This is a genomic window from Mesonia phycicola (assembly GCF_900141885.1).
Lineage (GTDB): Bacteria > Bacteroidota > Bacteroidia > Flavobacteriales > Flavobacteriaceae > Mesonia > Mesonia phycicola.
The window spans coordinates 116,619-231,961 of the sequence record NZ_FQYY01000004.1; the positions used below are offsets into that span (position 1 = coordinate 116,619).

At 31.1% G+C, this 115,343-nt stretch carries 104 protein-coding genes and 1 tRNA gene (2 of these 105 cut by a window edge); 48 read left to right on the forward strand and 57 right to left on the reverse strand.

Going from position 1 to position 115,343, the window contains the following annotated elements; genetic code table 11:
- The 9 genes from BUC03_RS06775 to BUC03_RS06815 all read right to left on the reverse strand — a co-directional run.
- Window positions 1-461, reverse strand: partial view of an insulinase family protein gene (locus tag BUC03_RS06775; protein WP_073149594.1) — the 5' portion only. The gene continues 2,521 nt to the left of window position 1, outside the view; the window shows 461 of its 2,982 coding nt (coding positions 1-461); its start codon is at window positions 459-461; the stop codon falls past the left edge of the window.
- Between the two features lie 112 nt (window positions 462-573).
- Complete coding sequence (gene sucD / locus BUC03_RS06780; RefSeq protein ID WP_073149596.1) at window positions 574-1,446, reverse strand: succinate--CoA ligase subunit alpha; 873 nt, start codon at window positions 1,444-1,446, stop codon at window positions 574-576.
- 64 nt (window positions 1,447-1,510) lie between these two features.
- The gene (locus BUC03_RS06785; RefSeq protein ID WP_073149598.1) at window positions 1,511-1,921 is read right to left on the reverse strand and encodes a nuclear transport factor 2 family protein; all 411 of its coding nucleotides are present in this window, start codon (window positions 1,919-1,921) and stop codon (window positions 1,511-1,513) included.
- A 1-nt stretch (window position 1,922) separates the two neighbouring features.
- Window positions 1,923-2,858 (reverse strand): UDP-3-O-(3-hydroxymyristoyl)glucosamine N-acyltransferase, encoded by a 936-nt coding sequence (locus tag BUC03_RS06790; protein ID WP_073149600.1) that lies wholly within the window; start codon window positions 2,856-2,858, stop codon window positions 1,923-1,925.
- 14 nt (window positions 2,859-2,872) lie between these two features.
- Window positions 2,873-3,439, reverse strand: coding sequence for an elongation factor P (efp, locus tag BUC03_RS06795; RefSeq protein ID WP_073149602.1), 567 nt, complete (start codon window positions 3,437-3,439; stop codon window positions 2,873-2,875).
- A gap of 11 nt (window positions 3,440-3,450) precedes the next feature.
- On the reverse strand, window positions 3,451-4,233 hold the full coding sequence (lpxA, locus tag BUC03_RS06800) for an acyl-ACP--UDP-N-acetylglucosamine O-acyltransferase (protein WP_073149604.1): 783 nt from the start codon (window positions 4,231-4,233) through the stop codon (window positions 3,451-3,453).
- Between the two features lie 3 nt (window positions 4,234-4,236).
- A complete protein-coding gene (locus BUC03_RS06805) occupies window positions 4,237-5,640 on the reverse strand; it encodes a bifunctional UDP-3-O-[3-hydroxymyristoyl] N-acetylglucosamine deacetylase/3-hydroxyacyl-ACP dehydratase (protein WP_073149607.1) in 1,404 nt (467 codons plus the stop codon).
- Window positions 5,633-6,661, reverse strand: coding sequence for a UDP-3-O-(3-hydroxymyristoyl)glucosamine N-acyltransferase (gene lpxD / locus BUC03_RS06810; RefSeq protein WP_073149610.1), 1,029 nt, complete (start codon window positions 6,659-6,661; stop codon window positions 5,633-5,635). Before lpxD ends, BUC03_RS06805 begins: the two co-directional genes overlap by 8 nt.
- Window positions 6,662-6,684: 23 nt before the next feature.
- Window positions 6,685-7,914, reverse strand: coding sequence for an HD domain-containing protein (locus BUC03_RS06815; protein ID WP_073149612.1), 1,230 nt, complete (start codon window positions 7,912-7,914; stop codon window positions 6,685-6,687).
- A gap of 34 nt (window positions 7,915-7,948) precedes the next feature.
- On the opposite strand from BUC03_RS06815, the gene porX reads away from it, so the two are divergent.
- From porX to BUC03_RS06845, 6 genes are all read left to right on the forward strand, one after another.
- Complete coding sequence (gene porX / locus BUC03_RS06820) at window positions 7,949-9,502, forward strand: T9SS response regulator signal transducer PorX (RefSeq protein ID WP_073149622.1); 1,554 nt, start codon at window positions 7,949-7,951, stop codon at window positions 9,500-9,502.
- 10 nt (window positions 9,503-9,512) lie between these two features.
- Entirely contained in the window at window positions 9,513-9,920 is a 408-nt protein-coding gene (tsaE, locus tag BUC03_RS06825; protein ID WP_073149624.1) for a tRNA (adenosine(37)-N6)-threonylcarbamoyltransferase complex ATPase subunit type 1 TsaE, read from the forward strand.
- Window positions 9,921-10,188: 268 nt separating this feature from the next.
- Window positions 10,189-10,731, forward strand: a complete 543-nt coding sequence (locus BUC03_RS06830; RefSeq protein WP_234971607.1) for a hypothetical protein — start codon at window positions 10,189-10,191, stop codon at window positions 10,729-10,731.
- Window positions 10,732-10,794: 63 nt separating this feature from the next.
- Entirely contained in the window at window positions 10,795-11,991 is a 1,197-nt protein-coding gene (locus BUC03_RS06835; protein ID WP_073149626.1) for an alanine dehydrogenase, read from the forward strand.
- A 4-nt stretch (window positions 11,992-11,995) separates the two neighbouring features.
- Complete coding sequence (locus BUC03_RS06840; RefSeq protein WP_073149628.1) at window positions 11,996-12,373, forward strand: hypothetical protein; 378 nt, start codon at window positions 11,996-11,998, stop codon at window positions 12,371-12,373.
- Between the two features lie 85 nt (window positions 12,374-12,458).
- The gene (locus BUC03_RS06845; protein ID WP_073149630.1) at window positions 12,459-12,767 is read left to right on the forward strand and encodes a hypothetical protein; all 309 of its coding nucleotides are present in this window, start codon (window positions 12,459-12,461) and stop codon (window positions 12,765-12,767) included.
- A gap of 83 nt (window positions 12,768-12,850) precedes the next feature.
- Here the strand turns inward: BUC03_RS06845 and BUC03_RS06850 are convergent, their stop codons facing one another.
- Both BUC03_RS06850 and msrA read right to left on the reverse strand, forming a co-directional pair.
- Window positions 12,851-13,153, reverse strand: coding sequence for a hypothetical protein (locus tag BUC03_RS06850; RefSeq protein WP_073149632.1), 303 nt, complete (start codon window positions 13,151-13,153; stop codon window positions 12,851-12,853).
- A 57-nt stretch (window positions 13,154-13,210) separates the two neighbouring features.
- Complete coding sequence (gene msrA, locus BUC03_RS06855; protein ID WP_234971608.1) at window positions 13,211-13,741, reverse strand: peptide-methionine (S)-S-oxide reductase MsrA; 531 nt, start codon at window positions 13,739-13,741, stop codon at window positions 13,211-13,213.
- A 132-nt stretch (window positions 13,742-13,873) separates the two neighbouring features.
- Here msrA and BUC03_RS06860 point away from each other — a divergent pair, with 132 nt between their 5' ends.
- From BUC03_RS06860 to BUC03_RS06895, 8 genes are all read left to right on the forward strand, one after another.
- Window positions 13,874-14,533, forward strand: coding sequence for an ABC transporter ATP-binding protein (locus tag BUC03_RS06860; protein WP_073149636.1), 660 nt, complete (start codon window positions 13,874-13,876; stop codon window positions 14,531-14,533).
- Between the two features lie 10 nt (window positions 14,534-14,543).
- Entirely contained in the window at window positions 14,544-16,250 is a 1,707-nt protein-coding gene (locus BUC03_RS06865; RefSeq protein WP_073149638.1) for a DUF8201 family protein, read from the forward strand.
- Entirely contained in the window at window positions 16,243-17,010 is a 768-nt protein-coding gene (locus BUC03_RS06870; protein WP_073149640.1) for a TIGR02757 family protein, read from the forward strand. Before BUC03_RS06865 ends, BUC03_RS06870 begins: the two co-directional genes overlap by 8 nt.
- Before the next feature lie 41 nt (window positions 17,011-17,051).
- The gene (locus BUC03_RS06875; RefSeq protein WP_073149642.1) at window positions 17,052-18,281 is read left to right on the forward strand and encodes a sensor histidine kinase; all 1,230 of its coding nucleotides are present in this window, start codon (window positions 17,052-17,054) and stop codon (window positions 18,279-18,281) included.
- Window positions 18,282-18,348: 67 nt separating this feature from the next.
- Window positions 18,349-20,274: a BatA domain-containing protein gene (locus tag BUC03_RS06880; RefSeq protein ID WP_073149644.1), complete on the forward strand. Its 1,926-nt coding sequence runs from the start codon at window positions 18,349-18,351 to the stop codon at window positions 20,272-20,274.
- A gap of 10 nt (window positions 20,275-20,284) precedes the next feature.
- Window positions 20,285-21,535 (forward strand): dihydroorotase, encoded by a 1,251-nt coding sequence (locus tag BUC03_RS06885; protein WP_073149646.1) that lies wholly within the window; start codon window positions 20,285-20,287, stop codon window positions 21,533-21,535.
- Between the two features lie 3 nt (window positions 21,536-21,538).
- Window positions 21,539-21,871, forward strand: a complete 333-nt coding sequence (locus BUC03_RS06890) for a DUF4870 domain-containing protein (protein ID WP_073149648.1) — start codon at window positions 21,539-21,541, stop codon at window positions 21,869-21,871.
- A 1-nt stretch (window position 21,872) separates the two neighbouring features.
- Window positions 21,873-22,526, forward strand: coding sequence for an alpha/beta hydrolase (locus tag BUC03_RS06895; RefSeq protein ID WP_073149650.1), 654 nt, complete (start codon window positions 21,873-21,875; stop codon window positions 22,524-22,526).
- Here the strand turns inward: BUC03_RS06895 and BUC03_RS06900 are convergent.
- Both BUC03_RS06900 and BUC03_RS06905 read right to left on the reverse strand, forming a co-directional pair.
- Entirely contained in the window at window positions 22,523-23,023 is a 501-nt protein-coding gene (locus BUC03_RS06900) for a hypothetical protein (protein ID WP_073149652.1), read from the reverse strand. The two genes, BUC03_RS06895 and BUC03_RS06900, sit on opposite strands and share 4 nt — an antisense overlap.
- Entirely contained in the window at window positions 23,023-23,784 is a 762-nt protein-coding gene (locus BUC03_RS06905; protein ID WP_073149654.1) for an MBL fold metallo-hydrolase, read from the reverse strand. Before BUC03_RS06905 ends, BUC03_RS06900 begins: the two co-directional genes overlap by 1 nt.
- A 103-nt stretch (window positions 23,785-23,887) precedes the next feature.
- Here BUC03_RS06905 and BUC03_RS06910 point away from each other — a divergent pair, with 103 nt between their 5' ends.
- Entirely contained in the window at window positions 23,888-25,348 is a 1,461-nt protein-coding gene (locus tag BUC03_RS06910; RefSeq protein WP_073149656.1) for a nicotinate-nucleotide adenylyltransferase, read from the forward strand.
- A 76-nt stretch (window positions 25,349-25,424) separates the two neighbouring features.
- Here the strand turns inward: BUC03_RS06910 and murA are convergent, their stop codons facing one another.
- The 3 genes from murA to BUC03_RS06925 form a co-directional block, all read right to left on the reverse strand.
- On the reverse strand, window positions 25,425-26,735 hold the full coding sequence (gene murA, locus BUC03_RS06915; protein ID WP_073149659.1) for a UDP-N-acetylglucosamine 1-carboxyvinyltransferase: 1,311 nt from the start codon (window positions 26,733-26,735) through the stop codon (window positions 25,425-25,427).
- 14 nt (window positions 26,736-26,749) lie between these two features.
- On the reverse strand, window positions 26,750-27,409 hold the full coding sequence (locus BUC03_RS06920; protein ID WP_073149661.1) for a DUF4290 domain-containing protein: 660 nt from the start codon (window positions 27,407-27,409) through the stop codon (window positions 26,750-26,752).
- Between the two features lie 112 nt (window positions 27,410-27,521).
- Entirely contained in the window at window positions 27,522-27,815 is a 294-nt protein-coding gene (locus BUC03_RS06925) for a DUF493 family protein (protein WP_073149663.1), read from the reverse strand.
- 79 nt (window positions 27,816-27,894) lie between these two features.
- On the opposite strand from BUC03_RS06925, the gene BUC03_RS06930 reads away from it, so the two are divergent.
- The 5 genes from BUC03_RS06930 to BUC03_RS06950 all read left to right on the forward strand — a co-directional run bounded on the left by BUC03_RS06930 (window position 27,895) and on the right by BUC03_RS06950 (window position 32,429).
- Window positions 27,895-28,434, forward strand: a complete 540-nt coding sequence (locus BUC03_RS06930; protein WP_073149665.1) for an AAA family ATPase — start codon at window positions 27,895-27,897, stop codon at window positions 28,432-28,434.
- A 14-nt stretch (window positions 28,435-28,448) separates the two neighbouring features.
- Complete coding sequence (locus BUC03_RS06935) at window positions 28,449-30,332, forward strand: RecQ family ATP-dependent DNA helicase (protein WP_262493969.1); 1,884 nt, start codon at window positions 28,449-28,451, stop codon at window positions 30,330-30,332.
- The gene (fmt, locus tag BUC03_RS06940; protein ID WP_073149667.1) at window positions 30,329-31,276 is read left to right on the forward strand and encodes a methionyl-tRNA formyltransferase; all 948 of its coding nucleotides are present in this window, start codon (window positions 30,329-30,331) and stop codon (window positions 31,274-31,276) included. Before BUC03_RS06935 ends, fmt begins: the two co-directional genes overlap by 4 nt.
- A 185-nt stretch (window positions 31,277-31,461) precedes the next feature.
- A complete protein-coding gene (locus BUC03_RS06945) occupies window positions 31,462-31,734 on the forward strand; it encodes an HU family DNA-binding protein (RefSeq protein WP_073149669.1) in 273 nt (90 codons plus the stop codon).
- A 134-nt stretch (window positions 31,735-31,868) separates the two neighbouring features.
- Window positions 31,869-32,429: a YqgE/AlgH family protein gene (locus tag BUC03_RS06950; RefSeq protein ID WP_073149671.1), complete on the forward strand. Its 561-nt coding sequence runs from the start codon at window positions 31,869-31,871 to the stop codon at window positions 32,427-32,429.
- Here BUC03_RS06950 and BUC03_RS06955 read toward each other — a convergent pair.
- Together BUC03_RS06955 and BUC03_RS06960 are read right to left on the reverse strand one after the other, a co-directional pair.
- Window positions 32,426-33,271, reverse strand: coding sequence for an aminotransferase class IV (locus tag BUC03_RS06955; RefSeq protein WP_073149673.1), 846 nt, complete (start codon window positions 33,269-33,271; stop codon window positions 32,426-32,428). The two genes, BUC03_RS06950 and BUC03_RS06955, sit on opposite strands and share 4 nt — an antisense overlap.
- 57 nt (window positions 33,272-33,328) lie before the next feature.
- Window positions 33,329-33,724 carry an START-like domain-containing protein gene (locus BUC03_RS06960; protein ID WP_073149675.1) on the reverse strand — a complete coding sequence of 132 codons (396 nt, stop codon included), beginning with the start codon at window positions 33,722-33,724 and terminating at the stop codon, window positions 33,329-33,331.
- Between the two features lie 126 nt (window positions 33,725-33,850).
- Between BUC03_RS06960 and BUC03_RS06965 the strand changes: the two genes are divergently transcribed.
- Window positions 33,851-33,924: transfer RNA gene (locus tag BUC03_RS06965), tRNA-Met, on the forward strand.
- A 484-nt stretch (window positions 33,925-34,408) separates the two neighbouring features.
- On the opposite strand, the gene hisS is transcribed toward BUC03_RS06965, so the two are convergent.
- Window positions 34,409-36,016, reverse strand: a complete 1,608-nt coding sequence (gene hisS, locus BUC03_RS06970; protein WP_073149677.1) for a histidine--tRNA ligase — start codon at window positions 36,014-36,016, stop codon at window positions 34,409-34,411.
- A 98-nt stretch (window positions 36,017-36,114) separates the two neighbouring features.
- On the opposite strand from hisS, the gene BUC03_RS06975 reads away from it, so the two are divergent.
- On the forward strand, window positions 36,115-37,356 hold the full coding sequence (locus BUC03_RS06975) for an ABC transporter permease (protein WP_073149679.1): 1,242 nt from the start codon (window positions 36,115-36,117) through the stop codon (window positions 37,354-37,356).
- A gap of 10 nt (window positions 37,357-37,366) precedes the next feature.
- Here the strand turns inward: BUC03_RS06975 and BUC03_RS06980 are convergent, their stop codons facing one another.
- The 4 genes from BUC03_RS06980 to rpsF all read right to left on the reverse strand — a co-directional run bounded on the left by BUC03_RS06980 (window position 37,367) and on the right by rpsF (window position 39,018).
- Window positions 37,367-37,846 carry a DUF6495 family protein gene (locus BUC03_RS06980; protein ID WP_073149681.1) on the reverse strand — a complete coding sequence of 160 codons (480 nt, stop codon included), beginning with the start codon at window positions 37,844-37,846 and terminating at the stop codon, window positions 37,367-37,369.
- A 70-nt stretch (window positions 37,847-37,916) separates the two neighbouring features.
- The gene (rplI, locus tag BUC03_RS06985; protein WP_073149683.1) at window positions 37,917-38,366 is read right to left on the reverse strand and encodes a 50S ribosomal protein L9; all 450 of its coding nucleotides are present in this window, start codon (window positions 38,364-38,366) and stop codon (window positions 37,917-37,919) included.
- 13 nt (window positions 38,367-38,379) lie between these two features.
- Window positions 38,380-38,676 (reverse strand): 30S ribosomal protein S18, encoded by a 297-nt coding sequence (gene rpsR, locus BUC03_RS06990; RefSeq protein WP_073149685.1) that lies wholly within the window; start codon window positions 38,674-38,676, stop codon window positions 38,380-38,382.
- A gap of 3 nt (window positions 38,677-38,679) precedes the next feature.
- Window positions 38,680-39,018 (reverse strand): 30S ribosomal protein S6, encoded by a 339-nt coding sequence (gene rpsF, locus BUC03_RS06995; protein WP_073149687.1) that lies wholly within the window; start codon window positions 39,016-39,018, stop codon window positions 38,680-38,682.
- Between the two features lie 155 nt (window positions 39,019-39,173).
- Between rpsF and BUC03_RS07000 the strand changes: the two genes are divergently transcribed.
- Window positions 39,174-39,887, forward strand: coding sequence for a LytR/AlgR family response regulator transcription factor (locus BUC03_RS07000; protein WP_073149689.1), 714 nt, complete (start codon window positions 39,174-39,176; stop codon window positions 39,885-39,887).
- On the opposite strand, the gene priA is transcribed toward BUC03_RS07000, so the two are convergent.
- The 5 genes from priA to nadC all read right to left on the reverse strand — a co-directional run bounded on the left by priA (window position 39,888) and on the right by nadC (window position 45,234).
- A complete protein-coding gene (priA, locus tag BUC03_RS07005) occupies window positions 39,888-42,338 on the reverse strand; it encodes a replication restart helicase PriA (protein ID WP_073149691.1) in 2,451 nt (816 codons plus the stop codon). It abuts the gene before it with no gap.
- Window positions 42,339-42,432: 94 nt separating this feature from the next.
- Window positions 42,433-42,858 carry a DUF2147 domain-containing protein gene (locus BUC03_RS07010; RefSeq protein WP_073149693.1) on the reverse strand — a complete coding sequence of 142 codons (426 nt, stop codon included), beginning with the start codon at window positions 42,856-42,858 and terminating at the stop codon, window positions 42,433-42,435.
- Between the two features lie 9 nt (window positions 42,859-42,867).
- On the reverse strand, window positions 42,868-43,428 hold the full coding sequence (locus BUC03_RS07015; RefSeq protein ID WP_073149695.1) for a chalcone isomerase family protein: 561 nt from the start codon (window positions 43,426-43,428) through the stop codon (window positions 42,868-42,870).
- Between the two features lie 27 nt (window positions 43,429-43,455).
- Window positions 43,456-44,376 (reverse strand): YihY/virulence factor BrkB family protein, encoded by a 921-nt coding sequence (locus BUC03_RS07020; protein ID WP_073149697.1) that lies wholly within the window; start codon window positions 44,374-44,376, stop codon window positions 43,456-43,458.
- Complete coding sequence (gene nadC / locus BUC03_RS07025) at window positions 44,377-45,234, reverse strand: carboxylating nicotinate-nucleotide diphosphorylase (RefSeq protein WP_073149699.1); 858 nt, start codon at window positions 45,232-45,234, stop codon at window positions 44,377-44,379.
- Window positions 45,235-45,283: 49 nt separating this feature from the next.
- Between nadC and rlmH the strand changes: the two genes are divergently transcribed.
- The 5 genes from rlmH (at window position 45,284) to BUC03_RS07050 (ending at window position 49,971) form a co-directional block, all read left to right on the forward strand.
- Window positions 45,284-45,757 carry a 23S rRNA (pseudouridine(1915)-N(3))-methyltransferase RlmH gene (gene rlmH / locus BUC03_RS07030; protein WP_073149701.1) on the forward strand — a complete coding sequence of 158 codons (474 nt, stop codon included), beginning with the start codon at window positions 45,284-45,286 and terminating at the stop codon, window positions 45,755-45,757.
- Window positions 45,758-45,768: 11 nt separating this feature from the next.
- Complete coding sequence (locus tag BUC03_RS07035) at window positions 45,769-46,341, forward strand: non-canonical purine NTP diphosphatase (RefSeq protein ID WP_073149703.1); 573 nt, start codon at window positions 45,769-45,771, stop codon at window positions 46,339-46,341.
- 78 nt (window positions 46,342-46,419) lie between these two features.
- Complete coding sequence (locus BUC03_RS07040; RefSeq protein WP_073149705.1) at window positions 46,420-48,216, forward strand: DEAD/DEAH box helicase; 1,797 nt, start codon at window positions 46,420-46,422, stop codon at window positions 48,214-48,216.
- A 75-nt stretch (window positions 48,217-48,291) separates the two neighbouring features.
- Window positions 48,292-49,065: a carboxypeptidase-like regulatory domain-containing protein gene (locus BUC03_RS07045; protein WP_073149707.1), complete on the forward strand. Its 774-nt coding sequence runs from the start codon at window positions 48,292-48,294 to the stop codon at window positions 49,063-49,065.
- Between the two features lie 42 nt (window positions 49,066-49,107).
- The gene (locus BUC03_RS07050) at window positions 49,108-49,971 is read left to right on the forward strand and encodes a hypothetical protein (protein WP_084112846.1); all 864 of its coding nucleotides are present in this window, start codon (window positions 49,108-49,110) and stop codon (window positions 49,969-49,971) included.
- On the opposite strand, the gene BUC03_RS07055 is transcribed toward BUC03_RS07050, so the two are convergent.
- Window positions 49,950-50,609, reverse strand: coding sequence for a TrmH family RNA methyltransferase (locus BUC03_RS07055; protein ID WP_073149711.1), 660 nt, complete (start codon window positions 50,607-50,609; stop codon window positions 49,950-49,952). The genes BUC03_RS07050 and BUC03_RS07055 overlap by 22 nt on opposite strands.
- Before the next feature lie 72 nt (window positions 50,610-50,681).
- Here BUC03_RS07055 and BUC03_RS07060 point away from each other — a divergent pair, with 72 nt between their 5' ends.
- Window positions 50,682-51,362 carry an SIR2 family NAD-dependent protein deacylase gene (locus tag BUC03_RS07060; RefSeq protein ID WP_073149713.1) on the forward strand — a complete coding sequence of 227 codons (681 nt, stop codon included), beginning with the start codon at window positions 50,682-50,684 and terminating at the stop codon, window positions 51,360-51,362.
- A 2-nt stretch (window positions 51,363-51,364) separates the two neighbouring features.
- Window positions 51,365-51,928: a hypothetical protein gene (locus tag BUC03_RS07065; protein ID WP_073149715.1), complete on the forward strand. Its 564-nt coding sequence runs from the start codon at window positions 51,365-51,367 to the stop codon at window positions 51,926-51,928.
- On the opposite strand, the gene BUC03_RS07070 is transcribed toward BUC03_RS07065, so the two are convergent.
- Complete coding sequence (locus BUC03_RS07070) at window positions 51,918-52,103, reverse strand: hypothetical protein (protein ID WP_073149717.1); 186 nt, start codon at window positions 52,101-52,103, stop codon at window positions 51,918-51,920. The genes BUC03_RS07065 and BUC03_RS07070 overlap by 11 nt on opposite strands.
- A gap of 157 nt (window positions 52,104-52,260) precedes the next feature.
- Here BUC03_RS07070 and purB point away from each other — a divergent pair, with 157 nt between their 5' ends.
- Entirely contained in the window at window positions 52,261-53,595 is a 1,335-nt protein-coding gene (gene purB / locus BUC03_RS07075; RefSeq protein WP_073149719.1) for an adenylosuccinate lyase, read from the forward strand.
- Window positions 53,596-53,659: 64 nt separating this feature from the next.
- Window positions 53,660-54,223 (forward strand): pentapeptide repeat-containing protein, encoded by a 564-nt coding sequence (locus BUC03_RS07080; protein WP_073149721.1) that lies wholly within the window; start codon window positions 53,660-53,662, stop codon window positions 54,221-54,223.
- Window position 54,224: 1 nt separating this feature from the next.
- Here the strand turns inward: BUC03_RS07080 and BUC03_RS07085 are convergent, their stop codons facing one another.
- From BUC03_RS07085 to BUC03_RS07095, 3 genes are all read right to left on the reverse strand, one after another.
- Window positions 54,225-57,635 carry a T9SS type A sorting domain-containing protein gene (locus tag BUC03_RS07085; RefSeq protein ID WP_159432706.1) on the reverse strand — a complete coding sequence of 1,137 codons (3,411 nt, stop codon included), beginning with the start codon at window positions 57,633-57,635 and terminating at the stop codon, window positions 54,225-54,227.
- Window positions 57,636-57,822: 187 nt separating this feature from the next.
- Window positions 57,823-58,995 carry a GlmU family protein gene (locus BUC03_RS07090; protein ID WP_073149725.1) on the reverse strand — a complete coding sequence of 391 codons (1,173 nt, stop codon included), beginning with the start codon at window positions 58,993-58,995 and terminating at the stop codon, window positions 57,823-57,825.
- A 43-nt stretch (window positions 58,996-59,038) separates the two neighbouring features.
- Window positions 59,039-59,464 (reverse strand): hypothetical protein, encoded by a 426-nt coding sequence (locus BUC03_RS07095; protein ID WP_084112848.1) that lies wholly within the window; start codon window positions 59,462-59,464, stop codon window positions 59,039-59,041.
- A gap of 93 nt (window positions 59,465-59,557) precedes the next feature.
- On the opposite strand from BUC03_RS07095, the gene panB reads away from it, so the two are divergent.
- From panB to BUC03_RS07110, 3 genes are all read left to right on the forward strand, one after another.
- Complete coding sequence (gene panB, locus BUC03_RS07100; RefSeq protein WP_073149729.1) at window positions 59,558-60,376, forward strand: 3-methyl-2-oxobutanoate hydroxymethyltransferase; 819 nt, start codon at window positions 59,558-59,560, stop codon at window positions 60,374-60,376.
- A gap of 95 nt (window positions 60,377-60,471) precedes the next feature.
- On the forward strand, window positions 60,472-61,578 hold the full coding sequence (locus BUC03_RS07105; protein WP_073149731.1) for a MauE/DoxX family redox-associated membrane protein: 1,107 nt from the start codon (window positions 60,472-60,474) through the stop codon (window positions 61,576-61,578).
- Between the two features lie 23 nt (window positions 61,579-61,601).
- Complete coding sequence (locus tag BUC03_RS07110) at window positions 61,602-62,303, forward strand: RluA family pseudouridine synthase (RefSeq protein WP_073149733.1); 702 nt, start codon at window positions 61,602-61,604, stop codon at window positions 62,301-62,303.
- Here the strand turns inward: BUC03_RS07110 and BUC03_RS07115 are convergent.
- The 6 genes from BUC03_RS07115 to BUC03_RS07140 are packed head-to-tail and all read right to left on the reverse strand — an operon-like array spanning window position 62,298 to window position 67,950.
- Window positions 62,298-62,918 (reverse strand): GDSL-type esterase/lipase family protein, encoded by a 621-nt coding sequence (locus BUC03_RS07115; protein WP_234971609.1) that lies wholly within the window; start codon window positions 62,916-62,918, stop codon window positions 62,298-62,300. The two genes, BUC03_RS07110 and BUC03_RS07115, sit on opposite strands and share 6 nt — an antisense overlap.
- 11 nt (window positions 62,919-62,929) lie before the next feature.
- Window positions 62,930-63,784, reverse strand: a complete 855-nt coding sequence (locus BUC03_RS07120; protein WP_073149737.1) for a 5-oxoprolinase subunit C family protein — start codon at window positions 63,782-63,784, stop codon at window positions 62,930-62,932.
- Complete coding sequence (locus tag BUC03_RS07125; protein ID WP_073149739.1) at window positions 63,774-64,508, reverse strand: 5-oxoprolinase subunit B family protein; 735 nt, start codon at window positions 64,506-64,508, stop codon at window positions 63,774-63,776. The genes BUC03_RS07120 and BUC03_RS07125 overlap by 11 nt, the downstream gene beginning before the upstream one ends.
- Window positions 64,505-65,242, reverse strand: coding sequence for a 5-oxoprolinase subunit PxpA (gene pxpA / locus BUC03_RS07130; RefSeq protein ID WP_084112850.1), 738 nt, complete (start codon window positions 65,240-65,242; stop codon window positions 64,505-64,507). The genes BUC03_RS07125 and pxpA overlap by 4 nt, the downstream gene beginning before the upstream one ends.
- Before the next feature lie 10 nt (window positions 65,243-65,252).
- A complete protein-coding gene (locus tag BUC03_RS07135; protein WP_073149741.1) occupies window positions 65,253-66,401 on the reverse strand; it encodes a DUF2891 domain-containing protein in 1,149 nt (382 codons plus the stop codon).
- A gap of 10 nt (window positions 66,402-66,411) precedes the next feature.
- Window positions 66,412-67,950, reverse strand: a complete 1,539-nt coding sequence (locus BUC03_RS07140) for a YifB family Mg chelatase-like AAA ATPase (protein ID WP_073149743.1) — start codon at window positions 67,948-67,950, stop codon at window positions 66,412-66,414.
- A 227-nt stretch (window positions 67,951-68,177) separates the two neighbouring features.
- On the opposite strand from BUC03_RS07140, the gene BUC03_RS07145 reads away from it, so the two are divergent.
- Both BUC03_RS07145 and BUC03_RS07150 read left to right on the forward strand, forming a co-directional pair.
- Window positions 68,178-71,312: a PAS domain S-box protein gene (locus tag BUC03_RS07145; RefSeq protein WP_073149745.1), complete on the forward strand. Its 3,135-nt coding sequence runs from the start codon at window positions 68,178-68,180 to the stop codon at window positions 71,310-71,312.
- Window positions 71,309-71,713 (forward strand): response regulator, encoded by a 405-nt coding sequence (locus BUC03_RS07150; protein WP_073149746.1) that lies wholly within the window; start codon window positions 71,309-71,311, stop codon window positions 71,711-71,713. Before BUC03_RS07145 ends, BUC03_RS07150 begins: the two co-directional genes overlap by 4 nt.
- Before the next feature lie 133 nt (window positions 71,714-71,846).
- Here BUC03_RS07150 and BUC03_RS07155 read toward each other — a convergent pair whose 3' ends face one another.
- From BUC03_RS07155 to BUC03_RS07210, 12 genes are all read right to left on the reverse strand, one after another.
- The gene (locus tag BUC03_RS07155; RefSeq protein ID WP_073149748.1) at window positions 71,847-72,182 is read right to left on the reverse strand and encodes a hypothetical protein; all 336 of its coding nucleotides are present in this window, start codon (window positions 72,180-72,182) and stop codon (window positions 71,847-71,849) included.
- An 89-nt stretch (window positions 72,183-72,271) separates the two neighbouring features.
- Window positions 72,272-73,876, reverse strand: coding sequence for a glucose-6-phosphate isomerase (gene pgi, locus BUC03_RS07160; protein WP_073150081.1), 1,605 nt, complete (start codon window positions 73,874-73,876; stop codon window positions 72,272-72,274).
- A gap of 1 nt (window position 73,877) precedes the next feature.
- Complete coding sequence (locus tag BUC03_RS07165) at window positions 73,878-74,729, reverse strand: N-acetylglucosamine kinase (RefSeq protein ID WP_073149750.1); 852 nt, start codon at window positions 74,727-74,729, stop codon at window positions 73,878-73,880.
- Window positions 74,730-74,735: 6 nt separating this feature from the next.
- Window positions 74,736-75,743 carry a type I glyceraldehyde-3-phosphate dehydrogenase gene (gene gap / locus BUC03_RS07170; RefSeq protein WP_073149752.1) on the reverse strand — a complete coding sequence of 336 codons (1,008 nt, stop codon included), beginning with the start codon at window positions 75,741-75,743 and terminating at the stop codon, window positions 74,736-74,738.
- A 12-nt stretch (window positions 75,744-75,755) separates the two neighbouring features.
- A complete protein-coding gene (gene pfkA / locus BUC03_RS07175; RefSeq protein ID WP_073149754.1) occupies window positions 75,756-76,742 on the reverse strand; it encodes a 6-phosphofructokinase in 987 nt (328 codons plus the stop codon).
- Window positions 76,743-76,870: 128 nt separating this feature from the next.
- Window positions 76,871-78,325 (reverse strand): alpha-amylase family glycosyl hydrolase, encoded by a 1,455-nt coding sequence (locus tag BUC03_RS07180; protein ID WP_073149756.1) that lies wholly within the window; start codon window positions 78,323-78,325, stop codon window positions 76,871-76,873.
- A 122-nt stretch (window positions 78,326-78,447) separates the two neighbouring features.
- On the reverse strand, window positions 78,448-80,313 hold the full coding sequence (locus BUC03_RS07185; RefSeq protein WP_073149758.1) for a glycoside hydrolase family 13 protein: 1,866 nt from the start codon (window positions 80,311-80,313) through the stop codon (window positions 78,448-78,450).
- Window positions 80,314-80,376: 63 nt separating this feature from the next.
- Window positions 80,377-82,488: a glycoside hydrolase family 97 protein gene (locus tag BUC03_RS07190; RefSeq protein ID WP_073149760.1), complete on the reverse strand. Its 2,112-nt coding sequence runs from the start codon at window positions 82,486-82,488 to the stop codon at window positions 80,377-80,379.
- 184 nt (window positions 82,489-82,672) lie between these two features.
- Complete coding sequence (locus BUC03_RS07195; RefSeq protein ID WP_073149762.1) at window positions 82,673-84,973, reverse strand: glycoside hydrolase family 65 protein; 2,301 nt, start codon at window positions 84,971-84,973, stop codon at window positions 82,673-82,675.
- Between the two features lie 4 nt (window positions 84,974-84,977).
- Window positions 84,978-85,640 carry a beta-phosphoglucomutase gene (gene pgmB, locus BUC03_RS07200; RefSeq protein ID WP_073149764.1) on the reverse strand — a complete coding sequence of 221 codons (663 nt, stop codon included), beginning with the start codon at window positions 85,638-85,640 and terminating at the stop codon, window positions 84,978-84,980.
- Window positions 85,624-87,147 carry an MFS transporter gene (locus tag BUC03_RS07205; protein ID WP_073149766.1) on the reverse strand — a complete coding sequence of 508 codons (1,524 nt, stop codon included), beginning with the start codon at window positions 87,145-87,147 and terminating at the stop codon, window positions 85,624-85,626. Before BUC03_RS07205 ends, pgmB begins: the two co-directional genes overlap by 17 nt.
- Window positions 87,148-87,323: 176 nt before the next feature.
- Window positions 87,324-88,343 carry a LacI family DNA-binding transcriptional regulator gene (locus BUC03_RS07210; protein ID WP_073149768.1) on the reverse strand — a complete coding sequence of 340 codons (1,020 nt, stop codon included), beginning with the start codon at window positions 88,341-88,343 and terminating at the stop codon, window positions 87,324-87,326.
- A gap of 229 nt (window positions 88,344-88,572) precedes the next feature.
- On the opposite strand from BUC03_RS07210, the gene BUC03_RS07215 reads away from it, so the two are divergent.
- The 5 genes from BUC03_RS07215 (at window position 88,573) to BUC03_RS07235 (ending at window position 98,613) form a co-directional block, all read left to right on the forward strand.
- Window positions 88,573-91,500, forward strand: a complete 2,928-nt coding sequence (locus BUC03_RS07215; protein WP_073149770.1) for a SusC/RagA family TonB-linked outer membrane protein — start codon at window positions 88,573-88,575, stop codon at window positions 91,498-91,500.
- 10 nt (window positions 91,501-91,510) lie between these two features.
- Complete coding sequence (locus BUC03_RS07220; RefSeq protein WP_073149772.1) at window positions 91,511-93,130, forward strand: RagB/SusD family nutrient uptake outer membrane protein; 1,620 nt, start codon at window positions 91,511-91,513, stop codon at window positions 93,128-93,130.
- 12 nt (window positions 93,131-93,142) lie between these two features.
- Entirely contained in the window at window positions 93,143-94,300 is a 1,158-nt protein-coding gene (locus tag BUC03_RS07225) for a SusE domain-containing protein (RefSeq protein ID WP_073149774.1), read from the forward strand.
- A gap of 57 nt (window positions 94,301-94,357) precedes the next feature.
- Window positions 94,358-97,165, forward strand: a complete 2,808-nt coding sequence (locus tag BUC03_RS07230; RefSeq protein WP_073149776.1) for an alpha-amylase family glycosyl hydrolase — start codon at window positions 94,358-94,360, stop codon at window positions 97,163-97,165.
- 74 nt (window positions 97,166-97,239) lie between these two features.
- Window positions 97,240-98,613, forward strand: a complete 1,374-nt coding sequence (locus BUC03_RS07235) for an alpha-amylase (protein ID WP_073149778.1) — start codon at window positions 97,240-97,242, stop codon at window positions 98,611-98,613.
- Between the two features lie 59 nt (window positions 98,614-98,672).
- Here the strand turns inward: BUC03_RS07235 and BUC03_RS07240 are convergent, their stop codons facing one another.
- Together BUC03_RS07240 and BUC03_RS07245 are read right to left on the reverse strand one after the other, a co-directional pair.
- Window positions 98,673-100,508: a DUF885 domain-containing protein gene (locus BUC03_RS07240; RefSeq protein WP_073149780.1), complete on the reverse strand. Its 1,836-nt coding sequence runs from the start codon at window positions 100,506-100,508 to the stop codon at window positions 98,673-98,675.
- A 6-nt stretch (window positions 100,509-100,514) separates the two neighbouring features.
- Window positions 100,515-102,371 carry a CocE/NonD family hydrolase gene (locus tag BUC03_RS07245; protein ID WP_073149782.1) on the reverse strand — a complete coding sequence of 619 codons (1,857 nt, stop codon included), beginning with the start codon at window positions 102,369-102,371 and terminating at the stop codon, window positions 100,515-100,517.
- A gap of 182 nt (window positions 102,372-102,553) precedes the next feature.
- Between BUC03_RS07245 and BUC03_RS07250 the strand changes: the two genes are divergently transcribed.
- Genes BUC03_RS07250 through BUC03_RS07260 form a run of 3 tightly spaced genes read left to right on the forward strand, consistent with a single transcriptional unit; the run spans window position 102,554 to window position 105,041 of the window.
- The gene (locus BUC03_RS07250) at window positions 102,554-103,141 is read left to right on the forward strand and encodes a penicillin-binding protein activator LpoB (protein ID WP_073149784.1); all 588 of its coding nucleotides are present in this window, start codon (window positions 102,554-102,556) and stop codon (window positions 103,139-103,141) included.
- Window positions 103,142-103,152: 11 nt separating this feature from the next.
- Window positions 103,153-104,646, forward strand: a complete 1,494-nt coding sequence (locus tag BUC03_RS07255) for a COG3014 family protein (RefSeq protein WP_073149786.1) — start codon at window positions 103,153-103,155, stop codon at window positions 104,644-104,646.
- A 2-nt stretch (window positions 104,647-104,648) separates the two neighbouring features.
- Window positions 104,649-105,041: a hypothetical protein gene (locus BUC03_RS07260; RefSeq protein ID WP_073149788.1), complete on the forward strand. Its 393-nt coding sequence runs from the start codon at window positions 104,649-104,651 to the stop codon at window positions 105,039-105,041.
- A gap of 283 nt (window positions 105,042-105,324) precedes the next feature.
- Here BUC03_RS07260 and BUC03_RS07265 read toward each other — a convergent pair whose 3' ends face one another.
- From BUC03_RS07265 to BUC03_RS07275, 3 genes are all read right to left on the reverse strand, one after another.
- Window positions 105,325-107,370 (reverse strand): protein-disulfide reductase DsbD family protein, encoded by a 2,046-nt coding sequence (locus BUC03_RS07265; RefSeq protein WP_073149790.1) that lies wholly within the window; start codon window positions 107,368-107,370, stop codon window positions 105,325-105,327.
- Window positions 107,360-108,676, reverse strand: coding sequence for a tRNA lysidine(34) synthetase TilS (tilS, locus tag BUC03_RS07270; RefSeq protein WP_073149792.1), 1,317 nt, complete (start codon window positions 108,674-108,676; stop codon window positions 107,360-107,362). The genes BUC03_RS07265 and tilS overlap by 11 nt, the downstream gene beginning before the upstream one ends.
- A gap of 146 nt (window positions 108,677-108,822) precedes the next feature.
- Window positions 108,823-110,118 carry an anthranilate synthase component I family protein gene (locus tag BUC03_RS07275; RefSeq protein ID WP_073149794.1) on the reverse strand — a complete coding sequence of 432 codons (1,296 nt, stop codon included), beginning with the start codon at window positions 110,116-110,118 and terminating at the stop codon, window positions 108,823-108,825.
- A gap of 209 nt (window positions 110,119-110,327) precedes the next feature.
- On the opposite strand from BUC03_RS07275, the gene BUC03_RS07280 reads away from it, so the two are divergent.
- Both BUC03_RS07280 and BUC03_RS07285 read left to right on the forward strand, forming a co-directional pair.
- Window positions 110,328-111,215 carry a LysR substrate-binding domain-containing protein gene (locus BUC03_RS07280; protein ID WP_073149796.1) on the forward strand — a complete coding sequence of 296 codons (888 nt, stop codon included), beginning with the start codon at window positions 110,328-110,330 and terminating at the stop codon, window positions 111,213-111,215.
- Between the two features lie 74 nt (window positions 111,216-111,289).
- The gene (locus BUC03_RS07285) at window positions 111,290-112,222 is read left to right on the forward strand and encodes a YeiH family protein (protein WP_073149798.1); all 933 of its coding nucleotides are present in this window, start codon (window positions 111,290-111,292) and stop codon (window positions 112,220-112,222) included.
- Between the two features lie 50 nt (window positions 112,223-112,272).
- Here BUC03_RS07285 and lpdA read toward each other — a convergent pair whose 3' ends face one another.
- Window positions 112,273-113,679: a dihydrolipoyl dehydrogenase gene (gene lpdA / locus BUC03_RS07290; protein ID WP_073149800.1), complete on the reverse strand. Its 1,407-nt coding sequence runs from the start codon at window positions 113,677-113,679 to the stop codon at window positions 112,273-112,275.
- A gap of 280 nt (window positions 113,680-113,959) precedes the next feature.
- Here lpdA and nhaC point away from each other — a divergent pair, with 280 nt between their 5' ends.
- On the forward strand, window positions 113,960-115,343 hold the 5' portion of the coding sequence (gene nhaC / locus BUC03_RS07295; RefSeq protein WP_073149802.1) for a Na+/H+ antiporter NhaC. It continues 95 nt past the right edge of the window; only the first 1,384 of its 1,479 coding nucleotides appear in the window; it begins with the start codon at window positions 113,960-113,962; its stop codon lies off the right edge, out of view.

A 115,343-nucleotide genomic window follows, 5' to 3' on the forward strand; every position in this document is an offset into this window, starting at 1 on the left:
GAAACAGAGTCTATTTGCACGTAAAGAGCCTTTTTCTTTTCTGGATCTTGCTCTGCTTTATGCATTTCGTATAAATTAGAAATACTATCTAACAATACTTTTTCTTTCTCCCAATCTTGAGTACCTATTTTATGGGTTCCTTTAAAAACCATGTGCTCTAAATAATGGGCTAAACCTGTATTATCTGCAGGGTCGTAAGTAGAACCAGCTCTAACCGCTATAAGGGTTTGTATTTTTGGTTCTTCTTCATTTTTACCTAAGTAAACTTTAAGCCCGTTATCTAAGGTATAAAGACGTAATCCTGCTGGATCGTCTTTAAAAGTTTCATAAGTAAAGCCAGCTTCATCTGTATGCTGGTACTTATCTTCTTCTGTTGTTTCGGTGTTTTCATTCTTTTCACCACAACTGATAATGGTTAAAGTAGATAAGAATAAAAAAAATGGTAAATAGAATTTTTTCATTAATATAATTAATTAGTTAAGAGATGGTTAAAAATAAAAAAAGTTCGTTAGTAAATACATACTAACGAACTTTTATATGAAGTAATTCTGTTAAAATTTAACAGATTATATATTACCCTAATACTTCAGCAACTTTTTTACCAATTTCTGCTGGAGAATCTACTACGTGAATACCACATTCACTCATAATTTTCTTTTTAGCTTGAGCAGTATCTTCACTACCACCAACAATAGCTCCTGCGTGACCCATTGTTCTTCCTGCTGGAGCAGTTTCACCAGCAATAAAACCTACGATAGGTTTTTTAGATCCGCTTTCTTGGTACCATTTAGCTGCATCTGCTTCTAATTGACCACCTATTTCACCAATCATTACTACACAGTCTGTATCTTCGTCGTTAATTAATAACTCTACAGCCTCTTTGGTAGTTGTTCCAATAATTGGATCTCCACCAATACCAATTGCAGTAGTAATACCTAAACCTTGTTTTACAACTTGGTCTGCGGCTTCATAAGTTAATGTACCAGATTTAGATACAATACCTACTTTACCTTGCTTAAATACAAAACCTGGCATAATACCAACTTTAGCTTCACCTGGAGTAATAATACCTGGACAGTTAGGACCTACTAAACGACAGTCTTTATTTTTAATATAGTTTGACGCTTTAATCATATCTGCCACTGGAATACCTTCTGTAATTGTAATAATTACTTTAATCCCTGCATCTGCAGCTTCCATAATTGCATCTGCAGCAAATGCTGGCGGTACAAAAATAATTGTAGTGTCTGCACCAGCTTCTTTTACAGCTTCTGCTACTGTATTAAATACAGGTTTATCTAAATGAGTTTGACCTCCTTTACCTGGGGTTACACCACCAACTACGTTAGTACCGTAATCAATCATTTGACCTGCGTGAAAAGTACCTTCACTACCAGTAAAACCTTGTACAATTATCTTTGAATCTTTATTAACTAGAACGCTCATAATTTTTTTCTTGTTTTATTGCCTTGCAAATTTAATTTTTTAAAAACAACTCTAAAAGTTTTTATTATTTTTTTGGTATAAAAGATGAGATATTTTCAAAAGAATCGTCTCCTGGTTGACTAATTATGTAACCTTCGTACAATTTTTCGTCTTTTATCTCCCATATACATATAAAATGTGCTAATGCTCTATCATCTTCTGGATGCTCAATAGTATTAGCATGATAAGTAAATCTAATGGTAATTTTATTATTATCTTGTAATAGGTGTGTAATTTCACAAGTTAATGCTTCGTAAGATTTTTTCATTTCTGAAGCCAACTTTATAAAATCACTTTGGTTTAATTTTAAGAAACCAAAACTACTATTCCAATACATAGTTACATCTGGGTGCAAGTATTTTGAAATTACAGTTTCATCTTTATAAAAAGCTGACTCAAAAAAATCTTGCACTAATTGTTTTTCTTGACTTTGCATATTACAATTTATCAATTTTTTCAATTAAACTAGGTATTAATCGTATAGAAGCTATTTCTTTATATTTTTTTCTGAAAGAGTCTGCAGGAGTACCAAAGTAAGATGTATTGCCTGTTAATGACTTACTTACTCCACTTTGTGCAGAGATAATTGCTTTTTTACCAATTGTAATTCCGCTAGTAATCCCTACTTGCCCCCATATAGTTACTTCATCTTCTATTACCACGCAACCTGCAATACCTACTTGTGATGCTATTAGGCATTTTTCACCTATTACAGTATCGTGACCAATATGTACTTGGTTATCTATTTTTGTACCTTCTTTAATTGTGGTATCTCCGCTTACACCTCTATCTATAGTACAGGCAGCACCTATATCTACGTTATCTTCTATCACTACTCTACCTCCAGATTTTAATTGATCAAAACCTTCTGGTCTATTTTTATAATAAAATGCAGAGGCTCCCAAAACAGTACCAGAATGTATAGTGACATTATTACCAATAACCGCATAATCATAAATACTTACATTGGAATGAATTATGCAATTTTCACCAATTTTTACATGGTTTCCTACAAATGTATTAGGTTGAATTGTGGTATTTTTCCCTATTTCTGCTGTTGAAGAAATAGTGTTTTCTGATTTTTGAAAGGGTTTAAAGTATTCTGTTAATTTATTAAAATCACGGAAAGGATCATCTGAAATTAATAAAGCTTTACCCTCAGGGCACTCTACTTCTTTATTAATAAGAATAATAGTTGCTGCCGATTGTAAAGCTTTATCGTAATATTTTGGATGATCTACAAAAACAATATCACCTGGAGTTACTACATGAATCTCATTCATCCCTAATACAGAAAAATTAGGGTTACCTATAAATTCAGAATTGATAATTGTTGCAATTTGCTGAAGTGTATGTGCTTGAGGAAATTTCATATAGTTTTTAAAAATTACTCTTTAATACGTTCTTTGTAAGTCCCTTTTTCTGTTTCTATTTTTATTTTATCGCCTTCATTAATAAATAAAGGGACGTTAACTTCTGCACCAGTTTCTACCGTTGCTGGTTTTGTTGCATTGGTTGCTGTGTTACCTTTAACACCAGGCTCTGTATGAGTAACTTCTAAAATTACACTTGGTGGCATCTCTACAGAAAGAGGTGCGTTATCTTCAGAATTAATAATTACTGTAACTACTTCTCCTTCTTTCATTAAACCTGGAGCATCTAATGCAGTTTCTAATAATCTAATTTGTGTATAATCATCTGTGTTCATGAAATGATAAAACTCTCCATCATTATATAAAAACTGAAATTTATGAGTCTCTACACGAACATCTTCAATTTTATGTCCTGCTGAAAAAGTATTTTCTATTACTTTTCCTGTGGTTACACTTTTTAATTTGGTTCTTACAAATGCTGGTCCTTTACCAGGTTTTACGTGTAAAAATTCAATAATTTTAAAAATATCGTGATTATACTTTATACATAATCCATTTCTAATATCACTAGTACTTGCCATAATTTGTTTAATTAATTTGAAAAATAACCCTTCATAATTCCACGCTTAGAATTTTTAATAAATTCTAAAATATCATCTCTTTCTGGAGTTGCTTCCATTTCTGCTTCAATGATAGTTACTGCTTGTGAGTTATTATAATTTTTTTGATATAAAATTCTATAAATATCTTGAACTTCTCTTATTTTTTCTGTAGAAAAACCTCTTCTACGTAAACCTATAGAGTTAATCCCCACGTATGATAAAGGTTCTCTTGCTGCTTTTACAAAAGGTGGTACATCTTTTCTTACTAAAGATCCTCCTGTAATAAATGCGTGGCTACCAATCATACAAAATTGTTGTATGGCCGTCATCCCTGCTAAAACTACAAAATCACCAACTGTAACGTGCCCCGCTAAGGTACTATTATTAGAAAATATGCAGTTATCGCCTACTAAACAATCGTGAGCTACGTGGCAATAAGCCATGATCCAACAATTGTTACCGATAACCGTTTTCATTCTATCTGAAGTACCTCTATTTACTGTAACACACTCTCTTATGGTTGTATTATCACCAATTATAGTAACGGTTTCTTCATCGTTAAATTTTTTATCTTGAGGAACTGCAGAAATTACACTACCAGGAAAAATACTTACATTTTTACCTATACGTGCTCCTTCCATGATAGTTACGTTAGAGCCTATCCAGCTACCCTCACCAATAACTACATTGTTATGAATGGTTGTAAAAGGCTCAATAACCACATTTTTTGCAATTTTTGCACCTGGGTGTACATATGCCAATGGTTGATTCATAAACTATTTGTCTTTAGATTTTACAATTTGTGCCATTAACTCTGCTTCTGCACAAAGTTTTCCGTTAGCAAATGCGTACCCTTGCATATGGCAAATACCTCTTCTTATTGGGGTTATTAAGTTACATTTAAATACTAAAGTATCTCCAGGAACAACTTTTTGTTTAAACTTAACTTTGTCTATTTTCATAAAATAAGTTAAGTAGTTTTCTGGATCTGGCACTGTACTTAAAATTAAAATACCTCCTGTTTGAGCCATAGCTTCTACAATTAAAACTCCAGGCATTACTGGTGCTCCAGGAAAATGACCTTTAAAGAAATCTTCATTCATAGTTACATTTTTGCAACCAATTACTGAAGAATCTGTTAACTCAAATATTTTATCTATTAATAAAAAAGGCGGACGGTGAGGTAACATATTCATGATTTGATTTACGTCCATTAATGGAGCTTGATTCAAATCTACCTCAGGCATCATATTTCTTTTTTCTGCCTTTATTTTTTTTGCTAGTTTTTTTGCAAATTCTGTATTTACAAAGTGTCCTGGTTTAGTAGCAATTACTTTACCTCTAATTCTTGTACCTATTAAAGCTAAATCACCAATTACATCTAGTAATTTATGTCTTGCTGCTTCGTTAGGGTAATGTAGAGTTAGGTTATCTAGAATACCATTTGGCTTAACTGATATTTCATCTTTACCAAAAGCTGTTCTAAGTTTTTCCATAGTTTCTGCAGAAAGTTCTTTATCTACATAAACAATAGCATTATTCAAATCACCGCCTCTAATTAAACCGTGTTCTAATAAAGTTTCTAGCTCGTGAAGAAAACTAAAAGTTCTTGAGTCTGCTATTTCATCTTTAAACTGAGATAAGTTTTTAATTGATGCATTTTGCGTTCCTAAAACTTTGGTTTCAAAATCTACCATAGTGGTAATTTCGTAAGTAGAAGATGGCATAATTACCAGCTCACTACCTGTTTTTTCATCCACGTATGAAATTACTTCTTTTACAACATATTCTTCTCTTTCTGCATCTAGTTCTACCTTACCTACTTGTTCTAAAGCTTCTACAAAGAATTTAGAAGAACCATCCATAATAGGTGGTTCACTTTGGTTCATTTCAATTAATACATTATCTATTTCTAAACCTACACAAGCAGCCAATACATGCTCTGAAGTTTGAATAGACACTCCTCCTTTTTCTAGAGAAGTTCCTCTTTGTGTATCTACTACATAAGTAACATCTGCAGGAACTTCTGGAGCTCCATCTAAATCTACCCTTTTAAAAACATAGCCTGTATTAGCTTCTGCCGGTTTAAAAGTTAAGGTTACTTTTTGCCCTGTATGAAGACCTACTCCCTCAAGAGTAACTTCTTCTTTAATAGTAGTTTGGTTAATTTTTTCAGCCATTATTGTTTAGCTTTTTTTCTAGATTATGAAGTGTTTTTATTGATTTTGGTAAATTTTTAAAATGTACATAGGCTTTATTATAATCGTTATAACCTAATGCAGGAGACCCTTGTAAAGCTTCTCCATCTTTTACATTTCTTCCTATCCCAGATTGTGCTTGTATTCTTACACGATCTCCGATAGTAATGTGACCAACAATACCAACTTGACCACCAATAATGCAGTTTTTACCTATTTTTGTTGAACCTGCTACACCTGTTTGCGCAGCAATTACAGTATTTTCTCCTATTTCAACATTGTGAGCTATTTGTATTTGGTTATCTAGCTTCACTCCTTTTTTAATCACTGTAGAACCTAGTGTTGCTCGATCTATACTTGTACCAGCCCCTACATCTACATTATCTTCTATTATTACATTACCAATTTGAGGTACTTTATCGTATTCTCCTTTTTCATTAGGTGCAAAACCAAAACCATCTGCTCCAACAATAGCACCACCGTGTATTACACAATTATTACCGATAACAGTTTCTGAATAAATTTTAGCTCCTGCAAAAACCATTACATTATCTCCTATTTTGGTATTATCACCTATATATGCATTTGGATAGATTTTTACATTATCACCTATCACTACATTTTCTCCAATATATGCAAAAGCTCCTATATAGATATTTTCTCCATACTTAGCAGAAGATGCTATATAAGATGGATTTTCTATACCTGTTTTACTGTGTTTTACTTGATTGTAATATTGCAACAACTTAGTAAATGCTTGATAAGCATCTTTTACCTTTATTAAAGTTGATGTAATTTCTTTCTCTGGCTCAAAGTCTTCATTTACAATGCATATTGCTGCATTTGTTGTGTAAATGTACTGAGTATATTTTGGGTTTGATAAGAAAGTTAATGAAGAAGAATGTCCCTCTTCTATTTTAGAAAGTTCTGAGACTTCTGCTTCAGGATTCCCTACAACTTTACCTTCTAAAACCTCTGCAATTTGTTCTGCTGTAAATTTCATTCTGACAAAAATAGAAAAATTTGTTAATCTTTTGGTTTAGGATAGCAGATATAATATTTAACTACTGGTTTTGTTAGCGCTCCCAGGTTAAGTTGATCTGATGCTTTTATGACATCACTCACTTTTCCGTTTTTATAAAGAATATTAATATTCTCTACATCATCTCTATAAGCTAAGTTAGATACGCTACCTTTAAATACAAAGTAGTTTGCTTCTTCTCTACTAATATTATGTTTTTGTTGAAGCTCTTGTAGATGTTTTTCTACTTTATCTACTTCAATAGGTGTTTTTTTTAATTTTACTTTTAATAAATCTCTATTTATAATAGAAGTACAAAGATTTTTTAAGACAAAATCATCACAAGAAACCCATTCTTTCATAGCAGAGACTATATCAAAATCATCTAATTTACTAAAAGTGTGTAGTGTATCGTTGGTAAAGTTTTCAAAATTAATTTCATTTTTCAAGAAAAAAGACAAGGCCTTACTTGCTGGTAAATCTACTCCTTTACTCACTAATTCTTTTGCACGTTTTAAAACTCTGATAAGAAGCTGCTCTGCACCCAAGCTTGTTTTATGTAAATAAACCTGCCAATACATTAAACGGCGTGCTACTAGAAATTTTTCTACAGAATAAATTCCTTTTTGCTCTACTACTAATTCATCATTACTTACGTTTAACATGGTTATTAAACGCTCACTATTTATATTACCTTCTGCTACACCTGTATAAAAACTATCTCTTTTTAAATAATCTAAACGATCTACGTCAAGTTGACTTGCTATTAACTGTTTAAAAAACTTTCTGTGATATTCGCCTTTAAAAATCTGAATTGCCAAAGTTAAACTTTGGTTAAAGTCTGCATTCATTTTTTCCATAAACTGGAGTGAAATCCACTCATGACTTACTCCGCTTACTATACTATGTTCCATTGCGTGAGAGAATGGTCCGTGGCCAATATCATGTAATAAAATAGCTATAAGAAGAGCTTCTTCTTCTTTTTTAGAAATCTCAACTCCCTTAAAACGAAGTACATCTAAAGCTTTTCTCATTAAATGCATGCACCCCAATGCATGATGAAACCTTGTATGGTGAGCTCCAGGATAAACCAAATAAGACATTCCCATTTGAGAAATTCGGCGTAATCTTTGAAAGTATTTATGCTCAATGATATCAAAAATACGTTCGTTTGGAATGGTAATAAATCCGTAAATTGGATCGTTTAATATTTTGAGTTTGTTTCTTTGATTCAAAATGATAGTTTAATAAAAAAACAAATATACATATATGAATAAGATTAAAGTACTTTGGGTAGATGATGAAATAGATTTATTAAAACCACATATTATATTTTTAGAAAAAAAGAACTACGAAGTAACTACTTGCCAAAGTGGTACAGAAGCTATTGAAGTAGTTGATAATCAAAATTTTGATATCGTTTTTTTAGATGAAAATATGCCAGGACTTACTGGCTTAGAAACCTTATCTGAAATTAAAGAAAAAAGAAATAATCTTCCGGTGGTAATGATTACCAAGAGTGAAGAAGAATATATTATGGAAGAAGCTATTGGTTCTAAAATAGCAGATTACTTAATTAAACCTGTAAACCCCAATCAAATTCTTTTAAGTCTTAAAAAGAATTTAGACCATTCGCGTTTAGTTTCAGAAAAAACAACCTCTAATTACCAACAAGAGTTTAGAAAAATAGCGATGGACATGTCTATGATTAACTCTTGGGAAGGCTGGTCTGAGCTATACCAAAAGCTTATTTATTGGGAATTAGAGTTAGAAAATATTGAAGACAACGGTATGTTTGAGATATTAGAATCTCAAAAATCTGAAGCAAACACACAGTTCTGTAAATTTGTAGAGAAAAATTACGTCTCTTGGTTTGCTGGAAATAATGAAGAAGCCCCTATTCTATCTCACCAATTATTTAAAAACAAAATTGTACCAGAACTAAGTGACAAACAACCTACATTACTTTTAGTTATAGATAATTTGAGATATGACCAATGGAAAGCTTTTGAACCTATTATAAATAATTACTATAAAAAAGATAAAGAAAGTGCCTTCTCTAGTATTTTGCCTACAGCAACACAGTACGCTAGAAATGCTATTTTTTCTGGTTTAATGCCATCTGATATGGAAAAACAATACCCTAATTGGTGGTTAAATGACACCGATGAAGGAGGAAAAAATATGCACGAAGAAGATTTTTTAATGGCGCAAATGAAGCGTTTAGGTCTTACTTACAAAACAGAATATTATAAAATAACAAGTTTAAAAAGCGGTAAAAGTTTAGTGCAAAATTTTAAACAACTTAAAGAAAATGATCTTACAGCAGTTGTTTACAACTTTGTAGATATGCTTTCTCACTCTAAAACTGAAATGGAAGTAATTAAAGAGTTAGCCTCTACAGATAAATCTTATAGATCTTTAACAGAGAGCTGGTTTAAAAACTCGCCTTTATTAGAAATGATACAAAAAGCGCAACAATTAGGGTTTAAATTAATTATCACTACAGATCACGGGACAATTAATGTACAAAACCCTTCTAAAGTTATTGGAGACAAAAACACTAGTCTAAACTTACGTTATAAGACAGGCAAAAGCTTAACTTATGAAGATAAAGACGTTGTTGCATCTAAAAACCCTAAAGAATTTCATTTACCTAGTATAAATATGAGTAGCTCTTTTATCTTTGCTAAAGGAGACTTATTTTTTGCTTATCCTAATAATTATAACCATTACGTAAGTTATTACAGAAACACATATCAACACGGTGGAGTATCTTTAGAAGAAATGGTAATTCCTTTTGCTGTGCTTTCACCACGATAAAATTACTATTATGGAAATCACTTATAGTTTAAATGAAATACCAAGCATAGCAGCACAAATTATAAAAGTGTCTTCTTCACATAAGACACTTTTATTTTATGGTGAAATGGGTGCAGGAAAAACAACCTTAATAAAACAAATAACTAAACAACTAGGCTCTACAGATAGAGTTACAAGCCCCACCTTCTCTTTAGTGAATGAATATTTAGCAGATAAAGCTAAAGTTTACCATTTTGATTTTCATAGAATTGAAGACGAAGAAGAAGCCTATGACATAGGTTTTGAAGATTATTTAAATAGCAAACAATGGGTACTTATAGAATGGCCAAGTAAAATTGAAAATTTACTCCCAGCAGAAAGCATAACTATAAGCATAGAAAAAATATCTAATGAAACAAGAAAAATAACAATTAGCTAGCAAAAATCACATGTTAAATAGTGATTTTCAATAAACAAAATACTACACAATTAATTGATTTACAGTTTTTTAAGTTTACTTTAAAATGCAAAGGTACGGCAAACAAAATTCAAAATTTTAACAAATTTGATTCTACATTTGTACCAGAACAAAACGAAAAAACAACTATAACAAACTCTAAAATCAATTATTATGAAATTAAAAAACGCTATCTTCGCAATTGCAACATTAGGATTTTTAGTAACATCTTGTACCCCACAATCAATCGATGAGCACACAACGCAAGACAACATCCAAAACGATGATTTCATCATCGACAAAGGTAAAATCAAAATCCCTACTAACGGGTAGTATTATAGCGTTGCTGATAATTATATCACCATATTTATTTTATTCATATAGAAGTTTCCCAGATACAAAAATCTGGGAAACTGCTATATTTACCTATAAAAGTGGTTTTTATGATGGTGTAAATGTAAGTATGTGGACACTGTTAACTAAATTTGTGCCTCTCTACTTACTTACCGTTTGGTTTTTAACTTGCAAACATTGGTGGTATCATGTTATTTTAATACCAATTGGAATGTATTTATTCCAATTAATCAGTGCACTGAATGATGATATTATATTTTTTGATGAAGTAGAAATCTGGTATCTTATTCCTGTTATGTCTGTTATTGTACCTTTAGTATATTTAATAAGAGCCAAAATTTTTGCTAGTATGCACAACCCTTCTTTAGAAGAAATAGAATACGAGCTTCAAAATAAAAAAAATATATTCTCTCATTTCCGAGACCTTTTCCGCAATTAATAAAGACTCTCTTTTGCTATTCAGAGTTTTTTTTCATTTCTTTAGTTCATTATCTAAAAACTAATGAGCAAGCCAACAACCCCTTTTACCCAAAAAGAACTTCTTCCTCAGGAAGAAATGTTAGAAATACAGAAAAGAAAAGGTGAACTTTTTATAGGCTTACCTAAAGAAACTTCTTATCAAGAAAAAAGAGTTTGCTTAACACCAGATGCCGTAGCTGCTGTTACTGCTAATGGTCACCGAGTTTTAATTGAAAGTAACGCTGGCCTAGATGCCAATTTTTCTGATAAAGATTATAGTGAAGCTGGTGCAGAAGTTACCAAAGACACCTCTAAGGTTTTTGCTTGTCCTATTATTCTAAAAGTAGAACCTCCTTCTTTAGACGAGTTAGAATTAATGAATCCGCAGACTACCTTAATCTCTGCTTTACAACTTAAAACACAAGAGAAAAGTTATTTTCAAAAATTAGCAGAAAAAAGAATTACTGCTTTAGCTTTTGAGTTTATAAAAGATGAAGATGGTACTTATCCAGCAGTAAGAGCTTTAAGCGAAATTGCAGGTACAGCCTCTGTATTAATCGCATCAGAAATATTAGCCAGCCCTAAAGGTAGCGGCTTGATGTTTGGTAATATTAGTGGAGTACCGCCTTTAGAAGTAGTTATTATTGGAGCGGGAACAGTAGGTGAATTTGCAGGAAGGTCTGCTTTAGGCTTGGGTGCTAATATTAAAATTTTTGATAATTCTCTTACCAAATTACGTTGCATACAAACCAACCTAGGTAGACCACTATATACCTCTACGCTACAACCTAAAAATTTATTAAAATCTTTACTAAGAGCAGATGTTGTAATTGGAGCTGTAAGAGGTCAAGATAGATCTCCTATTGTTATTTCAGAAACAATGGTAGAAAATATGAAACCTGGCTCTGTAATTATTGATGTAAGCATAGATATGGGCGGCTGTGTAGAAACTTCTGAAATTACCTCGCACGATAATCCTACTTTAAAAAAACACGGAGTAATACATTACGGGGTACCAAACATCCCGTCTAGATACCCTAGAACTTCCTCAATTTCAATAAGTAATATTTTTACACCTTATCTCTTACATATTGGTGAAGAAGGTGGTTTAGAAAATACTCTCAGATTTGATCGTGGTTTAAGAAACGGTTTGTACTTTTACCACGGAATTTTAACTAATAAATCTGTTGCAGATTGGTTTAATCTAAATCATAGAGATATCAATTTGCTTATTTTCTAATTTTATGAAATTTATACATCGTTTGGGCTACTATTTAGGTGGCTTTAGTATTGGAATAGTTATATTAATATTTTTTTTAAGTGGAAAAAAAACTTCTTGTGACTACGGGCCTAATGCTCGTGTTTTAAAAAATATTAGAAGTAAACACAAAACATATACTAATACTGCAAAAAATCAATTAGAAGAATTTCAATTAGATTCTATTTTTATAGATAATACCCTACAACAGGGAGATGTGCTTTTTGATGAAAGTAAAACCTCATTAGATTCTTGTAATATTTACGTAGTAGAATCAGAAAAAAACAACGCGAAGTATAAAACAAGCTTCCAAAATTGCGACAGCTTAGTTACCATACTAAATATCAGTTATTTAAAAAAATAACATATTTTTTTTAAAATATTCGCTTGTTTTTAAATCAAACTTTTTATTATTGTTTTTATTAAGCGAATAAATTAAGCTATTGATTATGAAACGAGTTATTGTTGATTATAAAAAATTAACTCCAGAAATTTTAGGGATGTTGGTTGAAAAATATCCTGATGGATATGATGATGATCACATAATTGCATTTAAAAATGCAAAAAATGAAACAGTTGAAGCAGTGGAAGTGAAAACTGAAGATTGTATTTATCTAGTTAAAGTAAGTACTAAACTAGAAAATACTATGGCTAATTATGATGAAGATGATTATGAAGATGAAGATTTTAATGAACCTATTGTAGATATACCAGAAGCAGAATCGGGTATCACTCCAGAAGATAAAGAGGAAGAATAAACAAATTACTTAAAGCCCATAAAAAAGCCTTACTCAATTATTAGAGTAAGGCTTTTTTTATTTATTAATTACTAGTATAAAATTTAAGATACAATTTCTGCATAAGCAACATCTTCAATTTCATTTTTCTTCCATACAAAATAGTACAACCACATTAACGTAAAAGTGGGTACTATATCTGTAAAAGGTAGTATTTCTTCAATAAAAACAAGTACAGAAGCTATTTTACCTTTTTTTGAAGGGTACATTTCTTGCATTTTCTTTGCTGCAAATGGCGCCCAAGCAATATCTAAAAAAGGCCCCACTACTGGTATAAAACTACTTAACATACCTATACCATCATAAATTACTGCTTTTAATAACAGTTTATTTTTTAGCTTTTTCATAGTTTAAGTTTATACTAATAGAATTAGCAAAAAACATACCGAAAATAATATTTTGAACTAATCAAACTTCAACTTATCAGAAAAATACTCTTTTAATTTCTTAATTTTCGGATCTATAATATACTGACAATAAGGCTGATTAGGATGATTATTATAAAAGTTTTGATGCTCAAACTCTGCAGTATAAAAAGTAGAAGCTTCCGTTACTTCGGTAACTATATTTCCTTCAAAAATCTCTTCATTTAACTTATTTATTATATGTTGAGCCATTTGTTTTTGATCTTCAAAATGATAAAAAATTGCACTTCTATACTGTGTACCAACATCATTACCTTGTCTATTTAAAGTAGTAGGATCGTGTGTTGTAAAAAATACCATCAACAACTCTTCATAAGAAATTTTAGAAGAATCATAAGTTAATTGTATAGCTTCTGCGTGCCCCGTTCTTCCCTGTACTACTTCTCTATAAGGTGGATTTTTGATTTGACCTCCCGTAAAACCAGATACAATATTACTAACTCCCTCTAATCTTTGAAAAACAGCTTCTGTACACCAAAAGCAGCCATTAGCAAATGTTGCTGTCTGCATATTATCTTTATTTATTTTTCAATAAAAATAAATGAAACATTCTAAAGCACACTATCTAAAATTATAAAGCTTTGTTATAATAGTTATGTTCTTTTAAAATAGTTTATTTTAGCCTATAAATTTTAGAACCGAATGATTACTGCTAAAAATATTCATAAATATTATGATGATTTACACGTTTTAAATAATGTAAATCTAGCGATAGAAAAAAGTGAAATTATATCTATTGTTGGCGCTTCTGGTGCGGGAAAAACTACTTTACTGCAAATTTTAGGTACTTTAGATTTTGCTGCAAAAAACAAAAACTCTTCGTTAAAGATTAATGATATTGAAGTGTACCATTTAAACAAAAATGAGCTTGCAGCTTTTAGAAATAAGCACATTGGTTTTATTTTTCAATTTCATCAATTACTACCAGAGTTTACAGCCTTAGAAAATATATGTATACCAGCATATATAAATAAAACTGAAAAAAGTGTTGCTGAAAAAAGAGCGGTAGAATTATTAAGTTTTTTAGGCTTAGAGCATAGAAAAAACCACAAACCATCTGAACTTAGTGGTGGTGAGCAACAACGTGTTGCAGTTGCAAGAGCACTAATTAATAATCCAGAAATTATTTTAGCAGATGAACCTTCTGGTAATTTAGATTCTGAATCTGCAGAAAATCTTCATCAATTATTTTTTAAGTTAAGAGAAGAATTTGGGCAAACGTTTGTTATTGTTACTCATAACAAAGACCTTGCTAATATGGCCGATAGAAAACTTACTATGGTAGACGGCTCTATAGTGTAAATCTGTAGTTATGCTTTTAATTTTTATTAGTTGGATTTATATTTTTTATGCAGCTACTGTTTGGGGAATTACATTTAATAATCTATTTAAATTAAAAGAAAACAACCACCTTATTACTCAAATATTAGGCTTATTTTCTATTACCATAATCACAGCTATTTCTTGTTTTTTTACTTCTATAAACATTGGTTTTTATATTGTTTTTTTTCTTGCTAGCTTACTGCTTGCATACTTTAAAAGAAAACAATTAAAAATATATATTACCAATTTAAAAATTAGGTTTTTTAATTTAAGTAAACCTCTACAAATTGCTTTTTTTATTTTTAGTTGGTTGTGTTTAGCACAAGCCTCTACTCTGCCTTATATAATTGATAATGAATCTTATTACCTGCAAACTATAAAATGGTTAAATGAGTATGGTTTTGTAAAAGGATTAAGTAATTTACATTTATTTTTTGCACAAACCAGTGGTTGGCATATTTTACAAAGTGCTTTTAATTTTTCATTTTTAACAAACAAATTAAATGATTTAAGCGCATATATTTATTTTTTAGTTGCTTTTTATTCTTTTGAAAAAATCAACTTAATTTTTAAAGAAAAATCTATACAAATAGCTCATTATTTTATAGCTATAGTTCCGTTAGTGAGTGTTTTATTTTTTCAATTTATAAGTTCACCTTCACCAGATATTCCTGTTTTTCTATTCAGTTTTCTAATATTTTATAAACTGCTCAAAAACTGGAACAATTTGTCTATTACAGATTTTAAAAACATCACTTTTATTTGTTTTTTTATTTTATTAATTAAAATTAGTAGTGTTTACATTGTTTGTATACCAATTATACTTTTAGCAGCTAATTATCAGAAATTTAAAAAATCTCTAGTTACATTGTTTAGTGTAGGTTTATTTGTGTTAGCTATATTTATAGGTAAAAATCAATGGTTAACGGGTTACCCTTTATTTCCTTTACAAACTTTTAAATGGCTAACTTCAGATTATAGTATACCAGAGGCTTATCAGTCTTTTTTCTTTAAAACAAATAAGGTTTATGCTTATAAAATAAGTTATTTAGAATATCAAGAACTTAGTATTTTACAGCGTCTTAAAGTATGGCTTAGCTTACCAAAACTTCATGGTGTTTTTAATAAATTAATTTTAGCTCTAATTATTATTTTTCCTTTTTTTATAATTCTGAAGAAAAAAATATACCAACCTCTCTTGGCTATTTACAGTTTGGCTTGTATACAATTGGCTGTATTATTTATAACCTCTCCTCAATATCGTTTTTTTCTAGTCTTTATTTTAACACTTGTAGCCTTATTAATTTTTATAATATTTCAAAAAAAAATATTAATTAAAATAGCATTACCTCTATCATTAATCATTACTTCATTCATTTTACTTTTTCCTTTTAAATTAGATAGCTTTACTACCAATAAATTCACTCAAAACAACAGTAGTTTTAAGCTTAGCTATATTATATTTCCGCATAAAAATTCAAAATACAATTACACTTATCATAAAGAAAAAATAGGCAACTTAAAATACAATAATCCCACTAACCAAGAGTTTTTTTGGATTACAGGAGATGGTGATTTACCTGTAATAAAAAAAGAACAGTTAGAATATTTTAAAAATAAGTACCATTACTATCCGCAATTAAGAACAGGAAATTTAAAAGATGGTTTTTACTCAAAATCTATAGATAATGACTAAAAAAGAACTTAAAGAGTTTTTAAATTATAAAGTAGAACAATATAATCAGCCAGAATTTATTGATTCAGATCCTATTCAAATTGCACATCTATTTAGTAGAAAAGAAGATATTGAAATTGCAGGATTTTTAACTGCAACCATTGCTTGGGGTAACCGTAAAAGTATTTTAAAAAATGCAAAACACTTAATGGAACTAATGGATTTAGCTCCTTATGATTTTGTAAAAAATGCTAATGAAAACGATTTATCTAGGTTAGATGGTTTTGTTCATCGTACATTTAACGATACAGATTTAAAATATTTTGTTCTATCGCTTCAAAATATTTACAATAACCACCAAGGCTTAGAAACAATTTTTACAAAATACTCAACATCTACATCTACACAACAAGCAATTCACGAGTTTAAAAAAGTATTTTTTGAATTACCACACCTTAAAAGAACTCAAAAACATGTGAGCGATCCCTTAAAAAAATCAGCAGCAAAAAGAATAAATATGTATTTAAGGTGGATGGTGAGAGAAGATAATTGTGGCGTAGATTTTGGCTTATGGAAAAATATTTCTTCTGCAGCACTATCCTGTCCGTTAGATTTACATAGTGGTAACATAGCCAGAAAATTAAAACTTTTAAAAAGAAAACAAAACGATGCCAAAGCACTTACAGAATTAGATACTAGTTTAAGAAAGCTAGATAAAAATGACCCTGTAAAATATGATTTTGCATTGTTTGGAATAGGTGTTTTTGAGAAAGACTTCTAATTGCTTTTTTTTTCTTAATTTTACGTTAAAATCTATTTTATATGATTATACCAAAGACACCTTTAAATGAGGTGAAAAGGCTTAAAGCTCTCAAAAATTTAGGCATTTTAAATACAAATCCAGAACAAGAATTTGATGATTTGGTTGCTTTAGCTGCTTTGGTATGTAATACACCAGTGTCTCTTATTACCTTTATTGAAGAAAAAAGACAATGGTTTAAAGCTAAAATTGGTACAGATTTGTGTGAAACTGATAGAGAAGTTTCATTTTGTGGTCACGCTATCAATAACTCTAATGAGTTAATGATAGTAGAAGATGCTACTAAAGATGAGCGTTTTATAGATAATCCGCTTACCAAATTAATAGATACTCCTGTTATATTTTATGCAGGTATGCCACTAACAGATAAAGAAGGAAACTCTTTAGGTACGCTTTGTGTTATAGATCACAAACCAAAAAGCATTACTAAACATCAACAAAAAGCATTAAAAACTATTGCTAATCAAGTAGTTAAAATGCTAGAACTTAGGGTTAGAAATAATAACTTAAAAATTACCGAAGAAGAATTAAGACAAAAAAATAACTTGTTAAAAGATTTTGCTGGAGTGGTTTCTCATGATTTAAAAATGCCACTCACCAATATGATTATCACTGCAGATATTTTAAAAGAAAAGTATAGTGAGCAATTAGATAACAAAGGAAAGCAATACTTAGATTACTTAAAACAATCTTCTTTTGCCTTAAGTGATTATATAACAAAAATTTTAGCACACTATGAAACTGATGATTTAAGTAAAAAAGATCTTAGAGAAACATTTGACATTCATCATCTACTAGAAGAAATTATAGATTTATTTAATATTAAAGAAGATTGTGAAATTAATTTTCCAGAAAATAATATTGATATCTACTGTAATCGAGTAGCGCTTGAACAAATTTTACTTAACTTATTAGGTAACAGCCTAAAATACAACGATAAAGATAAAATAATTGTAGATATAGAGTGTATTGAAAATAGTAAATACTACCAATTTACAATTAAAGATAATGGTATAGGCATACCTAAAGAAAAACAAAATAATATTTTTGAGCTTTTTTCTACCGCTAATCAATTAGACAGAAACGGAAAAAAAGGAAATGGTATTGGGCTATCTACTGTTAAAAAAATAATTAATAATATGGGTGGTGAGATTTCTGTTAACTCTAAATTAGGTAAAGAAACCACCTTTACATTTACCATTAAAAAAAATGTTGTTAAGAAAACTGCATAATAGTTTCTATTTTCAAATTTACTTTAACTTTCATTTTCTATATTTGAATACCTATAGAAAATAAAGAATGCTATTTAAAAATCCAGAATTACTTTACGCTTTATTTTTACTGGCAATACCTATCATTGTTCATTTATTTCAGTTAAGAAGATTTAAAAAAGAACAATTTACCAATGTAAAGTTTTTAAAAAAAGTACAATTACAAACTCGCAAAAGTTCTAAAATAAAAAAATGGCTTACCCTTTTAGCTAGAATTTTAGCATTAACCTGTATAATTGTTGCATTTGCTCAACCTTATTTTCCTGCTAGCAACCAAACATTACAAGAAAAAGAAATGGTTATTTATTTAGATAACTCATTTAGTATGCAGCAAAAAGGGAAAAATGGAGAACTACTTAAAAAATCTGTTCAAGATTTACTTACACAAATTCCTTCAGAAAATAAATTCACACTTTTTACCAATAACAACGTTTATAAAGACATCACTATTACAGACATAAAAAGTGATTTACAAAAAATAAACTACACCTCTACTCCAACCAATTTTAAAACCACTTATTTAAAAGCTCAAAATCTATTTAGTAAAAGAAAAGAAGTTTTAAAAAAGTTTGTTGCTATATCAGATTTTCAGCAACAAGATGTTAAAGAGGTTGTATTTAGTGACCAGATAGAAAATACAGCTATACAACTTGTGCCAGAAAATAGTTTTAATATAAGTATAGATTCTGTTTTTGTTAAAGAGCAACACTTAGACCATATAGAGTTACAGGTGAATGTATCTAGCAATTCTCTATCAAACCAGCTTTTTCCGGTTAGTTTATATAATAACAATACTTTATTAGCAAAAAGTAGTGTTAGTTTTGAAGAAAAAAATACCGCAAATGCTTTATTTAGTATTGAAAATAAAGAAGCCATAAACGGAAAATTTACAGTAAATGATAATAGTTTACAGTATGATAATTCTCTTTACTTTTCTCTTCAAATAAATGAAAAAATAAAAGTTACCGCCATTAATGGTAATAAAAGTGAGTTTTTAAAAAAGATTTACACCAATACAGAATTTGATTTAATTTCTGTTGAAGAAAATCAAATTAATTACAATCAGCTAGAAAATCAACACCTTATTATTCTAAACGAACTAAAATCTATACCCAATGGACTAAATTCTATTTTATCCAAGCACATAGATAATGGTGGTTATTTAACAATTATACCAATTGAAAATATAGATCAAAATTCTTATCGTAGTCTTTTAAATACGTTAGGGGTTAATAGTTTTGGTAACAAATTAGAAGAAGAATTAAAAATAACTACAATTAACTTTTCACATCCGCTTTATAAAGAGGTATTTAATCAAAAAATTAAAAATTTTGATTACCCAAAAGTGAATAATTATTATGCGTTATATTCTACTTCTAGTCAAATTTTAAGTTTTAATAATGGATTGCCATTTTTAAAAGAGCAAAATCACGTTTATTTATTTTCTTCAGCAATAAATAAAGAAAATAGCAATTTTAAAAATTCGCCATTAATTGTACCTACATTTTATAACATAGCAAAACAAAGCATACAACTACCTAAGCTTTACTATGTTAGCAATAAAACAAACACTGTAGAAATTTCTGCAGTTTTACAAGAAGACGAAGTGATAAAAGTAAAAGATAGCAGTTTCACTTTTATACCACTACAAAAAAGGTATAGCAATAAAGTAGAATTAACTTTTGTAGAAGAACCCAAAAAAGCAGGTAATTATAGTTTAAACACTAATAATGAGCTTTTAAAAAATATTAGTTTTAACGAAGACAGAAAAGAAAGTGAACTTACCTATGCAGATCTTTCTTCTTATAAAAATTTAAAAACCAATAACTCTATTACTAATTTCTTTACACAAGAGATTAATGCTAATGAAATGAACCTTCTTTGGAAATGGTTTGTTATTTTTGCATTACTATTTTTAGTGATTGAATTTTTACTCTTAAAGTATCTAAAATAAAAATTGATTAATGAAAATCCTTATCAAATCTGCCACAATTGTCAATTCAGAAAGTAAATACCACCAACAAAAAGTAGATATACTACTAAACAATGGTAAAATTGAAAATATAGGTGAGGAAATTTCTACACAAGCAGATAAAACTATAGAATATAACAACTTACACGTATCTTTAGGTTGGTTTGATAGTAGCGTGAGTTTTGGTGAACCTGGTTATGAAGAAAGAGAAACACTAGATAACGGAATTAAAACTGCAGCAAAAAGCGGTTTTACTTCTATTGCTGTTAACCCAATAACTAATCCTGTTTCAGATAATAGTACTGCTATAAAATACCTAAAAAGCTATCAAGGTAAGTATGGAGTAAACCTACACCCGGTTGGAGCGCTAACTATAAAAAGCGAAAGCGTAGATTTAGCAGAATTGTATGATATGAAAAATGCAGGAGCTGTATCTTTTTCAGACGTTAAAACACCAATAAAAAACCCTAATCTTTTAAAAATTGCCCTGCAATACGCGCAAAACTTTGACGGCTTAGTACAATCTTTCCCTCAAGAAAATGCAATTGCAAGAAACGGAAGTGCACACGAAGATTATCACAGTACATTATTAGGTTTAAAAGGAATACCTTCTCTAGCTGAAGAATTACAAATTACTAGAGATTTATTTATACTAGAATACACAGGGGGTAAATTACACATCCCAACTATATCTACGGCTAAATCTGTAAAACTAATTAAAGAAGCTAAGAAAAAAGGCTTAGATATCACTTGTAGTGTAGCTATACATCAGCTAATATTTACAGATGAAAAGCTGCAAAATTTTGATGCTAATTACAAAGTAATGCCACCTTTAAGAACTAATAGTGATATTAAAGCATTAATTACTGGCTTAAAAGACGGTACTATAGATATGGTGACTACAGACCATACCCCTATTGACATTGAACATAAAAAAGTAGAATTTGAAAATGCTTCTTACGGTACTATTGGTTTAGAAACTGCATTTGGCGCTTTAAACACAATTTTTACTACAGAAAAAACTATTGAGTTACTTACAAAAGGACAGGCTAGATTCGGTATCAAAAAACCAAGTTTAGAAATAGGAGAAAATGCAGATTTCACCTTATTTAACCCTGATGGTAAACATACTTTTGAAAAAGAAAATATAATTTCTAGCTCTAAAAACTCTATGTTTATTGGGCATTCACTTAAAGGAAAAGTTTACGGAGTTTTTGCAAATAACCAACTAACACTCTCTTAATTAATGACCACATCAGAAGAAATAAAACACGGAAAATCTAATGCTATTGTTGCTTATTTTACAATTATTGGGTGCATTATAGCCATATTTATGAATATGGAAAGTAAAAACAAATTTGCTAGCTTTCATATTAAACAAGCATTAGGTATTCATATTCTTTATTTTTTACTATTAGCTTTAGTTAGTGGTTTTAATAGTTGGTTAATTACTTTCTCTTTTTGGCTATTTGTATTTATACTTTGGGTATATGGCTTTATTGGTGCTTTACAAGGTAGAAAAACAATTATTCCACTAGTTGGAGAGTATTTTCAAAAATGGTTTAATAAACTAGCGTAAAATGACAACAAAAAATCTTTCTTTAGAACATATTGTAAAAGCTTCTTCTCTATCAGAAAAAGCTCCGGTTATTATTATGCTTCACGGTTATGGTAGTGATGAAAATGATTTATTTTCTTTTGCTACAGAGTTACCTGAGAAGTACTTAATTGTTTCAGCTAAAGCTCCATTACCTATGCAACCATACGGTAATGCTTGGTATGAAATTAATTTTGATGCTGCTCAAAATAAATTTACAAATGATGAGCAAGCTGTATTTTCTAGAGATTTGATTGCAAAATTTATTGACGAAGTAGTAACTAACTACCACGCAGACCCTAATAATGTTACACTGCTAGGCTTTAGCCAAGGGGCTATTTTAAGTTATGGTGTAGCCCTTTCTTATCCAGAAAAAGTGAGCAAAGTTATAGCGCTTAGTGGCTACATACACCCTCCTATTTTTAAAGAAGGTTACGAGAATAATAATTTTTCTGAATTAAAAATTTACGGCTCTCACGGTACTGTAGACCAAGTTATACCTATAGATTGGGCTAGAAAAAACAAACCATTTATAGATAATCTTGGTATTAACTACACATATTCTGAGTTTCCTGTTGGGCACGGTGTAAATCCACAAAACTTTATGGAATTTAAAAAGTGGTTAGAAGAACATTAATTACCGTATAAAAAACCATCATTTAACTCAAAAGTAATAGAGCCATCTTCTTCTACAAAATAGTTGATTAAGGCTTCTCCCCAATAGGTACCATCTGTAAATTCAATCATCACCCATTTGTGATTAATTATTTGCATACCGTTAATACGCATAAAACCTTTCATACCACTATAAGGTACTAACCTGTTATCTGCAGATGCTTTGTTTTCAGAAAAAATCTTAGTTTGTAATAAAGTTTTAAACTCTTCAATATTATAGCCTAAATCTTCAATATACATTCTTGCCTTTTCATCATTATCTATAGTAAAATTATTTGAAGAGCTACTAGACTTTAAAGCTATTAAAGAGTCTTGAATAACACTAGCTTGTTCAATTTTTTTATCTAAATTCTGAATTATTTTTTGTTGAGCTTCAAATGTCTTTTTTACGTTAGCATACTGAAAAACAATATACAACAACGCAAAAATAAACAGGTACATAAAAATTTTATTCTTCATTAGATTGTAATTTTTAAATTATCATATGCCAAAAAAACATTAGTTGGCAACTCTTTTTCTACATCTTTATGAAAGCCTAATAAATGACTAACGTGAGTTAAATAAGCTTTTTCTGGATTAACTTTTTTTATAAATGCTAAAGCTTCTTCTAAATTAAAATGAGATAAATGAGGTTCTTTTCTTAAAGCATTTACAGTAAGTACTTTTACACCTTTTAACTTTGCTATTTCTTCTTCTGCAATGGTTTTTGCATCTGTTATATAAGCAAAGTCTCCAAATCTAAATCCGTAAACTTGTAATTTATGATGTAAAACATTTACAGGTATAACCTCTAAATTTCCAATTTTAAAAGGATTATCATTAATTTCTTTTACATCTAAAGATGGTGCACCCGGATATTTATTCACTGTTTCAAACACATAGTCAAAACGTTTTTTAAGTGCCTTAATCACTCTTTGGTGGGCATAAACAGATATATCTCCTTGTTTAAAGTAAAAAGGTCTTACATCATCTAAACCTATAATATGGTCGTTATGCTCGTGAGTAAATAAAATACCATCTATTTTAGAAACATTATTTGCAAGCATTTGCTGTCTAAAATCTGGACCACAATCTACTACATAAGTAAAATTGTCCCACTCTACTAAAATAGAAACGCGTAAACGTTTATCTCTAGGGTCATTACTTAAACATACGGGGTGATCACTTCCTATAATTGGAATTCCTTGAGAAGTACCTGTACCTAAAAATGTAATATCCACAGTATATTTTTCTTACAAAAGTAATTATATTTTTTTGTTTAAACGTCAATTCACTACCTTTGATACAGTTTAATAATCACACAACATAAATCTCTAAATTGATATGCCAATTACTATCATGGGCGACAGGGAATTTGAAAATGTTCCTTCTATAAAGAGTAAAGCTCTGCGCATTAATTTAAATGAAAATATTTACGGCACATTTGCAGAAATTGGCGCAGGTCAAGAAACTGTAAGAAACTTTTTTAGGGCTGGTGCCGCCTCTGGTACCATTGCTAAAACAATGAGTGCATATGATAAAGATTTTAGTGATGCTATTTATGGGATTGAAGATGATAAAAGATATGTTACTGAAGCTCGTTTAAAGAAAATGCTTTCTCATGAAATGAGATTGATGGAAGAGCGTATGGATAGAAAAAAACATCCTAAAAAACTCTTTTTTAGCTTTGCTAACACCGTAGCTACCATAGATTTTGCTAAAAAATACAAAGGTCACGGCTGGGTTGGTATACGCTATCAAGTAAAACCAGATGAAGATTATAATGAAATTAGCCTTCATATTCGTTTTAAAGAAAATGATGCTAGACTTCAACAAAACACCTTAGGTATTTTAGGGGTTAATTTAATTTATGGTGCTTACTATAAATACGATAATCCTAAAAAACTATTACGTTACCTATACGATCATATAGACAAAGATCAAATAGAAATTGATACTATTAACTTTTCTGGGCCTCGTTTTGAAGAAGTTGATAACCGTTTAATGAGTTTACAGCTTGTAAAAAACGGAATGACAGAAGCTGTTATGTTTGCTCCAGATGGAAATAATGTTTTACCTGCTAGAGTACTTTACAAGAAAAATGTATTGGCTCTAAGAGGTAGTTTTAGACCAGTTACCAAAGTAAACATGGATATTTACAAAAACGCTATGGACCTTTTTAAAAGGGAAAATAGAGTGGAAGAAGATAATACCATTTGTGTTTTTGAAATCACACTTTCTAACTTAAGATCTGAAGGTGAAATTGACGAGCAAGACTTTATGGCTCGAGCAAAATTACTTTGTGCATTAGGGCAAACAGTAATGATTTCTAACTTTCAAGAATATTATCGAGTAGTTGAATATTTTTCTCGTTATACAAAACAACGTATGGGCTTAGCTATGGGCGTTAATAACCTTGTTGATGTATTTGATGAGAAATATTACCGCCATTTAAGTGGAGGTATACTAGAAGCTTTTGGTAAATTATTTTTTAAAGATTTAAAAGTATACTTATACCCTCTTAAAGATAAGAAAACTGGTAAAATTACAGATAGCGATAATTTAAAGGTACACCCACGTATGAAAGAATTATATAAATTCTTTAAATACAACGGTAAAGTAGTAGATATACAAGATTACGATCCTACAATAATGGATATTTTCTCTAGAGAAGTGCTACAACTAATTTCTGAAGGTAAAGATGGTTGGGAAGAAATGTTGCCACCAGAAACTACAGAAATGATAAAAAGTCAGAACCTTTTTGGTTATGCTAAAAACAAAATGATACAACAAAACTTAGACTAAAAAATTATAACCTAAGTTTTGTACAAAAAAAAAGGAGTTTCAAAAGAAACTCCTTTTTTTATAAGTAATATAAAATTTAAGATCTAGTAATTTTAGCTCCTATTTTTCTTAATCTACCATCAATATCTTCATAACCTCTATCAATCTGTTCTATATTATGAATTGTAGAAGTTCCTTTAGCAGAAAGTGCTGCAATTAATAAAGATATACCCGCTCTAATATCTGGGCTTGTCATTGTAGTTGCTTTTAATTGAGATTCAAAATTATGGCCAATTACAGTAGCCCTGTGCGGATCACACAATATAATTTTAGCTCCCATATCTATTAATTTATCTACAAAAAACAATCTACTTTCAAACATTTTTTGGTGTATAAGTACACTTCCCTTTGCCTGAGTTGCTACTACCAACATAATACTTAATAAATCTGGAGTAAAACCTGGCCAAGGTGAATCACTTATATTCATAATAGATCCATCAATAAAACTTTGTACTTCATACCCATTTTTGTGAGCAGGAATGTAAATATCATCTCCTTTTTTCTCTATAGTTATTCCTAATTTTCTAAATGTATTAGGTATTAACCCTAAATTATCCCAGCTTACATTTTTTATAGTAATTTCACTTTTAGTCATTGCCGCTAGTCCAATCCAAGATCCAATCTCAATCATATCTGGTAAAATAGTATGCGTACAACCACCTAACTCTTTTACGCCTGTTATTTTAAGCATATTAGAACCTATACCATCTATCTTCGCTCCCATAGAAACCAACATTTTACAAAGTTGTTGTAAATATGGCTCACAAGCTGCATTGTAAATAGTTGTTTCTCCTTCTGCATGCACTGCTGCCATAACAATATTAGCAGTACCTGTTACAGAAGCTTCTTCTAAAAGCATGTAAGTACCTTTTAGACCTTTTGGAGCTTCTACTCCATAAAAACGTTCTTCTTTATTGTATCTAAATTTAGCTCCTAATTTAATAAAACCTTCAAAATGGGTATCTAATCTTCTTCTACCAATTTTATCTCCTCCTGGACGTGGTATATAACCTTTACCAAATCTTCCTAAAAGCGGACCAACAATCATAATAGAACCTCTAAGGCCACTACCTTCTTCTTTAAATTGTTCGCTTTCTAAATAATCTAAATTTAAAGCGTCACTTTTAAAACTATAACTTCCTTTACCTAATTTTTGAATTTTTACACCTAGGTTACTTAAGATTTCAATTAATTTATTGACATCTCTAATATCTGGGATATTATTAATTGTAACGGTATCATTAGTTAAAAGTACTGCGCATAAAATTTGAAGCGCTTCATTTTTAGCACCTTGAGGTTGAATATCTCCTTTTAAAGAGTGACCTCCTTCAATTTGAAATGTAGCCATAATTGGTTAAAATATTAATAGCGCTTACGCCCTCTATTATTATTGTTATTTTTTGATTTTTTGTGTGGTGATTGTTTGTAACTAGAACTGCTACTTTTTCGTTTATTTCTTAATAGATCTGAAGCATCAGATAGATCTTCTTCTTTTTTATTAAGGTTAAATTTACCGTCACTCAACTCGTATAAATGATTAAAAATTACTTTATCATCTACGGTGTCTCTATTCCAGTTTAAATAGCATTTTTTCATATGATTGGCAATAGTATATACTAAACCTTCTCGTAAAGGGCCTTCTTCTAGTTTTATTGCTTCATCTATCATTCGCTTAATATTGTTTCCGTAGAAACGATATTTAGGAAAATTTTGAGGATATGCTAATGGGTCTGGAGCCTTTTGCAGTTCTTCTCTAGAGGGTTTTGGGTAAGGTGATTCTACATCTAATTTAAAATCACTTATCATAAATAATTGATCCCATAATTTGTGTTGAAAATCTGGCACGTCTCTTAAATGAGGGTTTAAATTACCCATTACTGCTATAATAGATTTTGCTACCTCATTACGCTCCTTATCATCTTCTATGCTTACAGCATGCTCAACCATTTTTTGAATATGTCTTCCATATTCAGGAATGATTAATTTGCTTCTCTCTGAATTATATTCTAAATCGTATATCAAAACTGAAGTTTACTAAATTTTAGTTATTAGGTTATTTGTAGTTGCCATAACCTTGTTAGCGCAAAATAACAAATTAAATTGAAGGATTGTTAAAAAAAAGAATAATAAATGGTTAAAGAGAGATTACTCCTTCTATTTTATTACCAACTTCTTTATATTTTTCTATTACGTGCTCTGCATTATTCATTTTCACATTAATAGATATACTAGTGTATTTGCCTTTAGAAGATTGTTTTGTATGAATTACAGCCCCCATATTATCAAAAATGTTTTCTAGTTCTGCTATCTTTTGATTATCTGAAGGAACTATAAATTTGTAAAGATATTCACTTGGCCAAGTGGTGCTTTCTTCTAACTTATCACGGAGTTTACTATAAAATTCTTCCGGATTTTGATTTATACTCATAAAATGCGTTCTTTTTTGTCTTACAAAGATAATGTAATTAAGCTATTTTTTTAAATTGCCTATAATTAAATAAAGAGTAATGCATAAACATTCAAAAATTGTAATTCTTGGAGGTCCTGGTACAGGTAAATCTTCTGTTTTACAAGAATTAGAAGATAGAGGTTACACGTGTTTTAAAGAGGTTTCTAGAGAAATTATTTTAAAAGCACAAAAAGATGGGATAGAGCAGTTATTTTTAACTAATCCCTTATTATTTAGTGAAAAGCTTTTAGAAGGAAGAATTTTTCAGTTTAATGAAGCTACTAAGGTAAATCAACCTGTTTTTATAGATAGAGGGATACCAGATATTAGTGCGTATATGGATTTTAAAAAAGAAAATTACCCATCTTCTTTTACAGAAGCAAACAAATCTTATAAATATCACCAAGCTTTTATTTTACCTATTTGGCCTGATATATACACATCTGATAATGAAAGATATGAAAGTTTAGAAGAAGCTTTTGAAATTGAAAAAAATTTAATTAAAACATATTCAGATTTAGATTATCAATTAATAGAAGTACCTAAACTAAGTGTAAAAGAACGAGCTGATTTTATCTTAAAAAACATAGAACAATAAATAGTCCTGAAGAAATATTAAAAAAATACTGGGGTTATTCTCAGTTTAGACCTTCTCAAAAAGAAGTGATATCTTACATTCTTCAGCAAGAAGATGTAATAGCGCTAATGCCTACTGGTGGTGGTAAATCTATATGTTTTCAGGTACCTGCAATGCTTACTAAAGGTATTTGTATTGTAATTTCTCCATTATTAGCGTTAATGCAAGATCAAGTTAATAATTTAATGCAACGCGGTATCCCTGCTTTAATGTTACAAAGCGGGATTAGTTATAGTGATCTAGATAAAATACTAGATAATTGTATTTACGGTAAGTACAAATTTTTATACTTGTCACCAGAAAGACTTCAACAAGAATTAGTACAGGCACGTTTAAAGTTAATGAACGTTAATTATTTAGTTGTAGATGAAGCCCATTGTATATCTGAATGGGGAAATGATTTTAGACCTGCTTATCAAAATATTATTTCTTTTAAAAATTTACACCCAAACGTAAAAACCATAGCACTTACCGCTACTGCAACAGACAGGGTTGTGAGTGATATGGTAAAATATCTAGACATACCTAATACTAAAGTTTTTAAACAAAGTTTTAAAAGAGATAACTTACATTTAATTTCTGAAAACTTTGAAGACAAAAACTACAAAATAGTTCAGTTTTTAAATAAAAATGCAGGTTCTAGTATTGTTTATGTAAGAAACAGAAGCGCTACAGAAGAACTTAGTAATTTTTTAAAATCTAACAACATCTCTGCTTCCCCATTTCACGGTGGTTTAAATAATGTACAAAAAAACAAATTACTTCAAGATTGGCTAGCAGAAAAAACAAGAGTTATGGTAGCTACCAATGCATTTGGTATGGGCATAGATAAAGCTAATGTAAGAAATGTTATACACTACCATTTACCAGAAAGTTTAGAGAGTTTTTTTCAAGAAGCTGGTAGAGCTGGTAGAGACGATAAAGCCGCAAATGCTTATCTTATTTTTAATAATTCAGATATTTTAAGACTAAAAAAACAGTTTTTAGAAACATTACCAACTGTAGAAGATGTAAAATTAGTCTACAAAAAATTAAATGCATACTTCTCTATTCCTTTTGGGGAAGGTAAAGAAGAATTGCACAATTTTAACTTTTTAGAATTTTGTAAAAACTACCAATTACACTCGGTAAAAACTTTTCAGGTTTTACAACTTTTAGATAGAGCAAGTATTCTTACATTGAAAAAAGAATACAAACAACATATAGAAATTCAATTTAAAATAAATGCAAAACAAGTAGATTATTTTGAAAGTGCTAATCCCAAATACTTTCAGTTATTACAAGTATTAACTAGAAGTTTCTCTGGTATTTTTGATCAATTTCTAGCATTAGATTTAAAAGAACTTCAATATAAAACAGGACATTCTTTAAGCGAAATAAAAATTCAGTTAAACGAGTTAAAGAATCAAGAAATATTAAATTTAAACGTTATAGATCAAGATACTTCAGTGTATTTTTTAGAACCAAGAGAAGACGATGTAACGATAAACCCATTAATACCCTACATACGTCAGCAATTTCAGAATAAAGAAAGTAAAGTAAATGCAGTTTTAAATTATATAGAAAATAATACAGATTGCAAAATGGTGCAACTTCTCTCCTACTTTGGAGAAGTGAATTTAAAAGATTGTAAAAAATGCTCTGTATGTATTTCTAAAAATAAAAAAACAAGCAACCTATCTAACAAACGCAAAATAGCACTAGAAATACTTAAAATATTAACCTACAAACCAGCTACATCTAGAGAAATTTTACAACAATTAAAATATGAAGAAATTATAGTTCTAGATATTCTTCAGCAATTATTAGATATAGATAAAGTTGAGTTAACTTCAGATAAAAAATTTAAAATAAAATGAAAGATTTAAGAATATTATTTATGGGAACTCCAGACTTTGCAGTGACCATTTTAAATAAAATTGTAGAAAGTAATTATAATGTAGTTGGTGCCGTCACCGCAGTAGATAAGCCTGCAGGAAGAGGACAAAAATTGAGAGCTTCTGCCGTAAAACAAGCTGCGCAAGACCATAAAATAGAAGTTTTACAACCCACCAATTTAAAATCTGATGAATTTCAAGAAGATTTAAAAAGGCTAAACCCTAATTTAATAATTGTAGTGGCATTTAGAATGCTACCTAAAAAAGTGTGGAATTTCCCTGAGCTAGGTACTTTTAACCTACACGCCTCTCTTTTACCACAATATAGAGGAGCCGCACCAATTAATTGGGCTATTATAAATGGAGAAGAAAAAACTGGAGTAACTACTTTTTTTATTGATGAAAAAATAGATACTGGTGAAATTATTAGCAAAGAAGAAATTGCAATAGAAGAAAAAGAAAACGCAGGCTCTTTACACGATAAACTAATGCATTTAGGAGCAAGTTTAGTTGTGGATACACTTTTACATATTCAAAAAGGTGAAATCTCTCCAAAAGTACAAACTGAAGACAAAAACTTAAAAACTGCCTATAAACTTAATAGTGAAAACACTAAAATTGATTGGAAACAACCAAGTAAAACAATTTTTAACTTAGTGAGAGGTTTGAGCCCATATCCAGTTGCTTGGACGTATTTAAAAAACGGAGACAAAGAGTTACGCTGTAAAATTTACAAAGCAGATTATATTTTAGAAAACCACGAAATAGAAATTGGTAAAGTTTCTATTGAAGAGAAAAAACTTAAAGTTGCTACTAATGATGGTTTTCTATTAATTGAAGAAATACAACTACCTGGAAAAAAGAAATTAACAACCAAAGAACTTTTAAACGGATTTACTTTAGAAGAGCAAGCAAAAATGTTGTAAACCCTTGTAAATAGTGAAGTGATTAAATTTTTTAAAAATACAAGATTGTTTTATTAACAATATCACTAAGTTATTAACAATTATCGTCATTTCATTTGCTATTGCTTGCATAGATTAGAATTCCGTATAAATTTGTAGAGGAATTCATTAAATGTTTAACCAACACTTAGTTTAAATTAAAAATTATGAACAAAACGAATTTAATTGATGCAATGGCAGAAGATGCTGGTATCTCAAAAGCAGCTGCTAAAAAAGCATTAGAATCTTTCTTAGAAAATATTGAAGGCTCTCTTAAAAAAGGAGATAGAGTTTCTCTAGTGGGGTTTGGATCTTGGTCTGTATCTAAAAGAGCCGCTCGTGAAGGTAGAAACCCACAAACAGGAAAAACTATCAAAATTGCTGCTAAAAACGTTGTAAAGTTTAAAGCTGGATCAGAATTACAAAAATCAGTTAATTAATTTTAATTAAACTGTATTTTACAAATTATAAAAAAAGCCTTTCTATTTAGAAAGGCTTTTTTTCTTGTTTTTTAATAAAATTTTATTGCATTTATAATTTTTTTAATTTAGATTTAATTCTAAACACTAGCAATTTGATATCATTACCACCAAATAAAGGCAAATTATTGGTTGCAGAACCATCTATTATAGGAGACATCTCTTTTAATAGATCTGTTGTTCTATTAGCAGATCACAATACAGAAGGCTCTATTGGTTTTATACTCAATAAGCTTTTAGATTTTAATTTATCTGAACTTGTGCCCGGTGTAGAAAAAGATTTTAAAATTTATAACGGCGGCCCTGTAGAGCAAGATAATCTATACTTTATTCATAAAGTACCAGACCTTATACCAGGCAGTATTGAAATTGATAAAGGTATTTTTTGGGGAGGCAATTTTGAAGTTGTAAAAAGCTTAATTGCCAATAATCTTATTTTTGAAGAAGATATTAAGTTTTTTTTAGGTTACTCTGGGTGGGACACTAACCAATTAGATACAGAATTAAACGCTAATGCTTGGATAGTAATTGAAAACAAAGACAATAAAAACATTCTTCAAAAAAATAGTACAGATTTTTGGAAAGTTAAAATGCAAGAATTAGGCGGAGAGTATCTTATTTGGTCTAACGCTCCAGAAAACCCTAGTTATAATTAACCTAATCTCGCAGTAGTATTTAATTTTGCTAATAATTGCTTTGCTACAGTATTTGTAAAATTCTTCTTTCTATACTTAGTAATTGGCTGTATACCTGCAATAACATTAGTTATAAATAATTCATCTGCTTTTTGAAGTTCAAATGGAGATATAGAGGTTTCTTCTAATGTAAAATCGTCTAATTTCTTTATAATTTCAATTAGTTTCTTACGCGTAATACCATTTAAACAACCATCTTTAATTGGTGCTGTTTTAATTACATTACCTTTTACTACAAATAAGTTGCCGTTTAATGCTTCTACAACACTCTTATTTTCATTAACTAAAAGACAATTATCATAATCATTTTCTTCTGCAAAAATACTTCCTAATATATTGATTTGTTTTGCGGTAGATTTTAAGGTAGCCAATAAACCACTATTTACATAATGATCTTTAAAAAGCTCTACTTCATAATTGTTTTCATTTAAAATATAGAAAGAGTTATTTAACTCATAAGTTCTTATACTATACCCTATTTCTCTAGTAGTTGGTTTGTATAAACCTCCAGACTTTCTAAAAACATTAATTTTTACTTTAACAGGTTTTTGAGATAGATTATTTTTTTCTATCAAGATTAAAATTTGTTCTTCTAGAAATTCAGGAGAAAACTCCATAGGTATCTCCATTCTCATAATACGCATAGAAGCCATTAACCTAAAGTAATGATCTTCCCAAAACATAATTTTACCATTAATTACCCTTATAGTCTCAAAAAGACCATCTCCATAATTAAAAGATCTATTATCTAAGTTAATAGTTGCTTGCTGATCTTCTAAAATATCTCCTTCAAAATTAATCATAAAAAAACCCCGTATTTAAGTAAAAACGGGGCAAATATACTAAATTAAAAAAGTCTTTTACACAGAACCTAATACTTGTTTTAAATTTGAAATCATATTTTCCCAAAGCATCTTACCCTCTTTAATTTCATCTTCATCTTCAGCAAAATCTGTAATCATTAAAGAAACATCTTTAGTAATTTCATCTACCTGTATACGTAATTCAAAAAAATAAGGATCACCTTCTTCTTCGTCTTCTAACCAACGAAGTTTAATACGTTCTCCGCTTTTTTTACTTACTAATTTTGCTTGTTCTTCACTACCTTCCCATATAAAAGTGAAAATTTCTCCTCTAGAGTTTACATTATCTGCATACCATTCGCTTAGACCTGAAGGAGTTGAAATATATTGATATAAAAGTGATGGAGAAGCTTGAATAGGAAACTCCATTTCATATTTAGACTTTGTACTCATAAATGCTTTATTTGTTGAAAGGCAATATATATATTCTTTGCCAACCCTCAAAAGAAAAATACTTATTTTATTTTTTAAAAGTTATTTGGTAGAATATAAAATAATTCTATATTTGCACCCGCAAACGGCGAGGTAGCTCAGTTGGTTAGAGCGTCGGATTCATAACCCGGAGGTCACGAGTTCAAATCTCGTTCTCGCTACTTATTAAGCGTAACATTTATTTTATTAAATGTTACGCTTTTTTTATTATATACTTTTCTTGCTCAAATTACTACAAAAATATAGACTTAAATCTTCTCTAAATAGTTAGAAAATAACCTTCCAGTTATTTTAACAAAAGCTAATGAAATTTGAAGTTAGTCAACTCACTACTATTCTACTCAAAAACATATATACACTTCTGAAATAGTTTTTTTTAGCAATTATAATTAGCGTTTTTAATTACTTATATATAAAAATGTAAAATATCATGAACTAAGCACAGTGTTAACGACCCCAACAAGTACACAATTAACATCTTCTACCTCATAGTCACTTTCTAAAGAAAAACAGCAAATTAAAAGTGAATTACTAACAGATGATATTTGTATATAATTCTTGCTGAATTACACAAACAACTCCGTTAAAAATTAATTTACCTATAGTGTAAAAAAAATCGCCAATAATTTATTGGCGATTTTTTGTTTAAGATAATTTAGTTATCATTTTTTCTATATTTAAAGTGTCTTGCTCGCCACTCTCCATATGTTTTAAGGTAAACTCCCCTGCTTCCATTTCTTTACTCCCTGCAAGTACCACATAAGGAATATTTCTTCGGTTAGCGTGGGTCATTTGTTTTTTCATTTTAGCAGCATCTGGATACACTTCTGCATTAATGCCTGCATTGCGTAAAGCTGTTACGGCTTTCATTGCATAAAGCGCTTCTGCTTCGCCAAAATTAATGAATATCACTTTTGTATTCTCTTCTACAGTTTCAGGAAAAAGATTTAATTCTTCTAGTACCAAGTAAATTCTATCCAATCCAAAAGAAACCCCAATACCACTCATATTTTTTAATCCAAAAATACCAGTAAGATCATCGTAACGACCACCGCCACCTATAGAACCCATACTTACACCTTCTGGTGCAGAGATTTCAAAAATAGCTCCTGTATAATAATTAAGACCACGCGCTAGTGTTACATCTAAATCTAACTTAGCCGTTTTAAGAGGCATTGCTTCTATAGCTTTTTGAATAAATTCAAGCTCTGCAATTCCTTTTAATCCTTCTTCAGAAGAAGCTAAAATATCTTTTAATCCGTTTATTTTAGAAGAAAAATCACCTGTTAAACTAAATATAGGATCTATTTTTTGGATAGCTTCTTCAGAAATACCCTTCTCCTTCATCTCTTTTACAACACCTTCTTTTCCTATTTTATCTAACTTATCTAGAGCAACTGTAAAATCTATAAGTTTATCACTCTCCCCTATTACTTCTGCAAAACCAGAAAGTATTTTTCTATTATTAATTTTAATGGTTACACCAGATAGCTGTAAAGCAGAAAATACCGTATCATATAGCTGTACAAATTCTACTTCTTGCCAAAGACTGTTACTCCCTACCACATCTGCATCACACTGGTAAAACTCTCTAAATCTTCCTTTTTGCGGTCTATCTGCTCTCCAAACTGGTTGAATTTGATAGCGCTTAAACGGGAATTCTACTTCATTTTGATGTTGCACTACATAACGTGCAAATGGTACTGTTAAATCGTAACGTAGAGCTTTTTCAGATATTTTAGGAGTTAAAGAGTTAGAAGATATATAAGGAAAAGTGGTATCAGTTATCACTCCGTTAATTCTAGAAACAACATCTTCTTCTGATAAAGGGAATGTTATAAAATCAATCAAATTATCTAGAAGCTTTCTATCTGAATTAATGATTTTTAGTTCTGAAGGCTCTAAAGTTTCTTTAAAATCTACAGCGTCATTATTTTCAATTAGATATGATTTTAATGATTTATAAATTTTAAAAACTATTTTACGGAATTCTTCCCTTTCTTGAAGAAGGTTATCTAAGATATTATTTTTCAGGTAACCTCCACTATTTAATATTTTAAAAATTAAACGATCACCTTCTTCTCCATATTTTCCCATTAAAGTACTAGAATTTTCAAAACTCGGAGTTTCAATAGGCTGAAATCCAAAATGTTGAAAATTCTTTTTTATGGTTGAAATAATATAATTTCGTTTATTAACTTCTTCAGGAGAAAAATCTCTGGTTCCTTTTGGTATTGTTGGTTTTTGTGCCATAACTTAGTTTGAAATGACAAAGATAAATAAAGAAAATACAATTAATAAGTAACTTTTAGCCTTCTAAGTAGTCTTATAACTAAATAGTAAATTAAAATATGTTTTCACTAGCCAAAGAGAATATAAAAATTGCTTTAGATAGCATTAGAAGTCAATTACTTAGAACTATCTTAACGGTAATTATTATTACTATAGGGATTACAGCATTAGTAGGTATTTTAAGTGCAATAAACGCTTTAGAAAATACTATTTCTTCAGATTTTGCTTCTATGGGAGCAAATACTTTTAATTTACAACAGTACGATTTTAATTTACAGACTCGAGGACGCGGTAAAAGAGAAAAGATAAACCCTGTAATTACTTATAGAGATGCTAAAGAGTTTAAAGATAAATACCTTTACCCTTACACTAAAACGTCTATATCATTTACAGGTACATCTGCTGCAGAAATTAAATACCAAGCAAACAAAACAGATCCCGAAGCAAGTGTATTAGGAGTGAATGAAAATTTTATGAATAACTCTGGTCTAGTTATAGAGTCTGGTAGAGATTTTTCTTATTTTGATATAGAAAACAATATAAATGTATGTATTCTAGGGGCAGACTTTGTGAGCGGTTTATTTAACGGAATAAGCCCTATAAACAAAACTATAAGTGTTAGAGGAGCTAAATTTAAGGTAATTGGGGTATTAGAAAGTAAAGGTTCTACTTTTGGTAATAATGAAGATTTACGTGTATTTATACCTATACAAACTGCTAGATCTATTTTTAATCAAGCTAACATTAACTACAATATTAGTGTAATGGTAGAAGACAAACAGATGATTGAAGGAGCTGAAGATGAAGCTACCATTACCTTTAGAAATATAAGAAAACTAAATCCGCGAGAAGAAAACAACTTTGGAATTGTTAGAAGTGACAGTTTAATAAACCAGATTTTAAAAATTACAGGCTATTTAAATTTAGCAGCTATAATTATATCGTTTATTACCATTTTAGGTTCTTCTATTGCTTTAATGAATATAATGCTTGTATCTGTTACAGAAAGAACACGTGAGATTGGTGTAAGAAAAGCATTAGGCGCAAAGAAAAATACAATTGCTTTTCAGTTTTTTGCAGAGACTATTATAATTGGGCAGTTAGGCGGTATATGCGGAATAATATTTGGAATGTTAATTGGGCTTTTAGTAGCTTCTGTAGCCAATTTAACTTTTACCATACCTTGGTTAGCTATCGGGATTGCTACTAGTGTATCTTTAATAATTGCTATTATATCTGGGTTATTCCCAGCTATTAAAGCTGCTAGACAAAACCCTATAGAATCTTTAAGATATGAGTAGTTGTTTCCAACTACTCATCTGTATCTACTAATTTTTCAAAATATCTAAATAATTCTCCTTTGGTAATATTAGCACCTTGCTTTATTAGAGCAAAAATATCTTTGTTTCTGTCTTCAGAAATTATTTTAGTAGAAGTATAAATTTGAACAGCTTCATTTAATAAATTATCTTGTAACCAACGGTAACCATCTCTGGTTCTAATATCTACTGTTTCGTTATCTACTTTTATACCAACAAGCGTCATTTTTACTTCTCCAATTTCAAATAAAAACAATTGTTGTTTAGAGAAATGCTCTAAGTACTTAGCTTTTTGCAAAACCCCTTCCCATACTAAATCACTGAAAATATCTAATTCTTCTTCAGCTACTTCAGGTTTATTTTTTTTAATTTCTGCCCACTCATCTGCGGTGATAGATTGAGTAGCTAAAAAATTTATAAATTCTTGATTTAACTCTTCAAACTGCTCTTTAGTTAATCTAGTATATTTCATAAAAAAGTAATTTTTAGTTACAAAAAAACCTACCCTTTTGGGGTAGGTTATATATTTTAAAAAGAAGTGATTAAGCTTCTCCTACAACATCAAAAGTAAGGCTAGCAATTACTTCTCTATGAAAACGAAGTTTAGCTTCATACTGACCTAATCTTTTAATATTACCTCCAAAAATAGAGATATATTTTTTATCAATATCTACACCTTCTTTAGCAAGTGCTTCATTTAGATTAGCAGTAGTGATACTTCCAAAAAGTTTATCACCAGCTCCAGACTTAGCAGTAATTTTAAGGTCTAAACCATTAACTTTATCAGCTAATTTCTGTGCTTCTTCTATGTTCTTTTTCTCTTTATATGCTCTTTGCTTAAGCGTCTCTTCCAACATTTTTTTAGCTGAAGGAGTTGCTAATTCTGCAAAACCATGAGGGATTAAATAATTTCTACCGTAACCATTTTTAACAGTCACAACATCATCAATAAACCCTAAATTATCTACGTCTTTCTTTAATATTAATTCCATAATGTCGTTTCTTTTATTTTAATAAATCACCAACGTATGGCATTAAGGCTAAATGACGCGCACGTTTTACTGCTACGGCAACTTTTCTTTGGTATTTTAAAGAAGTTCCTGTTAATCTACGTGGCAAAATTTTACCTTGTTCGTTTACAAATGCCATTAAAAAATCAGGATCTTTATAATCAATATACTTAATACCAGATCTTTTGAAACGACAATATCTCTTCTTCTTAGAAGTTTCTATGTTAAGCGGAGTTAAATATCTAATCTCTCCGTCTTTCTTTCCTTTAGCTTGTTGTTCTATAGATGACATAACTTACGCTTTTTCTTTGTTTCGTTTAACTCTCTTTTCTGCCCAAGCAACTGCATGTTTATCTAAAGATACAGTTAAATATCTCATCATACGCTCTTCACGTCTGAATAATAACTCTAACTGATCAATAACTTCACCTTCTACTTGGTACTCAAATAAGTGATAAAATCCACTCTTTTTGTGCTGAATTGGGTAAGCTAATTTTTTTAAGCCCCAATCTTCTTTGTTTACCATCTTTGCACCTTTCGAGTCAAGAAAATCTACGTATTTCTTAACTGTCTCCTTTACCTGGTCATCAGATAAAACGGGATTCAAGATGAAAACAGTTTCATAATGATTCATAATATACTATTTAAATTAAATTGCGTGCAAAAATAGTACTTTTTTTGTACTTGACAATCTTTTTCTTATAATTAATTAAGATCTAAAAACTATTCAGAAAATAATTTGCTGAAAAAATTAATTATTCGTAAAATTGTTTTATACTTTTATTACCAATGACTCAAATTAAGCTTAAATGTATTGTTGTAGATGATTCTACTCTGCAAAGATTATCTATAACAAAAATGGTTAAAGATCATCCTAATTTAATATTGGTTGCTGAGTACAACAATGCTTTAGACACTAAAAGAGGTCTGGAAAACACAAAGGTAGATCTTATTTTTTTAGATATAGAAATGCCTATTCTTTCTGGTTTTGATTTATTAGATAACTTAAAAGAAAAACCTGAAATTATCTTTGTTACAGGTAAAACTCAATACGCTTTTCAAGCTTTTAACTACCAAGCAGTAGATTATTTACAAAAACCTATTGCTAAGGAAAGATTTGACATTGCTGTAAAAAAAGCTTTAGACTTTCATTTATTAAAGAATGAAGCGTTAAGCGCTACAGATGAAAACTATATTTTTATTAAAAGTAATTTAAAAAAGCATAAATTATTTTTAGATAAAGTAAAGTATGTAGAAGCTTTTGGTGATTATGTAAAAGTTGTTACAGACGATGAAACTTATACTGTTTTATCTACTATGAAAGGATTTGCTGACAATCTTCCTAAATCTCAATTTTTAAGAGTACACAAATCTTACATCGTTAATTTATTCAGGATTAAAAATTACAGTAGTAAAGTTGTATTTTTAAAAGATAAAGAAATTCCGTTAAGTAGAACTAGAAAGAAAGATTTAGAAACTAGCTTAGAAGGTATCCCGTCTTAATTAATAAGGATCTACATTTATTATTACCCTTATCTTTCTATATATAGCAATAGACTCATAACTCTTTAAAACTCTTTGTATATAATCTTTGGTTTTCACTATAGAGTTTTTAGGCGGAATCTTTAGCATAATATTTTTATAATATTCATTTCTAATTCTTGCCACAGGAGGAAACTCTGGCCCTAAAACGTGTGGATGAAAAGCTTGTGAAAGCGCTTTTGCTAACCAAGCTGCTGCATCGTTTAACGTATTGTAATCTTTACCTTTTAATGTGAGCTTTATAAGTCTATAATATGGAGGATATTTAAAATTGTATCTGTCTTCCATTTGCTCTTCGTACATTTTAACATAATTGTTAGTAGATACTTGCTGAAGTATTTGGTGGTATGGGTTATAGGTTTGAATTAACACTTTACCTCTATCTTTAGTTCTTCCTGCTCTACCTGCTACCTGTAATAGTAATTGAAAACTTCTCTCGTGAGCTCTAAAATCTGGAAAATTTAATAACCCGTCTGCATTCATCACTCCTACTAAATCTACATTTCTAAAATCTAAACCCTTAGTAAGCATTTGAGTACCTACTAAAATATCTATCTGTCGTTGCTCAAACGCATTAATTATTTTCTCATAACCATATTTACCTCGGGTAGTATCTAAATCCATACGTCCCGTATTATGATTAGGGAATAAAGCTGCTAATTCTGTTTCTACTTGTTCTGTACCAAAACCTTTGGTAGATAAATCTGCACTCCCACAAGCTATACACTGTTTTTGCATTGCCATAAAATAACCACAATAATGACACCTTAGAGAGTTATTATGCTGATGGTAAGTTAAACTTACATCGCAATTAGGACATTGTGGAGAGTTGCCACACGTACCACACTCTAAAATTGGAGAAAAGCCTCTTCTATTTTGAAACAAGATAACCTGCTTACCTTCTGCCAGGGTTTCTCTCATTTCTTCTAAAAGTCTATCTGAAAAATGCCCTGTCATTTTCTTTTTTTTGTGCTTATCTTTAATATCTACCAACTCAATAATTGGTGGTAACACATTACCATATCGTTTTTTAAGCTCTACCAATTTATATTTATGAGACTTTGTATTATGGTAACTTTCTAAACTTGGTGTGGCAGAACCGAGTAACAATTTACTTTTAAAAAAAGAAGCTAAAACCACAGAAGCATCTCTGGCTTGATATCTTGGTGCTGGATCATGTTGTTTAAAAGTAGCCTCATGAGACTCGTCCACTACTATTAATCCTAAATTTTGAAATGGTAAAAAAATAGAAGATCTGGCCCCAATCACTATTTTGCCTTTAGTATTATGTAAAACGTGATTATAAACCTCTACCCTTTCATTAACAGAGTATTTACTGTGATAAATTAATACCTGATCTCCAAAATATTTTTGAAGTCTTCCTATGAGTTGGGTAGTTAAGGCTATTTCTGGAAGTAAGTATAATACCTGCTTCCCCTCTTTAACTGTTTCTTCAATAAGCTTAATGTAAATTTCAGTTTTACCAGAAGAAGTAACTCCGTGAAGAAGAGTAACCTCATTATTATTAAAATGATTTTTAATCTCTAGATAAGCCTGTTGCTGATCTTCGTTTAACTGCATCTCTACATCAGCAATCTTTCCATCAAAATTTACTCTATCTTTTTGTAGATGGTATTGTTCTAAAACACCTTTATCTATTAAAGATTTAATGGTTGATGCAGATGCTTTGCTTTCTTTAAGTAATAGCTTTTTCTCTATAGGCTTTTTATATTTTGCTTCTAAAGAGAATAACATTAAAATTACTTCTCGTTGCTTGGGAGCGTTGCTTAAATTTTCTAGTAAAGCATTTAATTTTTGTTCTTGTTTATACTCAGAAGAAAGTTTTAAATAGCTTATTAATTTAGGCTTGTACTGTTTATATAGTTCTTGATTAACTATAATAGCATTTTTACTTACCAATTTATTAATAACAGGAAGCACCGTTTTTTTTCCTAAAATCTGCATTACTTCTTGTATTTTTAGTAATGATTGATTTTGAAGTGCTTCTACAATTAAATATTCTTCATCAGTTAAAATTACCTCTTCAAGGTTATTTTCTTTATTTAACTCTATTACGGTTTCACTTTCTAACAAAAATGCACTAGGTAAAGCTGCTTTTAAAACATCTCCTTCTGCACACATATAATAAGATGCTATCCAAGACCAAAACTTTAATTGATGACTTGTTACACTAGGCTGTGTATCTAATATTTCTTCAATTAATTTAGCATCATATTGTGTAGGCTTTGTATTATGAATTTTTGCCACTATACCTGTATATACTTTTGTTTTACCAAAAGGAACAGCCACTCTCATACCTGGTTGTAAGATAGAGATATCTTTATCATCTATTTGATATGTAAAATGTTTCGGTAAGTATAATGGTAAAATAACGTCAGCAAACTTATCCATAAAGAAGCTTTAATTTGTATAATTAGTAGCAAAAGTTGTAACAAATGTAAAACTTAATTATAAAAAAAGCGCTTGATTAATCAAGCGCTTTTTTTTAAGGGAACCTTTGCCATTGTACAGTTTTATAGAATATACCTATATACCCTCTTACATTTAATAAGTTAGGGTTGTCTTTATCTAACCACATTTTAGAACGATACACCTTACCATCGTCTGGATTTGTAATTGTACCATTAATATATGTATGCCCTTCTTTTGTAAAATGCTTCATTAAAACTAAACCTTCTATTTTTTTATTTTTGTCTTGCCCTTTACATTTAGTGCAAAGTTTAGTTCTTTTTTCTTCGTTTAAAATACGGATTACTTTTCCGTAGAGTTTATTATTCTCTTGGTATATTTTTACAATAGATTTAGCTTCTCCTGTTTCTTTTTCTATAACCTGCCATTCTCCGGTAATTTCTTGTGAAATCACGAAAAAAGGAAACAGCATAAAAACAACAAGCACCCATTTTAAACGCATACATAGTAATTATTTACCTAACATTGCATCTTTTAGATCGTCATCTGCAGGCTTATTAGATAACCAAATACCAAATAATGCTTTTTTAAAATCCATACCTTCAATGGTGCCTTTTTCTTTTCCATTTTTATAAGCAACTACACCTTTACCTGGTTGGTAGGTAATATCAAAAATATCTCCTTTAGTAATTTCTTCATTAAAAAAAGAAATAAACTTCTTGATTCTAGAATCTATAGCAGAAGTATTTCCGTTAGTTGCGTTTTCAAACCCTTCTTCTACCGCATCAATCATTTTATCACTACTAATTAGTTTAGAAACAATATGTAATTTTATGGACATGGGTTTATCTGCACTTACAATCTCTTGTGCATTTTTAGATGGTTTTTCTAGATACAAACCTGCTGCATATAGATCTATCCAAAGTTTTTCTCTAACGCCAGCTCCGTTTAACTTTACGTTAATTTCTCCAAAAGTTTCTGCTGCTGGTAAGGTTACTCCGCCTACTTTTTTTTGTGCTTGCGTAAATCCAACCACAAACAAAATCATAATAATTGATGTTATTTTTTTCATATTCGTAAATTTTAGACCCTTAAAATATTAAAAATTTTGTTTTAATCGGTTAATTGAAGCATTTAATTCAAAACCTAACAATAAAATATTTGCATTTAGCCATATATATACCATCATAATTAGCAGTGCTCCAATAGAACCATACAACTTATTATAAGTACTAAAGTTTTCAATATAAATAGAAAATAAAAATGTAGTTACCATAATTAATATGGTAGTAAATACAGCTCCGACAGAAAAGTACCTAGATTTTCTACCCTCTTTAGTACCAAAGTAATACAATGTTGCTACTGCATTGTAAATAAGTAATATAAAAATAAGATATCTCCCTATTTGTGCCCAAATTAAATTATCTGAGAATATCCCCATAGATTTTAGATTTTCTATGATATAGGTTAAATACACAAATACAATTACAGCTATTAACAACATTAGTGCTATAATTATAGAAGTACCTAATGCAACAAAATATTGTCTAATTATAGATCTATTAATGGTGGTGTGGTAAGAAAACTCAAAACCTGTAAAAATTGCATTTATACCGTTGCTCATTAAAAAAATAGATAAAATAAATACAAAAGACAAAAGTCCTGCTCTTGGAGTGTTTACAATATCTGCAAAGACATCATTAAAAAAACCAGAAGTTTGTGGTGGTAAAAGCGTATCCATAAAAGCTAAAACCTCCAATTGAAAATCATCTATAAACCATACGTAAGGTATAAGATTAAGAATAAACAGTAAAAAAGGAAAGATAGCCATAAAAAAGCTAAAAGCTATAGATCCTGCTCGAGTAGAAAAAGTCCCTTTAATAATCCCTACAGAATATATTTCCCATAAATCATAAAGAGACAAACCCTCTAAACCTGGTAAAATTACTTTTTTAGCTTGCCTAACAAACCAACTAAGTATTGGTATTTTTTTTAGTGTATTTTCTACTTCTTCAGACATTTATACTGCCTTTAAACTCAAATCTAAATTATAAACAGAGTGCGTTAACGCCCCACTAGAAATAAAATCTACTCCACAATCTGCATATTTCTTAGCAGTTTCTAGAGTAATACCTCCACTAGATTCTGTTTGACATTTATCTCCAATCATTTGTACTGCTTTTCTAGTATCTTCATAATTAAAGTTATCAATTAAAATTCTATGTACACCTGTATTACTTAAAATTTCTTCAATTTCTTGAAGATCTCTTGCTTCTACAATTATTTTTAAATCTAAGTTGTTTTCTTTTAAATATGCTTTTGTTTTATCTATTGCCATAGTAATACCGCCTGCAAAATCTATATGATTATCTTTTAGCATCACCATATCATATAATGCAAACCTGTGATTTTCTCCTCCTCCAATTTTCACCGCCCATTTTTCTAAAGCTCTTATACCAGGAGTTGTTTTACGAGTATCTAAAATTTTGGTATTGGTACCTCTCAATAATTTGGCAAATTCGTGAGTTTTTGTTGCAATAGCGCTCATACGTTGCATTGCATTTAAAACCAATCTTTCTGCTTTTAATATTGATTGACTATTACCAGACACATAAAGTACAATATCTCCATTTACAATTTGCTCACCATCGTTAATAAATTTCTCGATAACTAAATTAGGGTCTACATATTGAAAAACTTGACAAGCAAAGTTTACTCCAGCTACAATACCATTATCTTTCACTAATAATTTTGCCTTTCCGGTAGCATAACCAGGTATGCAAGCCAAAGAACTATGGTCACCATCACCTACATCTTCTCTAATGGCATTTTTTATAATGATATCTATTTCTTTCTTAAATTGTTCTTGTGTAATCATAATTCAGGTTATTTTTGCTAATGTAACAAAGTAATTGCTAACTGTAAAGATGACTATTAAATTACTAGCTATAGGAAAAACAGACGATAAAGATTTACAAAAGCTTATAGATCAATATTTCAATAGGTTGAAGCACTACTGTAAATTTGAAATTGAAATAATTCCTGACATAAAAAAAACAAAGAAACTAGATGAAAATCTTCAGAAAATAAAAGAAGGAGAATTAATTTTAGCCAAAACTAATACATCAGACTTATTAGTTTTATTAGATGAGAATGGGAAAAACTTCACCTCTATAGGTTACTCTAAATGGCTTCAAAAACAAATGAATACCGGCATGAAACAACTTATTTTTGTAATTGGTGGTCCATATGGCTTTTCTGAAGAAGTATATAAACGTGCTAATCAAAAAATATCATTATCTAGCATGACGTTTTCTCACCAAATGGTACGTCTATTTTTTACAGAGCAATTATACCGTGCTTTTACCATATTAAAAAACGAACCATACCACCACCAATAAAAAAATGAACTATGAAACTTGTATTTGCTACACACAACAAAAATAAATTTAAAGAAATTGAAAGTCTATTACCTAAACACATCACATTACTTTCTCTAGATGATATTGGCTGCACAGAAGATATTGAAGAAAACGCCACTACTATTGAAGGGAATGCACTAATTAAAGCTCAATACGTAAAAGAAAATTATAACTACGACTGTTTTGCAGATGATACAGGTTTAGAAATTGAAGAATTAGGCGGTGAACCTGGTGTATACTCAGCAAGATACGCAGGAGAAGATAAAAGTAGTGATGCAAATATTAACAAAGTACTAGAAAAATTAGAAAGTAAAAGTAATCGCAAAGCACAATTTAAAACTGTGATTGCTTTAACACTAAACAAAGAAGAACAACTTTTTACAGGAATTTGCTCTGGGGAAATAACCAAAAACAGAAAAGGAACCGAAGGTTTTGGCTATGATCCCATTTTTCAACCAGAAGGCTATAGCATCACTTTTGCAGAGATGACATTATCTGAAAAAAGTACTATTAGCCACAGAGCCAGAGCCTTTAATCAACTAACAGAATATTTAGCTAAATAAAAAATATTTTATTACTTAACTATTTATAGCAGAAGCTGTAAAGGAATCATTACCTTTGCAGCTTATTTTATTTTTTATATGAACAAATTTGAACAATTAGGGCTTAATGCCGAAATCGTGAATGCTGTTAATGATATGGGGTTTGAATCTCCTAGTGCCGTCCAAGAGCAAGCGATACCAATTTTATTACAAAACGAAACAGATCTGGTTGCTTTAGCACAAACTGGTACAGGAAAAACCGCAGCATTTGGATTTCCACTAATTCAAAAAATAAATGCAAGTAGTAAAAAAACTCAAGGGTTAATTTTATCACCAACTAGAGAGTTGTGCTTACAAATTACCAACGAATTAAAAAATTACTCTAAATACATTAAGCAACTAAATACAGTTGCAATTTATGGAGGGTCTAGTATTACAGACCAAGAGCGCCAAATAAAAAGAGGAGCTCAAATTATAGTTGCTACTCCAGGACGTATGAAAGATATGGTAGGAAGAGGAATGATTGACATTTCTGAAATTAACTACTGTGTTTTAGATGAAGCAGATGAAATGCTAAATATGGGATTTTTTGAAGATATTACAGATATCTTATCTCATACCCCTAAAGAAAAGAAAACATGGCTTTTTAGTGCTACTATGCCAAAAGAAGTAGCAGTAATTGCTAAAAAATTCATGAAAGAACCTCAAGAAATTACAGTAGGTTCTAAAAATGAAGGATCTAAAAACGTTTCTCACGAGTATTATATTACTTCTGGTAGAGATCGCTACCAAGCATTAAAAAGATTAGCAGATGCAAACCCAGATATCTTTTCTGTAATTTTCTGTAGAACCAAACGTGATACACAAAAAGTAGCAGAAAGATTAATTGAAGATGGGTATAGCGCTGGTGCTATTCACGGAGATTTAAGTCAAAATCAACGTGATTTAGTAATGAAGAGTTTTAGATCTCGCCAAATACAAATGCTTGTAGCAACAGATGTTGCTGCCCGTGGTATTGATGTAGATGATATTACGCACGTAATAAACTACCAATTACCAGATGAAATAGAAACTTACACTCACCGTAGTGGTCGTACTGGTCGTGCAGGTAAAAGTGGTGTTTCTATGGTTATTGTTTCTAGAAGCGAGGTTAGAAAAATTAAAGGTATAGAAAGAATTATAAAACAATCTTTTGAACAAAAAGATATACCTAGTGGTGAAGAAATTTGTCAAGTACAACTGTTTCACCTAGCTAACAGTATTAAAGATACTACTATCAATACAGAGATTGATAAATTTTTACCTCAATTAGAAGAAATTTTAAAAGACTCTTCTAAAGAAGAACTAATTAAAAAATTCTTCTCTGTAGAATTTACAAGATTCTTCAATTACTACAAAAACGCTTCAGACTTAAATAGCAAAGCTAAAAACGATAGTTTTAGTGATGATGGAGACTCTACAAGATACTTTATTAATATTGGATCTAAAGATGGGTTTGACTGGATGTCTTTAAAAGACTTCTTAAAAGAGCACCTAGACTTAGGTAGAGATGCTGTATCTAGAGTAGATGTAAAAGATAGTTTCTCTTTCTTTAATACAGACACAGCAGAAAAAGACAAAGTACTAGCTGCGTTTGAAAACTACCAACACGAAGGTAGAAATGTAAATGTAGAAGAAACAAAAAGCCAAGGCGGTGGTGGTAGAAACCGTAAAGGCAGAAGCGGTGGCGGTAAAAGCGGTGGCCGTAGAAATAATAATTTTAAAAGAAGTAGTAGTAGCTCATCAGATGGAGGAAGAAGATCTTCTTCTAGAAGAGGAAGCTCTGAGAGCAGTGGTGGCGGAAGAAAATCTAACATCAAAAGCTCTATAAGTAGAAGAAGAAATAAAAATTCTTAATAGAATTGTAATTTTTAGCATTTAATGAAGTCTATTGATTAAATAATTTTTATTTTTCTTTTCTAGAATCTTATCATGCAAAAATTCCTCTTTTTAATTCCTATATTACTTTTTAGTTTTTTAGGTATAAGTCAACAAACAGACTCTACCGTTTATGTAAACGGTAGAGTTCTTAATGCTGCAAACGACCTGCCTATTGAAGACGTAAATATTGTTAACCTTAACGAAGTTATTGGTACAGTTACCAACAGCAAAGGTGAATTTAAAATTAAAGCAGCAATTAATGATACTCTTTTCTTCTCTTACCTAGGTTACAAATCTATAGAAGTAAGAGTAACCAACGACTGGAAAAAGTTTGGAGAGGTTAAAATTAAAATGACAGAAATAGGTATAGCCCTAGAAGAAGTTACTATAAAACCATTAAAACTTACAGGATATTTAGAAATAGACGCTAAAAACATTCCTATCTACGAAAATCACCGGTACAGCATTTCTGGTTTAAACTACGGTTACGAAGCTGGAGCAAGCCAACCTGGTGCTTTTACCAGAACTATGGAATCTATTTTTAATCCAGTAGATTTTCTTTACAATATCTTCGGAAAAAAACCGCAACAAATGAAAAAGTTGCGTAAAATGAAAGAAGATGATGAAATTAGAAATCTTTTAGCTAAAAAATTTAATAGAGAAACCTTAACCGCACTTTTACAAGTGACAAGAGTGGATATAGATGAAATTTTACAGAATTGTAACTATTCAGAGAGTTTTATCAAATCTGCTAACGATCTACAAATACTAGATGCCATTAGTGGTTGTTATGAAGAATATAGAGTTCTCAAAAAAAGAAAATAAACACGGCATAAATTTTGAATTATTCTTTATAAACCATGAATAATGAAAAAGCTTATTTTTATACTATTTATAACTTTCTTTCAACTTAGTTTTGGGCAAAAAAACTCCTTAAAAAAAATAGCCAAAATATCTAAACATTTAGATGAAATTAGCGGATTAGAAAAATTAGATAACTCTCCCCTACTTTGGGCTGTTAATGATTCTGGTAATTTACCTGTAGTATATGGTATAAATACAGATGGAAAAATAGAAAAAGAAGTAGAAATAAAAAATGCTAGCAATATAGATTGGGAAGATTTAGCGAAAGATGATCAAGGTACCTTATATATTGGCGATTTTGGAAATAATGATAATGACCGAAAAGACCTTACAATTTACATAGTAGAAGACTTTTTAAACCAAGGTGATAAAGCAAAAGCTGGTAAAATTAATTTTTCTTTTGAAGATCAAACCGAGTTTCCTTCTAATAAGAAAAATAGAAATTTTGGTTCAGAGGCATTTATTTATAAAGATGGTTTTCTATATATTTTCACTAAAAACCGCAGTAAAAACTCAGATGGTACGGTAAATTTATACCAATTACCTGCTAAGCCTGGTAATTACAAAGCTAAAAAAATAGATAGTTTTAAAACCTGTACTACTGGTACTCATAAATGCTGGATTACTTCTGCTACCTATAATAAAACTAAAAACGAAATTTTATTACTAAGCGAAAAATATGTTTGGAAGTTAAGTAACTTCAACACAAATAAGTTTTTTAATGGTGATATAAAAAAATATAAACTTTCTGGTAAAAACACCCAAAAAGAAAGTATTTGCTACAAAAAAAATCACACTGCTTACATTGCAGATGAGCAAGAAGGTAAAAAGAAAGGTAGAAATCTTTACGAGTTATCTCTTAAATAACGCTCAATAATCTGTTCACTACTTTTTATAGTATTTGTAGTCCACTTCATCCTTATATCATAAATTTCTTCCGCAGAAAGCTTCCAATCAATAGAGCTTTGCTTAAGTCTAGAAGTAATGTGCTGTAAAATGATTGCTGCAGAAACAGAAATATTTAAACTCTCTGTAAAACCTACCATTGGTATTTTTAAAAAACCGTCTGCATTATTCATTAACTCTTCACTCAATCCTTGTGTTTCTGTACCAAAAAAAAGAGCTGCTGGTTGTGTAATATCAAAATCATCTAGTAAACAAGCATCGTTATGAGGTGTAGTAGCTATAATTTTATAACCTTTTTCTTTTAAATGCTTAACAGAATCTGATGCTTTGTGATAACGATTTATGTTTACCCATTTTTGAGCACCCATGGCTATTTCTCTATCAATACTTTTTACGTTTCTTTCTTCTGTAATATGTACATTTTGTACACCAAAAACATCACAACTTCTTATTACAGCACTGGTGTTGTGTAATTGGTAAACATCTTCTGTTGCAACTGTAAAATGGTTGGTTCTCTCTGCTAAAACTTTATCAAAAAGACCTCTACGTCTTGGCGTTAAATACGTTTCTAAGTAATCTAAAAGCTTTTGATCTCTCATAACTGCGAAAGTAGAATTTTTTAGTTAAAATTTAAGTTTTAACTTTAGTCTTTCTATTTAAAAAAGAAAATAATGAAAAACATAGTCGTCTTAACTGGAGCTGGAGTAAGTGCAGAAAGTGGTATAAAAACTTTTAGAGATGATAATGGTTTATGGGAAGGGCATGATGTTATGGAGGTAGCATCACCAAAAGGTTGGGAAAACAATCAAGAATTAGTATTAGATTTTTATAATAAAAGAAGAAGACAATTAAATGAAGTAAAGCCAAACCCTGCACATTATGCATTAGTAGATTTAGAAGAAAAATATCACGTAGAGATTATTACTCAAAATGTAGACGATTTACATGAACGCGCAGGCAGTAAAAATGTAACTCATTTGCACGGAGAGTTATTTAAGGTAAGAAGCACTTTTGATAAAGATTTAGTATTAGATTGGAAAGGTGATTTAAAAACGGGCGATTTTTGTGAACACAATCACCAATTAAGACCTCATATAGTTTGGTTTGGCGAGCAAGTACCTATGCTAGAAGTTGCGGTAGAAAAAGTACAGCAAGCAGATATTCTTATTATTATTGGTACCTCTATGCAAGTTTACCCTGCCGCTAGTTTAATAGATTATGCCCCAGACGATACTCCTATTTATTTTATAGACCCAAAACCATCTATAAATTCTTCAGACAAAATTAAAGTGATTGCAGAAAATGCTTCTGTAGGAGTGGTTAATTTGGTAGACAAACTAACAAAGCAATAATAATGAACAGCCAAGAACTTTTAGAAGAATTATTAAAAATTAATGCGCAGCCAGAAAACAGGAAAATAACTACGCAAAAAATTTTAGCACAACCTGATCTTATTAAAAATGTTCTTGCTATTTCAAAAAAAAATTCTAAAAAAGTAAGTGGTAAAGCAACACGTGTACTAGAGTTGGTTTGTAAGATAAATGCACTTTTAATTTTTCAGCATAAAAAAGAAATAATTAAACTAGCAGAAACTGCAAAATTAGAAGATGTTGTTAGGCCTTTGGCTAAAATATTTGAATTATGGACACTGAATTATTTTAGTGAAGAAAAAGAAATTCAACTTCAACCAAAAGATCAAGAAAAAATAATAAGTATTTGTTTTGATTGGTTAATTACCCCGCAAAAAATGGCTCCCCAAGCATATAGTATGCTAACTTTGTATTTGTTAGGAAAAGAAAATGATTGGGTGCACCCAGAATTAAAATCAATTTTAGAACAAAACTACGCAAGTGGATCTGCTGGTTATAAAGCTAGAGCCAGACAAATTTTAAAAAATATAAACAAAACTACATTTTAAACCACTTCTCTATCTCTAAGTCTAATTCTTTCACAGATATTTTCCCTAATTTCTTTACATCAGATTTTTGTCGTTGTCTTTTTTCTAAAACAATAAGTCTTCCTACCAATTCATCAATAGTAAAATAGTCAGGATAGTTTTCTAACTCTTTTTTTAAAACTTCTTTAGCAATCATCTATTTAATTTAAGATGAGAAAGATACAAATTAAATCTAAAAAAAATGTTAAGATTTAAAATTTCATTATTAGATAACTTTCAAATAGTTGTGAAATCTATTTTTTAGCTTGCCGTTAAGTTTTATCTTTACGCCTTTAATTTTCTAAAATAAACTTATGAATCCGCTTCAGGCCATTTCACCAATAGACGGAAGATATGCTTCCAAAACCAAGAATCTTGTTCCATTTTTTAGTGAAGAAGCCCTTATTAAATACAGAGTTAAAGTAGAAATTGAATACTTTATTGCTCTTTGTGAATTACCATTACCTCAACTAGAAAAAGTAGATGCCTCTTATTTTCCTAAACTAAGAGAGATTTATGAAAAATTTTCTACAGAAGATGCACAAGCAGTAAAAGACATAGAAGCCGTAACTAACCATGATGTAAAAGCGGTAGAGTATTTTATTAAAAAAGAAATGGATGAGCTTGGTTTAACCGAGAGCAAAGAATTTATTCATTTTGGCTTAACTTCTCAAGATATTAATAACACCTCTGTACCTTTAAGTTTAAAAGATGCTATAGAGCAAGTTTATTATCCTCTATTAAATGAGGTGTTAGACAAGCTAAAAGAAATGGCAGAAGACTGGAAAGAGATTCCGTTACTTGCTAGAACACACGGTCAACCAGCCTCTCCTACTCGCTTAGGTAAGGAAATTGATGTTTTTGTAGTAAGACTAGAAGAACAAATAAAAACTTTAGTAAACACTCCAACTGCAGCTAAATTTGGAGGAGCAACAGGAAATTACAACGCACATAAAGTAGCTTACCCATCTATAGATTGGAAAGCATTTGGAACTAAATTTGTAGAAAGTTTAGGGATGAAACACTCTTTCCCTACTACTCAAATTGAACATTACGATTATATGGCTGCCGCTTTTGATGCTTTAAAACGTATTAATACCATTTTAATTGATTTAGACAGAGATGTATGGACATACGTTTCTATGGATTATTTTAAGCAAAAAATTAAAAAAGGAGAAGTTGGTTCTTCTGCAATGCCACATAAAGTAAACCCTATTGATTTTGAAAATAGTGAAGGTAACTTAGGAGTTGCAAACGCTTTGTTTGAACACTTGGCAGCAAAATTACCTGTGAGTCGTTTACAACGTGATCTTACAGATAGTACGGTTTTAAGAACCATTGGTATGCCATTAGGACATACAATTATTGCTTTTCAATCTACATTAAAGGGATTAAACAAATTATTACTAAATGAAGATAAACTTCACCAAGATTTAGAAAATAACTGGGCTGTTGTTGCTGAAGCGATACAAACTATTCTGCGTCGTGAGGCTTATCCAAATCCTTATGAAGCTTTAAAAGGTTTAACCAGAACCAATGAGAAAATTACTGCAAAAAGTATTGCAGATTTTATTGAAACTTTAGATGTTTCTGAAGAAATAAAAGCAGAATTAAAAGTAATTACTCCGCAGAATTATACGGGGATTTAAAAATTCTTCATTAAATTAATATAAAAGCTCGAAGTTAATTAACTTCGAGCTTTTAATTTTTATTATGAAATTTTACCAAGACGAAAATTTTGAAAATATAGATTTTACAACTCGCCATGAGTTAGCGGAATTTGATAATTGCAGTTTTAGTAATTGCAACTTTGGTAAAATGAATTTAACAGGCTATAACTTTTTAGAGTGTGATTTTACTACTTGTGACTTAAGTCTTGCTACCCTAACAGATACTAGCTTTAATCAGGCAATTTTTAAAGATTGTAAACTACTAGGTTTACGTTTTGATGCTTGTAACGATTTTCTTTTTGCGGTTAATTTTATAAACTGTCAGCTGAATTTTTCTTCTTTCTTTCAACGAAAAATGAAAAACACCAATTTTAAAGATTGTAAATTAATAAGTGTAGATTTTACAGAAGCTAATCTAGAAAATAGCAATTTTGAGAATACAACTTTAACCGATGCTATTTTTGATAGAACTAACCTTAGTAAATGTAATTTTACAACCGCACAAAACTTTCATATTCACCCAGAGCAAAATCAAATAAAAGCAGCCCATTTTGCTAAAGATAACCTCAGCGGACTGCTTTTAAGTTATGGATTGAAGATTAGTTAGTTTATTTTAAAATTTTAATTGTTTTATAGTTATTATCCATCAAAATTTTAGCAATATAAACTCCTGTAGATAAACTAGAAATATCTATTTCAGGATTATTACTATTTATATTTTTAGATATAACTTTCTTTCCTGTTAAATCATAAATCTGAATATTTTCTATAAATTGATCTGAATCTAAACTTAACTTACTACTATCATTATAATAAGTAAAGTTTGATGATTCAAAATCATTTACATTTAAGGTAGATGATTTAAAATGCCAAGTTTCAACAGTTCCGTTATACTGATTATTACCATCTAATGGTATTACTTGCCAGTAATAATCTGTATTATGATCTAAGTAAATTTTCTTGCTATTGGTACTAACTACTTCAGATACTATATTAAAATTGGTGGCAGATGTACCTAAATTAAACATAAACTCTTCTTGACTATTATCAAGACAAATTAAATCAGATTCAGGCGTCCATTGGAAAATGTAAAAATACTCTGTTTTACCGTTTACAGTTTCTTCAGATAAAGTAACTGCCGTATTATTATTACTTGGTACCGGGGTTGAAGAAGGTTTAAGACCCGAAATCACACTCAAATCTACTGGTAATATGGTATTACAAACTACAAAAGTATCAGATATACTAGCATATATAGTTTGCGCAAAAGCTGTTATGTTAGTATAATTACCCGTTAAAGAATTTTGTTGAGCCTGAGCATCTGCTTGAGTTAAATAATATTCTATTTGATAATTCCCTTGTAAGGTGGTGTTAATTTGACTCGTAATTAAGCTTAAATCAAAACTATAAAACCCATCTGCAGGATTATCATCATCACAAACTTCATACGATATACTTGTAGTGTAATTTACCAATTGATGCTCTTTTACTTGAAAGCTCTCTATGTAACTACAAGAATTAGTATTTGAATTTAATTTTATATAGATAGTTTGATTAGAATTTAATAAAGAATATTGATTTGGTAATGCTATACTATTTGTTCCGCTATTTGCATCAGCTAAATTTTCATAATATTCAATCTGAAAATCATTAGCATTAAGTCCCATTAGTATTTCGGTTTCATTTACAGTTAAATCTACAACTGGTGAGTTAGAAAAACTATCACAATAGTTAATATCAGAAATTGAAAAAGTATGAGGTACAGGTGGAGTCAAAGTAAATGATATCACATCATAACAATCGGTTAAACTAGAAATCCCTAACGTAGTATAATCATATTCTAATCTTGCATAAAGCGTAGTATTTGCTGTAATAGAACTTATATCATATATCGTAGGATTAGAAATTAAATCTGTACTTACTTGATCTATTGCACCTGTTTCTGTAGTATAATAGGTTATTGTGTAATTTGAAGCAGCTTGTCCATTCAAAATATCAGATTCTGCAGTTGTCAAATCTACCGTGTTACTATTCAAGCAAGGAATAACATCTGTAGGACATCCCGAAATAGGACAAGATTTTAAATTAACAATGCTTGTTATTGCTGGACCTAATACAGTTGTTGCTCCTGCATTACAAGTAGATTGATAGTCTAAATAAGAAATTATTTCTGCATCTCCGTATAATGTTGCAGAAAGATCTGATTGATTTATATTATAAATTAGTTGATTTGAAGTGGTTTGAGTAGGATTTACAGTACCTACTAAACTACCGTTATTATATATTTCAAGACTAGAAGAATTTATAGTACTAGATACAGGAAGCTCATAATCTACTGTAACTGCTATAGGAAATGTAGGATTTAAAATATCTAAACTTGAAGAAGTACAATCATAGGTTAACCCTCCACTGTTATTATTTAATGAAGAACAAGAGTTATAGGTTGCTGATGTAGAAGTAACCTCTGCATTTGTATAAGCAAACAAAGAAGAACTAGTATTAACTCCAGCACTATCTCCAACATATAAATTATCTAAATATATATAACTATAATGACCACTATAACCACAACTAGAAGCAATTACCTGTAAAGAAACAGCTTCTCCTTCAAAATTAGAAGTATCTATAATTAATTGACTCCAGTCTATATAACCATAAGGCGTATAAGCTGATGTAGGAAAGCTTGCATATGGCAAAACAACACTACTACAATCAAACATATCTACACTTAGACATTCTTCTATTTTATCTCCACAAGAATTTTCTATTAAAATTTTATAGTATGCCTCTATACCGGCATGCCCCGATGGGTTTTGAAAGACTCCTGCAAAATCTAGCTTAAATACTTCTCCTGCTATAAAATCTTTTTGCAACCCAACATACGCTGATGTTCTCACATCATTTAATCTTATAGCGGATTCTGAGCAAACATTACCTAATGGGCTAACCCTACTTAAAGAATATCCATATTGTAATAAATGATTATCATAACCTTCTGTTACAATCGAAACCAAACTATTTGTATCGTTAATGGTTGCGCTCAAAGAAACAGAAGTAGAAGAAGAAAATAAATCTGGAGAACTACAAGTTTTTTGAATTGAAGCCCCTTGAAAGAAACTGAAATTTGTAAAATCGTTAGACTCTAAACTACTATTTTCAAAACAAGCATTATTTACTTCACTAACCGTAATAGAGGCTAAACTACTTTCACAACCCCCAATAGTTTGACTTACATAATAAACACCTCCATTTACTAACAACTCCGTACTTGGGTCAGTAACGACTAAAGTTCCTAATGAGTCTTGGTACCAAGTTAAATTCTCCCCACAAGCTTCTAGATCTGCAACACTCGCAGCGTTATATGTTATACCTGCATCTATCCAAGCTTGATTACAAAATGATTGTATAGGCTCTACAATTGGTGCAGTAACAGTATTTATACCTAATAATACTGGTAACAAACTACAACTACTACCAAAACTAGCATATAATGTATCATTAGCACTAACTGGATCTGTAGATGATAAAGAAATAGTACCTGCAGCATCTGAAAAAAAGTTAATTTGACTATTCGTGTAATTTAGAAAAGATAAATCTGCTACAGTATAATTTGTTCCAGAACATAAAATATCTAGAGCCAACCCATCTGTATAAAGATTAAATTCGGTAGTAAATTCTTGTGTACAACCAGTTTGCGTATAAGTTGCTGTATTGTTATAAACCTCATAAGATGTTGAACTAAGAAAATATACTTCTGTAACTGCAGTATTAACTGTGTACGGTATTGTACAACTACTGTCTATATATAAATTTTGTATGTTAGACCAAATAGCAGTCTGTTTTACTCCGTTAGAATCTTGAATAGATAATTCTGTAATTACAGAAGAACTAATAAAATATGCGTCAGCTTCATTACAAATTGACTGGGTTAAAGATAATGGTAATTGATTGCAAACTTGAGAATGACTACAAATGGATAATAATATTGCAATAAATACTAAGTAGTAATTGTTTTTCATATAGCTAAGTTCCATAAGTTAAGTAGCATAAATATATAAAAAAATTAACATTTTATTAGTTTATTACATACACACATTATTTTTGAACTAAGCATTAATAATTTTCATAAAAAAAGCAGCCCATTTTGCTAAAGATAACCTCAGCGGACTGCTTTTAAATTATGGATTGAAGATTAAATAATGACTTTTAGCTTCTTCTAAATTTTGAAGTTTCTTCAAAAACATACTCCAAGATGCCTTTGTCTTCTTCTGTAAGTTCTATATCTCTGCGTTCCATGACTTTTTCTGCCACTTCAAAAGCTTTATTGGTTTTATAAGTAGTAACTCCGCTACTGCCTCCCCAACTAAAACTTGGTACAAAATTTCTAGGGAAACCTGCACCAAAAATATTTGCGCTTACCCCTACTACCGTTCCTGTATTAAACATTGTATTTATTCCGCATTTAGAATGATCTCCCATCATTAAACCGCAAAATTGTAATCCTGTTCTTGCAAAGCCTTCTGTCTCATAACTCCACAATCTTACCTCTGCATAATTATTTTTTAGGTTTGAATTATTGGTATCTGCTCCCAAATTACACCATTCACCTAATACAGAGTTTCCTAAGAAACCATCGTGGCCTTTATTAGAATAACCGAAAATCACAGAATTATTTACTTCTCCTCCTACTTTACTATGCGGCCCTACTGTGGTTGGCCCATAAATCTTAGCTCCCATCTTTAAAGTTGCGTTTTCACAAAGTGCAAATGGCCCTCTAACTATAGAACCTTCCATCACCTCTGCATCTTTACCAATATAAATAGGACCGTTAGTTGCGTTTAATGAAGCTATGGTCAATTTTGCTCCTTCTTCTACAAAAATTCTATCTTTATTTACACAGAAAACAGAATCTGGAATAGGCTCTGATTCTCTATCTTTTGTTAACCAATAAAAGTCTTGCTCAATTGCTTCTCCGTTTTTAGAGAAAATATCCCAAGTGTTTTCTATAAATAATGGCTCTTCAGCAACTTCTATGGTATCAAAATTTTCTAAATCTACTTCTTCTCCTTCCGCAGTAAAAAAAGCAACATAAGTATCTTGATGAACAATAACTTGGTTAGTCTTTAAATTTTTTATTTGCTGAAGTAAACTTTCTGAAGGAAAATAAGCTCCGTTAATCATTACATTATTTTCTAATTCTACCATTGGCCATTTTTCAGATAAATATTCTTCTGTAATAGTGGTAGTTGTACTTTCTAGCAAAAGTTCCCATTTTTCACGAATGGTTAAAATACCTACTCTAATATCTGCAACTGGTCGAGTAAATGTAAATGGTAAAAGCTTATTTCTAGCGTCTCCGTCAAAGAGTATATAATTCATTAGATTTAATTTTGGTAGCTAATTTAAAAAGTAATAAGTAAGATTAGTGTTTACAAGCTTCTTTTTTTCTAGTATCTACAATAGAAAATATTTTCCATCCTTTTTTGGTAGAAATAAGTTGAAAGTTATTTACCCCACAATGGCTTAATTCTTTATTTAAATAAAACTCATAAGGCATCCATACCGAAGCTAAACAATTATCTTGTTCTACAGAATAAAAACCTAATCTTTCTTCAAACTTAACATCTTCAGGTATATTTTTTAAATCTGAAAGAAATTCTTTAAAAACTCCCGCATTTAGTTTTGTTACCCCTTCTTTTGTTTTACCTATGTATTTTATCTGTATATCTTTATAAGCCAAACTTCTTAACATAGTGGTGTCTTGCTGATGAAAAGCCACAAAAAAGTCTTCAATTATTTTTTCTGGTGATGTTAATGAGCTTTGTGAAAAGCCTAAAAAAGTGGACATAAAAATGAATAAAATAAAAAATAATCTCATCTAAATAATCTTTTGAGGTTGGTATACTAATTTAGTACTTTTACTCTAACAAAAAACAAGAAAATGTCAGTAGCAAAAAAACAATATAAAAGAGTTACCGTAAAATCTTTAGTAGAAATGAAATCTCGTGGAGAAAAAATTTCTATGCTTACTGCTTATGATTATACTATGGCAAGTATTGTAGATGGTGCTGGTATAGATGTAATTTTAGTGGGAGACTCTGCCGCAAATACTATGGCAGGACACGAGACTACATTACCAATGACGCTTGACCACATGATTTACCACGCTACTTCTGTGGTAAGAGCTATTACCAGAGCTTTAGTAGTAGTAGATTTACCTTTTGGGACCTACCAAAGTGACCCTAAAGAAGCCTTACGTTCTGCTATAAGAATAATGAAAGAAAGCGGCGGTCATGCTTTAAAACTAGAAGGTGGTAAAGAAATTAAAGATTCTATTAAAAAGATTTTAAATGCAGGTATCCCTGTAATGGGGCATTTAGGTTTAACGCCACAATCTATTTATAAATTTGGAACGTATACTGTACGTGCAAAAGAAGAACAAGAGGCTCTTAAATTAAAAGAAGACGCTAAATTATTAGAAAAACTTGGTTGTTTTGCTATTGTGTTAGAAAAAGTACCTGCACAACTAGCTAAAGAAGTAGCAGAAAGCATTTCTATACCTGTAATTGGTATTGGTGCTGGTAATGGTGTAGACGGACAAGTACTTGTTATACATGATATGTTAGGAATGACTAAAGAATTTAATCCTCGTTTTTTACGTAGGTATTTAGATTTGCATACAGAAATGACAAATGCTTTTGAAGCTTACCATAAAGATGTGAAATCTGGTGATTTTCCTAATGAAAATGAACAGTACTAATAATATTTATAAATTTTAATCTCTATCCCGTTATATTACTAACGGGATAGTTTTCTTATAATAACAAATCTTTAATTACCTCTCAAAATATTATATTGAAGATAGATTCTAAAATACGTTACTTTTTAGCTATTAATAATAGCGCGTTTTTAGTTGCAATATTACTTTCTTTTCATTTATGGGTTACTAATAGAGAGTTTCCTTTGGTTCCTTTACTAAATGGTTTCCCTGCAATTAACACCTCTGTTAGTTACTTTATTTTTGGCATATTTGTTTGTTTACTTATTTGGCAAACTTTACAACCAAAACCCATAATTACTGCTTTATTCCTTTCTATTTTGGGCTTTTTATTGGTACAAGACCAAATGCGCTGGCAACCTTGGGTTTATATTCATAGTATATTTTTAATTCCATTTTTATTTAAAAATAAAAAGTCTTCTACCTTCATTCAATTTTATGCACTTATTCTTATCGGAATTTATTTTTGGAGCGGTTTTCATAAGTTCAATATTTATTTTGTAGATAATATTTTCCCCTCTTTCACTCGTAATTTTGGTTTTGATTTTCCAGGATACAGGTATTTTGCATATGCTATTCCAATTATAGAAATTGTAATTGCTGTTGGTTTACTTTTAAAAAAAACAAGAAAATTAGCTTTTACCTTAGCTTTAATAACTCACTTAATTATTGTGTGTTGGGTAAACCCTTGGAACGGAAATTCAAATTTCATTATAATTCCGTGGAATATAGCTATGATATTATGGGGATATTTCTGTTTTATAAAACACGAAGACACCTTACAACAAATTCATTTAAAAAGTAAATTAAACCTTATTGCAATAGCTATTGTTATACTGCCTATTTTAAACACATTTGGTTTGTGGCCGTACTATTTTTCTTTCAATTTATATTCAGGAAAAGGAAATACGCTTTACATTACGGTTTCTGAAGAAGATTATTTTCAGCAAAGTGAGAGTTTCAAAAATTCTTGCGCCTCTTTAATAAACTTTTCAAACAAAAACACCATTAACTTAGATAAATGGTCTTTTCAAGATTTAAATGTTCCGGTACCTGCAGAAACAAGAATACATCAATATATAATTACATACTTTTGTAAAAATAATGTAGATGCAACATTTGTTAGTTTAGATAGAAATTTAGTTCTTTCTACAGCTATATCATCTAATTGCCAATCATTTTAAAACAACTTAATTAATTTATTCTCTTGAACAGTAAACAACATTCTCATAAAGATAATTTACAAGTTATATTTGAAGACAACCACCTAATTGTAATTAATAAAAGGGCTGGAGATATAGTGCAAGGTGATAAAACGGGTGACCAACCACTTAGTGATGTTGTTAAAGACTTTTTAAAAGAAAAATATAACAAGCCTGGTAATGTGTATTTAGGGGTTGTACATAGATTAGATAGACCTACTACAGGTATTGTTCTTTTCTCTAAAACATCAAAAGCATTACCTCGTTTAAATAAAATGTTTGCAGAAAAGAAAACTGCAAAAACATATTGGGCATTGGTTAAAAATGAACCACCAAAAAAGAAAGATACTTTAGTGCATTACTTAAAACGCAACCCGAAGCAAAATAAATCTTACGCACACAAAAATGAAGTGCCAGATAGTAAAAAAGCCATTTTACATTATCGTATTCTTAAAAAATTAGATAATTATTATTTGTTAGAAATAGATTTAGAAACAGGCAGACACCACCAAATTAGAAGTCAATTATCTGCCATTGGCTGCCCAATTAAAGGCGATTTAAAATATGGTTTTGATAGAAGCAATAAAGATGGAAGTATACATTTACACGCAAGAAATTTAGTTCTTACCCATCCTGTTTTAAAAGAAAAAATCACATTTACCGCCCCTCTACCTAATGAGCCTTTATGGAAGGCTTGCAAATTATAAACTAGTAAGCACTGGTTTTAATAAATTTTCCATCTTTTTATAACCCGCTATCGTTAAATGTACTCCATCTTCTGTATAAGCTGATGGTAAAGAAAATGTTTCTGTAACCATTACCTTATAATAATCTACATAAGGTAACCGATTCTCTCTAGCGTAATTAGATAATAAATTATTTAAATGAATTATTTTTTCTATCGGATTAATTTTAGCATTCCAAGGAATAGTGGCAGCTGGCAAGACAGAACACAAAATTACAGAGATATGATTGGCTTGTGCTAATTGCACCATAGAAATAATATTACCGTATATATTTTTAACCGTAATTGGCCCTGTATTCTCTGCAATATCATTAATGCCTGCTAAAATCACCACAGCTTTAGGTCTAAGCTCAACAACATCTTGCCTAAAACGTAATAACATTTGTGAGCTAGTTTGCCCTTTAATACCTCGGCATATTAAATTATTATTTTCAAAAAAATCTGCACGTACTTCTTGCCAAAACTCTGTAATAGAATCTCCCATACCAACCACAAAATTATTTGGTACATTTTGGTTAAGCAATGCTTCATTTATTTTACGGTAACGCTCCAAATAAGCCCAATCTGTATTTTTCAAAACAATGTTTATTAGTAATCTTTTAATGTAAATTCAATTTTATCTCCTTGTCTTTTTTGTGAAAGTAAATTGATACTTTCTTTTGTTAACTGAAAAATTCTTGGGTATCCCCCTGTGGTTTGAGCATCCCTCATTAAAATAATAATGTTACCGGCCGGTGTAAATTGAACTGTACCCGGCAAAACTGGCTGAGTTAAAATTGGTTTTAAATTATTTTCTAAAGTTTCTTCTAACTGATACGCCATTCTGCTATTATTTTTAGAAACATGAAAGGTATTTTCTAAAAGTTTCGTTTTTAAATCTATTGATAATTCTTCAAACTCAGGACCAGGGTAAACTTCTAAAGTTTTAGTAACATAAAACTCCATATCATATTTCAATTGTGCATTGGTTAACTTTTTTATCCCTGTGTATGTTTCGGTTTTAATTACATCTCCTTTTTTAATTATTGAAGAATTAGTTACAGAAGCATACATACTTCTACTAGATAATTTTAATTCAGATTGAAATCCACCAGAAATAGCTAAATACAAGCGCACACCAGAGGTTATTTGTTTTATTTGAAGTCTATCTCCACTCTTTACCTTAAAAGGCTTTAAAAGCTCTATATTTTTGTCATTTAAAAATACATTTGCTTTTAATGCCACCAAAAACAATAAAGCATCCTTATCAAATTCTAATATCGGGCCTAGCATGGTAATTTCCATCACTGCATCTTCTTGCTTATTGCCAACTAATAAATTTGCAATTTTGGCAGCATAACTATCCATCACGCCACTTTTTGGTATTCCGTATTTTGCATAACCATTTCTACCAAAATCTTGAATGCTCGTAAGTAATCCGGGATGAATTATTTTAACGCTCATAAAGTTCTTTTTTTAGCTGAAATTTTCCTGCATTTACTTCTTCTTTTACCAGTTGATATTCTTCTAAAGAAATAGACTCAAATCTCAATTTATCTCCAGATTGAAATGGGGAAGGTTTTTTACTATTCACATCAAAAATTGGAACAGGACATTTACCAATTATTTGCCATCCGCCAGCAGATTTTTGAGGATAAATTCCTGTTTGTTTTTCACCTATAGCAACTGCTCCTTTTTCTACATTTAAACGAGGTGATTTTTTACGTGAAATATGAAGCTTTTTTTCTAGCCCTCCCAGGTATAAAAATCCAGGTAAAAAACCTGTAAAATAAATAGTGTAATTTGGTTGGGTGTGTAGTTGTATAATTTCTGAAATACTTAATTTATTTTGTTCACTCAGTAGAGCTAAGTCTATTCCAAATTTATCATCATAACATACAGGAAGTGTAAATTGACAAAATGAATTTGATGTAAACTCAATTTTATCATCAACTATCTTTTTTAAGGGTGAAATTTCATCATAAATATTATTTATAGTAAAACCATAATTAATTAATAATGAATTATATGTATTAACCACTTCAACCTTTACTTTACTATAATGATTTAGAATTTTTTGTTTTATTTCTAGCAAGAAATATAATAAATTTTCATCAATAATTTCATCCCAAGTAAGTAAAATTGCCTGCTCTCCTAAAGGTTGAATGTTTGGTTTACCGTACTTCATCTCCCTCCTATATTAATATTATTTGCAGTTAATTTCTCTTTCAAGTATGATAATATTTCTACTGAATTTTCTGTATCACTATGCACACAAATAGTATTAAAATTAGCGTGTAAAAAAGTATCTTTTTTAAGTTGAATCTTTCCTTTAAAAATCATTGAAAAAACGTGCTGAAAAACAGCTTCTTTTTGGTGTAGAACTGCATTGTTTTTAGATCTAGAAACAAGACTAAAATCTGCCTCATAATTTCTATCTGCAAACCCTTCTACCCAAATTTTTAATCGGGATTGGGCTATCTGTTTTATAACTGATTTTGGTGGTACAAACAACACTAATTCAACATCAATTTCTTCTACTAAATCTACTAAAACATGTGCCTTCTTTTCATCTCTTACCAGGTCATTATATAAAGCTCCATGAGGTTTAACATGATGCAGTTTTTTACCTAGATTTTCAGCAGCTATTTTTACTTTTAAAATTTGATTTTTAAGGGTAGTTTTTAGATCATCTAAAGACATATCTATAGATTTTCTACCAAAATTATTTGGGTCTGGATATGAAGGATGCGCACCAATATTTACCCCATATTTTGCGGCCAATTTCACTGCAGTATTAATAGTTGTTTGATTGCCAAAGTGACCACCACAGGCTATATTGCAAGACGAGATAAGCGGCATTAACTGTGCGTCAAATTTTCCGCCTTCAGCTAAGTCGCAATTAATATCTATTTGTATCATAATGCTTGTCTTATTTACGCTGTTTGAGTGCGTAAATAGCAAATGTGCCTAGCCAGTGGCCGCCTTCGTAAGAATCTTCAAATAAGTTAGGGTACGAATAAGACATATGCTCATCTGCTAATAATTGCAAATGTTTAAACTCTTTATATTTATTAGCTAAATTATAAAATGCCCACGCTCTACTATAATTTAAGCCATCTAAATGCACTAGTTTACCATCTGTTCTATCTGAAACTTCGCCTACAGTTAACTCAAAATCTTTTTGTAATAATTGTGGCATAAAATCTTTAATCCACAATTTAAAGGTTTGCTCTGCAAGTACTCGTTGCATTAAATCTACTTCTGCCAAACAAGGAGAAAGAAAATCAAATCCGCTAGGTTCCCAAGAAATTGGACAATTATCATCACCTAAATAAAATGATTTTGCTCTAGAGGTTATTAAATCTAATAATTTTTGATTTTCTGTAGTCTTTGCATAATCATAGGCAAACGTCATCCCAAAAGCGGTATTTTGGTGCTCCCCTACCCTAACTGCATAATTTAGTTTTGGTAGAAAATCCATATAATTCTGCACTATTTGATCTGTTAATGGCTGAAGATTTTTTTCTAAAGGTTGTGCTATACTATCATTCCAAGTATGTAACTCTTCAGATAATTTTAATAACCAAGCCCATCCGTAGGTTCTTTCAAAAGAAGAGTTTTGCTTCATTTTAAAAAAAGCTAGTTCTTTTTGTATGTTTTCTTCAGATAAATGAGCCATTAACTGCTCTTTAATCTCTTTAGAAGCTTCTAAATCTGGATATGTTTTTAATAAACTTACTAAAGACCAATGTGCATGTACGGCAGAGTGCCAATCAAAACATCCCGAAAAAGCAGGATGTATGCTATCTGGCAACTGTAAATCTTTTTCTGAATGTAAAGTGATACCTGGTTTGTATGGGTAACTAGTGTTTATGCACTCTAAGGGCAATTTTACTAATTTATTTGCTTGCTCTAAAGACATTTTTACCTCTTTTAAAGGAATTAAATCTTCAGAAATTTCTTCTACAATATTTGTATCTGTATCTTTTAACTCATTAACAGAGTTTACTTTATTATCTTCTTTATTTTTACAACTAAAAAGAACTATCCCTAACGCTACTACTACTATTTTTTTCATGTTTTTTTTCTTAACCTAGCCAACCATCACGGTCTAAGCTTCTGTATTGAATGGCTTCACTAATGTGTTTACCTGTTATTTGTTCTGAATTTTCTAAATCTGCAATTGTTCTAGATACTTTTAAAATACGATCATACGCCCTTGCTGATAGGTTTAACCTCTCCATAGCTGTTTTGAGTAATTGCTTAGAAGCCTCATCTAACTTGCAAAACTCTCTTATTTGTTTTACTCCCATTTGCGCATTGTAGTGCACGTTCTTTAAATTCTGAAATCTATCTGTTTGCAATTGTCTCGCTTGGGTTACTCGTTTTCTTATAGACACGCTACTTTCTCCTCTTCTTTCTTCACTAAGCTTATCAAATGGAACGGGAGTAACTTCTATATGAATATCTATACGGTCTAACAACGGACCGCTAATTTTACTTAAATAACGTTGCATTTCTGCAGGAGATGAAGTTACTGGAGCATCTGGATCGTTAAAATAGCCACCCGGACTAGGATTCATACTTGCTACCAGCATAAAACTAGAAGGGTATGTAACCGTAAATTTTGCCCTAGATATAGTAACTTCTCTATCTTCTAAAGGTTGACGCATTACTTCTAAAACAGAACGTTTAAATTCTGGCAACTCATCTAAAAATAAAACACCATTATGAGACATGGATATTTCTCCAGGCTGCGGATAAGTACCTCCACCCACTAAAGCTACATCTGAAATAGTATGATGCGGACTTCTAAATGGTCTTTCTGCCATTAAACCTCCTAAATTAGATGTTTTACCAACTACACTATGTATTTTTGTAGTTTCTAAGGCTTCATGTAACGTCATAGGTGGTAAAATACTTGGCAAACGTTTAGCTAACATCGTTTTACCAGAACCAGGCGGACCAATAAGTATAATATTATGCCCTCCTGCTGCTGCAATTTCCATACAACGTTTTATAGATTCTTGCCCTTTTACATCTGCAAAATCAAATTCTGGATGTTCTAGATTGTCATAAAATTGTTTTCTAGTATCAATTTCTGTTCGTTCTAATATTTCTTCTTTATCAAAAAAATTAATTACTTCTGTAATGTTTTCTACTCCATATACATCTAAACCATTTACAATAGCTGCTTCTGTAGCGTTTTGTTTAGGTAATATAAAACCTTTAAAACCTTCTTCTTTTGCTTTAATTGCAATTGGCAATGCACCTTTTATGGGTTGTAAACTTCCGTCAAGAGAAAGTTCTCCCATAATTAAGTATTCACTAATATGTTTTGCTTTAATTTGAGAAGAAGCACTTAAAATACCTAATGCCAAAGTAAGATCGTATGCAGAACCTTCTTTGCGTAAGTCTGCAGGTGCCATATTTATGGTAATTTTTTTACCTGGTAATTTGTAACCATTATTTTGCAAGGCCGCCGCAATACGGTAACTACTTTCTCGTATAGCATTATCTGGTAAACCAACTAAATGATAACCAATACCTTTATCTATATTTACTTCTACAGTAATGGTTGTAGCTTCTACTCCAAAAACTGCACTACCAAAAACTTTTACGAGCATTTTATAGTAATTTTCTTAAAAATAGAAAATTATTTGGTATCCCCTTTATTCTTTTAAAAGTATTAAGAAAATTGAGAGAATTGAGGCTTTTTCTTTCCATTTAAAAAACAAAAAACAAAAAATTATATTTATACCTTTAAGATTTAACAAGATTAATTTTAAAAAATTATATTTGAGTATCTAACATTGATCAACGCTACACTGCGTTTAGAACAGTTATTAATTTTATGAAGGAGCCTAAATTACCCAAAAACGAATCTGATCGACTAAAAGAATTAGAAAGCTATAAATTAATAGGGCTTCCTGAACATGACGATTATGATTTTATTACGGAAATGGCTGCTCAAATTTGTGGTACCAAAATATCTCTGATAAGTCTTATTACAGAAGATAAACAATGGTTTCTTTCTCATCACGGGTTAAAAGCAAGAGAAACTCCAAAAAAATATGCTTTTTGTGCTCATGCTATTAACCAACCATCTACTCCTTTAATAGTAGAAGATGCTAGAGAAGACGAGCGTTTTTATGATAACCCGTTAACTATAGACGACCCCAATGTGATATTTTATGCAGGTGTACCATTAATTACTGACAATGGTTTTGCTTTAGGCACACTTTGTACAATAGACAACACTCCCAAAACACTTAGCTCTAAACAACTAGAACAACTAAAAAAATTAGCTAGGCAAACAGTTAACCTTTTTGAAAACAGAAAGAAAAGTTTTGATTTAGATAAATTAAACAAAGAGCTTAAAAAGAAAAATGAATTACTACTTGGTACACAAGAAACTAATCAACTAGGTAATTGGGAATTAGATATAAATACAGGAGAAACCTATTGGAGTGACATTGTATATGATATACATGAGGTTTCTAGAAATTATGAGCATAATAAAGAAAATGCTATAAATTTTTATCATCCAGACTACAGACAACCAATAACTGATGCTGTAACAAATTGTATAACTAATAACATACCATTTGATTTGATTTGCCAATTAATTACCGGCAAAGGAAATCTAGCTTGGGTGAGAGCCACAGGAAAAAAAATTGAAGATAAACTTATAGGTAGTTTTCAAGACATTACTAAAATAAAACACAATGAAATTCGCTTTAAATCTGTAATTGAAGCTACAAATATTGGTACTTGGCAATGGAATATTCAAACGGGAGAGGCTACTTTAAATAATCGTTGGGCAGAAATGTTAGGTTACTCTCTAGAAGAACTAGCTCCTATAAATATAAAGACTTGGGAAAAATTAAGCCATCCTGAAGATCTTATTATAGCAAAACAAAAGTTAGAAGAATGCTTTATTAAAAAAACCGAATACTTTAACATTGAATGCAGAATGATGCATAAAAATGGAAAGTGGATTTGGGTGTCTGATAAAGGTAAGGTATTTGAATGGACAGAAGAAGGAAAGCCTTTAATGATGTATGGTACCCATCAAGATATAACAGAACGTAAAGAAAAAGAAGAAAGAATACGTATTAGTGAAGAAGCTTTTAGAGGAAACTTTGAAAACGCCGCCATTGGTATGGCATTACTAGATAAAGATGGAAAATGGTTAAAAGTAAATGCTAAAGTATGTGATATTGTAGGTTATTCTGAAGATGAATTAATGCATCTTACTTTTCAAGATATTACTCACCCTGATGATTTAAGCTTAGATTTAAACCTATTGCAAGAACTTGTTGAAGGTAAAAGAGAATATTACCAAATGGAGAAACGATATTTTCACAAACAAGGGTATATCGTGTATATTTTATTAGCTGTATCTATCGTTAAAAATAAAGCAGGAGAAGTACTCTATTTTATATCACAAATCATAGATATTTCAAAAAGTAAAAAGCTTCTGTTAGACGTTAATCACCAAAAAGATTTATTAGCAGCATTATACAAATTATCTCCTATAGGTATTGTATTAAATGATTTTGAAACAGGAAAATACATAGACATTAACGATAAATTACTTGAACCTACAGGTTACAGTAAAGAAGAATTTTTAAATCTTACTTACTGGGACATTACCCCTCCAGAATACGAACCATTAGAACAAATTGCCTTAAAACAATTAAAAGAAAATGGCAAATTTGAGCTTTTTGAAAAAGAATATATAAGAAAAGATGGTACCAGATATCCTGTAGCTCTTCAAGGGGTATTAACAGAAGACAGTAATAACAGAAAATTAATTTGGGCTTTTGTTAGAGATATTAGTAAAGAAAAAGAAGCAGAAAGAAAACTAAAAGAAGCTATTTCTAGTTTACAATCTATTTTAGATGCTAGCAAACAAGTTTCTATAATTTCTACAGATACTAAAGGTAATATTACATTATTTAATTCTGGTGCAGAGCAATTATTAGGTTATAAAGCAAAAGAATTAATAGGTAAACAAATACCAGAAACAATACACCTTTCTTCAGAAATAGAAGAACAAAGTAATATTTTAAGTAAAGAGTACAATAGAAAAATTAATGGCTTTGAAAGTATAATTTATGAAGCTAAAATTGGTGTACCTACCACAAAAGAATGGACTTATTTAAACAAAGACCGCACTAATTTCCCTGTGTTATTATCTGTAAACACTATACTTACTCACAATGATATTACTGGCTATTTAATTGTAGCAACAGATATTACTAAGCTAAAAAAAGTAGAAAAAGAAATAACCTCATTATTAGATATAACTAATGAGCAAAATGAAAGACTCCGTAATTTTGCACACATTGTATCTCATAACCTTAGATCACACAGTGGAGGCATATTAGCGATGCTTAGTTTAATACAATTAGAAAAACCAGAACTTACAGATAATGAATTGTTTACACTCTTAAATTCTGGAGCAGAAAATTTAAGAAAAACAGTGGAAGATTTAACTGAAATTGTAAAAATAAATTTAACTCAAATTAATACCTCTACTATAAAACTTCATGAAATAATTGAAAAAAATATTGAGAGTTTAAGTATACAAATAGAAGAAACAAATTTTAAAATTATAAACAATGTAGACCAAAACTTAACTATAAAAGGTCTTCCTGCATATATTGATAGTATTGTACTCAATATAATTACTAATTCTATAAAATACAGAGACCAAGAAAAAGCTAGTTATTTAAAAATTTTTACTACTACAGACAAAGATATGATTACCATATACTTTGAAGATAATGGTCTAGGTATAGATTTAAAAAAACACGGAGACAAGCTTTTTGGTATGTACAAAACCTTTCACCATCATGACGACTCTAGAGGTGTAGGTTTGTTTATCACTAAAAATCAAATAGAAAGTATGGGAGGAAAAATAAGCCTAAAAAGTCAAGTTAATACAGGCACAACATTTAAAGTAAAATTACCAAAATGAAAAATATAGACTTAGCTTGCATTGTAGAAGATGACCCAATGCACTTATTCATCACTAAAAAATACATTGAATTATCTGGTTTTGTTGAAAAAATACTAGTTTGTAAAAACGGAAAAGAAGCTTATGATACGTTAAAAGCTATGTTTTTAAATAGTGAAACATTACCAGAAATTATATTTTTAGATTTAAATATGCCTATTTGGGATGGATGGCAATTTTTAGATGAATTTACAAAAATACCTATCCCCGAAAATCAAAGTATCACAATTTATATATTAACATCTTCTAATAATGAAGAAGATTTTAAAAAAGCTAAAAAGTATAGTTTAAATAGTAATTACTTAGTAAAACCTATTGAGCAAGATCAATTAAAAGATATTTTATCTGAATTTGTAAAATAAACAATTCTTACTTTTTTAATCATTTTTTATATACTTGGTTATATTAAATTTTACAAAGTATAACTCTCTTATTTAATTACCTTACTATTACCTATTAGTAGTAAGGTAATTGCTATTTAATGATGCAAAGTAATTATTCTTCCCAATCTAATACCAGTTTTGGCATTTTTGTTCTAGTGTTTAAATTTATATCTTGAAGTTGAGCTACCTCATTTCTAAACCACTTAGAAAAATTTGAATCGTCATTTTTAAAGTTTAGCATGAAATTTTCATCTTTTGCTTCTGTATAAACTACCACATCATAACCTTTTGTTGTTTCTTGTAAATACCAACTTTCTTTAGTTACCCCAATACGAGCGTGCATAGCTGTAAACTCATGTTTTCTTGTAGTATTTACTTCTTTTGCAAAATTTAACCACTTTTCTACTTTATCTTTAAGAATAGGAAAACTATAAGCAAACTTTTTCATGAGATTAATTTTATTATTAATACTAAGTTATAAAAATCAAAAAGCCGAGTTAAACAACTCGGCTTTTTTTAAATTAAAAAAATTTTTATTTAAGATAGATAAGCTTTAAGTAAGCTTTGCGTAGAAGCATCTTGAGGTTTAGAAAAATCTTTTGTCTCTAATTGCTTTAAAATTCCGCTAGCTAACTGTTTACCTAACTCTACACCCCATTGATCGTAACTAAATATATTCCAGATTACTCCTTGCACAAATAATTTGTGCTCGTACAGCGCAATTAAGCTACCTAAACTTTCTGGAGTTAGCTCATCAATTAGTAAAGTATTAGTAGGCTTATTTCCTTCAAAAACTTTAAAAGGTTTTAAGGTTGCTGCCTTTTCTGCATCCATATCTTTTAGCTCTTCTTCTACTTGCGCAGGAGTTTTACCCTTTAGTAAAGCTTCTGTTTGTGCAAAAAAGTTAGCCATTAATTTATCTTGGTGCTCTCTATTACCGTGTAAAGACTTTTTAAAGCCAACAAAATCACACGGAATAAGTTTAGTACCTTGATGAATTAGTTGAAAAAAGGCATGTTGTGAGTTAGTTCCTGGTTCTCCCCAAACAATTGTTCCTGTTTGATAAGATATTTTATTTCCGTCACGAGATACGCTTTTACCGTTGCTTTCCATAATACCTTGTTGTAAATAAGGTACTAATTTTTGTAAATATTGTGAGTAAGGAATAATAGCTTCTGTTTCGGCATCAAAAAAGTTATTGTACCAAATACTTAATAGCGCTAACGTTACGGGAATATTATCTTTAAAATCAGTTGTTTTAAAATGCTCGTCCATTTTACCTGCACCGTTTAATAAGCTTTGAAAATTATCAAAACCTACCGCACAAGCTATAGATAAACCTACGGCACTCCATAAAGAGAAACGACCACCAACCCAATTCCACATAGGGAAAATGTTTTGATCTGCTATACCAAATTCTTTTACACTTTCTAAGTTAGTAGAAACAGCTACAAAATGTTTTGCGACATCTTCTTGTGAAGCTGACTCTAAAAACCATTTTCTTGCTGTAGTAGCATTAGTTATGGTTTCTTGAGTGGTAAAAGTTTTAGAAACTATTAAAAATAAAGTAGTTTCTGGATTTAGATCTTTAATGGTTTCCATCACGTGGTCACCATCTACATTAGATATAAAGTGAACACCTAAATGATTTCTGTAAAATTTTAATGAATCTACTACCATTTGCGGACCTAAATCACTACCACCAATACCTATGTTGACTACATCTGTAATGGTTTTACCGGTATAACCTTTCCATTCTCCAGAAATAACTTCTTCAGAAAAAATTTTTATCTTCTGAAGAGTTTCTTCTACTTCTTTAGGCTTGTTAGAACCTCTAAGAGCTGTATGAAGAACTTCTCTACCTTCTGTTTGGTTAATTTTATCACCGTTGAATTGTTTCTCTATAGCATCTTTCAATTCAACTTCGTTAGCCAATTCTAACAATAAATCTTTAGTAGTAGAATTGATTCTATTTTTAGAATAATCTACTAGAAAGTTATTCCATTTCAATTGAAATTTATCTGCTCTTGAAGTATCTTCAGCAAAAAAATCGACCATTTTCTGGTCTTTAATCTCCTGATAATGTTTTTCTAGCTTTCCCCATGCTTTGGTAGCAGTAGGATTTATTGTTTTAAGTGGCATATTATAAAACGTTTTTTCTGTAATGTTCAATTAACCCATCTATTGGTCTTCTTATCACATTACCTAACTCTAAACTATAAGGTTTCATTGCGTCTTCTATAATTTCTTTAGAGAAATGCGCTATAGAACCTACAAAGTGAATAGGTACATTTTGTGATTCTTTAAAACAAAGTACTCTGTTTTCTATAAACTTTTTCATCCCTTCTGAGATAAGTTTATAAAAATAACCGTTTACTTCATCACTGGTAAAGATAAATTCAGCAAAATGAGCTAAATAAGTGTTAGGGTTATCTTCTTTGTATAAGTTACGCTTAATTTCATCTGCATCAAGATTAAAGCGTTCTTCAAATTCTTGTGCCAGTTTTATTGGCATACGTTGATAATAATAATCTCTTATCAATCGTTTTCCAAAGTAATTTCCGCTAGCTTCATCCATTAAGATGTAGCCTAAAGAATCTACTACCATACGTGTTTGTTTACCATCAAAAAAACAACTATTAGAACCTGTACCAAGTATACAAACTATACCAGGTTCATTTGTAACTGCGTAAGATGCAGCTACCATATCTTCTCTAACATTTACTTCTGCGTTAGGAAAATAGTTACTTAATATTTGCTTTAAATTTTCACTTGGTAATTTAGTACCGCAACCAGCACCATAAAAACCTACGTGGGTAATTTTATCTTTTACTTTGGCAAGATCTTCATTTTCCATAATACGGTTTTCAAGAAGATCTGTCTTGAAAACCGCTGGATTTAAACCTTTTGTTCGTGTTTTTAGTTTTTGCTCTCCATTGCTGTCAAGTAAAATCCAATCACACTTTGTAGAGCCTCCATCTGCTATTAATAACATAGCTAATTATTTAAGAGAAACTACGTGTAAAGCTAGATCAACTAATTTTGTTGAGTAACCATACTCATTATCATACCAAGAGATCAGCTTAAAGAAATTATCATTAAGTGCTATACTAGAACCAGCATCAAAAACACTTGTATGGCTTTCACCAACAAAATCTTGAGAAACTACTTCTTCGTCTGTGTAAGCTAAAATACCTTTAAGTTCTCCTTCTGAAGCTTCTTTAAGTGCTGCTTTAATATCTTCTAATGATGCACTTGCTTTAGTTCTTACTGTTAGATCTACTACAGAAACATCTGTTGTAGGTACTCTAAACGCCATACCTGTTAATCTTCCATCTAATTTTGGAATTACAACTCCTACTGCTTTTGCTGCACCTGTAGAAGTTGGTATAATGTTAGCCATAGCACTTCTACCTAATCTAAAGTTTTTTCTAGAAGGTGAGTCTACTGTAAATTGTGTTGAAGTAGTAGCGTGAACTGTGGTCATTAAACCTTCAACGATTTCAAATTTATCATCTATCACTTTAGCTAAAGGCGCTAAACAGTTAGTGGTACAAGATGCATTAGATACAATATGATCATTTGCAGTTACTTTGTCATGGTTTACACCCATTACAAACATTGGTACATCACTTTGTGTTGGCGCAGAAATTACTACTTTTTTAGCACCTGCATCTAAGTGACCTTTTGCTGTTTCTTGTGTTTTAAAAATACCTGTACACTCTAAAACTACATCTACCTTTAAAGCATCCCATTTAAGATCTGCTGGATTTTTTTCTGCAGAAACTCTAATTTCATTACCGTCTACAACTAAATTTCCATCTTTAACTTCTACTTCTCCGTTAAATTTACCGTGTACAGAATCGTACTTAAGCATGTATGCTAAATGATCTACTTCTAATAAATCATTAATTCCTACTACATTAATATTAGGGTTTTCACTTGCTATTCTAAAAGCAATTCTACCAATACGTCCAAAACCATTGATAGCAACATTTACTTTACTCATAATTACTAGTTTTTAAATTGAAGTTATATCTGCCACCCTTCTTAAGTCAATATCAATTTCATTTTCTCCTGAAATTGCCAAATCGAAAGGCACAAATGTTATTTTTTTATCTTTTATACCAACCATGATATCTTTTTTACCATCTATTAATGCATCTACTGCACCAATACCAAGCCTACTAGCTAAAACACGATCGTAACAACTAGGAGACCCCCCTCTTTGTATGTGACCTAAAACAGTTACTCTTACCTCGTAGTCTTCTAGGTTGGTTTCTATAAATTCTGCTAATTCAAATATATTTTTACCTATTTGGTCACCTTCTGCAACCACAATAATACTTGATGTTTTACCAGATTTTCTACTTCTTTTTAGCGACTCTAAAAGTCTATCTGTTCCCAAATTTTCTTCAGGAATTAAGATTTCTTCTGCGCCAGCACCAATACCTGCATTTAATGCAATATCTCCTGCGTCACGCCCCATTACTTCTACTAAAAAAAGTCTGTTGTGAGAGTTTGCGGTATCTCTAATTTTATCTATTGCTTCAACCACTGTATTTAATGCTGTGTCGTAACCAATAGTATAATCTGTACCACGTATATCATTATCTATAGTACCTGGAATACCTATAATAGGAAAATTATGTTCTTTATTGAAAATAGTGGCACCAGTAAATGTACCGTCTCCTCCTATTACCACCAAAGCATCAATTTCTTGAGAAAGAAGATTTTCATAGGCTTTTGCTCTACCTTTTTCGGTCATAAACATTCTTGACCTTGCAGATTTTAAAAAGGTACCGCCTCTATTAATAATATTTCTTACAGATCTTGCATTAAGTTCTTCAAAATCATTATCAATCAAACCTTGATAACCTCTAAAAACACCTGTACATTTTATTTTGTGATATGCACAAGCTCGAACTACTGCACGTATGCCGGCATTCATACCTGGAGCATCACCCCCTGAAGTTAGAACACCAATATTCTTAATTTTTTGTTCCATAGTTACCAAAAATATTTGAATTTTATGATAAAACCTAATAGATTAAAAGGCTAAAACGTTTTCTGTTAATAACTAGATTAAAAAAGCCCCAATAAAAGGGGCTTTTTTTTATGATATTAAGATTTTGTTTATTTCAAAATGTGATATTCCCAAGGTAACATCTTGATTTTTTTATTATTCTTAATGGTTAAGGTTTTGTTATTTTCCATATAGTCTTTAAAATCTCCTTCAAGATTTAGTTCTACTTCTACTTCATTTTCGGTGACATTTGCAATATAAATTATGGTTTCTTTTCCTTTAGTTCTTTTAAATGAAATAACTTTTTTAGGAGAAGAATTTTCTACCACTTCATAACTTGCTGGCTGCTCTCCAGTACTTAGGGCTTTGCTGTTATTTTTAAGCTGTCCTAATTTTTTGTACACAGAAAACATCTTATTGGTTTCTTTATAAATCGTGTCCTTTTCAAAAAAACGCAGGCGTTTATCCATATCATATTCTTGACCAGAATAAATTAACGGCATTCCTGGCGCCATAAAACTCAGTGCTGCAAAGGTTTCTACTCCACCTTTTAATCTTTCGCTTACTGTTCCATTCCAAGAGTTTTCATCGTGATTAGAAGTAAAATTCATTAAAAGATGTTCTTTCTTATACTTTTCTTGTACTTCTTTCATTTTCTCTTCCCAGGCTTCAGCTGTTAATTTACCCTGCGCAATTTTATTCATCTCATGATGCAAATCCCAACCGTAAACCATATTGAATAAATTATTCTCCATTAACTCCGGTTGCCAAGCTTCGGCCAACATAAATACGTTTTTCTCTGCACGTAATTGCGGGATAGCTTGCTCCCAGAAATTTGTTGGTACATTGTTAGCAACATCACATCTAAAACCATCAATATTTTCTTCTTTAATCCAATAAATCATATCTGCAATCATTTCTTTGCGCATTTCTGGATTATCGTAATTTAAATCGGCTACATCATCCCAGCCCCAAGATTCACCCGTTTCTGGATTAATTGGGTCGATAATTTCTCCGTTTTCATTTTGCGTGTAATAATCTGGGTGTTGCTCTATCCAAACGTGATCCCAACCGGTATGGTTAGGCACCCAATCTAAAATGACATAAATATCATTTTCGTGAGCGGTTTTTACCAATTTTCTAAAGTCTTCTTTGGTTCCAAATTCTGGATTTACTGCTGTGTAATCTGAAATTGCATAATAACTCCCTAAGATCTTTTCACGCTCATTTGGATCTTCAATATCTTCTGCAAACTTTCCGTTGGCAGATTTCTTTTTCACCTGAGAAATAGGATAAATAGGCATTACCCAAAGAATTTTAACGCCCATTTCTTTTAACTTCGGAATATCTTTAGTGAACGCCTCAAAACTTCCTTCGGGTGAATATTGACGAATATTAGCTTCATAAATCACCGCATTCTCCATCATTTCATCTTGAAATGGTACAATGCTTTCTTTAACTTCTTCAGTCGCTACTGAAGCTTCGTCTGTTGAAATTGCTTGCTTGTTGTCTTTACAACTTATGAATAAAGCCAACGCACTGACTAGAATTAATTTTTTTTTCATTTTACTTATATTTTTTTTCAGAACTACAAGATTTTTGAAAGCTTGTAGTTAATAGGTTCAATTCAATCTCAACAATTCATTAAATTGATGAGATGCCGAATTAAATTCGGCATGATGTTTTTTTATAATTGAATTACCATTGGTGTTTTACCGGCAATACTTAGTTTTTCTTTTAGCTGAAGTTGTTTTCCGCTTAACACTTCTTTTCCGCTAGAAATTCCGTTTAAATTTTCTTGAAAACGGTTTAAATCTAAGTTTTGTTCTTCTTCATTATTATTCAAAATCACCATCACTTTATCGTCTGCTAATTCACGGAAATACACGTAAACATTATTTTCTGGCAAGTAATGCGTTAATTTTCCTTCGTGAATTGCTTTTGAATTTTTTCTGAAACTCAGTAATTTCTTTGTAAAACTATGGAAGTTTTCTTGCAATTCTGTTCTTCCTGAAACTGTAAAAGCATTTTGCTCATCACCTATCCAACCTCCAGGAAAATCTTGACGAATAGCTCCATCGCCTTTTCCTTTATCGCCACGCATCCCAATTTCTGAACCGTAATACAACTGCGGAATTCCGCGAGTCGTCGCAATTAATGTTAAACCTAACTGATAGCTATTGAAGTCTTGATCGTAAATCTCGTTGAACCTTCCGGTATCGTGATTTTCTAGAAAAACCAATAAATTTTGAGGATTAGGATACAGAAAATCGTTGACAAAATTGCCGTACGCTTTTTGCATACCACTACCCCAACCTGCTTTTTCTTTAAAAATATTACCCATGGCATCGTGTAAGGTAAAATCCATTACCGAAGGTAAATAGGTGTTATAATTTTGTAACGCGCCTATTTTGCTATCTTTTTGCCAGTACGAAATTTGTGCCTGATTGTGTAACCAAACTTCTCCAACTATATTAAAATTAGGATATTCATCCATAATTGCTTTGGTCCATTTCGAGATGCCTTCTTTATCGTTATAACTATAAGTATCTACGCGAAAACCGTCTAAATCGGCAAACTCGATCCACCAAATGGCATTCTGAATTAAATACTGAACTACTAAAGGATTACTCTGATTTAAATCTGGCATTGATTTTACAAACCAGCCTTTTTCACAATACTTCGCATCGATTGCTGAAGCGTTCGGATCGTATTGAGTTTCCATTCTATAATTAGAATTAGCATAACCGGGAAACTGATGAATCCAATCGTAAGTTGGTAAATCTTTAATCATCCAATGTTCTGCTCCCCAATGATTAGTTACATAATCCATAATGAGCTTCATATCTCGCTGATGCATTTCTTCAGCTAAACGTTGGTAATCTTCATTGCTCCCGTAACGCGGATCGATTTTATACACATCACTTTGCGCATAAGTATGGTAAGAATGTGTTTTCTCGTTATCTTCTAATAATGGCGTGCTCCAAATAGCAGTCGCTCCCAAATCTTTAATATAATCTAAATGATCAATGATTCCCTGAATATCGCCACCGTGTCTTCCTCCTTCTGCCTCTCTGTTTAATTTATCGGCTAATCCTTTTACAGAATCGTTGTTAGGATTTCCGTTAGCAAAACGATCGGGCATTAATAAATACATGACATCTGCACTAGAAAAACCTTCTCTTAATGCTGAATTTTCTTTGCGTTTTTTCAACTCATATTCCTGCGTGAATTTTACACGTTTCTTTTTTGAAAAGTTGAAATGTAAAGTTTGCGGTTGAAGATTTTTAGTTTCAATCGTTACAAAAAGATAATTAGGATTTTCGGTTTTTACAACACCGTTAATCACCACTTCTTCTTGGGTTGAAACGGAATATTCTGCGATATTTTTTCCGTAGAAAAGAATTTCAATTTCTGAAGTTTCCATATCTGCCCACCAAAAAGGCGGTTCTACACGTTCTATTTGCGCATTTAGTTCCGTAGAAAAAATATTCAGTAGTAAAAATAAACTAAAGAATATTGAAGCTTTTTGAAAAAATGAATTGATTTTCATACGTAGTTTCAGAGGTTAAAAAAAACGTCATCTTAAAATATGTTTAAGATGACGTTTAAATAATTATTTCTTCTCGATAATACTAATGGCAAAACCACCAGCTGGAGCAGAATCTAATTTTAATTTGGTTCTGCTAGTTACTGTTTTAGTTGTGATTTTATAAGCTTGCGGATTCGTTTTGTAATGCGCATCTTCAGCATCGGCATAAATAGTAGCAATGTACTTTTTACCTTTTTCTAAGAAATCTAATTTGATGGTGGTAGTTCTTGGCGTAACTCCGTTTACATTCCCCACAAACCAATTGTTAGTTCCTTTAGCTTTACGCGCTACGGTAATATATTGTCCCGGTTCTGCTTCTAAATACTTGCTCTCTTCCCAATCTACCGCTACATCTTTAATAAACTGAAACGCATCTGGGAAACGCATATAATTTTCAGGTAAATCTGCTGCCATTTGCAACGGACTGTACATTGTCACATACAAAGCTAATTGATTTGCTAAGGTTGAATTGACATGTGAATTATTACCTGGATTTAATTTACTAATATCCATTTCAAAAATACCCGGCGTATAATCCATTGGGCCGCCAATTAAACGCGTAAATGGTAAAATAGTTACGTGGTTTGGTTTATTCCCGCCAAAAGCTTGAAACTCGGTTCCTCTTGCAGACTCATTCCCAATTAAGTTCGGGTAAGTTCTGCGTAAACCTGTTGGTCTTACTGCCTCGTGAGCATTGACCATAATGTTATAATCTGCTGCTTTTTGTACCGCATATAAGAAGTGATTGATCGCCCATTGACCGTAATGATGCTCTCCACGCGGAATAATGTTACCTACGTAACCACTTTTTACAGCCGGATAATCGTACTTATTCATAAACGCATAAGCGGTATCCATATGACGTTCGTAATTACGAATAGCCCCCGAAGTTTCGTGGTGCATAATCATTTTTACGTTTTTAGAAGCTGCATAATTGTGAATTTCTTCTACATCAAAATCTGGATAAGGTGTTACAAAATCGAACACAAAATCTTTAGAATGTCCGTACCAGTCTTCCCAACCTTGGTTCCATCCTTCTACAAGAACTCCGTCAAAACCGTGTTCTGAAGCAAAATCGATGTATTCTTTTACGTGTTCTGTATTAGCAGCGTGTCTTCCGTTAGGTTTAGCTTTGGTAAAATCTGTTTCTCCTATTCTTATTGAAGGAAGATCGTCTGTATAATTCCAAGCGCTTTTTCCGGTGATCATTTCCCACCAAACTCCAATATATTTAATTGGTTTTATGTAAGATGTGTCTTCAATAACATTTGGCTCGTTTAAATTCAACGTCATATTAGACGCTAAAATATCAGTCGCATCGTTGCTTACCATAATGGTTCTCCAAGGTGAAGTAGTAGGCGCTTGTAAGAAACCTTTATTTCCTAGGGCATCTGGAGTTAACCAAGATTCAAATACTAGATTTTCTTCATCTAAATTAAGATTCATTAACGAGTATTCTTTTAGGGCAGCTTCATGAAGATTGATGTATAAACCATCTTCACTTTTCATCATTAAAGAAGTTTGCACTCCTGTTTTAGAAAATTGCTCTTGCGATTCGTTATGAGATAAAGCTCCTTCAAACTCAGCACTGATTTCTGATAGTTTTGAAGTAGTATAATCATATTCTTGAGTATCATAATCTCCCGGAATCCAAAAAGCAGTATGGTCTCCTGCCATTGCAAACTGTGTATGCTCTTCTTTAATCACAAAATATACTAAGTTTTTTTGCTCTGGAAATTCGTAACGGAAACCTAAGCCTTCATCAAATAATCTAAATCGAATAATAATTTTTCGGTCTTTTTGTGGCTGATTTAAGGTTACCGCCAACTCATTATAATGGTTTCTAATTTCTGACTGTTCTCCCCAAACTGGTTCCCAAGTTTCGTCAAATGTAGAAGTTTTGGTATCGACGATCTCAAAACTATTCATCAATGATAAATCGTCATTTTTAAGTTCTAAACCTAATGTACTTGGTTTGATAACATCTTGGTTTTTGTAGGTTAATTGGTAAACCGGCGTTCCGTTTTCATTTAAAGAAAACTTCATTTTCAAATCTTGATTAGGAGAAGTTAACTCCTGCGCAAGACCTGAAAAACTTAACAACCATATACCAATTAGGACAAATGTATATTTCATGTTTTTGTTTTTTATTGAATTATATTTTTATTGTAAACTTTTTTCTATCGTCGTTCTGAGCTTGATTAACAACGTTATATCTTCGATTTCAGGGTCTTCATCATCAACATTCTTTTTTCAATACTGTATGAGATTCCGTGTCAAGCACGGAATGACGAAAATTCAAATTTTAAAAAATTTATAGTTATATTTTTACTGCTGAATTTACTTCAACTTCTTTTTCATTTAAAAGTACTGTCATTGATCCGTTACCATCTAAAGTGAAATTGGTTTTGTCTTCGGTTACTTTAACCTTTAGAATTTGATTTCTAAAATTGATCTTGAACGAATACCCTTTCCACTCTTTTGGTAATTGGGGTGAAAAAGAAAGTTTTCCGTCGCGAACACGCATTCCCGCAAAACCTTCTACAATACTCATCCAGGTACCGGCCATACTGGTAATGTGGCAACCTTCTTCAACCTCTTTATTATAATCGTCTAAATCTAAACGAGACGTACGTAAATAAAACTCGTAAGCTTGTTCCATTCTACCTAAAACTGCGGCTTGAATACTGTGAACACAAGGCGAAAGTGAAGATTCGTGAACCGTAAATGGCTCATAAAAATCGAAATGCTTTTCTAATTCTTCTTTGCTAAAATGCTCTTCGAAGAAATAAAAACCTTGTAAGGTATCGGCTTGTTTGATAAATGGCGAACGTAAAATACGATCCCAACTCCAATATTGATTGATAGGTCTTATGTTTTGCTCTAAATCTGAAACCGTAGTTTGTTCTTTATCTAAAAACCCATCTTGTTGCAAGAAAACGCCGTGTTCTTCAGAATAAGGGAAATACATTTGATCTGCAACGGCTTTCCATTTTTCTAATTCTTCTGAAGTAATATTGGTCTTTTCTGAAATACGTTCGTAATCTGAAGAAAATTCAGCTTTAACCTTTTCAATATTTTCTAAGGCATAATCGATACACCATTTAGCGATGTAATTGGTATACCAGTTATTATTGACGTTATTTTCGTATTCGTTTGGACCGGTAACTCCAAGAATGACATACTTATTTTTTTGTGTTGAAAAAGTTGCTCTTTGTTGCCAAAAACGAGCAATCCCGATCAATACTTCTAATCCTTTCTCTGGAATGTAAGAATAATCTCCAGTAAAACGATGGTAATTAAAAATACCATAAGCAATGGCTCCGTTACGGTGAATTTCTTCAAAGGTAATTTCCCACTCGTTATGGCTTTCTTCTCCGTTCATCGTTACCATCGGGTAAAGTGCCGCACCGTTGGAAAAGCCTAATTTTTCAGCATTTTCGATTGCTTTATCTAACTGATTGTAACGATAATTCAGTAAATTTTTAGCAGTTTCTTGGTCTTTGGTTGCCATATAAAATGGTAAACAATATGCTTCAGTATCCCAATAAGTACTTCCGCCATATTTTTCTCCGGTAAATCCTTTTGGCCCAATATTTAAACGGGCATCTTTCCCGGAATAGGTTTGATTCAACTGAAAAATATTGAAACGAATGCCTTGTTGTGCTTTTACATCGCCTTCGATGGTAATGTCTGACATTTTCCAGACTTGTGCCCAAGCATCAGCTTGTTCTTGTAATAATTCTGCTACAGAAAGAGATTCAACTTCATTCAATAGATTTTGTGTAACTTCAATTAAATTTCCGTTAGGATGATTCATCCCTTTTACGTAACCGCCTAATTTTTTCAGTGTAACTTTTTCTCCTTTATTTACCGAGAAATTATAAGTAAAAGTTACTTTTTGCGCTTCTTTTTCCGTAGAAAAATCGACGTTTTGCTTTTCGTTATTCAACAGTAATTCGGTATGCATAAAGGTACATACGTGAAATTCTGTTTTTAATGTTTTTGAAGTTATAAAGCCACGATTATTTGTTGCTTCAACTTCTAAAGTTTCCCAGAATTGATCTTCCCAGTTGGTATCTTCATTAGTGATCCCGCTATCGAGATACGGAGAAAATTCAACTTCAACATTGGCATTTAGAGGCGTAACTTCATAATTAATTACTCCTAATTCGTCTTTTACTACACTTAGAAAACGAGTTGCTTTTACTTCAACCTCAATATCATTGGGCATCGTAGCTACAAAAGAACGCGTATACCAACCTTCTTTCATATTTAATTCTCGCTGAAAGTTTTCTACTTTTTTACAAGTAAAAAGATCGAGTTGTTCACCGTTTATCTTTACGTGAATACCAATCCAACTTGGAGAGTTAAGTACTTTGGCGAAATACTCCGGATAACCATTTTTCCACCAACCTACGCGGGTTTTGTCTGGGTAGTAAACACCACCAATGTAGCTCCCTTGAAAGGTTGGACCTGAATAATATTCTTCAAAATTATTGCGTTGCCCCATGGCGCCGTTCCCTAAACTAAAAAGGCTTTCTGAAGATTTTACTCGGTCGGCATCAAAACCTTGTTCAATAATCGACCAATCTGCAGGTTTTATATAATCTTGATTCATTTGTTTAAATTCTTGCTAGTTTGATTAAAAATTCGTCACTTATCTCTGTGAAATCATGAAAGGTATGTTTGGCTTCGTGTAATACATTTTGCTCACCAATACCAATACTCGTCATTTGTGCATTATTGGCCGCTTGAATACCTGCAATAGAGTCTTCAAACACCACACAATCTTTTGGTTTTACTCCTAATTTTTCGGCACCGACCAAGAAAACTTCTGGGTCTGGTTTGGCTTTGGTAACATTGGTCCCATCGACAATTTCATCGAAAAACGGAGTTAAATTTATTTTATCTAGAATCCTACGTGCATTTTTACTGGCAGAACCCAGCGCAATAGGAATGTTATTGTCTTTAAGTAATTGTAATTTTTCTTTTACCTGCGGAAGAATTTCAGATTCATCCATCGCATCTACGTAAGTAAGGTAATCTTGATTTTTTTTATCCATTAGCTGAATAAATTCTTCTTCTGAAACCGAAGTATTGCCCCACTCTAATATTTTTTTAAGAGAATTTACTCGGCTCACGCCTTTTAATTGCTCGTTCTGCTCGTGATCGAAATCGATACCTAGCCCGTTGGCTAACCTTTTCCATGCTTGAAAATGAAATTTAGCGGTATCTACAATTACGCCATCTAAATCGAAAATAAATGCTTTAGTTTTGGTTTTCATCAATTACAATTTTGTGTTTTGTTTTTACTCGTAAGGTGAGTAAACCTGATAAGATCATTGCGAAACCACCTACAATTAATGCGTAAACTGGTTCATTATTAAAAAATTCTTTTACGATAAAGCCTAAAATGGTTGCTGCTACAATTTGCGGAAGTACCACAAAGAAATTGAAAACGCCCATATAATAGCCCATTTTTGCAGAAGGTAAACTGTTAGAAAGCATAGCGTATGGAATAGACAATATACTTGCCCAAGCAATACCAACGCCAACCATAGCTAATAAAAGTCCTGTTTTATCGGTTAGAAAGTATACCGAAATAAGACCTAGACCACCAGCAAATAAAGCTAACATGTGAGTGATTTTATTATTGGTTTTTTTTGCTAATACGGGTAATAAAAAAGAAACTGCTGCTGCAACACCATTATACACTGCAAACATTACTGGCACCCAATCTGCCGCATCATTATAAGCTTGAGATTTGGGATCTAAGGTGTTAAAAACATGACCAGTAACCGCTTGCGTGGTATAAATCCACATACTGAAAAGTGCAAACCAAGAAAAGAATTGGACCCACGCTAATTGCTTCATTGCCAAAGGCATATTCAGCATATCGGTAATAATAATGGTATAACCGTTTCTTACATTTTGTTTTCTTAATAATGCTACTGAAATAAATAAAAGACCGGCGATAATTAAGCCAACAAACAGAATATATAATTCTTTGGTTAGACCATTAATAAAAATAAGCCACGTAATAATTGAACCAAACACAAGCATAAATAACCCCACTCGTATTTGCTTAGCTATGTTTTTAGATTTATCTACAACTTCTACACGCTGTGGTTCTTTCTCTTTGTCTTTCGCTTCTATCGCTGCTAATTCTTCCGGAGAATATTCTTTAGAATTAAAAACCGTCCATAATACTGCGGAAATAAAAACAATACCGCCAACATAAAAAGACCATTTTACCGAATCTGGAATTAGACCTTCTGCCGCGGTGTTTGAAATTCCGAAGATATTGGTAAATAAATATGGAAGTAAAGAACCTAATACCGCACCAAAACCAATAAAAAAGCTTTGCATAGCAAAACCTTGTGTACGTTGATGCTCGTCTAAGTTATCTCCTACAAATGCACGAAAAGGCTCCATAGAAATATTGATAGAAGCATCCATAATCCATAAAGTACCTGCGGCAATCCAAAGTGTTGGAGAATTAGGCATTAAGAACAGACAGATTGAAGAAAGTATAGCTCCTAATAAAAAATAAGGCTTTCTTCTTCCTAATTTTGTCCAGGTTTTATCTGAAAAATAACCAATAATAGGTTGTACCACTAAACCAGTAACTGGAGCGGCTATCCATAAAATAGGAATATCTTCTACACTTGCACCAAGTGTTTCAAAAATTCTAGAGGTATTGGCGTTTTGAAGTGCGAACCCAAATTGTATTCCTAAAAAACCGAAACTCATGTTCCAAATTTCCCAGAAACTTAGCTTGCGCTTTTGCATATCGTAATTTATTGATTAATAATACGATAAGCACGATGACTTATCATTACTTTAGTGGAAAGTGAAAATATAAGTAATGATAATTCTGCTACAAATATATAGATTAAATTGAAATTGTAATGTTAAATCTTGTTTTTAGTGGTTAGAAAATAAATAAACAACATTCTAAAAATCATTTACTTTCTCACAGAGTCTCTTATAATTAAGCTCGTATCTAAAACTGTGGTTTGAAAACTTTGCTCTTCTGTTTCATTTTCTAAACGATCAATTAATAGATTGGCGGCTTTTGCTCCCATATCTTCCCCGTGTTGATTCACTGTTGAAAGACTTGGAATAAAACTTTTAGAAACTACTCCATCTGTAAAACCAATTACAGAAACATCTTCTGGTACTCTCTTTTTTAGTTTAGTTAATGCTTTTATGGCGTTTACAGCAAACTGTTCGTTCACAGCAAAAAGACCATCTATTTTTTTCTCTTTCAGAAATTCTTCTATTTTTTCTTCCGAATGATCTACGTCTTCAATTTTTAAAATTAAATCTTCATCAATTTCAAAATCGTTTGCTATTAATGCTTCTTTATATCCAGAAGTTCTTAGTTTACCCACACTCACATAATCTACTGTAGAAATAATAGCTATTTTCTTACAGTGATGATCTATTAAATATTGTACTGCCTCAAATGCACCGTGCTTATCACTAATAATTACTTTATCACAAATTACCTCATCTATCACCCTGTCAAACATTACTACCGGCATACCTTGGCTAATTACCTCTTGTATATGGTGATAATCTTCTTTTTGCTGAGTTTCTTTAGCTACAGACATGATAAAACCATCTGTACTTCCGTTAGCTAAAAACTCTAGGTTTAATACTTCTTTATCAAAAGAATTATTAGATAAACAAATAATCACATTATAGCCTCTATCTCCTGCTATTTTCTCTATACCTCTAATTACTGTAGTAAAGAAATGATGCACGATTTCTGGAATAATAATACCTATAGTCTTTGTTTTTCTATTCTTTAAGCTTAAAGCTATGTTATTAGGCTTATAATTATAAAGTTTGGCAAAAGCTTTTACCTTTTCTTTAGTGTCTTTACTTATTTCTTTACTGTCTTTTAACGATTTAGAAACTGTTGATACAGAAACATCTAGCTCTTTCGCAATTTGCTTTAATGTGATTTTTCTTTTCATTATATTCTTAAATTATCTTCAATTTAAATAGCTTAAAATTTATTATTCTCAATAATATGTCAAAAAATTTTCAATGTGTTAAAATTTAAGAAGTTTTCAACACGAAAACGTTAGAGTTGGTGTTTCGTAAATTGGTCAACCAGTTTACGTACTAATTTTACATAAATTTAACATCGGAAAGTGAAAATATAAGTTACAAACACAAATTTAAACTATTATTTAATAATCTATGAGAACATTGTACAAAGGGTTACTCTTACTACTATTTATAATTCCGGCAAGCATTCTTGCTCAGGAATCTGTTAGTGGTAATGTAACTGAAACAAACGGAATGCCAATTCCCGGTGTGAACGTCATCGTAAAAAACTCTTCAAGAGGAGCAGTTACAGATTTTGATGGTAATTATACTGTTAATAACGTTCAAAAAAATGATACACTTGTTTACTCTTATATTGGTTTCTCTACTAAAGAAATCGTTTTCGTTAATCAAAGTACGATTAACGTAATTTTAGAGGAAGATTCTTCTTCTTTAGAAGAAGTTGTAGTAGTAGGTTATGGTTCTACTGCCAAGAAAGATCTTACAGGTGCTGTAGACCAATTATCTACAAAAGACTTTAACAAAGGGCAAAACAATACTGCTAGCCAATTAATTACTGGTAAAATAGCAGGTGTTAATGTGACTTCTGGTGGTGGTGCTCCTGGAGAAGGTAGCAGTATTACCATTAGAGGTTTAGGTTCGTTAAGTTTAAATAACAGTCCACTTTATGTTATAGATGGTTTACCTATATCTAATGATGCGGTTGGAGGATCTAGAAATCCGTTAGATTTTATGAACCCTAATGATATTGAAAGTATAACGGTTTTAAAAGATGCTTCTGCAACTGCTATTTACGGTTCTAGAGCGGCAAATGGAGTTATACTTATTACTAGTAAAAAAGGAAAAGGTTTAGATTTTAAATTTAACTACTCTGCTTCTACTACATTATATAGCCCTACAGATTATGTAGATGTTTTAGATGGAAATCAATTTAGAAGCTTAGTAAATTCTGTTGGAGATAGTGATGATATTTCTAGATTAGGTACAGCTAATACTAACTGGCAAGATCTAATTTATCAAGATGCTTTTGGTACAGAACATAATTTTAGTACCACAGGTAATATTGGTGGTTTTATGCCAGTTAGAGCTTCTGTGGGATATAGTGACCAAGATGGTATTTTAAAAAATGACAATTTTACTAGAACCACCGCTTCTGTAAACTTAAAACCAAGTTTTTTAGAAGACCATCTAAAAGTTGAAGTTAATGCTAGAGGTATGTATAATGAAAATACTTTTGGTAATAGAGATGCTATTGGTGCCTCGGTAGATTATGATCCTACACAATCTGTTTACGATCCTACCTCACCTTATTCAGATTATTACGCTTGGTTAACTTATAATCCTGCTGAAGATACTTATTCTCAATATACTCTAGCTGCTACAAACCCTGTTGCTCTTATTAACGAAAAAGATGATACTGCAGAAGTTAGAAGATTAATAGGTAATGCTAAAGTAGATTATCAACTACACTTTTTTCCAGATCTTACTGCCACAGTAAACATTGGGTTAGATAAAACCAATAGCCACGGAAGAACTATCGTTTCAGAAAACATGCCTTCTTCACAATTAGACTGGAATGGTTCTTATAACAGTTATACCAATGATGCTACCAATCAATTATTTGATGCTTACCTAACTTATAAAAAAGATATAGATAAGCACTCACTAACTGCAGTAGCTGGTTATTCTTACCAAAGTTTTGAAAATGATAACTACAGTTATGATAGCGAAGCAGAAGAAGAAGGAAATGAGTATGAATTTATAGACAAATGGAAAAGTGTTTTACTTTCTTATTTTGGAAGACTTAATTATAATTTTGATGACAGATACTTAGTAACTGCTTCTTTAAGAGCAGATGCTTCTTCTAAATTAAATCCAGATGATCGTTGGGGTTATTTCCCTTCTGCAGCAGTAGCTTGGAATATTAATAACGAAGATTTCTTTCAATCTAAAGTAATTAATCAATTAAAATTAAGAGTTGGTTACGGTGAAATTGGTAATGTTAACGGTTTAGGTGATTACGAATTTTTAACACGTTATACTAGAAGTAGAACCAATGCTAATTACCAATTAGGAAATACGTTTGTACAAACCTACAGACCAGAAGCTATAAACGAAAACTTGAAATGGGAAATTGGTAAAACATTTAACGCAGGTATAGATTACGCTTTATTTAACAGCAGAATTTCTGGATCTGTAAATGCATACATCAATAAAACGCAAGATTTAATTAGTTATGTAACTGTATCTCCTTTTACTAATTTCTCTAACGGAATTAATGCCAATATTGGAGATATGGAAAATAAAGGTATTGAGTTTGCTGTTAATTTTATTCCTGTTCAAACAGAAGATTTTACTTGGAGTATTGGATATAATATTGCTTATAATGATAATGAAATTACAAATCTTCCTGACCAAGTAGAAACCGGCGGTATTACAGGAGGTACTGGTAATAATATACAGCTACATAAAGAAGGTTATTCTCCTTACTCATATTGGGTTTACAAGCAAGTTTATGACGAAAACAATAAGCCTATTGAAGGTGCTTATGTAGATAGAAATGGTGATAATATTATTAACGATGACGATAAATATTTAGCTGAAGATCCGTATGCAGATATTACAATGGGACTTAATACAAATCTTAATTACAAAAATTGGGATTTAGCTATTGTATCTAGAGCTAGTTTAGGTAATTATAACTATAACAACATGGCATCTGCAAAATCATACGAGTTAAGAGCTACAGAAAATGGTATTTTAACTAATCTACACGCAGACTATTATAATTCTAGTTTTCAAAATTTAACAGATACTAATTTACAAAGTGATTACTATATTCAAGATGCATCTTTCTTTAAGCTAGATAACATAACCTTAGGTTATACCATCAACAAAGTATTTAGTGAATCTAGTAATTTAAGAATATATGGTTCTGCTCAAAATGTACTAACCATTACAGATTATGATGGTTTAGATCCTGAAATTAGCGGTGGTATAGATAACAACTTCTACCCTAGACCTAGATTATATAGTATTGGAATTAATTTAAATTTCTAAAAAAAGAATTATGAAAATAAATTTTATAAATAAATTTTTCTTAATTATCCCGGCACTAGTGTTATTCTCTTGTCATGATGATTTAGATCAAGATCCTATAGATCCAGATAGTTTTACCGAAGCAGACGTTTTTGCAGATGAAACAGAAGCAAAAAGTGCCTTAGCTAAATTATATGCAAGTTTAGCTTTAACAGGGCAAGAAGGTCCTGCTGGTCAAGCCGATATTTCTGGTATAGACGAAGGTACTTCTCAATATTCAAGAATGCTATTCAGTTTAAATGAATTAACTACAGATAACGCTGTGGTAGGTTGGGGAGACCCAGGTTTACCAGACTTACACGCTATGAGTTGGGGAGCTAGTAACGATTTTACTACTGCTATGTATTATCGTTTAGCACAAGAAGTTTCTTTCTGTAACTCTTTTATTAGCAATGCACAATCTTTAAGTTCTAATGAAGTAGACTCTTTTATTGCAGAAGCAAGATTTTTAAGAGCTTTTGCATATTATAATTTGATGGATTTATATGCAAGCGTTCCTTTAACAACACAAGTTTCTACCACCTTACCAGAACAAAATTCTAGAGAAGAAATATTTTCTTTTGTTGAATCTGAATTATTAGAAATTGAAACTCTTCTAAAAGAAAGTGGTACTAATGAATACGGACGTGTAGATAGAGTTGCTGCTTGGGCTTTACTTTCTAAACTTTACTTAAATGCAGAAGTATGGATTAATGAAGACCGTTACACAGATGCTGTAACCTATTCATTATTAGCAATTAATTCTAGCTACTCTATCAATACTACCGATGCTAACGGTAATGGCTCTGCTTACGACGAGTTATTTATGGCAGATAACAATAGTAATGGTGCACAAAACGAATTTATTTTCGCTTTAAATTTTGATGGTAATTCTTCTAGAACTTATGGTGGTACTACCTTTTTAGTACACGCCTCAAGAGGTGGCTCTATGGATGCTTCTGCAGCTGGTATTAACGGTGGTTGGGAAGGTTTAAGAACAACTAAAGCCTTAGTAAATAAATTTGATTATGCAGTTACTAATACTGAAGATGGAGATCCAGTAGAATGGGCAGATGGTAGAGCAATGTTTTATACAGATGGTCAAAATCTAGAAATAAATACTATTTCTAACACTTTTACAGACGGGTATGCTATTACAAAATTTACTAACATAGACTCTAACGGAAATGCTGGTAGTGATGAAGGTGGAGATTTTGTAGATACAGATTTACCACTTATAAGAGTAGCAGAAATGTACCTTAATTATACAGAAGCTGTTTTAAGAGGCGGCGCTGGTGGAGATTTACAAACAGCAACTTCATACATAAATGAATTAAGAGAAAGAGCATTTGGGAATAATAGCGGTAATATCTCTTCAGCAGATTTAAGCCTAGACTTTATTATAGATGAAAGAGCACGTGAATTGTACTGGGAAGGACAACGAAGAACAGATTTAATTCGTTTTGAAGAATTTACTACAAGTAGCTACTTATGGCCATTTAAAGGTGATGCAAAAGCAGGTACAAGTGTAAGTGACTTTAGAAATTTATTTCCTTTACCAAGTAACATTATTTTAATCAACACCAATTTAACTCAAAATCCAGGATATTAAAATTATATAACCATGAAAAAATTAATATACATAGTAGCTATATGCACCTTAGCATTAGGTTTTAATGCTTGTGAAGAAGAAGATGAATTTACATTTATTGCTAGCGCTAGTAATACAGCAGATTTTTTGTTTACCAATTCTGTTGCAGAAACTTATAGCCTAAGTGCATTAGTCGCAGATAACCCTGCAGAAAGATTTGTATGGAACGAAGCTGACTTTGATGTAGAGACTCCAGTTAATTATGAATTGCAAGGAGCAACAACAGAAACATTTGATATATATACTACCCTAGCGGATGTAACAGAAACTAATTATTCTGTAACTGTAAGTAGTATGATGACTTTAGCTACAGAAGCAGGTTTAGACAACGATCCAGAGACAGAAGCTCCAAATTCAGGGATGCTTTATTTTAGAGTAAGAGCTTACGTTGGTGCAGATGCAGGAAATGTTGTTGAGCAATTCTCAGATATGCTAACTTTAAATGTTGAATTAGTTGAAAATACTTCAGAAGAACCATTACCACAATTTCCTAATTTATTTTTAGTGGGTAATGCTACAGCTGCCGGTTGGGATAATAATAATCTTAATTATCCTCTAGTGAGAGACCCTGAAAATGAAAATCAATTTTCGTATACAGGAAAATTTCTAACTGGAGATGAAGTAGGGTTTAAAATGTTAGAAACTAAAGGAGCTTGGCATCCACAGTGGGGTCAACTTGCCAATATACTATCAAGCAGTACTCCTGAAGGTGAAAATGAACCAGATTCATTTACTGTTGATACCGAAGGATATTATACAGTAACAATAGATAAAGATGAAAACACTTACGAAATAACATCTTATGATGAATCTTCTGCTACTTCTTATGGCTCTATTGGTTTTATAGGTTCAGCGATAACAGGTGATGATACTGGCTGGAATGATGATGTTGATATGACTCAATCTACTTTCGATCCACATATTTGGTATGCTACTGAAGTATCTTTATTTGATGGAGAACTTAAATTTAGAGCAGATAATTCTTGGGATGATAATTGGGGAGGAACAACTGAATTTTCAGGTTATGGTGTATTCAATTCAGCTAATAATATTCCTGTAAGCGAAGCTACTTATGATATTTGGCTAAACGATTTAAATGGCAATTATATATTGATTCCAGTAGAGGAATAATTAAAATAAAAAAAGGCTGTAGAAAAACTACAGCCTTTTTTATAAAACGAAATTCATATGAAAAATAAAATACTTACCATAGTATGTATGCTCTTTGCAAGTATAATGTTTGCACAGCAGCAAAATGCAACCTTTACAATAACACCCGCTCAATTTAATCCTAGCGATCAAATAACTGTTACGGTTTCTAACATTAATTTATCTACTTGGGGCGTTTCAGATTTGTATTTATGGGCGTGGTTTTACGATTTTAACGATCAAAATCAACAAGATTCTCCTACTAACGGAAGTTGGACCTCATCAGACAACTCTCAAAAATTTACAGATAATGGTAATGGTACTTATTCTTTTACATTTGTTCCGCAAACCTTATTTGGCACCTCTAATATTGGTAAAATTGGAATGTTAGCTAAAGCTCAAGATGGTACTGGAGATAATAAAACGCAAGATCATTTAGTTGAAGTAGGCGTTTTTCAATTTAACTTAAACAGTCCAACAGATAATGTTTCCATTTTAAATAGCGGAAGTAATCTAACTATAGATGCCACTACTACGGTAAATGCAAATTTTGAGCTATTTGCTAACGGTACAAGCATAGATACACAAACCAATACTCAAAGTTATACCCATAATTACACTTTAACTCAAGATACAAATTTTGAGCTAATAGCTACAGAAGTTTCTACCTCTGCTGTTTTATCTGAAACTTTTCAAGCTATTATCACACCAACTCCAACCCAAGCAGCAGTACCAACAGGTATGGAAGACGGTATAAATTTTGATCCTAATAATTCTACAACAGCAACTTTGGTACTATATGCTCCAAACAAAAGCTTTGTACATCTTATTGGTAATTTTAACGATTGGGTAATCGATAGTAATTTTTTAATGAATTATGATAGCACACAAGAAAAGTACTGGATTACTATAAATAACTTAGACCAAACGGGAGATGATATTTTATTTCAGTATTTAATAGATGGAGAAATTAATGTAGCAGACCCCTACTCTACTTTAGTTTTAAGTCCGTATGACGATGCGTATATATCTACTTCAACTTTTAATAATATACCAGCATACCCTTCAGATAAAACTTCAGAAGCTATTTCTTGGATTAGAAGAAATGCACCAAGTTATACTTGGCAAAATACCAGCTTTACTCCACCTGCAAAAGAAGATTTAGTAATTTATGAAATTTTGATTCGTGATTTTGATGATATTCAAAATTTTGATGCGGTTAAAGCTAGGCTTAATTATTTAGAAAGTTTAGGAGTAAATGCTATTGAGTTAATGCCTGTTTCAGAATTTGATGGAAATTTAAGTTGGGGGTACAATCCTGCTTTTCATATGGCATTAGATAAATACTACGGAACTCCAGAAATGCTAAAAGAATTTGTAGACGAATGTCATTCTCGTGGTATTGCTGTTATTTTAGACGTAGTTTATAACCACGCCACAGGTCAAAGTCCGTTATATAGAATGTACAACGATTGTAATGGTTGTACCGGTGGTTCTCCATCTACAACTAGCCCATATTTTAATGTAAGCGCTACCCATTCTTATAGCGTATTCAACGATTTTAATCACCAATCTCAAGCAACACAAGATTATGTAAATAAAACCGTAGAATACTGGATAGAAGAATTTAAAATAGATGGTTACCGCTGGGATTTAACTAAAGGTTTTACACAAAATTGTAGCGGTAGTGATAGTTGTACTAATAGTTACCAAGCAGATCGTGTACAAGTACTAAAAGATTACGCAGATACCCAATGGGCGGTAGATGCAGACTTCTATATTATTTTTGAACATTTAGGAGGCGGAACTGCGAGAAACGAAGAAATAGAATGGGCAAATTACCGTCTAAGTGAAGGTAAAGGCATTATGTTTTGGAATAAGCATACAGAAACTTATAACGAAGCAACTATGGGTTACCATAACGGTTCTGACTTTAGTGATATTTCTTACCAAAATATAGGATTAACTTCTCCTAGAAATGTAGGTTACATGGAAAGCCACGATGAAGAACGTTTAATGTATAAAAATTTAGCCTACGGAAATTCTAACGGAAGTTACGATGTAACCAATCTTGCTACTGCACTAGAACGTATGGAAACTGCAGGTGCATTTTTCTTTACCGTTCCTGGTCCAAAAATGATTTGGCAATTTGGAGAGCTAGGTTACGATACCAGTATTTTTACGTGTGAAGATGGTACAATACCTACCGATGATTCTTGCAAATTATCTGAAAAACCAGATGGTTGGGATTTTTTAACAGAAACAAACCGCACCAATCTATACAATGCTTATGCTGATATGATTGAACTAAAAAAGAATAATGAAATTTTTGCAACCGGAAATATTACGATGGATGTAGATAATAGTAACGGACTAAAATCTATTCATCTAGAAAACACCAATGCTACTGGTAGCGAAATAGAATATGTAACCATTATTGGTAATTTTGGAGTAACTACACAAAGTATAGATCCAGAGTTTCAAGAAACGGGTACTTGGTATAATTTAATGAACGGTAATTCTTACCAGGTAAGCAATGTAAATACAACCATTTCTTTAGTACCAGGAGAATATTATATTTATGCTAATGAAGAATATACCTTGAGCACAAAATCTACAGAAGCCTCTACCATTGTCCTCTACCCTAACCCGAGTAACGGTAGTATTTATTTAACTGAAGAAGTAGATACTTTACAGATTTATGATCTTACAGGAAAACAAATAATTTCTGAAAATAAAATTCTTACCAACCAAGCCATTAATGTTTCTGTTTTACCTACAGGAATTTATCTAGTACAACTAGAACAAAATGGTAATAGAATTCAGAAAAAATTAGTGATAAACTAATATCACAATTAACCGAAAAGAGAAGTAATTAACATTGCTTCTCTTTTTTTTACTTAATTATTAAATCTTTTTTTATGAAAAAAAATTACTTATTAGCAACTTTAGCTTTCTGCATTGTATGCATAGCTTGTTCTTCTGATGATTTTACAGATACAGTTTCAGAAGAAAATTTAGTAGAAACAACTACAGATTTAACTCCTACTACAAATTCTATATCTACAGGTACAAAAGTGATGATGCAAGCATTTTACTGGGATGTTCCTGCTGGCGGTACTTGGTGGAATACAGTTTCTACAAAAGTACAAGATTGGAATAATGCTGGTATAGATGCCATTTGGTTACCTCCTATTTCTAAAGCTCAAAACGGTCCATTTTCTATGGGATACGATCCTTTTGATTATTTTGATTTTGGTGAGTATAATCAAATGGGCTCTACAGAAACTAGATTTGGTTCTAGACAAGAATTAGAATCTCTTATACAGAACGCACATCAACAAAATTTAGCAGTTATTGCAGATATAGTAATTAACCACAATAGTGGTGGTGATTTAGAAAGTAATACATATACAGGAACTGATACTTATACAGATTTTAATCCTGCATCTGGTAAATTTTACCGTTCTGCTACAGATTTTCATCCAAACGATACGCACTCCAACGATACGGGTATTTTTGGAGGTTATCCAGATATGTGTCATAACAAAAGTTATGTACAAGATTGGTTATATAAGCAATCTTATTCTGTAGCACAATATTATAAAGATACGTTAGGTATTGATGGTTGGCGTTTTGATTATGTAAAAGGTTACGAGCCTTGGGTGGTTAATGCTTGGACCAACGAAGTTGGAGGTTTCGCAGTTGGAGAGTATTGGGATGCAAACGTAGATTTATTGAATAATTGGACAAATGATGCACAAGCTTCTGCTTTCGATTTTGCTTGTTATTATAGAATGAAAGATGCTTTTGATGGTAACGATCTTACCAAGTTACAAGAAAATATGCTTTGGAAAAGAAATCCTATGAGAGCAGTAACTTTTGTGAGTAATCACGATACTAATGAAATTTATAATGGTAAAATGTTAGCTTATGCCTATATTTTAACCCACGAAGGTTATCCTTGTGTTTTTTATCAAGATTATGAAGAATGGTTAGATAAAAGTAAACTAAATAATCTTATCTGGATACATAATAATAAAGCAGGAGGTAGTACAGATATACTACACGTAGATCAAGATGAATATATAGCGAGAAGAAATGGTTCTCCTGGTTTAGTTGTATATCTTAATAATAGTGATTCTTGGCAGGAGCGTTGGATACAAACCAATTGGTATGGATCTCAAATTAAAGATTATACAGGCAACTCTAATTGGGAGCCTTACACACAATCTAACGGATGGGTAAAAATACAATCTCCTCCAAATTCTTATAGTATTTGGAGTACTAAGTAACTCAAACAAAAAAGGAGAAGCGGTAATTGCTTCTCCTTTTTTTATATTCTTACTAAATCCTATTCAGTTTTAGTAGTTAATTTTTCTTCTATATAACTTTCTACTAAATCTTCTAACACATCTAAAGGCACTACTCCATTAGTGAGAATAACTTCATGAAACTCTCTAATATCAAAATGATCACCCAAAGCTTTTTTGGCTTTAGCTCGTAATTCTAAAATTTTAATCATTCCTATTTTGTAAGAGGTAGCTTGTCCAGGTAGTACAATATGTCTATCTACCATTTTTATACAATCACCTTCTGCATTTGGTGTATTGTCTTTATAATATTGAATTGCTTGTTCTCGCGTCCATTTTTTAGAATGAATACCCGTATCTACAACTAATCTACAAGCACGCCAAAGCTCTGCCGAAAGTCTACCAAAATCTGAATACGGATCTTTATAAAATCCTATTTCTTTAGGTAAAAGCTCACTATAAAGCGCCCAGCCTTCTATATAAGCTCCATAATATAGATGTTTTCTAAATTCTGGTATACTATCTAATTCTTGAGCTATTGCAATTTGCATATGGTGTCCTGGTATCCCTTCGTGATATGCTAAAGATTCCATTTCATATTTAGAAACTGATTTCATATCAAATAAATTAACATAGTAAGTACCGGGTCTAGAACCGTCTTCTGCAGGTCTTTCATAAAAAGCAATTCCGGAATTTTTTTCTCTAAAAGCTTCTACTGGTTTTACAACAATTTCTGCTTCAGGTTGAGTAATAAATAACTCATCAAGATTAGAACGCATATGATTAATAATAGACTTAGAATCTGCTAAATATGCATCTTTTCCTTTTTCATCTGGGGGAAAATAAAACTGATTATCATCTCGCATAAATTTAAAGAAATCTTCAAAAGAACCTTTAAAGTTCACTTTCTTCATAATTTCTTTCATTTCTTGATGTATGCGCTCTACTTCCTCTAAACCTATTTGATGTATTTTTTCAGCAGAAAAATTTGTAGTTGTGTAATGTTTTAATTGATTTTTATAGTAATCTTCTCCCTTAGGAAATTTCCATACCCCGTGATCTGACGTTGCTCTTTGATCTTGGTCTTTTAAAGTTTCTGCTAATTTTTCATAAGAAGGTTTTACATAATCTTTTAAAGCTTTTTTTGCTTCTAAAATGAGTTGTTTTTTCTCTTTTGCTGAAATTTTTAAAACAGAAACTTTATCTGTAAAATCTTGAAGTAAAACACTATTTTTTTGAGATTCACTAAACGGGATACCAGACATCATCGCTTTAGCATCGTCTAGGGCCTGAGTAAAAACAAATTTAGGAGGTAAAATTCCGTTTTTCTCACGTATTTGCATATTATTAATAACGTCATCAAAAACTTTTTTTAATCCTTTTAATCGCTCAATATAGGCCTTAGCATCGGCAACAGAATCTATACGGTGTTGATTAATAAGAAATGCAGGAAGACTGGTATGGTAACCATCCATTTGATTAATTGGGTAGTTATAAAACCTAAATTTATAACTCTCTATTTCTTGCTGAAGTTCTCTCTTCATCAAATTATAACTCAATTTTTCTGAAGAAGTAAGTGCATTGGTATTAATGCTGTCTTTTAAAAAAGCTAAGCGGTTTTTTGCCTTTTCTAAATCTTTAGGATAGTTAGTGTGTGCAAAATTATCCCATTTCCCGTAGTTGGTTTTTAAACCGATTTGGGTTTGTAACATAGGAGAATCTGCTAAATCTTCTTGATAAGTTTTATCGAAAAAAGCTTGCAACTGTTTTGATTCTTTCTCTATTTCTGCAGGGGTTAATTCTGCTTTCCCCATTTGTTCTTTACAAGAAGCAAAAAAAGTAAAAACAGCAATAAATGCTATAAATTTTAATTTCATTATATTTTATTTTTCTAATACAGTAAACTCAATAGAAGAGTCTCCAAAAACAGTATGTGTTTGTTTTTTATAATCGCTTTCTTCAGCTTTAAAGATATTAGGCACAAAAGTTTGAGGATTTAAATTGATTAAAGGAAACCAAGAACTTTGTACTTGAACCTGAATTTTATGACCTTTTTTAAACGTGTGATAAATACCTTGTAAGGTTAAATCTATATCTGTTTTTTGGTTAGGTACGCTTGCTTCGGGTTTTTCAAAACCATTTCTAAATCTTGCTGGCATTACTTCACTTCTTACCATCATATGATAGTTAGACATTTTTAAATGGTTTTGTACTTCTTCTGTATCTTCTGCATCTGCAGGGTAAACATCTACTATTTTTACTACCCAATCTGCATCTGTACCTGTTGTTGCCACTTTCAATTTAGCTTCAATTTCTCCCGCCATGGTTATATCTTCTTCTAAAACTTCAGTTTCAAAAACCAAAACATCTGGTCTTCTTGCAGCAAAACGCTGATCGTCGGTCATATATTTTCTTGGCGTGAAAACAATTTTTATATCTTCTGAATATGGAATAGGTTTTTTAGGATCACTAATAAACTTGTTTTCAAAATCTTTGTTAGCAGTATTTTTTAATGTTTGATTTTCTCCTAAATAATAAGTTTTCTTTTTAGCAGCTTTTGGTGGCCAAGCCTCAAAAGAAGTCCACTCGTGGCAACCAGTATCAAACATCATTGCTTCTGGTAAAGGAGATTTTTTTGCTTTTCCTTCTTCTTTTAAAAAATAATTAAAAAAAGTAGTTTCTACGTTTTTCTGATAGTTTTCAGAAATATCATCTCCAAAATAAACATTACCTACTGCTTGGCGTTTACTTAATCTTGCCCAATCGCCGTGGCTCCAAGGACCGTAAACTATTGTGTTATAATTTTTACTATTTTCTTCTATAGCTTTATAACTTTGAAAAGGACCGTATAAATCTTCGGCATCAAAAAAGCCACCCACATACATAACTGCAGTTTTAATTTTCGCCTCTTTTAAGTGCTTAATAAGTCCGCGGTCTTGCCAAAACTTATCGTAATTAGGATGCTCTTTTAACTGATTCCAAAAGAAATTATCTGGATAGTATTCGTCTAATTTACTAATTGGTGTGTGGTCTAAAAAAAATTGATATTGGTCTTTACTAGGCAATTTAGGAAAACTGTACCAAGACTCTGTGGTAGGTGCTTCGGTTTGGTTACCAAAAAGTGCCGTTGCCATAAAATAGCTTAATAAATATGCACCATTGTGATGAAAATCGTCAAAAAAGAAATCAGATATACTAGCTTGTGGAGAGGCAGCTTTTAATGCTGGATGCCCAGAAAGTAAAGAATAAGAAGTGTAAAAACCAGGATAAGAAATACCCCAAGTACCTACATTACCGTTATTATTATCTACATTTTTAATTAACCACTCTATCGTATCATACGTATCGCTAGCTTCGTCGGTTTGTTTTCCTTTTTTATTCGGAATAAATGGTCGCATATTATCATAATCGCCTTCACTCATCCAACGACCACGTACATCTTGATAAACGATAATATTACCCTCTTTCATTAAAAATTGATTGGGCCCAATTTTAGACCTAAATTGACCTTCTCCATATGGTTTAGAACTATAAGGCGTTCTTTGCATTAAAATAGGGTATTCTTTAGAAGTATCTTTTGGTGAGTATATAGTGGTGTGTAATTTTACACCGTCTCTCATCTCTATATCTACTTCTTTTTTAGTATAATGTTCTTCTACCTTATAGTCGTTTTGCGCTATAATTTGAAGTGAAAAAAATGTTAATAAAACTAAGGTTAAGTTCTTTAAGTAGGTTCTCATTCAATCATATTTTTAAGAAATCGCTTAAAGATAGTACAATTTAAATTCTGAAAAAATCTATAATTTACCAATAACACCTCTAAATAAATAATAATCAGCATTTTAAAATTTTTTATAAAACACATAATTTTATAAAATATTAACTAATTTAGATGTGTTAAAATCAATAACAGATAATTATTATGAAAAAATCTTTTTCGCTTTACGCCATTTTATTATTATTTTCTTTTGCTATTGTTAGTTGCGGTCAAAAAGTAACTCGTGTGAGTGAAGATACAGTAACTGATCTTAGTGGTAAATGGAATGATACCGACTCTAGACTAACTGCTGAAGAAATTACTAGTGAAATGATGGCTCACCCTTGGTATAATACTTACATTTCTCAAAATGGTGGAGAAATACCTGTACTTATTGTAGGTATGATTACCAACAAATCTCACGAGCATATTGCTACAGAAACCTTTTCTAAAGATATTGAAAAAGCTGTAATTAATAATAGTAGAATGCGTTTAGTACAAGCTGGAGCTATGCGTGAAGAGATAAGAGCAGAACGTGCAGACCAACAAAATTATGCCTCTGCCTCTAGCATGAAAAGTTTTGGATTAGAACAAGGAGCAGATTTTATGTTGCAAGGTACTATTAACTCTATTGTAGATCAGTACAAAAAAGAAAAAGCAATTTATTACCAAGTAGATTTAGAATTAACAAACTTAGAAACTAACGAAAAAGTTTGGATTGGTGATAAGAAAATTAAAAAGCTGGTAAACTAAGCACATTTTTTATGCGTATACCAACCAAAATTTGGTTTCAATATTTATCTGTGGGAGTTTTAGCTTTTTGGCTAAACTCCTGCGGAATTACTTATAACGATAGGTCTTTTGAGTTTCAGAATGAAGTTTATTACCGAAATTTTGATAAGGCAGCCGCCCTTATAGAAGACAATAAATTTCTATCTAAAAAAAGAAACCGTCTGCTTTACCTCCTGGAAAAAGGAAAAGTAGAACATATGAATGCCAATTATAAAGAAAGTAACCAACTTTTGGAAGAGGCGTATACCCTTATAGAAAACCGAATAACTAGTAATACAGGTCAAGTTATAGCAGCTAATTTGACTAACCCAATGGCTGCTCCATACCAAGGAGAAGATTTTGAAAAAGTAATGATACATTACTATATGGCGCTTAATTATTTTCAATTAGGTATGCCAAATGAAGCATTGGTAGAAGCTAAACGTATTAATATTAAGCTTCAAGAACTCAACCAAAAGTATAAAAAGAATAAAAATAAATATGCGGAAGACGCTTTTGCGCAAATTTTACAAGGTTTATTATACGAAGCAACTGGAGATATAAATAACGCTTTTATAGCCTACCGTAATGCAGAAGAATTATATACAGAAAATAATAGTTCTTATTACGGAGTACACTTACCGCTTCAACTACAAAAAGATCTAGTAAGAACTTCTAAACAGTTAGGCTTTACGCAAGAATATAAAAAATACTTAAAGCAATTTAATTTATCAGAAAATGATATACACCATTCTCCAGCAGAAGCAATTATTTTTTGGGAAAATGGCTTAGGTCCAGCAAAAGACCAAACACAAATTACTGCAGTAGATGGTGCTTTTATTGCGGTAGATGATGCTAATAACTCTATTTTTATTCCAATTCCGCCTGGTACTAATTTAGGAATCACTTCTATTGCTATACCTAAATACGTGCAAAGAGAAAGCTATTATAAAAGTGCTCGTTTAATTTATAACGATCAACAAACTTCATTTGAATTAGCAGAAGATTTTTACCCAATTGCTCGTCAAACATTAAACGATAGAATGTTGAGAGAAGCAGTAAATATTGCTTTAAGATTAGGAGCAAAAAAAGCAACAAGTGCTGGTTTAGGTGCTTTAGCTAAACAGTTTTTAGGTGAAGATGCAGAAAGTTTAATTAAAACTGGAGCAGACATAGCTGGAGCAGCCACAGAGAAAGCAGATACTAGAAACTGGCAAACCTTACCAGCTACCATTAGTTACGCAAGAGTACCACTAGAACAAAAAAACAATACTTTTATTATAGAAAAATATGGTATTTCTACCGATAGAGATACGATAACCATTCCGTATAAAAAAGGCTTGCAATTAGTTAGTTATTATGATGTTGGTAAAGCAACTACCAATTACGTACCTCCAACCTATAAAATAAAACAAGATACCTTACCTCCGCCTCGAGTTAAAAAAATTATAGCTAAAGATTCTGTTTCACGATTTAAACTCAAATAAATATGAATATAAAACTACGCGATGTATTAATGGTAAGTGCCGTTTTGTTTTTAGGTTTTATAGCCTATTCTAACTTTAGTAATAGACCTCAAAACTGGTACTCTACTAATTGTTATGAGAAAATTCAATATCAGTTAACAGCTAACGGAAAAAAAGGAAATAGGTTTAAATGGATAGTAAAATTCAAAAATAATTACCATCAGTTAGTTACGTTTAATTATGGGGTTACCGAAGAAGAAAATAACTACCTTACCACTCACCGAAAAACATTACAAGCACACGAGGTTAGTGAAAATATAGAGATTTACACAGAATCTGATAATTTTTATATACTCGTAGATAAATTAAGTCTTCATATTTCTGGACAACCTACAGAACCGTGTGAAGAAAATTAAGCCTTTTAAAAAAGTATCACTTAAATCTTCATACTTCTTTTCTTTCTTTTTAATTAGTGTAAGCAAATCTGTTCTTAATTAACTTTTAAAGGAATAGATATATCTACAGATTTTGTAATTAGAAATCTCAATAGTTCTTATCTTCACATTAATCTTCTAAATGGGACTATAAAAATAAAATTCTGTTGATTTATTTATAAATATATATAACATTTTTAAGATGATAAATAAAAAAGCTCTTGAAATTTCAAGAGCTTTTTTATTCTGTATTTTCTAAAAATATTTACTTTTTAAAACTGTCAATACCTTTTTGTAACCAACTTGCATACTCTTCTACATCTGGAGTATAGCCAACAGGCTTATTTAACCTATTTTCTTCGTGATCTAACATAATATAGTAAGGCTGTGCATTTGCGCCATACTCTCTTATCTGAAAATCGCTCCATTTATTACCAATAGTTCTAATACGTTTTCCTGTGGTTTTACTAGTATATTGTTCATTTTCTGGCAAGCTTTCTTTCGCATCTACGTAAAGAGAAATAAGTACCATTTCATTTTTAAGTTTTCCTAAAACTTGAGGTTCACTCCACACGCGCTCTTCCATTTTTCTACAGTTAATACAAGCATAACCTGTAAAATCTAGTAAAACGGGTAAATTTTGTTCTTTTGCATAAGCCATACCTTGCTCATAATCTTCAAAAGTAATAATGTCTTGCGGTCCTAATTTGGCGTGCTCAGGGAAATCTTTTATTTCTGAAGATGCACCACCACCTGTTTTAGAGTACCCTACACCATAAGGAGCTTCACTATAATTCATTGGAGGCGGAAAACCACTTATCATTTTTAAAGGAGCTCCCCATAAACCTGGAATTAAATAAATGGTAAACATTAAAACAACAAGCCCTAAGCCTAATCTACCTACAGAAATATGTGGTAATTCTGAATCGTGTGGTAATCTTATTTTTCCGAAGAGATAAAAAGCTAGGGTACCAAAAATTGCTATCCATACGGCTAAGAAAATTTCTCTTTCTAAAATATGCGCTTGCAATACTAAATCTGCATTCGATAAAAATTTAAAAGCCAAAGCTAATTCTAAAAATCCTAAAAATACTTTTACTGTGTTTAACCAACCACCAGAACGTGGTAAAGTGTTCATCCAAGCAGGGAAAAGTGCAAATAAACCAAACGGAATGGCAATTGCTAAAGAAAAACCTAACATACCAACAATTGGTGCCAAACCACCGTTAGATGCTGCTTGCACTAGCAATGTACCTACAATTGGCCCTGTACAACTAAAAGAAACAATAGCTAAGGCTAATGCCATAAAGAAAATACCAACTACTCCACCTCTATCTGCTTGTCTGTCTACTTTATTAGCCCAAGAATTTGGTAGCATAATCTCAAAAGCTCCTAAAAAAGAGGTTGCAAAAATAATTAATAAAATAAAGAATATAACATTAAAAGTAACGTTGGTAGATAAGGCATTTAAAGCATCTGCTCCAAAAATACCAGTAACCAATGTACCCAATAGCACATAAATAACTACAATAAAAAATCCGTATAAAAGGGCATTTCTAATTCCTTTACTTCTTGTTTTACTTTGCTTGGTAAAAAAACCAACCGTCATTGGTATCATTGGGAAAACACACGGCGTTAACAAAGCTAGAAAACCAGAGAAAAATGCTAAAAAGAAAATAGTAAGCGTACTTTGGCTTTCGTCTTCTATTTCTGTAACAATTTCTTCTCCAGATTGTTTTACCTGACTTAATTCTGAAGCTTCTTCTGTTTTTTCTTCTGAAGTGTTTGTAGGAGTGGCTCCATAAGCCTGAAAATCATCATAATTCTCTAGAAACTTTACTACATTTTCTTTCAAATCGAAAACCACGTAGTATTGCTGATTGATACAACTTTCTTTACAAACTTGGTAGCTTAGCTCCATTTTAACCACCTGAAGGGCGACATCTTTTAAAGTTATATTTTGGGTAAATTGAGCTTCTTCTTCAAAGTATACTTCATCTACTCCAAAAATTTCACTAAACTGGGTATGAGACTCACTTTCTGTAGTTTCTCCTACTAACTCGTAATCTGTTTCTGCATTAAGGTAATTAAACCATAACGGTAACGGGCCACCTTCTGGAGTATTTTGAGAATAAATATGCCAATGTTCTTCAATTTCTGCGTTTAATGTAAATTGATAAGCATTTTCTTCTGTTTTTTCAATGCTTCCGTTCCATTTTACAGGTTCTACCACTTGCGAAGTAGTACCAAATTGAGCTTGTACAGAGGTTATAAATAGGGCAAGAAATACAAATAAAATATTATTTCTCATAAGTTAGGGTAAGTTTTATTATAGTTGTTGTATTAGGTTCAATTTTAAAACGATGATCACTACGGTGACCAACTACCCAGGCTATTTCTTCATTAGAAAGTAAAACCCAAGTATTTTCTTTTTCAATTGCTGAAAGCTTTTCATCTTTCAAGAAATCACTTATTTTCTTCTTCCCTTTCATTCCAAATGGTTGAAAACGGTCTCCCGCTTGCCACTTTCTTAGGGTTAAAGGATAACTTATTTTTTGCGCGGAAAGATAAGCAATGTTTTGGCTAAAATCTTCTAAAGTGTTAACATTTTTAACTAAAATTTGTTTGTTATCCCACTTAATATGTGTTTGCCCTTCTTCTATTTTTATTACTTGATTTTCTTGAATATTTAGCTTACTCAAAATCAATACTTCACGATCTCTAATTAAACGATGTGTGTTAGAGAACACTTGTTTACCGCTTTGCGCTTCTAGTAAATTATTAACATCTTCCCAAGCAGTAAAACCAAACGGATGCAATAATTGATAGATTACAGCCTTTGTATTGGGAGTGTTTTTTAAATTAGTTACATTTAAATAGTAATCACCATTTATTTCTTTTACTAGTTTAGAAAATAACAGCGTAGTATAATCTTCTAATAAATTGGCAGTATCTTTTAAATATTGTTGTGTTTTGTAAAAATTTTGAAGCAAATTTTCATTCTCTTCCTCTAAAACAGGGGTAATGTGATGTCTAATTTTATTCCGTAGGTATTTGTCTGATGCATTAGAGCTATCTTCTCTCCATTTTATTTGCTTTTTCTGTGCGTATTGTAAAATTTGAGCTCTAGTAAATGGGAGTAACGGACGTATAATTTTACCATTTACTTCAGGTATTCCCGTTAAACCTTGTATGCCAGTACCTCGAGAGGTATTAATTAAATAAGTTTCAAAACTATCATTTAAATGATGAGCGGTACATATATATTCTATGTTATTTTTTTCTGCTAAATCAAAAAACCATTCGTATCTTAATTTTCTAGCAGCTAACTGAATAGAAAGTTGTTGATCTTTAGCAAATGCTTTGGTATTAAAATTTTCTACAAAAAGTTTTACCTCTAATTGTTTGGCTAAATTTCTAACAAAACTCTCATCGCCATCACTTTCTTCTCCTCTTAAATTAAAATTACAATGAGCTAAAGCAAAATCTATATTTGCTGTTTTACATAAATATGCTAAAACTACGCTATCAATCCCCCCACTGATGGTTAATAAGCATTTTTTATTTTTTAAAAAAGGGAAATTAGATGTTATATGTTGCTGAAATTCTTTTGTCATATTATTCCCAAATATAGCAAGAACTTCAAGATAAATAGGTAACCTATATTACAGATTTATTGGTGAATTAGTAAAGAGAATTTAAATGTTGCTTTTAACTTCATTAGGCTCGTATTATTTTTAGAAAATAATAAAATAAAGAAAGGTTATTTTTCTAAAGCTCGGTGCATTGCTGCTGCTTTAGTTAAACACTCTTCATATTCTTTTTTAGGATTAGATTTAGCTGTAATTGCACTTCCTACAGAAAAGCTTACGTATTTTTTTGCTGAATTATATAAAATACTTCTAATTATAACATTAAAATCAAAATCTGCATCTGGAGTGAAATAACCAACTGCACCACTATACAAACCTCTTTTAGTAACCTCTAGCTCTTCAATAATTTTCATTGCAGAAATTTTTGGAGCTCCCGTCATACTTCCCATAGGAAAAGTAGTTTTTAAAACTTCTACTGCAGGTATACTTTCTTCAAGTTCAGAACTTATGGTAGAAATTAATTGGTGTACTTGCTCAAACGTGTACAAACCACACAGTTCTTCTACTTGAACGCTTCCTTTTTTTGCAGTTTTAGATAAATCATTTCTCACTAAATCTACAATCATTACATTTTCAGAAAGCTCTTTTGGATCTATTTTTAGGCTTTCTTTTAGAGCCTCATCTTCGGTAAGATTGGGTAAACGCTTGGCAGTACCTTTTATAGGTTGCGATATTATTTTTTGTTTTTCTTTTTTAATATATCTCTCTGGGCTAGCAGACATTAATTCAAAATCTTCTAATTTTAAATAAGCTGCAAATGGTGCTTTAGATATTGTATTCAGCTTTAAGTAAGCTTCTATACTATCTATTTCTGCATTTTCTGCAAAAAACTCTTGGCAGAAATTAGCTTCATAAATATCTCCTCGATGAATATAAGATAGCATCTTCTCTACTCTTTCTACATATTCATTTTTAGTTAATCTAGATTCTATTTTAATTGCCTCTGCACTGTCTGTTTTAGTTACGACTACATTTATTTGCTGAATATCTTCCCAATCTTGGTCCATTTCATCTTCAACCACAGACAAATAATGTAATTCTATTTCATCTTTTTTTAGAAGAAATATTTTTTGAGGCTGAAAGAAATAAAGATCAGGGAAACATAAACCATCATAATTTTTAGAACTTAAGCGTTCTACATCATTTTTTAAATCGTAAGTTAAATAACCAAAAATCCAATCTTTTGTAGTTTGTTGGTACTCTTGTAATTTAATAAACGCTTGATGAGCATCTGTTTTTAAAGCAGTAAAAGCATTTACAGCCAAAATAGCTTCATAATTTACTGTAGAAAATGGGTAACTGTTAGAATCTAGCCAGATCACCTCTTCTTGAGAATGGGCCCACTTTAGCAATTTAGCTTTAAAATCTTCTGTAATTGAAAAAGAGTATATTTTTTGGCTACGCATTAGTCTATTTTAAGATTTGAAGCAATTAGTTAATAAAATTAAACTGATATTTTTTAAGGCTAAAATTATTCTTTTTACTGATAAAACCTTTTTTAAATTATGAATTTCAAAAATTTAACACCTATAAATACAAGTAATTAAATAAGACCTGTAGATTAGAAAAAATTTGTCGCTAAATTAGCTATATTGTTGTAAACAAAAGTACTCAAATGGATTTTAGACTTCAAGTTTTTAAAAAAGTAGCAGACAAATTAAACTTTACCAAAGCCTCTGAAGAACTTTTTATCTCTCAACCAGCAGTATCTAAACACATTAGAGAACTAGAAACTAAATACAACGTACAACTTTTTGAACGCCAAGGCAATAAAATTAAGCTCACTCAAGAAGGCAAAGTATTACTTAATTATGCTAATCAATTATTAGACATCTATAAAAATATGGAAAACTATTTTTTAGGAATTAATAATCAGATTAATAAAAATGTGGTGTTTGGAGCCAGTAGTACAATTAGCCAATATATTGTACCTAAACTTATTTATCAGCTAAAAAAAACCTACCCAGAAGTAAAGTTTACTTTGATAAACGGAAACTCATCAGAAATTGAAGAATTGATACTAAAAAAAGAAATTGATTTTGGAATTATTGAAGGGAAACACAATAACCCTTTATTAGAATACGAGTTTTTTATTGAAGATGAAATTGTATTACTTACTAAAAATAATGAAAACTCTAAGTTTAAAAATTTTATTACTGCAGAAGAATTAAAAAAAACACCACTTGTTTTAAGAGAAAAAGGCTCTGGTACTAGAGATATTATAGAAGAAAACTTAAAAAAAATTGCAGTAAACCCTAACGATTTGTTTGTTGATTTAACTTTAGGTAATACCGAAAGTATTAAAAACTACTTATTAAATTCTGAAAGTTTTTCTTTTATATCTATTCATGCTGTGCAAGAAGAATTAAAAGAAAAAAAATTACAAATTGTAGATGTAAAAAATTTAGAGATAACCAGAAAATTATACTTTGTTAAAGTACAAGGAGATCACTCTTCTACTTACACCTCTATTAAACAACTACTCACCAATAGTTATAACTAAAAGTTATTAAGTATAATTATTTCGACTAGACTAAAACGAGTATTTAGTGGCAATTTTGTAGCAAATAATACATTATGTTTTCACTAAATAAATCTATTAAAATAATATTATTTATACTAATTGCTGTTTTGGCATTAACCAATATTATTTCTGGGCCAATAGCATTACTTTCAGGTTTTATTTTTACTTTTTTATGGGGTAATCCTTTTCCTAAAGAAAGTAAAACTACCATAAATTGGTTATTAAAAATTTCTGTGATTGGTTTAGGTTTTGGTATGCAGTTGCAAAAAACCATAGAAACAGGAAAAGAGGGATTTGCTCTTACATTTTTTTCTATTGTATTAACTTTATGTTTAGGAGTGTATTTAAGTAAAATACTAAAAATTAATAAGTCTATAGCTTATTTAATTTCTGGAGGTACTGCCATTTGTGGCGGAAGCGCTATTGCTGCTATATCTTCTGTAATAAAAGCTAAAGAAAAAGAAATTTCTATTGCTTTAGGAGTAGTATTTTTTTTAAATGCAGTAGCTATTTTTGTATTTCCTGCGGTTGGCCACTCACTTCATTTATCGCAACATGAATTTGGATTATGGAGCGCAATTGCCATACATGATACTAGTTCTGTTGTTGGTGCATCTATGGCTTACGGTCAAGAAGCATTAGATTTAGCTATTACTGTAAAATTAGCTAGAGCTTTATGGATTATACCAGTGTCTATAATTTCTATGTATATTTTTAAGAGTAAGAATGAAAAAATAAAAATTCCTTGGTTTATTTTAGGTTTTATCATCGCTATTTTATTAAACAGCTATTTTAACTTACCTTCTTTTTTAGTAGAAACCATCCCTAGTTTTTCTAAATCTTTATTAGTGCTTACTCTTTTTCTTGTAGGAGCTGGACTTTCTGTACAATCTATTAAAGAGAGTGGTTTTAAACCTATACTATTAGGTAGTGTATTATGGATAGTTATTTCTATTGGAAGTCTATTATTTATAATCTTGATGTAAAAAAAAGCGACCTCTAAAGGTCGCTTTTATATTCTTTACTTTTTGTACTATTAAGTATGTAGAGCTCTATCTCCAGTTGCAGCAAGTGCTGCTTCTTTTACTGCTTCTGCATACGTTGGGTGAGCGTGACTCATTCTAGAAATATCTTCTGCACTAGCTCTAAACTCCATTGCTGTAACTGCTTCAGCAATTAAATCTGCTACACGAGCACCAACCATATGCACTCCTAAAACCTCATCTGTTTGTTTATCAGATAAAATTTTCACAAATCCGTCTGTATCTCCACTTGCACGAGAACGACCTAAAGCTCTCATTGGAAATTGACCACTTTTATATTCTACTTTATCTTCTATAAGTTGTTCTTCTGTTTTTCCTACAGAAGCTACTTCTGGCCAAGTATATACCACACCAGGAATTAAGTTATAATCAATATGTGGTTTTTGTCCGGCAATTGTTTCTGCAACAAAAACACCTTCTTCTTCTGCTTTATGAGCTAACATAGCTCCTTTAATAACATCACCAATAGCATAAATATTATCTTCAGAAGTTTTTAAATGAGCATCTACTTCAATTTGACCTCTCTCATTCATTTTTACTCCAGCGTTATCTGCATTTAAACCACCTGTAAATGGTTTTCTACCAACAGATACTAGGCAATAATCTCCTGTAAACTCAACTTCGTTACCTTTTTTATCGGTAGCTTTTACTACAACCTCATCTCCAGTATTTTCTACAGAAGTAACTTTATGAGAAACTGCAAATTTCACTTTTTGCTTTTTCATCACTTTAGTTAATTCTTTACTTTGCGCTTTATCCATAGTTGGGATAATACGGTCCATATACTCAATTACAGTAACCTCTGCACCTAATCTTTTGTATACTTGCCCAAGCTCTAAACCAATTACACCACCACCAATAACTAATAAGTGTTTTGGTACTTCTTTTAGTTTTAATGCTTCTGTAGAAGTAATTACTCTTTCTTTATCAATATTTATAAATGGTAAAGATGCTGGTTTACTACCTGTAGCAATAATGGTATGTTTAGCCTCAATCGTTGTAGATTCACCGTTAGTTAAATCTATTTTAATATGAGTTTTATCTTCAAAAGAACCTACACCTTCAAAGGTATCAATTTTGTTTTTATCCATTAAAAACTCAATCCCTTTGGTAGTTTGCTCTACAACAGAAGCTTTACGCCCCATCATTTTTTCTAGGTTCAATTTAATTTCCCCAGGAATTTCAATTCCGTGCTCTTCAAAATGCTTTATAGCATCTTCGTAATGGTGTGAAGAGTCTAATAAAGCTTTAGAAGGAATACAACCTACATTTAAGCAGGTACCTCCCATTGTTGAATATTTTTCTATAATTGCGGTTTTCATTCCCAATTGGGCGCAACGAATAGCTGCTACGTAACCTCCAGGACCTGAACCAATGACTGCAACGTCGTAAGTGCTCATAATTTAGTTTTGTTGATTTTTAAAACGATATCAAAAATACAATAAGTAATTTAATAGACCATAATTAGATTAGAAAAAGCAAGAAATTATTCTGTAAAAAAAGATAGAAACACAAATTGAGTAACTTATTTTAGATAAAATAGGATTAAAATTTATCAAATTATTCTATAAAAACTAATTATTAACAACAAAAACTCTTTTTTAGAACTAGGTTTTTCTTGCTACTAAATTTTAAAAATTGTAACATTACCACTTTATGTGAAAATTTTAACTCTCTTTTATGGATAGCCAATCTACAGATCCTAACAACCAAAAAGTAATTGTAAACAACCTTAATATTTTTCAAGCTCTTATTCCTGTTTTTGCATTGGTAGGTATGCTTGCTTATAATGTTTATGTATTTGAAGATGCTGCGTTAGATGGATCTAACCAATTTATATTATTAATGGGAGCTGCTGTGGCGGCCATAGTTGGGCATTTTAATAAAATATCTTACACTTCTATGGTAGAAGAGGTTGCACAAAATATTAAATCTACCACTGGACCTATATTAATATTATTAATGGTTGGGGCTTTAGCTGGTACTTGGCTTATTAGTGGTGTGATACCAACCATGGTTTATTATGGATTACAAATATTAAATCCTACTATATTTTTAGCAGCTTGTGTTATTATATGCTCTGTAATTTCTATTGCTACAGGAAGTAGTTGGACTACCTCTGCCACTGTAGGTATTGCACTTATTGGTATAGCTAATGCTTTAGGTATTTCTTTAGGAATGACTGCTGGAGCTATTTTATCTGGAGCTTACTTTGGAGATAAACTCTCTCCATTAAGTGATACTACTAATTTAGCACCTGCTATGGCAGGAACAGATTTATTTACACATATTAGATATATGCTGTACACTACAGTACCAACTATATTAATCACTATTTTAGTTTTTGTAGTTATAGGATTAAATATTGAAACTACAGGAGTTGCAGATACTGCATCTATATTAGCTTCTATAGACGAATCTTTTTATATTACCCCTTGGTTATTTATTGTACCAGTAATAGTTATCTTTTTAATTATAAAAAAAACACCTCCATTAATAGCCTTATTGCTAGGTACATTATTAGGAGCTGTATTTGCTTTAATATTTCAACCTGGAATTGTAGCTACCTTAGGAGGAGCTTCTGAACTATCTTTCTACTCAGGTTATAAAGGTATTTTAAACGCTATTACCGTAGATTCTTCTATAGAAACAACTCACGAAACATTAAACGATTTATTTACTGCTGGAGGTATGAGTGGCATGTTAGGTACTATTTGGCTAATAATCTGTGCTATGGTATTTGGCGGTATTATGGATGCTATTGGTGCTCTTGCAACTATTAGTAAAGGTCTATTAAATTTATTTCACTCTACATTTGGTCTTTTTAGTAGCACAGTAATTAGTTGTTTAGCTTTAAACGCAACCGCTTCAGACCAATACTTAGCAATTGTAGTACCTGGTAAAATGTTTGCAAAAGCATATAAAGATAAAGGCTTAGCACCAGAGAATTTAAGTAGAACCTTAGAAGATTCTGGTACTGTAACTTCTGTATTAATACCTTGGAATACTTGCGGAGCATATCATAGTGGAGTACTTGGTGTACCTGTGGCAAGTTACTTTATGT

Bases quoted from the DNA above. Each gene is read 5' to 3' on its own strand.
- sucD (WP_073149596.1), bottom strand. From the start codon at position 1,446: ATGAGCGTTCTAGTTAATAAAGATTCAAAGATAATTGTACAAGGTTTT.
- BUC03_RS06785 (WP_073149598.1), bottom strand. From the start codon at position 1,921: ATGCAAAGTCAAGAAAAACAATTAGTGCAAGATTTTTTTGAGTCAGCT.
- BUC03_RS06790 (WP_073149600.1), bottom strand. From the start codon at position 2,858: ATGAAATTTCCTCAAGCACATACACTTCAGCAAATTGCAACAATTATC.
- efp (WP_073149602.1), bottom strand. From the start codon at position 3,439: ATGGCAAGTACTAGTGATATTAGAAATGGATTATGTATAAAGTATAAT.
- lpxA (WP_073149604.1), bottom strand. From the start codon at position 4,233: ATGAATCAACCATTGGCATATGTACACCCAGGTGCAAAAATTGCAAAA.
- BUC03_RS06805 (WP_073149607.1), bottom strand. From the start codon at position 5,640: ATGGCTGAAAAAATTAACCAAACTACTATTAAAGAAGAAGTTACTCTT.
- lpxD (WP_073149610.1), bottom strand. From the start codon at position 6,661: ATGAAATTTACAGCAGAACAAATTGCAGAGGTTTTAGAAGGTAAAGTT.
- porX (WP_073149622.1), top strand. From the start codon at position 7,949: ATGAATAAGATTAAAGTACTTTGGGTAGATGATGAAATAGATTTATTA.
- tsaE (WP_073149624.1), top strand. From the start codon at position 9,513: ATGGAAATCACTTATAGTTTAAATGAAATACCAAGCATAGCAGCACAA.
- BUC03_RS06830 (WP_234971607.1), top strand. From the start codon at position 10,189: ATGAGCACACAACGCAAGACAACATCCAAAACGATGATTTCATCATCG.
- BUC03_RS06835 (WP_073149626.1), top strand. From the start codon at position 10,795: ATGAGCAAGCCAACAACCCCTTTTACCCAAAAAGAACTTCTTCCTCAG.
- BUC03_RS06840 (WP_073149628.1), top strand. From the start codon at position 11,996: ATGAAATTTATACATCGTTTGGGCTACTATTTAGGTGGCTTTAGTATT.
- BUC03_RS06845 (WP_073149630.1), top strand. From the start codon at position 12,459: ATGAAACGAGTTATTGTTGATTATAAAAAATTAACTCCAGAAATTTTA.
- BUC03_RS06850 (WP_073149632.1), bottom strand. From the start codon at position 13,153: ATGAAAAAGCTAAAAAATAAACTGTTATTAAAAGCAGTAATTTATGAT.
- msrA (WP_234971608.1), bottom strand. From the start codon at position 13,741: ATGCAGACAGCAACATTTGCTAATGGCTGCTTTTGGTGTACAGAAGCT.
- BUC03_RS06860 (WP_073149636.1), top strand. From the start codon at position 13,874: ATGATTACTGCTAAAAATATTCATAAATATTATGATGATTTACACGTT.
- BUC03_RS06865 (WP_073149638.1), top strand. From the start codon at position 14,544: ATGCTTTTAATTTTTATTAGTTGGATTTATATTTTTTATGCAGCTACT.
- BUC03_RS06870 (WP_073149640.1), top strand. From the start codon at position 16,243: ATGACTAAAAAAGAACTTAAAGAGTTTTTAAATTATAAAGTAGAACAA.
- BUC03_RS06875 (WP_073149642.1), top strand. From the start codon at position 17,052: ATGATTATACCAAAGACACCTTTAAATGAGGTGAAAAGGCTTAAAGCT.
- BUC03_RS06880 (WP_073149644.1), top strand. From the start codon at position 18,349: ATGCTATTTAAAAATCCAGAATTACTTTACGCTTTATTTTTACTGGCA.
- BUC03_RS06885 (WP_073149646.1), top strand. From the start codon at position 20,285: ATGAAAATCCTTATCAAATCTGCCACAATTGTCAATTCAGAAAGTAAA.
- BUC03_RS06890 (WP_073149648.1), top strand. From the start codon at position 21,539: ATGACCACATCAGAAGAAATAAAACACGGAAAATCTAATGCTATTGTT.
- BUC03_RS06895 (WP_073149650.1), top strand. From the start codon at position 21,873: ATGACAACAAAAAATCTTTCTTTAGAACATATTGTAAAAGCTTCTTCT.
- BUC03_RS06900 (WP_073149652.1), bottom strand. From the start codon at position 23,023: ATGAAGAATAAAATTTTTATGTACCTGTTTATTTTTGCGTTGTTGTAT.
- BUC03_RS06910 (WP_073149656.1), top strand. From the start codon at position 23,888: ATGCCAATTACTATCATGGGCGACAGGGAATTTGAAAATGTTCCTTCT.
- murA (WP_073149659.1), bottom strand. From the start codon at position 26,735: ATGGCTACATTTCAAATTGAAGGAGGTCACTCTTTAAAAGGAGATATT.
- BUC03_RS06925 (WP_073149663.1), bottom strand. From the start codon at position 27,815: ATGAGTATAAATCAAAATCCGGAAGAATTTTATAGTAAACTCCGTGAT.
- BUC03_RS06930 (WP_073149665.1), top strand. From the start codon at position 27,895: ATGCATAAACATTCAAAAATTGTAATTCTTGGAGGTCCTGGTACAGGT.
- fmt (WP_073149667.1), top strand. From the start codon at position 30,329: ATGAAAGATTTAAGAATATTATTTATGGGAACTCCAGACTTTGCAGTG.
- BUC03_RS06945 (WP_073149669.1), top strand. From the start codon at position 31,462: ATGAACAAAACGAATTTAATTGATGCAATGGCAGAAGATGCTGGTATC.
- BUC03_RS06955 (WP_073149673.1), bottom strand. From the start codon at position 33,271: ATGATTAATTTTGAAGGAGATATTTTAGAAGATCAGCAAGCAACTATT.
- BUC03_RS06960 (WP_073149675.1), bottom strand. From the start codon at position 33,724: ATGAGTACAAAGTCTAAATATGAAATGGAGTTTCCTATTCAAGCTTCT.
- hisS (WP_073149677.1), bottom strand. From the start codon at position 36,016: ATGGCACAAAAACCAACAATACCAAAAGGAACCAGAGATTTTTCTCCT.
- BUC03_RS06975 (WP_073149679.1), top strand. From the start codon at position 36,115: ATGTTTTCACTAGCCAAAGAGAATATAAAAATTGCTTTAGATAGCATT.
- BUC03_RS06980 (WP_073149681.1), bottom strand. From the start codon at position 37,846: ATGAAATATACTAGATTAACTAAAGAGCAGTTTGAAGAGTTAAATCAA.
- rplI (WP_073149683.1), bottom strand. From the start codon at position 38,366: ATGGAATTAATATTAAAGAAAGACGTAGATAATTTAGGGTTTATTGAT.
- rpsR (WP_073149685.1), bottom strand. From the start codon at position 38,676: ATGTCATCTATAGAACAACAAGCTAAAGGAAAGAAAGACGGAGAGATT.
- rpsF (WP_073149687.1), bottom strand. From the start codon at position 39,018: ATGAATCATTATGAAACTGTTTTCATCTTGAATCCCGTTTTATCTGAT.
- BUC03_RS07000 (WP_073149689.1), top strand. From the start codon at position 39,174: ATGACTCAAATTAAGCTTAAATGTATTGTTGTAGATGATTCTACTCTG.
- priA (WP_073149691.1), bottom strand. From the start codon at position 42,338: ATGGATAAGTTTGCTGACGTTATTTTACCATTATACTTACCGAAACAT.
- BUC03_RS07010 (WP_073149693.1), bottom strand. From the start codon at position 42,858: ATGCGTTTAAAATGGGTGCTTGTTGTTTTTATGCTGTTTCCTTTTTTC.
- BUC03_RS07015 (WP_073149695.1), bottom strand. From the start codon at position 43,428: ATGAAAAAAATAACATCAATTATTATGATTTTGTTTGTGGTTGGATTT.
- BUC03_RS07020 (WP_073149697.1), bottom strand. From the start codon at position 44,376: ATGTCTGAAGAAGTAGAAAATACACTAAAAAAAATACCAATACTTAGT.
- nadC (WP_073149699.1), bottom strand. From the start codon at position 45,234: ATGATTACACAAGAACAATTTAAGAAAGAAATAGATATCATTATAAAA.
- rlmH (WP_073149701.1), top strand. From the start codon at position 45,284: ATGACTATTAAATTACTAGCTATAGGAAAAACAGACGATAAAGATTTA.
- BUC03_RS07035 (WP_073149703.1), top strand. From the start codon at position 45,769: ATGAAACTTGTATTTGCTACACACAACAAAAATAAATTTAAAGAAATT.
- BUC03_RS07040 (WP_073149705.1), top strand. From the start codon at position 46,420: ATGAACAAATTTGAACAATTAGGGCTTAATGCCGAAATCGTGAATGCT.
- BUC03_RS07045 (WP_073149707.1), top strand. From the start codon at position 48,292: ATGCAAAAATTCCTCTTTTTAATTCCTATATTACTTTTTAGTTTTTTA.
- BUC03_RS07050 (WP_084112846.1), top strand. From the start codon at position 49,108: ATGAAAAAGCTTATTTTTATACTATTTATAACTTTCTTTCAACTTAGT.
- BUC03_RS07055 (WP_073149711.1), bottom strand. From the start codon at position 50,609: ATGAGAGATCAAAAGCTTTTAGATTACTTAGAAACGTATTTAACGCCA.
- BUC03_RS07060 (WP_073149713.1), top strand. From the start codon at position 50,682: ATGAAAAACATAGTCGTCTTAACTGGAGCTGGAGTAAGTGCAGAAAGT.
- BUC03_RS07065 (WP_073149715.1), top strand. From the start codon at position 51,365: ATGAACAGCCAAGAACTTTTAGAAGAATTATTAAAAATTAATGCGCAG.
- BUC03_RS07070 (WP_073149717.1), bottom strand. From the start codon at position 52,103: ATGATTGCTAAAGAAGTTTTAAAAAAAGAGTTAGAAAACTATCCTGAC.
- purB (WP_073149719.1), top strand. From the start codon at position 52,261: ATGAATCCGCTTCAGGCCATTTCACCAATAGACGGAAGATATGCTTCC.
- BUC03_RS07080 (WP_073149721.1), top strand. From the start codon at position 53,660: ATGAAATTTTACCAAGACGAAAATTTTGAAAATATAGATTTTACAACT.
- BUC03_RS07085 (WP_159432706.1), bottom strand. From the start codon at position 57,635: ATGAAAAACAATTACTACTTAGTATTTATTGCAATATTATTATCCATT.
- BUC03_RS07090 (WP_073149725.1), bottom strand. From the start codon at position 58,995: ATGAATTATATACTCTTTGACGGAGACGCTAGAAATAAGCTTTTACCA.
- BUC03_RS07095 (WP_084112848.1), bottom strand. From the start codon at position 59,464: ATGTCCACTTTTTTAGGCTTTTCACAAAGCTCATTAACATCACCAGAA.
- panB (WP_073149729.1), top strand. From the start codon at position 59,558: ATGTCAGTAGCAAAAAAACAATATAAAAGAGTTACCGTAAAATCTTTA.
- BUC03_RS07120 (WP_073149737.1), bottom strand. From the start codon at position 63,784: ATGAGCGTTAAAATAATTCATCCCGGATTACTTACGAGCATTCAAGAT.
- BUC03_RS07125 (WP_073149739.1), bottom strand. From the start codon at position 64,508: ATGAAGTACGGTAAACCAAACATTCAACCTTTAGGAGAGCAGGCAATT.
- pxpA (WP_084112850.1), bottom strand. From the start codon at position 65,242: ATGATACAAATAGATATTAATTGCGACTTAGCTGAAGGCGGAAAATTT.
- BUC03_RS07135 (WP_073149741.1), bottom strand. From the start codon at position 66,401: ATGAAAAAAATAGTAGTAGTAGCGTTAGGGATAGTTCTTTTTAGTTGT.
- BUC03_RS07140 (WP_073149743.1), bottom strand. From the start codon at position 67,950: ATGCTCGTAAAAGTTTTTGGTAGTGCAGTTTTTGGAGTAGAAGCTACA.
- BUC03_RS07145 (WP_073149745.1), top strand. From the start codon at position 68,178: ATGAAGGAGCCTAAATTACCCAAAAACGAATCTGATCGACTAAAAGAA.
- BUC03_RS07150 (WP_073149746.1), top strand. From the start codon at position 71,309: ATGAAAAATATAGACTTAGCTTGCATTGTAGAAGATGACCCAATGCAC.
- BUC03_RS07155 (WP_073149748.1), bottom strand. From the start codon at position 72,182: ATGAAAAAGTTTGCTTATAGTTTTCCTATTCTTAAAGATAAAGTAGAA.
- pgi (WP_073150081.1), bottom strand. From the start codon at position 73,876: ATGCCACTTAAAACAATAAATCCTACTGCTACCAAAGCATGGGGAAAG.
- BUC03_RS07165 (WP_073149750.1), bottom strand. From the start codon at position 74,729: ATGTTATTAATAGCAGATGGAGGCTCTACAAAGTGTGATTGGATTTTA.
- gap (WP_073149752.1), bottom strand. From the start codon at position 75,743: ATGAGTAAAGTAAATGTTGCTATCAATGGTTTTGGACGTATTGGTAGA.
- pfkA (WP_073149754.1), bottom strand. From the start codon at position 76,742: ATGGAACAAAAAATTAAGAATATTGGTGTTCTAACTTCAGGGGGTGAT.
- BUC03_RS07180 (WP_073149756.1), bottom strand. From the start codon at position 78,325: ATGAAAAAAAAATTAATTCTAGTCAGTGCGTTGGCTTTATTCATAAGT.
- BUC03_RS07185 (WP_073149758.1), bottom strand. From the start codon at position 80,313: ATGAAAATCAATTCATTTTTTCAAAAAGCTTCAATATTCTTTAGTTTA.
- BUC03_RS07190 (WP_073149760.1), bottom strand. From the start codon at position 82,488: ATGAAATATACATTTGTCCTAATTGGTATATGGTTGTTAAGTTTTTCA.
- BUC03_RS07195 (WP_073149762.1), bottom strand. From the start codon at position 84,973: ATGAATCAAGATTATATAAAACCTGCAGATTGGTCGATTATTGAACAA.
- pgmB (WP_073149764.1), bottom strand. From the start codon at position 85,640: ATGAAAACCAAAACTAAAGCATTTATTTTCGATTTAGATGGCGTAATT.
- BUC03_RS07205 (WP_073149766.1), bottom strand. From the start codon at position 87,147: ATGCAAAAGCGCAAGCTAAGTTTCTGGGAAATTTGGAACATGAGTTTC.
- BUC03_RS07210 (WP_073149768.1), bottom strand. From the start codon at position 88,343: ATGAAAAGAAAAATCACATTAAAGCAAATTGCGAAAGAGCTAGATGTT.
- BUC03_RS07215 (WP_073149770.1), top strand. From the start codon at position 88,573: ATGAGAACATTGTACAAAGGGTTACTCTTACTACTATTTATAATTCCG.
- BUC03_RS07220 (WP_073149772.1), top strand. From the start codon at position 91,511: ATGAAAATAAATTTTATAAATAAATTTTTCTTAATTATCCCGGCACTA.
- BUC03_RS07225 (WP_073149774.1), top strand. From the start codon at position 93,143: ATGAAAAAATTAATATACATAGTAGCTATATGCACCTTAGCATTAGGT.
- BUC03_RS07230 (WP_073149776.1), top strand. From the start codon at position 94,358: ATGAAAAATAAAATACTTACCATAGTATGTATGCTCTTTGCAAGTATA.
- BUC03_RS07235 (WP_073149778.1), top strand. From the start codon at position 97,240: ATGAAAAAAAATTACTTATTAGCAACTTTAGCTTTCTGCATTGTATGC.
- BUC03_RS07240 (WP_073149780.1), bottom strand. From the start codon at position 100,508: ATGAAATTAAAATTTATAGCATTTATTGCTGTTTTTACTTTTTTTGCT.
- BUC03_RS07245 (WP_073149782.1), bottom strand. From the start codon at position 102,371: ATGAGAACCTACTTAAAGAACTTAACCTTAGTTTTATTAACATTTTTT.
- BUC03_RS07250 (WP_073149784.1), top strand. From the start codon at position 102,554: ATGAAAAAATCTTTTTCGCTTTACGCCATTTTATTATTATTTTCTTTT.
- BUC03_RS07255 (WP_073149786.1), top strand. From the start codon at position 103,153: ATGCGTATACCAACCAAAATTTGGTTTCAATATTTATCTGTGGGAGTT.
- BUC03_RS07260 (WP_073149788.1), top strand. From the start codon at position 104,649: ATGAATATAAAACTACGCGATGTATTAATGGTAAGTGCCGTTTTGTTT.
- BUC03_RS07265 (WP_073149790.1), bottom strand. From the start codon at position 107,370: ATGAGAAATAATATTTTATTTGTATTTCTTGCCCTATTTATAACCTCT.
- tilS (WP_073149792.1), bottom strand. From the start codon at position 108,676: ATGACAAAAGAATTTCAGCAACATATAACATCTAATTTCCCTTTTTTA.
- BUC03_RS07275 (WP_073149794.1), bottom strand. From the start codon at position 110,118: ATGCGTAGCCAAAAAATATACTCTTTTTCAATTACAGAAGATTTTAAA.
- BUC03_RS07280 (WP_073149796.1), top strand. From the start codon at position 110,328: ATGGATTTTAGACTTCAAGTTTTTAAAAAAGTAGCAGACAAATTAAAC.
- BUC03_RS07285 (WP_073149798.1), top strand. From the start codon at position 111,290: ATGTTTTCACTAAATAAATCTATTAAAATAATATTATTTATACTAATT.
- lpdA (WP_073149800.1), bottom strand. From the start codon at position 113,679: ATGAGCACTTACGACGTTGCAGTCATTGGTTCAGGTCCTGGAGGTTAC.